The organism is Pseudomonas sp. R25(2017) (assembly GCF_002112565.1).
Taxonomy (GTDB): Bacteria; Pseudomonadota; Gammaproteobacteria; order Pseudomonadales; family Pseudomonadaceae; genus Aquipseudomonas; species Aquipseudomonas ekonensis.
Genome location: NZ_NEHZ01000005.1, coordinates 172,376 through 283,449 on the forward strand (window position 1 = coordinate 172,376; position 111,074 = coordinate 283,449).

The 111,074-nt window shown below is 65.3% G+C and carries 108 protein-coding genes and 1 pseudogene (2 of these 109 running past the window's edge); 52 read left to right on the forward strand and 57 right to left on the reverse strand.

Going from position 1 to position 111,074, the window contains the following annotated elements; all coding sequences use genetic code 11:
* The 20 genes from nuoL to CAG31_RS08450 all read right to left on the reverse strand — a co-directional run.
* Positions 1-1,198, reverse strand: the 5' portion of a protein-coding gene (gene nuoL, locus CAG31_RS08355; RefSeq protein ID WP_085579787.1) for an NADH-quinone oxidoreductase subunit L. Its footprint begins 656 nt before the window's first position; 1,198 of the gene's 1,854 nt are visible here — the first part of the coding sequence; its start codon is at positions 1,196-1,198; its stop codon lies off the left edge, out of view.
* Positions 1,195-1,503, reverse strand: a complete 309-nt coding sequence (gene nuoK, locus CAG31_RS08360; RefSeq protein WP_003180046.1) for an NADH-quinone oxidoreductase subunit NuoK — start codon at positions 1,501-1,503, stop codon at positions 1,195-1,197. Before nuoK ends, nuoL begins: the two co-directional genes overlap by 4 nt.
* A gap of 3 nt (positions 1,504-1,506) precedes the next feature.
* On the reverse strand, positions 1,507-2,007 hold the full coding sequence (gene nuoJ, locus CAG31_RS08365) for an NADH-quinone oxidoreductase subunit J (protein WP_085579789.1): 501 nt from the start codon (positions 2,005-2,007) through the stop codon (positions 1,507-1,509).
* A 9-nt stretch (positions 2,008-2,016) separates the two neighbouring features.
* The gene (gene nuoI / locus CAG31_RS08370; RefSeq protein WP_085579791.1) at positions 2,017-2,565 is read right to left on the reverse strand and encodes an NADH-quinone oxidoreductase subunit NuoI; all 549 of its coding nucleotides are present in this window, start codon (positions 2,563-2,565) and stop codon (positions 2,017-2,019) included.
* Between the two features lie 11 nt (positions 2,566-2,576).
* Positions 2,577-3,584, reverse strand: coding sequence for an NADH-quinone oxidoreductase subunit NuoH (gene nuoH / locus CAG31_RS08375; RefSeq protein WP_085579793.1), 1,008 nt, complete (start codon positions 3,582-3,584; stop codon positions 2,577-2,579).
* Complete coding sequence (gene nuoG / locus CAG31_RS08380; RefSeq protein ID WP_085579795.1) at positions 3,581-6,295, reverse strand: NADH-quinone oxidoreductase subunit NuoG; 2,715 nt, start codon at positions 6,293-6,295, stop codon at positions 3,581-3,583. The genes nuoH and nuoG overlap by 4 nt, the downstream gene beginning before the upstream one ends.
* Positions 6,296-6,433: 138 nt before the next feature.
* Positions 6,434-7,789 carry an NADH-quinone oxidoreductase subunit NuoF gene (nuoF, locus tag CAG31_RS08385; RefSeq protein ID WP_085579797.1) on the reverse strand — a complete coding sequence of 452 codons (1,356 nt, stop codon included), beginning with the start codon at positions 7,787-7,789 and terminating at the stop codon, positions 6,434-6,436.
* On the reverse strand, positions 7,786-8,283 hold the full coding sequence (gene nuoE, locus CAG31_RS08390; protein WP_085579799.1) for an NADH-quinone oxidoreductase subunit NuoE: 498 nt from the start codon (positions 8,281-8,283) through the stop codon (positions 7,786-7,788). Before nuoE ends, nuoF begins: the two co-directional genes overlap by 4 nt.
* A gap of 2 nt (positions 8,284-8,285) precedes the next feature.
* A complete protein-coding gene (nuoC, locus tag CAG31_RS08395) occupies positions 8,286-10,070 on the reverse strand; it encodes an NADH-quinone oxidoreductase subunit C/D (RefSeq protein ID WP_085579801.1) in 1,785 nt (594 codons plus the stop codon).
* A 73-nt stretch (positions 10,071-10,143) separates the two neighbouring features.
* Positions 10,144-10,818: an NADH-quinone oxidoreductase subunit B family protein gene (locus tag CAG31_RS08400; RefSeq protein ID WP_085579803.1), complete on the reverse strand. Its 675-nt coding sequence runs from the start codon at positions 10,816-10,818 to the stop codon at positions 10,144-10,146.
* Positions 10,819-10,828: 10 nt separating this feature from the next.
* Positions 10,829-11,242, reverse strand: coding sequence for an NADH-quinone oxidoreductase subunit A (locus CAG31_RS08405; protein WP_003223812.1), 414 nt, complete (start codon positions 11,240-11,242; stop codon positions 10,829-10,831).
* A gap of 611 nt (positions 11,243-11,853) precedes the next feature.
* Complete coding sequence (gene aceA, locus CAG31_RS08410; protein ID WP_085579805.1) at positions 11,854-13,179, reverse strand: isocitrate lyase; 1,326 nt, start codon at positions 13,177-13,179, stop codon at positions 11,854-11,856.
* Between the two features lie 475 nt (positions 13,180-13,654).
* The gene (locus CAG31_RS08415) at positions 13,655-14,416 is read right to left on the reverse strand and encodes a secretin N-terminal domain-containing protein (protein ID WP_085579807.1); all 762 of its coding nucleotides are present in this window, start codon (positions 14,414-14,416) and stop codon (positions 13,655-13,657) included.
* A gap of 196 nt (positions 14,417-14,612) precedes the next feature.
* On the reverse strand, positions 14,613-15,038 hold the full coding sequence (locus CAG31_RS08420; protein ID WP_085579809.1) for a GNAT family N-acetyltransferase: 426 nt from the start codon (positions 15,036-15,038) through the stop codon (positions 14,613-14,615).
* Complete coding sequence (locus CAG31_RS08425) at positions 15,031-16,203, reverse strand: cupin domain-containing protein (RefSeq protein WP_085579811.1); 1,173 nt, start codon at positions 16,201-16,203, stop codon at positions 15,031-15,033. Before CAG31_RS08425 ends, CAG31_RS08420 begins: the two co-directional genes overlap by 8 nt.
* Before the next feature lie 86 nt (positions 16,204-16,289).
* Positions 16,290-17,660 (reverse strand): adenylosuccinate lyase, encoded by a 1,371-nt coding sequence (purB, locus tag CAG31_RS08430; RefSeq protein ID WP_085579813.1) that lies wholly within the window; start codon positions 17,658-17,660, stop codon positions 16,290-16,292.
* A 127-nt stretch (positions 17,661-17,787) separates the two neighbouring features.
* On the reverse strand, positions 17,788-18,411 hold the full coding sequence (hflD, locus tag CAG31_RS08435) for a high frequency lysogenization protein HflD (protein WP_085579815.1): 624 nt from the start codon (positions 18,409-18,411) through the stop codon (positions 17,788-17,790).
* On the reverse strand, positions 18,408-19,532 hold the full coding sequence (gene mnmA / locus CAG31_RS08440) for a tRNA 2-thiouridine(34) synthase MnmA (RefSeq protein WP_085579818.1): 1,125 nt from the start codon (positions 19,530-19,532) through the stop codon (positions 18,408-18,410). The genes hflD and mnmA overlap by 4 nt, the downstream gene beginning before the upstream one ends.
* Before the next feature lie 59 nt (positions 19,533-19,591).
* Positions 19,592-20,038, reverse strand: coding sequence for an NUDIX hydrolase (locus CAG31_RS08445; RefSeq protein WP_085579820.1), 447 nt, complete (start codon positions 20,036-20,038; stop codon positions 19,592-19,594).
* Positions 20,039-20,237: 199 nt separating this feature from the next.
* Positions 20,238-22,463 carry an NADP-dependent isocitrate dehydrogenase gene (locus CAG31_RS08450; RefSeq protein WP_085579822.1) on the reverse strand — a complete coding sequence of 742 codons (2,226 nt, stop codon included), beginning with the start codon at positions 22,461-22,463 and terminating at the stop codon, positions 20,238-20,240.
* Between the two features lie 483 nt (positions 22,464-22,946).
* On the opposite strand from CAG31_RS08450, the gene icd reads away from it, so the two are divergent.
* Positions 22,947-24,203: an NADP-dependent isocitrate dehydrogenase gene (gene icd / locus CAG31_RS08460; protein WP_085579824.1), complete on the forward strand. Its 1,257-nt coding sequence runs from the start codon at positions 22,947-22,949 to the stop codon at positions 24,201-24,203.
* Positions 24,204-24,283: 80 nt separating this feature from the next.
* On the opposite strand, the gene CAG31_RS08465 is transcribed toward icd, so the two are convergent.
* Complete coding sequence (locus tag CAG31_RS08465) at positions 24,284-24,565, reverse strand: cold shock domain-containing protein (RefSeq protein WP_085579826.1); 282 nt, start codon at positions 24,563-24,565, stop codon at positions 24,284-24,286.
* A 224-nt stretch (positions 24,566-24,789) separates the two neighbouring features.
* Here CAG31_RS08465 and clpS point away from each other — a divergent pair, with 224 nt between their 5' ends.
* The gene (clpS, locus tag CAG31_RS08470) at positions 24,790-25,152 is read left to right on the forward strand and encodes an ATP-dependent Clp protease adapter ClpS (protein ID WP_015094394.1); all 363 of its coding nucleotides are present in this window, start codon (positions 24,790-24,792) and stop codon (positions 25,150-25,152) included.
* A 30-nt stretch (positions 25,153-25,182) separates the two neighbouring features.
* The gene (clpA, locus tag CAG31_RS08475; RefSeq protein WP_085579827.1) at positions 25,183-27,453 is read left to right on the forward strand and encodes an ATP-dependent Clp protease ATP-binding subunit ClpA; all 2,271 of its coding nucleotides are present in this window, start codon (positions 25,183-25,185) and stop codon (positions 27,451-27,453) included.
* A gap of 261 nt (positions 27,454-27,714) precedes the next feature.
* Here the strand turns inward: clpA and infA are convergent, their stop codons facing one another.
* The 3 genes from infA to aat form a co-directional block, all read right to left on the reverse strand.
* The gene (infA, locus tag CAG31_RS08480) at positions 27,715-27,933 is read right to left on the reverse strand and encodes a translation initiation factor IF-1 (RefSeq protein WP_002553999.1); all 219 of its coding nucleotides are present in this window, start codon (positions 27,931-27,933) and stop codon (positions 27,715-27,717) included.
* A 113-nt stretch (positions 27,934-28,046) separates the two neighbouring features.
* Positions 28,047-28,754, reverse strand: coding sequence for an arginyltransferase (locus tag CAG31_RS08485; RefSeq protein WP_085579829.1), 708 nt, complete (start codon positions 28,752-28,754; stop codon positions 28,047-28,049).
* Positions 28,755-28,811: 57 nt separating this feature from the next.
* On the reverse strand, positions 28,812-29,492 hold the full coding sequence (gene aat, locus CAG31_RS08490) for a leucyl/phenylalanyl-tRNA--protein transferase (RefSeq protein WP_085579831.1): 681 nt from the start codon (positions 29,490-29,492) through the stop codon (positions 28,812-28,814).
* Positions 29,493-29,986: 494 nt separating this feature from the next.
* On the opposite strand from aat, the gene CAG31_RS08495 reads away from it, so the two are divergent.
* From CAG31_RS08495 to cysG, 6 genes are all read left to right on the forward strand, one after another.
* Entirely contained in the window at positions 29,987-32,398 is a 2,412-nt protein-coding gene (locus tag CAG31_RS08495; protein WP_085579833.1) for a DNA translocase FtsK, read from the forward strand.
* A 79-nt stretch (positions 32,399-32,477) separates the two neighbouring features.
* Positions 32,478-33,098, forward strand: coding sequence for an outer membrane lipoprotein chaperone LolA (gene lolA / locus CAG31_RS08500; RefSeq protein WP_085579835.1), 621 nt, complete (start codon positions 32,478-32,480; stop codon positions 33,096-33,098).
* 61 nt (positions 33,099-33,159) lie between these two features.
* On the forward strand, positions 33,160-34,485 hold the full coding sequence (locus CAG31_RS08505; protein WP_085579837.1) for a replication-associated recombination protein A: 1,326 nt from the start codon (positions 33,160-33,162) through the stop codon (positions 34,483-34,485).
* Entirely contained in the window at positions 34,482-34,856 is a 375-nt protein-coding gene (crcB, locus tag CAG31_RS08510; protein WP_085579839.1) for a fluoride efflux transporter CrcB, read from the forward strand. The genes CAG31_RS08505 and crcB overlap by 4 nt, the downstream gene beginning before the upstream one ends.
* A 15-nt stretch (positions 34,857-34,871) precedes the next feature.
* Complete coding sequence (serS, locus tag CAG31_RS08515) at positions 34,872-36,152, forward strand: serine--tRNA ligase (RefSeq protein WP_085579842.1); 1,281 nt, start codon at positions 34,872-34,874, stop codon at positions 36,150-36,152.
* Position 36,153: 1 nt separating this feature from the next.
* Positions 36,154-37,548, forward strand: coding sequence for a siroheme synthase CysG (gene cysG / locus CAG31_RS08520; RefSeq protein WP_085579844.1), 1,395 nt, complete (start codon positions 36,154-36,156; stop codon positions 37,546-37,548).
* A gap of 103 nt (positions 37,549-37,651) precedes the next feature.
* On the opposite strand, the gene CAG31_RS08525 is transcribed toward cysG, so the two are convergent.
* The 7 genes from CAG31_RS08525 to CAG31_RS08555 all read right to left on the reverse strand — a co-directional run bounded on the left by CAG31_RS08525 (position 37,652) and on the right by CAG31_RS08555 (position 41,916).
* On the reverse strand, positions 37,652-38,659 hold the full coding sequence (locus CAG31_RS08525; RefSeq protein ID WP_085579846.1) for a glutathione S-transferase family protein: 1,008 nt from the start codon (positions 38,657-38,659) through the stop codon (positions 37,652-37,654).
* Between the two features lie 91 nt (positions 38,660-38,750).
* Positions 38,751-39,752, reverse strand: coding sequence for a glycosyl transferase family protein (locus tag CAG31_RS08530; protein WP_085579848.1), 1,002 nt, complete (start codon positions 39,750-39,752; stop codon positions 38,751-38,753).
* Positions 39,749-40,084, reverse strand: a complete 336-nt coding sequence (locus tag CAG31_RS08535) for a TusE/DsrC/DsvC family sulfur relay protein (protein WP_085579851.1) — start codon at positions 40,082-40,084, stop codon at positions 39,749-39,751. The genes CAG31_RS08530 and CAG31_RS08535 overlap by 4 nt, the downstream gene beginning before the upstream one ends.
* Positions 40,081-40,374 (reverse strand): sulfurtransferase complex subunit TusB, encoded by a 294-nt coding sequence (tusB, locus tag CAG31_RS08540; protein ID WP_085579853.1) that lies wholly within the window; start codon positions 40,372-40,374, stop codon positions 40,081-40,083. Before tusB ends, CAG31_RS08535 begins: the two co-directional genes overlap by 4 nt.
* Positions 40,374-40,730: a sulfurtransferase complex subunit TusC gene (gene tusC / locus CAG31_RS08545; protein WP_085580101.1), complete on the reverse strand. Its 357-nt coding sequence runs from the start codon at positions 40,728-40,730 to the stop codon at positions 40,374-40,376. Before tusC ends, tusB begins: the two co-directional genes overlap by 1 nt.
* Positions 40,731-40,732: 2 nt before the next feature.
* Positions 40,733-41,125: a sulfurtransferase complex subunit TusD gene (gene tusD / locus CAG31_RS08550; protein WP_085580103.1), complete on the reverse strand. Its 393-nt coding sequence runs from the start codon at positions 41,123-41,125 to the stop codon at positions 40,733-40,735.
* 86 nt (positions 41,126-41,211) lie between these two features.
* Complete coding sequence (locus tag CAG31_RS08555) at positions 41,212-41,916, reverse strand: YoaK family protein (protein ID WP_085579855.1); 705 nt, start codon at positions 41,914-41,916, stop codon at positions 41,212-41,214.
* A 146-nt stretch (positions 41,917-42,062) separates the two neighbouring features.
* Between CAG31_RS08555 and CAG31_RS08560 the strand changes: the two genes are divergently transcribed.
* The gene (locus tag CAG31_RS08560; RefSeq protein WP_085579857.1) at positions 42,063-42,413 is read left to right on the forward strand and encodes a hypothetical protein; all 351 of its coding nucleotides are present in this window, start codon (positions 42,063-42,065) and stop codon (positions 42,411-42,413) included.
* Between the two features lie 168 nt (positions 42,414-42,581).
* Here CAG31_RS08560 and CAG31_RS08565 read toward each other — a convergent pair whose 3' ends face one another.
* Positions 42,582-43,007, reverse strand: coding sequence for a GNAT family N-acetyltransferase (locus CAG31_RS08565; RefSeq protein WP_085579859.1), 426 nt, complete (start codon positions 43,005-43,007; stop codon positions 42,582-42,584).
* 317 nt (positions 43,008-43,324) lie between these two features.
* Here CAG31_RS08565 and CAG31_RS08570 point away from each other — a divergent pair, with 317 nt between their 5' ends.
* The 3 genes and pseudogenes from CAG31_RS08570 (at position 43,325) to CAG31_RS08580 (ending at position 45,758) form a co-directional block, all read left to right on the forward strand.
* Positions 43,325-43,960: a lytic polysaccharide monooxygenase auxiliary activity family 9 protein gene (locus CAG31_RS08570; protein WP_085580105.1), complete on the forward strand. Its 636-nt coding sequence runs from the start codon at positions 43,325-43,327 to the stop codon at positions 43,958-43,960.
* Between the two features lie 40 nt (positions 43,961-44,000).
* Positions 44,001-45,002 (forward strand): annotated as a pseudogene (locus tag CAG31_RS08575) (chitinase); the annotation flags it as partial.
* Positions 45,003-45,167: 165 nt separating this feature from the next.
* Positions 45,168-45,758, forward strand: a complete 591-nt coding sequence (locus tag CAG31_RS08580; protein WP_085579863.1) for an NUDIX domain-containing protein — start codon at positions 45,168-45,170, stop codon at positions 45,756-45,758.
* Between the two features lie 85 nt (positions 45,759-45,843).
* On the opposite strand, the gene CAG31_RS08585 is transcribed toward CAG31_RS08580, so the two are convergent.
* Complete coding sequence (locus CAG31_RS08585; RefSeq protein ID WP_085579865.1) at positions 45,844-46,359, reverse strand: methylated-DNA--[protein]-cysteine S-methyltransferase; 516 nt, start codon at positions 46,357-46,359, stop codon at positions 45,844-45,846.
* Between the two features lie 150 nt (positions 46,360-46,509).
* On the opposite strand from CAG31_RS08585, the gene ggt reads away from it, so the two are divergent.
* The 3 genes from ggt (at position 46,510) to CAG31_RS08600 (ending at position 50,039) form a co-directional block, all read left to right on the forward strand.
* On the forward strand, positions 46,510-48,237 hold the full coding sequence (gene ggt, locus CAG31_RS08590; RefSeq protein ID WP_085579867.1) for a gamma-glutamyltransferase: 1,728 nt from the start codon (positions 46,510-46,512) through the stop codon (positions 48,235-48,237).
* A 68-nt stretch (positions 48,238-48,305) separates the two neighbouring features.
* The gene (locus CAG31_RS08595; protein WP_085579869.1) at positions 48,306-48,839 is read left to right on the forward strand and encodes a cysteine hydrolase family protein; all 534 of its coding nucleotides are present in this window, start codon (positions 48,306-48,308) and stop codon (positions 48,837-48,839) included.
* Between the two features lie 180 nt (positions 48,840-49,019).
* The gene (locus CAG31_RS08600; RefSeq protein WP_085579871.1) at positions 49,020-50,039 is read left to right on the forward strand and encodes a lysozyme inhibitor LprI family protein; all 1,020 of its coding nucleotides are present in this window, start codon (positions 49,020-49,022) and stop codon (positions 50,037-50,039) included.
* Positions 50,040-50,060: 21 nt separating this feature from the next.
* On the opposite strand, the gene CAG31_RS08605 is transcribed toward CAG31_RS08600, so the two are convergent.
* Positions 50,061-50,702 (reverse strand): TetR/AcrR family transcriptional regulator, encoded by a 642-nt coding sequence (locus CAG31_RS08605; RefSeq protein ID WP_085579873.1) that lies wholly within the window; start codon positions 50,700-50,702, stop codon positions 50,061-50,063.
* A gap of 124 nt (positions 50,703-50,826) precedes the next feature.
* Here CAG31_RS08605 and CAG31_RS08610 point away from each other — a divergent pair, with 124 nt between their 5' ends.
* Complete coding sequence (locus tag CAG31_RS08610) at positions 50,827-51,285, forward strand: GNAT family N-acetyltransferase (RefSeq protein ID WP_085579875.1); 459 nt, start codon at positions 50,827-50,829, stop codon at positions 51,283-51,285.
* Between the two features lie 5 nt (positions 51,286-51,290).
* Here CAG31_RS08610 and CAG31_RS08615 read toward each other — a convergent pair whose 3' ends face one another.
* Positions 51,291-51,587: a hypothetical protein gene (locus tag CAG31_RS08615; RefSeq protein WP_085579877.1), complete on the reverse strand. Its 297-nt coding sequence runs from the start codon at positions 51,585-51,587 to the stop codon at positions 51,291-51,293.
* A 138-nt stretch (positions 51,588-51,725) separates the two neighbouring features.
* Here CAG31_RS08615 and CAG31_RS08620 point away from each other — a divergent pair, with 138 nt between their 5' ends.
* A complete protein-coding gene (locus tag CAG31_RS08620; protein WP_085579879.1) occupies positions 51,726-53,171 on the forward strand; it encodes a SulP family inorganic anion transporter in 1,446 nt (481 codons plus the stop codon).
* Positions 53,172-53,584: 413 nt separating this feature from the next.
* Here the strand turns inward: CAG31_RS08620 and CAG31_RS08625 are convergent, their stop codons facing one another.
* Entirely contained in the window at positions 53,585-54,097 is a 513-nt protein-coding gene (locus CAG31_RS08625) for a carboxymuconolactone decarboxylase family protein (protein WP_085579881.1), read from the reverse strand.
* Between the two features lie 133 nt (positions 54,098-54,230).
* Between CAG31_RS08625 and CAG31_RS08630 the strand changes: the two genes are divergently transcribed.
* On the forward strand, positions 54,231-55,052 hold the full coding sequence (locus CAG31_RS08630) for an AraC family transcriptional regulator (protein ID WP_085579883.1): 822 nt from the start codon (positions 54,231-54,233) through the stop codon (positions 55,050-55,052).
* A gap of 3 nt (positions 55,053-55,055) precedes the next feature.
* On the opposite strand, the gene CAG31_RS08635 is transcribed toward CAG31_RS08630, so the two are convergent.
* Complete coding sequence (locus CAG31_RS08635; protein ID WP_085579885.1) at positions 55,056-55,949, reverse strand: DMT family transporter; 894 nt, start codon at positions 55,947-55,949, stop codon at positions 55,056-55,058.
* 90 nt (positions 55,950-56,039) lie between these two features.
* Between CAG31_RS08635 and CAG31_RS08640 the strand changes: the two genes are divergently transcribed.
* Both CAG31_RS08640 and CAG31_RS08645 read left to right on the forward strand, forming a co-directional pair.
* Positions 56,040-57,371: a PLP-dependent aminotransferase family protein gene (locus CAG31_RS08640; protein ID WP_085579887.1), complete on the forward strand. Its 1,332-nt coding sequence runs from the start codon at positions 56,040-56,042 to the stop codon at positions 57,369-57,371.
* 72 nt (positions 57,372-57,443) lie between these two features.
* Entirely contained in the window at positions 57,444-57,833 is a 390-nt protein-coding gene (locus CAG31_RS08645) for a cytochrome c family protein (protein ID WP_085579889.1), read from the forward strand.
* A gap of 1 nt (position 57,834) precedes the next feature.
* Here the strand turns inward: CAG31_RS08645 and CAG31_RS08650 are convergent, their stop codons facing one another.
* Positions 57,835-58,740 (reverse strand): LysR substrate-binding domain-containing protein, encoded by a 906-nt coding sequence (locus tag CAG31_RS08650; protein ID WP_085579891.1) that lies wholly within the window; start codon positions 58,738-58,740, stop codon positions 57,835-57,837.
* 160 nt (positions 58,741-58,900) lie between these two features.
* On the opposite strand from CAG31_RS08650, the gene CAG31_RS08655 reads away from it, so the two are divergent.
* The gene (locus CAG31_RS08655; RefSeq protein ID WP_085579893.1) at positions 58,901-60,202 is read left to right on the forward strand and encodes an FAD-binding oxidoreductase; all 1,302 of its coding nucleotides are present in this window, start codon (positions 58,901-58,903) and stop codon (positions 60,200-60,202) included.
* Positions 60,203-60,253: 51 nt separating this feature from the next.
* Positions 60,254-61,342: a polyamine ABC transporter substrate-binding protein gene (locus CAG31_RS08660; RefSeq protein WP_085579895.1), complete on the forward strand. Its 1,089-nt coding sequence runs from the start codon at positions 60,254-60,256 to the stop codon at positions 61,340-61,342.
* A gap of 12 nt (positions 61,343-61,354) precedes the next feature.
* Here CAG31_RS08660 and CAG31_RS08665 read toward each other — a convergent pair whose 3' ends face one another.
* Positions 61,355-63,031 carry a diguanylate cyclase gene (locus CAG31_RS08665; protein WP_085579897.1) on the reverse strand — a complete coding sequence of 559 codons (1,677 nt, stop codon included), beginning with the start codon at positions 63,029-63,031 and terminating at the stop codon, positions 61,355-61,357.
* A 174-nt stretch (positions 63,032-63,205) separates the two neighbouring features.
* On the opposite strand from CAG31_RS08665, the gene CAG31_RS08670 reads away from it, so the two are divergent.
* Positions 63,206-63,541, forward strand: a complete 336-nt coding sequence (locus CAG31_RS08670; protein WP_085579899.1) for a hypothetical protein — start codon at positions 63,206-63,208, stop codon at positions 63,539-63,541.
* A 69-nt stretch (positions 63,542-63,610) separates the two neighbouring features.
* Here the strand turns inward: CAG31_RS08670 and CAG31_RS08675 are convergent, their stop codons facing one another.
* A complete protein-coding gene (locus tag CAG31_RS08675; protein ID WP_085579901.1) occupies positions 63,611-63,973 on the reverse strand; it encodes a hypothetical protein in 363 nt (120 codons plus the stop codon).
* A gap of 135 nt (positions 63,974-64,108) precedes the next feature.
* On the reverse strand, positions 64,109-64,669 hold the full coding sequence (locus CAG31_RS08680; protein ID WP_085579903.1) for a chorismate mutase: 561 nt from the start codon (positions 64,667-64,669) through the stop codon (positions 64,109-64,111).
* Between the two features lie 173 nt (positions 64,670-64,842).
* Between CAG31_RS08680 and CAG31_RS08685 the strand changes: the two genes are divergently transcribed.
* Positions 64,843-66,201, forward strand: coding sequence for an MATE family efflux transporter (locus CAG31_RS08685; protein WP_085579905.1), 1,359 nt, complete (start codon positions 64,843-64,845; stop codon positions 66,199-66,201).
* Positions 66,202-66,254: 53 nt separating this feature from the next.
* On the opposite strand, the gene CAG31_RS08690 is transcribed toward CAG31_RS08685, so the two are convergent.
* Complete coding sequence (locus CAG31_RS08690; RefSeq protein ID WP_085579907.1) at positions 66,255-67,688, reverse strand: amidase; 1,434 nt, start codon at positions 67,686-67,688, stop codon at positions 66,255-66,257.
* Between the two features lie 120 nt (positions 67,689-67,808).
* On the opposite strand from CAG31_RS08690, the gene CAG31_RS08695 reads away from it, so the two are divergent.
* Positions 67,809-68,714 carry a LysR family transcriptional regulator gene (locus tag CAG31_RS08695; RefSeq protein ID WP_085579909.1) on the forward strand — a complete coding sequence of 302 codons (906 nt, stop codon included), beginning with the start codon at positions 67,809-67,811 and terminating at the stop codon, positions 68,712-68,714.
* A gap of 51 nt (positions 68,715-68,765) precedes the next feature.
* Positions 68,766-69,323 carry a YceI family protein gene (locus tag CAG31_RS08700; protein ID WP_085579911.1) on the forward strand — a complete coding sequence of 186 codons (558 nt, stop codon included), beginning with the start codon at positions 68,766-68,768 and terminating at the stop codon, positions 69,321-69,323.
* 6 nt (positions 69,324-69,329) lie between these two features.
* Here the strand turns inward: CAG31_RS08700 and CAG31_RS08705 are convergent, their stop codons facing one another.
* The gene (locus CAG31_RS08705; protein WP_085579913.1) at positions 69,330-69,542 is read right to left on the reverse strand and encodes a YXWGXW repeat-containing protein; all 213 of its coding nucleotides are present in this window, start codon (positions 69,540-69,542) and stop codon (positions 69,330-69,332) included.
* 41 nt (positions 69,543-69,583) lie between these two features.
* Positions 69,584-69,910, reverse strand: a complete 327-nt coding sequence (locus CAG31_RS08710) for a YXWGXW repeat-containing protein (protein ID WP_085579915.1) — start codon at positions 69,908-69,910, stop codon at positions 69,584-69,586.
* A 213-nt stretch (positions 69,911-70,123) separates the two neighbouring features.
* On the opposite strand from CAG31_RS08710, the gene CAG31_RS08715 reads away from it, so the two are divergent.
* Positions 70,124-70,810, forward strand: coding sequence for a GNAT family N-acetyltransferase (locus CAG31_RS08715; protein ID WP_085579917.1), 687 nt, complete (start codon positions 70,124-70,126; stop codon positions 70,808-70,810).
* A 203-nt stretch (positions 70,811-71,013) separates the two neighbouring features.
* On the opposite strand, the gene CAG31_RS08720 is transcribed toward CAG31_RS08715, so the two are convergent.
* Entirely contained in the window at positions 71,014-71,643 is a 630-nt protein-coding gene (locus CAG31_RS08720; protein ID WP_085579918.1) for a TetR/AcrR family transcriptional regulator, read from the reverse strand.
* A gap of 99 nt (positions 71,644-71,742) precedes the next feature.
* Here CAG31_RS08720 and CAG31_RS08725 point away from each other — a divergent pair, with 99 nt between their 5' ends.
* Positions 71,743-72,330: an NAD(P)H-dependent oxidoreductase gene (locus CAG31_RS08725; RefSeq protein ID WP_085579919.1), complete on the forward strand. Its 588-nt coding sequence runs from the start codon at positions 71,743-71,745 to the stop codon at positions 72,328-72,330.
* 21 nt (positions 72,331-72,351) lie between these two features.
* Here CAG31_RS08725 and CAG31_RS08730 read toward each other — a convergent pair whose 3' ends face one another.
* The gene (locus tag CAG31_RS08730; RefSeq protein ID WP_085579921.1) at positions 72,352-73,467 is read right to left on the reverse strand and encodes a P1 family peptidase; all 1,116 of its coding nucleotides are present in this window, start codon (positions 73,465-73,467) and stop codon (positions 72,352-72,354) included.
* Between the two features lie 160 nt (positions 73,468-73,627).
* The gene (locus CAG31_RS08735; RefSeq protein WP_085579923.1) at positions 73,628-74,731 is read right to left on the reverse strand and encodes an extracellular solute-binding protein; all 1,104 of its coding nucleotides are present in this window, start codon (positions 74,729-74,731) and stop codon (positions 73,628-73,630) included.
* A gap of 111 nt (positions 74,732-74,842) precedes the next feature.
* On the opposite strand from CAG31_RS08735, the gene CAG31_RS08740 reads away from it, so the two are divergent.
* The gene (locus tag CAG31_RS08740) at positions 74,843-75,616 is read left to right on the forward strand and encodes a helix-turn-helix transcriptional regulator (RefSeq protein WP_085579925.1); all 774 of its coding nucleotides are present in this window, start codon (positions 74,843-74,845) and stop codon (positions 75,614-75,616) included.
* A gap of 266 nt (positions 75,617-75,882) precedes the next feature.
* Here CAG31_RS08740 and CAG31_RS08745 read toward each other — a convergent pair whose 3' ends face one another.
* Positions 75,883-76,824, reverse strand: a complete 942-nt coding sequence (locus CAG31_RS08745) for a class I SAM-dependent methyltransferase (RefSeq protein ID WP_085579927.1) — start codon at positions 76,822-76,824, stop codon at positions 75,883-75,885.
* Positions 76,825-77,013: 189 nt separating this feature from the next.
* Here CAG31_RS08745 and CAG31_RS08750 point away from each other — a divergent pair, with 189 nt between their 5' ends.
* Positions 77,014-77,430, forward strand: a complete 417-nt coding sequence (locus CAG31_RS08750; protein ID WP_085579929.1) for a response regulator — start codon at positions 77,014-77,016, stop codon at positions 77,428-77,430.
* Positions 77,431-77,495: 65 nt separating this feature from the next.
* Entirely contained in the window at positions 77,496-78,176 is a 681-nt protein-coding gene (locus CAG31_RS08755) for an HAD-IA family hydrolase (protein WP_085579931.1), read from the forward strand.
* A gap of 215 nt (positions 78,177-78,391) precedes the next feature.
* Here the strand turns inward: CAG31_RS08755 and CAG31_RS08760 are convergent, their stop codons facing one another.
* On the reverse strand, positions 78,392-79,051 hold the full coding sequence (locus CAG31_RS08760; protein WP_085579934.1) for an isoprenylcysteine carboxylmethyltransferase family protein: 660 nt from the start codon (positions 79,049-79,051) through the stop codon (positions 78,392-78,394).
* Between the two features lie 166 nt (positions 79,052-79,217).
* Here CAG31_RS08760 and CAG31_RS08765 point away from each other — a divergent pair, with 166 nt between their 5' ends.
* Both CAG31_RS08765 and CAG31_RS08770 read left to right on the forward strand, forming a co-directional pair.
* Positions 79,218-80,138, forward strand: coding sequence for a pyridoxal-phosphate dependent enzyme (locus CAG31_RS08765; protein WP_085579936.1), 921 nt, complete (start codon positions 79,218-79,220; stop codon positions 80,136-80,138).
* Between the two features lie 72 nt (positions 80,139-80,210).
* Positions 80,211-80,804, forward strand: coding sequence for a DinB family protein (locus CAG31_RS08770; protein WP_085579938.1), 594 nt, complete (start codon positions 80,211-80,213; stop codon positions 80,802-80,804).
* Here CAG31_RS08770 and CAG31_RS08775 read toward each other — a convergent pair.
* Positions 80,725-81,645, reverse strand: coding sequence for a LysR substrate-binding domain-containing protein (locus tag CAG31_RS08775; RefSeq protein ID WP_085579940.1), 921 nt, complete (start codon positions 81,643-81,645; stop codon positions 80,725-80,727). The genes CAG31_RS08770 and CAG31_RS08775 overlap by 80 nt on opposite strands.
* A 137-nt stretch (positions 81,646-81,782) precedes the next feature.
* Between CAG31_RS08775 and CAG31_RS08780 the strand changes: the two genes are divergently transcribed.
* Complete coding sequence (locus CAG31_RS08780) at positions 81,783-82,580, forward strand: SDR family NAD(P)-dependent oxidoreductase (RefSeq protein WP_085579942.1); 798 nt, start codon at positions 81,783-81,785, stop codon at positions 82,578-82,580.
* A gap of 82 nt (positions 82,581-82,662) precedes the next feature.
* Here the strand turns inward: CAG31_RS08780 and CAG31_RS08785 are convergent, their stop codons facing one another.
* Together CAG31_RS08785 and CAG31_RS08790 are read right to left on the reverse strand one after the other, a co-directional pair.
* The gene (locus CAG31_RS08785; RefSeq protein ID WP_085579944.1) at positions 82,663-84,057 is read right to left on the reverse strand and encodes a HAMP domain-containing sensor histidine kinase; all 1,395 of its coding nucleotides are present in this window, start codon (positions 84,055-84,057) and stop codon (positions 82,663-82,665) included.
* Positions 84,035-84,718, reverse strand: coding sequence for a response regulator transcription factor (locus CAG31_RS08790; RefSeq protein ID WP_085579946.1), 684 nt, complete (start codon positions 84,716-84,718; stop codon positions 84,035-84,037). The genes CAG31_RS08785 and CAG31_RS08790 overlap by 23 nt, the downstream gene beginning before the upstream one ends.
* Before the next feature lie 176 nt (positions 84,719-84,894).
* Here CAG31_RS08790 and CAG31_RS08795 point away from each other — a divergent pair, with 176 nt between their 5' ends.
* From CAG31_RS08795 to hcnC, 5 genes are all read left to right on the forward strand, one after another.
* Positions 84,895-85,221, forward strand: coding sequence for a hypothetical protein (locus CAG31_RS08795; RefSeq protein WP_085580107.1), 327 nt, complete (start codon positions 84,895-84,897; stop codon positions 85,219-85,221).
* Positions 85,222-85,413: 192 nt separating this feature from the next.
* A complete protein-coding gene (locus CAG31_RS08800) occupies positions 85,414-86,337 on the forward strand; it encodes a hypothetical protein (RefSeq protein WP_085579948.1) in 924 nt (307 codons plus the stop codon).
* A 372-nt stretch (positions 86,338-86,709) separates the two neighbouring features.
* Positions 86,710-87,024 (forward strand): (2Fe-2S)-binding protein, encoded by a 315-nt coding sequence (locus CAG31_RS08805; protein WP_085579950.1) that lies wholly within the window; start codon positions 86,710-86,712, stop codon positions 87,022-87,024.
* Complete coding sequence (gene hcnB, locus CAG31_RS08810) at positions 87,021-88,430, forward strand: cyanide-forming glycine dehydrogenase subunit HcnB (protein WP_085579952.1); 1,410 nt, start codon at positions 87,021-87,023, stop codon at positions 88,428-88,430. Before CAG31_RS08805 ends, hcnB begins: the two co-directional genes overlap by 4 nt.
* On the forward strand, positions 88,423-89,682 hold the full coding sequence (hcnC, locus tag CAG31_RS08815; RefSeq protein WP_085579954.1) for a cyanide-forming glycine dehydrogenase subunit HcnC: 1,260 nt from the start codon (positions 88,423-88,425) through the stop codon (positions 89,680-89,682). The genes hcnB and hcnC overlap by 8 nt, the downstream gene beginning before the upstream one ends.
* 195 nt (positions 89,683-89,877) lie before the next feature.
* Here hcnC and CAG31_RS08820 read toward each other — a convergent pair whose 3' ends face one another.
* Positions 89,878-91,686: a monovalent cation:proton antiporter-2 (CPA2) family protein gene (locus CAG31_RS08820; protein ID WP_085579956.1), complete on the reverse strand. Its 1,809-nt coding sequence runs from the start codon at positions 91,684-91,686 to the stop codon at positions 89,878-89,880.
* 1,356 nt (positions 91,687-93,042) lie between these two features.
* Here CAG31_RS08820 and CAG31_RS08825 point away from each other — a divergent pair.
* From CAG31_RS08825 to CAG31_RS08875, 11 genes are all read left to right on the forward strand, one after another.
* A complete protein-coding gene (locus CAG31_RS08825) occupies positions 93,043-96,654 on the forward strand; it encodes an indolepyruvate ferredoxin oxidoreductase family protein (protein ID WP_256575479.1) in 3,612 nt (1,203 codons plus the stop codon).
* 73 nt (positions 96,655-96,727) lie between these two features.
* Positions 96,728-97,813 carry an AfsA-related hotdog domain-containing protein gene (locus CAG31_RS08830; RefSeq protein ID WP_085579960.1) on the forward strand — a complete coding sequence of 362 codons (1,086 nt, stop codon included), beginning with the start codon at positions 96,728-96,730 and terminating at the stop codon, positions 97,811-97,813.
* Entirely contained in the window at positions 97,810-98,991 is a 1,182-nt protein-coding gene (locus CAG31_RS08835; protein WP_085579962.1) for an NADH:flavin oxidoreductase, read from the forward strand. The genes CAG31_RS08830 and CAG31_RS08835 overlap by 4 nt, the downstream gene beginning before the upstream one ends.
* Positions 98,988-99,761: an SDR family NAD(P)-dependent oxidoreductase gene (locus tag CAG31_RS08840; protein ID WP_085579964.1), complete on the forward strand. Its 774-nt coding sequence runs from the start codon at positions 98,988-98,990 to the stop codon at positions 99,759-99,761. The genes CAG31_RS08835 and CAG31_RS08840 overlap by 4 nt, the downstream gene beginning before the upstream one ends.
* The gene (locus tag CAG31_RS08845) at positions 99,761-100,567 is read left to right on the forward strand and encodes an SDR family oxidoreductase (RefSeq protein ID WP_085579966.1); all 807 of its coding nucleotides are present in this window, start codon (positions 99,761-99,763) and stop codon (positions 100,565-100,567) included. The genes CAG31_RS08840 and CAG31_RS08845 overlap by 1 nt, the downstream gene beginning before the upstream one ends.
* A gap of 40 nt (positions 100,568-100,607) precedes the next feature.
* The gene (locus CAG31_RS08850) at positions 100,608-100,919 is read left to right on the forward strand and encodes a hypothetical protein (protein WP_085579968.1); all 312 of its coding nucleotides are present in this window, start codon (positions 100,608-100,610) and stop codon (positions 100,917-100,919) included.
* 32 nt (positions 100,920-100,951) lie between these two features.
* Complete coding sequence (locus tag CAG31_RS08855; RefSeq protein WP_085579969.1) at positions 100,952-102,310, forward strand: class I adenylate-forming enzyme family protein; 1,359 nt, start codon at positions 100,952-100,954, stop codon at positions 102,308-102,310.
* Positions 102,311-102,345: 35 nt separating this feature from the next.
* Positions 102,346-102,588: an acyl carrier protein gene (locus tag CAG31_RS08860; protein ID WP_085579971.1), complete on the forward strand. Its 243-nt coding sequence runs from the start codon at positions 102,346-102,348 to the stop codon at positions 102,586-102,588.
* 2 nt (positions 102,589-102,590) lie between these two features.
* A complete protein-coding gene (locus tag CAG31_RS08865) occupies positions 102,591-103,643 on the forward strand; it encodes a ketoacyl-ACP synthase III (RefSeq protein ID WP_256575480.1) in 1,053 nt (350 codons plus the stop codon).
* An 80-nt stretch (positions 103,644-103,723) separates the two neighbouring features.
* A complete protein-coding gene (locus CAG31_RS08870) occupies positions 103,724-104,344 on the forward strand; it encodes a DUF2867 domain-containing protein (protein WP_085579975.1) in 621 nt (206 codons plus the stop codon).
* Between the two features lie 78 nt (positions 104,345-104,422).
* Positions 104,423-105,331 (forward strand): LysR family transcriptional regulator, encoded by a 909-nt coding sequence (locus CAG31_RS08875; protein ID WP_085579977.1) that lies wholly within the window; start codon positions 104,423-104,425, stop codon positions 105,329-105,331.
* On the opposite strand, the gene CAG31_RS08880 is transcribed toward CAG31_RS08875, so the two are convergent.
* The 4 genes from CAG31_RS08880 to moaA all read right to left on the reverse strand — a co-directional run bounded on the left by CAG31_RS08880 (position 105,321) and on the right by moaA (position 109,523).
* Positions 105,321-106,088, reverse strand: coding sequence for a substrate-binding domain-containing protein (locus tag CAG31_RS08880; RefSeq protein ID WP_085579979.1), 768 nt, complete (start codon positions 106,086-106,088; stop codon positions 105,321-105,323). The two genes, CAG31_RS08875 and CAG31_RS08880, sit on opposite strands and share 11 nt — an antisense overlap.
* Before the next feature lie 10 nt (positions 106,089-106,098).
* Entirely contained in the window at positions 106,099-107,391 is a 1,293-nt protein-coding gene (locus CAG31_RS08885) for an MFS transporter (protein ID WP_085579981.1), read from the reverse strand.
* Between the two features lie 206 nt (positions 107,392-107,597).
* On the reverse strand, positions 107,598-108,497 hold the full coding sequence (locus CAG31_RS08890) for a bestrophin family protein (protein WP_085579983.1): 900 nt from the start codon (positions 108,495-108,497) through the stop codon (positions 107,598-107,600).
* Positions 108,498-108,524: 27 nt separating this feature from the next.
* Positions 108,525-109,523, reverse strand: coding sequence for a GTP 3',8-cyclase MoaA (moaA, locus tag CAG31_RS08895; protein WP_085579985.1), 999 nt, complete (start codon positions 109,521-109,523; stop codon positions 108,525-108,527).
* Positions 109,524-109,875: 352 nt separating this feature from the next.
* On the opposite strand from moaA, the gene CAG31_RS08900 reads away from it, so the two are divergent.
* A protein-coding gene (locus CAG31_RS08900; protein WP_085579987.1) for an FdhF/YdeP family oxidoreductase crosses the window boundary here: on the forward strand, positions 109,876-111,074 show its 5' portion. It continues 1,126 nt past the right edge of the window; only the first 1,199 of its 2,325 coding nucleotides appear in the window; the start codon lies at positions 109,876-109,878; the stop codon falls past the right edge of the window.

The window sequence follows — 111,074 nt, forward strand, 5'->3', positions numbered from 1 at the left end:
AGTAGAAGCCTGCGGTCACCAGCGGCAGGGCGGCCAGGGCCGCGCCGCCGACGATGAAGCTGGCGTAGGCCAGCGGCAGTTTCTTCCACAGGCCGCCCATCTTGAAGATGTTCTGCTCGTGGTGGCAGGCGACGATCACCGCACCGGAGGCGAGGAACAGCAGGGCCTTGAAGAAGGCGTGGGTCATCAGGTGGAAGATCGCGCCTTCCCACGCGCCCACGCCCAGGGCCAGGAACATGTAGCCGATCTGGCTCATGGTCGAGTAGGCGAGGATGCGTTTGATGTCGGTCTGCACCAGGGCCGCGAAACCGGCCAGCACCAGGGTAACGCCGCCGACGATGCCGACCAGGTGCAGGATGTCCGGCGCCAGGGCGAACAGGCCGTGGGTACGGGCGATCAGGTAGACGCCCGCGGTCACCATGGTCGCGGCGTGGATCAGTGCCGAGACCGGGGTCGGGCCGGCCATCGCGTCCGCGAGCCAGGTCTGCAGCGGCAGCTGGGCCGACTTGCCGACCGCGCCGCCCAGCAGCATCAGGGTCGCCAGGACGATCCAGAAGTCGCCGGCCTTGAAGTGCTCAGGCGCCTTCACCAGCAGTTCCTGGACGTTCAGCGTGCCCAGTTGCTGGAACAGGATGAACAGGCCGATGGCCATGAACACGTCGCCGATGCGGGTGACGATGAACGCTTTCAGGGCTGCGTTGCCGTTGTTGCGGTTGCTGTAGTAGAAACCGATCAACAGGTACGAGCACAGGCCCACGCCTTCCCAACCGAAGTAGATGAACAGCAGGTTGTCGCCCAGCACCAGGAACAGCATGCTGGCGATGAACAGGTTGGTGTAGGAGAAGAAGCGCGAGTAGCCCGCTTCACCGCGCATGTACCAGGAGGCGAACAGGTGGATCAGGAAACCCACGCCGACCACCACGCCCAGCATGGTCACGGACAGGCCGTCCAGGTACAGGGTGAAGTTCGGCTGGAAGCTTTCCACCGACATCCAGCGCCACAGCACCTGGGTGTACACGCCGCCTTCCGGCGGTGCGACGTTGAACTGCCAGATCACGTAGGCCGCGACGATGGCGGACAGGCCGATGGAGCCGACGCCGATCAGCGCCGACAGGTTTTCCGAAAGGCGCCCGCGGGAGAACGACAGCAGCAGGAACCCGATCAGGGGGAATACGAAAGTCAGAAAGAGTAGGTTCATCCGCGCATCTCACTGGCAGCGTCGATATCGAGCGTGTGGAAGCGGCGATACAGCTGCAGCAGGATCGCCAGGCCGATGCTGGCCTCGGCGGCGGCAAGGCTGATCACCAGGATGAACATGATCTGTCCATCCGGCTGCGCCCAACGGGCGCCCGCCACGATGAACGCCAGGGCAGAGGCGTTCATCATCACTTCCAGGCTCATCAATACGAACAGAATGTTGCGGCGGACCATCAGGCCGACGAGGCCGAGGCAGAACAGGATGCCGGCGACCGCCAGACCGTGTTCGAGAGGGATAGCAGGCATACGTTACTCCTTCGCCTCGTTGCGGCCCACGTGGAACGCCGTGACGGCTGCGGCGAGCAGCAGCATCGAGGCGAGTTCGACCACCAGCAGGTACGGGCCGAACAGGCTGATGCCCACGGCTTTCGCGTCCACGGTGGTTTGGCCGATGGCCTGGCCGCTCTGGTGAGCGAACAGGACATACAGCAGTTCGGCCAGCAGCAGCGCGGCGAGGATCACCGGCCCCGCCCAGATGCCGGGCCGCAGCCAGGCGCGTTCCTGCTGAACCGAGGCCGGGCCCAGGTTCAGCATCATCACCACGAACACGAACAGCACCATGATGGCGCCGGCGTAGGCGATCACTTCCAGCACACCGGCGAACGGCGCGCCGAGGGCGAAGAACGTCATGGCCACGGCGATCAGCGAAATGATCAGGTAGAGCAGGGCGTGCACAGGGTTGGTGTTGGTGACCACGCGAAGCGTGGAGACAACCGCGATACCCGATGCGAAATAGAAAGCGAATTCCATCGTTCTTCCTTAAGGCAGCAAGCTCTTCACGTTGATCGGCTCGGCTTCGTTCTGTGCGGCGCCTTTCGGCTTGCCCGCAACGGCCATACCTGCAACACGATAGAAGTTGTAATCAGGGTTTTTGCCGGGGCCGGAGATCAGAAGGTCTTCTTTCTCGTACACCAGGTCCTGACGTTTGAACTCGGCCATCTCGAAATCTGGGGTCAGCTGGATCGCGGTGGTCGGGCAGGCTTCCTCGCAGAGGCCGCAGAAGATGCAGCGCGAGAAGTTGATGCGGAAGAAGTCCGGGTACCAGCGACCGTCTTCCGTTTCGGCTTTCTGCAGCGAGATGCAACCGACCGGGCAGGCCACGGCGCACAGGTTGCATGCCACGCAGCGCTCCTGGCCGTCGGGGTCGCGGGTCAGCACGATGCGGCCACGGTAGCGCGGCGGCAGGTAGACCGGCTCTTCCGGGTATTGCAGGGTGTCGCGCTTGCGGAAGCCATGACCGAAGATCATGACCAGGCTGCGCAACTGGGTACCGGTACCCTTAATGATGTCGCCAATATATTTGAACATGGGTCAAGTCCTCACTGAACCGCGACTGCAGGCGTGTTCCACAACACGATCGCAGCGGTCACCAGCAAATTGATCAGGGTCAGTGGCAGGCAGAATTTCCAGCTGAAGTCCATCACCTGGTCATAGCGCGGGCGCGGGATCGAGGCGCGCAGCAGAATGAACAGCATGATGAAGAACGCGGTCTTGAGTGCGAACCAGACGAAGGACAGTTGCGGCAGGATGCCGAACGGGCCGTGCCAGCCGCCGAAGAACAGCGTGACCAGCAGCGCCGAGATCAGGATGATGCCGATGTACTCACCGACGAAGAACATGCCCCATTTCATGCCGGCGTATTCGATGTGGTAGCCGTCGGCCAGTTCCTGTTCCGCTTCCGGCTGGTCGAACGGGTGACGGTGAGTCACGGCCACGCCAGCGATGAAGAAGGTGCAGAAGCCGAAGAACTGCGGAATGATGAACCACAGGTTCTGCGCCTGGTACTCGACGATGTCGCGCATGTTGAACGAGCCGACCTGCACCACGATGCCCATCAGGGCCAGGCCCATGAACACTTCGTAGGACACGGTCTGGGCCGAGGCGCGCAAGCTGCCCAGGAGGGCGAACTTGTTGTTGCTCGACCAGCCGGCGAACAGCACTGCGTACACCGACAGACCGGCCATGGCGAAGAAGAACAGCAGGCCGATGTTCAGGTCTGCCACGCCCCAGGTCGGGGTGATCGGGATGATCGCGAAGGCGATCAGCAGGGCGCTCATGGCCACCACCGGCGCCAAGGTGAAGATCACCTTGTCGGCGAACGGCGGCGTCCAGTCTTCCTTGAAGAACATCTTCAGCATGTCGGCGGCGATCTGGAACATGCCGAACGGGCCGACACGGTTCGGACCGTAACGGTCCTGCCACCAGCCCAGCAGGCGACGCTCGACGAAGCTGAGCAGCGCCCCGCAGACCACCACGGCCAGCAGGACGACGACCGCTTTGATGACCGTCAGGATCACATCGATCACTTCAGGGGTGAACCAGGTCATTGCGCTGCCTCCTGCAGACCGTCGACGGAAACGCCGGCGAACGCCGGAGGAATGCCGGCGATGCCCGCAGGCAGCGCCACCAGGCCTGCGCCCAGCTCTTCATTGATGCGCAGCGGCAGGCGCAGGCTGACGCCGGCGACGTTCAGGCTCAGCATCGCGCCGTCGTTGACGCCCAAACGGTCGGCCTCGGACTTGGCCAGCGCGACGTAGGCGGCCGGAATGCGCTCCTGCACCGGGGCGGCCTTGGAAGAGTTCTCTTCGCTGCCGAACAGGTGATGGAACGGCACGGCTTGCCAGGTGCCCTGGGCCGGGTTGAACGCGCGCGGAACGCTGGCGAACCAGTTCAGCGCATCGCCGGTGCTTTCGATCAGGCGGGTGCCCGGATCGCCGGCGCGCAGATGGCCGCCGACCTCGTCCTGGAACTTGTTCCAGGCCTGCGGCGAGTTCCAGCCCGGCGACCAGGCGAACGGCACTTGCGAGCGCGGTTCGGCGGAGCCCGAGTAGCCTTCCATGGAGAAGGCGAACGCGGTGTCCTTGTCTTGCGGGGTGCGCGGTTCGTGAACGCTGATGTTGGCGCGCATCGCGGTGCGGCCGGAGTAGCGCAGCGGCTCACGGGCCAGCTTCAGGCCCTTGATGCGGAACGCGGCGGACGGTGCGGCGTCGACGATGCCGGCCAGTTGCGCGGTGCTGGAAGCGACGGCAGCGGTGACCTGGTCGAGCTGGGTCCAGTCGATCGACCGGTTCAGCAGGGTGGCGCGCAGGGCGTGCAGCCAGCGCCAGCCTTCGTGCACCAGGATGCCTGCGTCCATGTATTGCGGGTCGAAGACCTGGAAGAAGCGCTGGGCGCGGCCTTCCTGGCTGACCAGGGTGCCGTCGCCTTCGGCGAAGCTCGCCGCCGGCAGCACCAGGTGGGCGCGGTCGCTGGTGGCGGTCTTCTGATGGTCGGCGACGATCACCACTTTCGCGGCGTTCAGCGCGGCATCGACCTTGGCCTGGGCGGTGCGGGTGTACAGGTCGTTTTCCAGCACGACGATGGCGTCCGCACGGCCGTCGATCACGGCTTGCAGCGCGGCATCGACCGATTCGCCGCCGAGCATGGCCAGGCCGAGGCTGTTGGCCTCAGGCACGACCAGGCTGATGGAACCGTTCTTCTCGCGCAGCTTCAGGGCCTTGGCGATGTTTGCGGCCGCTTCGATCAGCGCCTTGGAGCCCAGCGAAGTGCCGGCGATGATCAGCGGACGCTTGGCCGCGAGCAGGGCGTCGGCGATGCGCTTGGCCAGTTGCAGCGCTTCGGCGTCCAGGCCTTCGACGGCCGGGGCGCTGGCGTCCAGGGCGTGGGCGACGGCGAAGCCGATGCGGGCCAGGTCGTCGGGAGCGGCGTGCACGCACTCTTCGGCGACGTCATCGAGCTTGGTCTCGGCCAGGCTGGCGATGAACAGCGGGTTCAGCGCGTGCTGACCGATGTTCTTCACTGCGGCGTCGAGCCAAGGCTGGACGCGCATGGCTTCGGCCATGTCTTCGGCCTTGCCCTTGACCGACTGGCGCAGGGCCAGGGCCATGCGGGCGGCGGTCTGGGTCAGGTCTTCGCCGAGGACGAACACGGCGTCGTGGTCTTCGATGTCGCGCATCGTCGGAACCGGCAGCGGGCTGTCCTTGAGCACTTGCAGCACCAGGCGGATGCGCTCCAGCTCGGAGGCTTCGATGCCGCTGTAGAAGTGCTCGGCGCCGACCAGCTCACGCAGCGCGTAGTTGCTTTCCAGGCTGGCGCGCGGCGAGCCGATGCCGACGATGTTGCGGCCGCGCAGCAGGTCGGCGGCCTTGTCCAGCGCGTCGTCCAGGCTGAGCTTGGTGCCGTCGGCCAGCAGCGGCTGGCGCGGGCGGTCGGTGCGGTTGACGTAGCCGTAGCCGAAACGGCCGCGGTCGCACAGGAAGTACTGGTTCACCGAACCGTTGTAGCGGTTCTCGATGCGACGCAGTTCGCCGTAGCGCTCGCCCGGGGAGATGTTGCAGCCGCTGGAGCAGCCATGGCAGATGCTCGGGGCGAACTGCATGTCCCATTTGCGGTTGTAGCGCTCGGAGTGGGTCTTGTCGGTGAACACACCGGTCGGGCAGACCTCGGTGAGGTTGCCGGAGAACTCGCTTTCCAGGGTGCCGTCTTCGACGCGGCCGAAGTACACGTTGTCGTGGGCGCCGTATACGCCCAGGTCAGTGCCGCCGGCGTAGTCCTTGTAGAAGCGCACGCAGCGGTAGCAGGCGATGCAGCGGTTCATCTCGTGGGAGATGAACGGGCCCAGGTCCTGGTTCTGGTGGGTGCGTTTGGTGAAGCGATAACGGCGCTCGTTGTGGCCGGTCATCACAGTCATGTCTTGCAGGTGGCAGTGACCGCCTTCCTCGCACACAGGGCAGTCGTGCGGGTGGTTGGTCATCAGCCATTCGACGACGCTGGCGCGGAACGCCTTGGATTCTTCATCGTCGATGGAGATCCAGGTGTTGTCGGTGGCAGGGGTCATGCAGGACATGACGATGCGACCGCGGGTGTCGTTCTCGTCGGTGTACTGCTTGACTGCGCACTGGCGGCAGGCCCCGACGCTACCGAGCGCGGGGTGCCAGCAGAAATAAGGGATGTCGAGGCCCAGCGACAGACATGCCTGTAACAGGTTGTCTGCCCCGTCGACTTCGAGCGCTTTGCCGTCTACGTGGATAGTGGCCATGGTTCAAAGGTCTTCGTTGGCCCGGTGTCAGCGGGCGTGGCTAATGGAATCTTGTTGTCCGTCCGAATCCAACCAGCCCCGAAAGGCGTCATCGGACGCAAGGCGAAGGGCACGGACCCTTCGCCTCTCTTTAAGCGTTTACGCGCCGACGGTGATCGGCTTCGCCAGAGGCGGGACGGCGGCGCTTGCAGGCGCGATGCCGGCCTCGAACTCCGGGCGGAAATATTTGATCGCGCTGCCCAGCGGCTCCACGGCACCCGGTGCGTGAGCACAGAAGGTCTTGCCCGGGCCGAGGAAACCCACCAGACCCAGCAGGGTCTCGATGTCGCCTGGCTGGCCCTGACCCTTCTCGAGGGCCATCAGCAGCTTCACGCTCCATGGCAGGCCGTCGCGGCAAGGGGTGCAGAAACCGCAGGACTCGCGGGCGAAGAACTGCTCCATGTTGCGCAGCAGGGACACCATGTTGATGCTGTCGTCCACGGCCATGGCCAGGCCGGTGCCCATACGGGTGCCCACCTTGGCGATGCCGCCGGCGTACATCTGCGCATCGAGGTGCTCCGGCAGCAGGAAGCCGGTGCCGGCGCCGCCCGGCTGCCAGGCCTTGAGCTTGTAGCCGTCGCGCATGCCGCCGGCGTAGTCCTCGAACAGCTCGCGGGCGGTCACGCCGAACGGCAGTTCCCACAGGCCTGGGTTCTTGACCTTGCCGGAGAAGCCCATGAGCTTGGTGCCCATGTCTTCGCTGCCGTCGCGGGCCAACGATTTGTACCAGTCCACGCCGTCGGCGATGATCGCCGGCACGTTGCACAGGGTCTCGACGTTGTTCACGCAGGTCGGCTTGCCCCACACGCCGACGGCGGCAGGGAAGGGCGGCTTGGAGCGCGGGTTGGCGCGGCGGCCTTCCAGGGAGTTGATCAGCGCGGTCTCTTCACCGCAGATGTAACGCCCGGCGCCGGTGTGGACGAACAGCTCGAAATCGAAGCCGCTGCCCAGTATGTTCTTGCCCAGCAGGCCGGCGGCCTTGGCTTCTTCCACTGCACGGTTCAGGTGCTTGGCGGCGGTGGTGTACTCGCCGCGCAGGAAGATGTAGCCACGGTAGGTCTTCAGCGCGCGGGCGCTGATGAGCATGCCTTCGATCAGCAGATGGGGCAGTTGCTCCATCAGCATGCGGTCCTTCCAGGTGTTGGGCTCCATTTCGTCCGCGTTGCACAGCAGGTAGCGGATGTCGATGGATTCGTCCTTCGGCATCAGGCCCCACTTCACGCCGGTGGGGAAGCCTGCGCCGCCGCGGCCCTTGAGGCCGGAGTCCTTCACGGTCTGGACGATGTCGTCCTGGCTCATGTCGGCGAAGGCCTTGCGGGCGGCGGCATAGCCGTTCTTGGCCTGGTACTCGTCGAGCCAGACGGGCTCGCCGTCGTCGCGCAGGCGCCAGGTCAGCGGGTGGGTCTCGGCCGAACGCTGGATGCGGTTGGCAGGACCGAAAGAAGTCAGGGTCATACGTAGCCCTCGAGCAGTTTGGCGACGCCGGCAGGCTGTACGTCGCCAAAGGTGTCGTCGTCGATCATCAGCGCCGGCGCCTTGTCGCAGTTGCCCAGGCAGCAGACCGGCAGCAGGGTGAAGCGGCCGTCGGCGGTGGTCTGGCCGAGGCCGATGCCCAGTTCGCTCTGGATCTGGCTGACGACGGACTCGTGGCCGCCGATGTAGCAGACCATGCTGTCGCAGACGCGGATGATGTGGCGGCCCACCGGCTGGCGGAAGATCTGGCTGTAGAACGTGGCCACGCCTTCGACGTCGCTGGCGGGGATGCCGAGGACTTCGCCGATGGCGTACACGGCGCCGTCCGGCACCCAGCCGCGTGCCTTCTGCACGATCTTCAGGGCTTCGATCGACGCCGCGCGCGGGTCTTCGTAGTGGTGCATCTCGTGCTCGATGGCCGAGCGCTCGGCTTCACTCAAGGTGAAGCGGTCAGTCTGGATAAGCGTGCTGTTCATGCTTAGCGGTCCACGTCGGCCATAACGAAGTCGATACTACCCAGGTACGCGATCAGGTCCGCGACCATGCTGCCTTTGATCACCGAAGGGATCTGCTGCAGGTGGGCGAAGCTCGGAGTGCGGATCCGGGTACGGTAGCTCATGGTGCCGCCGTCGCTCGTCAGGTAATAACTGTTGATGCCCTTGGTCGCTTCGATCATCTGGAAGGATTCGTTGGCCGGCATGACCGGGCCCCACGAAACCTGCAGGAAGTGCGTGATCAGGGTTTCGATGTGCTGCAGCGTGCGCTCTTTGGGCGGCGGCGTGGTCAGCGGGTGGTCCGCCTTGTACGGGCCTTCCGGCATGTTGCGCAGGCACTGGTCGATGATGCGCACGCTCTGGCGCATCTCTTCCACGCGCACCATGCAGCGGTCGTAGGCGTCGCCGTTGGCGGCCAGCGGTACGTCGAACTCGAAGTTCTCGTAGCCGGAGTACGGGCGCGCTTTACGCAGGTCGAAGTCGCAACCGGTGGAGCGCAGGCCGGCACCGGTGACGCCCCATTCCAGGGCCTCTTTGGTGTTGTACTGGGCGACGCCGATGGTACGGCCCTTGAGGATGCTGTTCTGCAGGGCGGCCTTGGTGTATTCGTCGAGGCGCTTGGGCAGCCACTCGACGAAGTCGCGCACCAGTTTGTCCCAGCCGCGCGGCAGGTCGTGGGCGACGCCGCCGATGCGGTACCAGGCCGGGTGCAGACGGAAGCCGGTGATGGCCTCGATCACGGTGTAGGCGCGCTGGCGGTCGGTGAAGGTAAAGAACACCGGGGTCATCGCGCCGACGTCCTGGATGTAGGTGCCCAGGAACAGCAGGTGGCTGGTGATCCGGAAGAACTCGGCCATCATGATGCGGATGACGTCGACCTTCTCCGGCACCTTGATGCCGGCCAGCTTCTCGACCGACAGCACGTACGGCAGGTTGTTCATCACGCCGCCGAGGTAGTCGATGCGGTCGGTGTACGGGATGTAGCTGTGCCAGGACTGGCGCTCGCCCATCTTCTCGGCGCCACGGTGGTGGTAGCCGATGTCCGGCACGCAGTCGACGATCTCTTCGCCGTCCAGCTGCAGGATGATGCGGAACGCACCGTGGGCCGACGGGTGGTTCGGGCCGAGGTTGAGGAACATGTAGTCCTCGTTCGGGCCGGAGCGCTTCATGCCCCAGTCTTCAGGACGGAAGCGCGCGGCCTCTTCCTCAAGCTGCTGCTTGGCCAGGTTCAGGCTGAACGGATCGAACTCGGTGGCGCGGGCAGGGAAGTCCTTGCGCAGCGGGTGACCTTCCCAGGTCGGCGGCATCATGATGCGCGACAGGTGAGGGTGGCCTTTGAAGTCGATGCCGTACATGTCCCAGACTTCGCGCTCGTACCAGTTGGCGTTCGGCCAGATGCCGGTGACGCTTGGCAGGCTGAGGTCGCTCTCGGACAAGGCGACTTTGATCATCACGTCACTATTACGCTCCAGCGACATGAGATGGTAGAACACGGTGAATTCGGCGCCGTCCGGCAGCCCTTGACGCTTGGTGCGCAGACGCTCGTCCACGCCGTGCAGGTCATAGAGCATGACGTACGGCTTGGGCAGGTTGCGCAGGAAGGTCAGGACTTCGACGAGCTTGGCGCGGGCCACCCACAGCACCGGCATGCCGGTGCGGGTCGGCTGGGCGGTGAAGGCCTCGGCGCCAAAGCGGTTGTTCAGTTCGACGACCACATCCTGGTCGTCTGCCTTGTAAGGCGGGATGTACAGAGCACTGCCTGTAGTCATGGTTATTTTTTCGCTTTCGGTCAACGTAAAGAATGAAGCCAGCTTCTCGTTTCTATGGCAGAACAGATCTGGATCAGACTTCGTCAGGGCTGCGCAGGTTGGTTACCTGAATGCGCTGTTCGCGGCGCTGTTCCTTTTGCGAAGGCATGTCGGCGCGATAGACGCCTTGATCGCCAACGACCCAGGAAAGTGGGCGACGCTCCTGGCCAATCGATTCCTGCAGCAGCATCAGGCCTTGCAGGAACGCTTCTGGACGGGGCGGGCAGCCAGGCACGTAAACGTCCACCGGCAGGAACTTGTCCACCCCTTGGACCACGGAGTAGATGTCGTACATGCCACCGGAGTTTGCGCACGAACCCATGGAGATAACCCACTTCGGCTCGAGCATTTGCTCGTAGAGACGCTGGATGATCGGCGCCATCTTGATGAAGCAGGTACCGGCGATAACCATGAAGTCCGCCTGACGCGGTGATGCCCGGATGACTTCGGCGCCGAAGCGGGCGATGTCGTGGGGCGCCGTGAAGGCGGTGGTCATTTCCACGTAGCAGCACGACAGGCCGAAGTTGTACGGCCACAGGGAGTTCTTACGTCCCCAGTTGACCGCGCCGCTCAACACGTCTTCCAGCTTGCCCATGAAAATGTTTTTGTGGACCTGATCCTCTAACGGATCGGCGACGGTTTCCCGTTTGCCGATCGGGTACTGCTCGTTAGGCGCATCGGGGTCGATTCGGGTGAGATTGTATTGCATTGCCAAAGCCTCATTGTTTCAGCTTCGCCTGCCGCTTACGACGAGCTTCCGGAGCCCAGTCAAGGGCGCCCACTCGAAATAGGTAGACAAGACCTGCCAACAGAATTGCTATGAAAACGAGAGCTTCGACGAATCCGGTCCAGCCGCTTTCGCGGACGGACACAGACCATGCAAAGAGAAAGAGGGCTTCGATATCGAAGATCACGAACAGCATCGCGACCAGATAGAATTTGGCTGAGAGCCGCAAGCGGGCGCCACCGGTGGGCAGCATGCCGGACTCGAACGGTTCGTTTTTGCTGCGACCCCAGGCTTTTGACCCGAGGAGGCTGGATACGCCGAGCATGAAGGCGCACAGGCCGACGACACCCAGAAGGAAAATGGCAAAGCCCCAGTTGTGGGCCATGAGTCCGGTCGCTTCGGGCATGCTGGTAATCCTTAACAGAGAGCAAAGGTCTCTGAGCTTGATAAAGAAATAAGGCAGTGACGATATGTCGCAGCAATCAATCGCGCTGATTTTATGGCTAAACACCCTGCAAGTAAAATTCCTATAGCGAAATTATTTATTGGAATAAGGACATAGCGCGCCTCGAATGCCCCGCAGCCCGCGGGTTTCGGGCATTAGCCGGGATTGCGTCAATGATGTTTTGTGAGGAATGTAACGAACATAGTTGCGGCTAAATGATAATTAATATCGTTTGGAGTGGGTTTGTTACTTTTTAGCGGTGCGGCAGTTGGGAAGTTGTCTTATATCTGCGTTACTGCAAGTAGCGGCGGCGCCCGTTTTAGCCGGTTTTTCTGCTGCCGGCACTGCGCTGGATCAAGGTTTGCGCGAAGACTTTGCGGGAGGGGTTGGCCTCGGCAGGCGCCATCGCCAGCAGGCTGGCTCCCGCGGCGATCTCGGTTGGCCCCGGAACCGATGGCGTTCGTTGAATAACGGGCAAAAAAACGCCCCGAACCAGTCGGGGCGTCAGTGGTGCGGCTTGGCGGTTAGCTTTCTGTACGATCCGCCAGGGCCGTTCGCTCAGGCGAAGTCGATCAGTGGAACTGCTCTTCTTCGGTCGAACCGGTCAGCGCGGTCACGGACGAGGTGCCGCCCTGGATCACGGTGGTCATGTCGTCGAAGTAGCCGGTGCCCACTTCCTGCTGGTGAGCCACGAAGGTGTAGCCCTTGGCGGCGTCGGCGAATTCCTGCTCCTGCAGCTTCACGTAGGCGGTCATGTCGTTGCGGGCGTAGTCGTGCGCCAGGTTGAACATGCTGTGCCACATGTTGTGGATGCCGGCCAGGGTGATGAACTGGTGCTTGTAGCCCATGGCGGACAGTTCGCGCTGGAACTTGGCGATGGTCGCGTCGTCCAGGTTTTTCTTCCAGTTGAAGGAAGGCGAGCAGTTGTACGACAGCAGTTGGTCCGGGTATTCCTTCTTGATCGCTTCGGCGAAGCGACGGGCCTCTTCCAGGTCCGGTTTAGCGGTTTCGCACCAGATCAGGTCGGCGTACGGCGCGTAGGCCAGGCCGCGGGCGATGGCTTGATCCAGGCCGGCGCGAACCTTGTAGAAGCCTTCCTGGGTGCGCTCGCCGGTCACGAACGGCTGGTCGTACGGGTCGCAGTCCGAAGTCAGCAGGTCGGCGGCGTTGGCGTCGGTGCGGGCCAGGATGATGGTCGGGGTGCCGGCGACGTCGGCGGCCAGACGGGCAGCGACGAGCTTCTGCACGGCTTCCTGGGTCGGAACCAGTACCTTGCCGCCCATGTGGCCGCATTTCTTCACGGAAGCCAGCTGGTCTTCGAAGTGAACGCCGGCGGCGCCTGCCTCGATCATGCTCTTCATCAGCTCGTAGGCGTTCAGAACGCCGCCGAAACCGGCTTCGGCGTCAGCCACGATCGGTGCGAAGTAGTCGATGTAGCCGTCGTCGCCCGGGTTCTTGCCGGCTTTCCACTGGATCTGGTCGGCGCGGCGGAAGGCGTTGTTGATGCGCTTGACCACGGTCGGCACCGAGTCCACCGGGTACAGCGACTGGTCAGGGTACATCGATTCGGCGGAGTTGTTGTCCGCAGCCACTTGCCAGCCGGACAGGTAGATCGCCTGGATGCCGGCCTTGACTTGTTGCACAGCCTGGCCGCCGGTCAGGGCGCCCATGCAGTTGACGAAATCTTTCTCAGGACGGAAGGCCGGCTTGGCACCCTGGGTCACCAGGTTCCACAGCTTCTCGGCGCCCATTTTCGCGAAGGTGTGCTCAGGTTGGACCGAGCCACGCAGGCGGACGACGTCAGCGGCGGAGTAAGTGCGAGTCACGCCTTTCCAGCGCGGGTTTTCAGCCCAGTCTTTTTCAAGGGCTGCAATTTGCTGTTCGCGTGTCAGTGCCATGGAGATAAACCTCGTCGCGTCTTTATGAAAAGTTGTTCTGCGGTGGAAAATTCCTGCGCTCGCTGACCAGAGATCCGGGTGGTCAAGTCGGGTTCGGCGGGATGGCGACGGGATGAACGACGGGCTCGAGGGGAAAGTGAGCAGGTAAAGGCGAACTGGCGGGCGCAGTCGGGGCGTCGTGGGCCTTTTCTGCGGGCTGCAGCGTGATGCCGGGTTACCTAAAAACGCTTCCGTCCCTCGGGACAACTTCGTTCCAGTCGCAACCTCGTCAAACACACCTTGTGGGCGGTACAGACACGAAACGGTTCGCGGGGTAGGTGCGAACATCGCTTCGAAGGCCCTTGCCAGGGCCTCTGATTAGCGGGAGCGAGGCCATCATGCCTTCGCTTTTTTGGCCCGTCAAACGTTTTGTAGTGCTTTTTTTCAAGCACTACATCTTTCGTCTAATACGACTGTGCGGTCAGTTTTCGGGGCTTCAGTCCAGGCTGTCGACTTTCACCCGCAAGGTCATGTCATCCCGGCCCTGAGTCGAGTAGCTGCGGGTCAGGCCCTGTTTGTCGGCCTGGGTCTGGCGATTCACGCCCGCCAGGGTGATCCACTCCCCGAGGCGTCCGGTGACGGTTGTGTCGGTGCTTTGCACGTTCACTACATCGGGACGTTCCTGGCTCATACGGTCACGGTTGGTACTGATGGCCAGATGAACGATGTCGCCGGTGACGCTGGCGGTGACGTAGAAACCCTGGGTGACGTTACGGTATTGGGTCTGGCTGCTGTAGCCGCCCCAGGAGTCGCTCTGGCTGCTGGTGATCGGCACGCTCTGGCCGACCTGGATCAGCGCCGGCATGCCTTCGCTGGCCTGCACCTGCTGGACGCCGCCGTCGCGGCTGGCGGTGCTGCGGCTGATGATGCGGGTCTGGTTCGGTTGGGCGCCGTTGACCGAGTAGCCTTCGTCGCCGCGGCCGTTGTTCTCGTTGGTGTCGACGGTGATCAGCAGGCGCTTGGGGGCGGTGTCGAGTTGCGTCAGCAGATCCTTGAGTTCCTGGATCTTGCCGGGTTCGGCCTTGACGATCAGTTGGTTGCCGTAGGCGCTGACCTGGCCGTCCTTGCCCATCAAGTCCTGCGCCATGGGCAGCATGTCGGCGCTGGTGCGGTACTTGAGGGGCACGATTTCTGTGGCTGCCATCGCCGACAGGCTGCAGCCGAGCAGCAGGGTGGCGAGCAGGGTGCGTAGGGACATGTCCGTTATCTCCGCTTTCGAAAGGCTTGATATTGCCACTTTGTCGGCCCGGGGTGGGGCAAGTTGAATCCCGGGCGGCAAAACGCCCCGGCATCGGCAGATGGCGGGGCGTTTTGGGTGTTCTTGCCGGCCTTGTCGCCAGCAGGCTGGCTCCCGCAAGGTTTGCTCTGCGGAAGCTGGCCTGGTGGTGATGGGCTCAAGCCGAATGGCGGACCATGTCGACATGGGGAATCCCGGCCTCGAGGAACTCCTCGCTGACCAGGTTGAACCCCAGACGCTCGTAGAACGGCGTCGCCTGCACCTGGGCGCTGAGCATCTGCTGCTTGAGCCCACGCGCTTCGGCTTCGGCGATCACCGCCTGCATCAGCGCATCGCCGACCTTCAGGCCGCGCCAGTCCTTGAGCACCGACACCCGGCCTATGTGCCCGTCGGGCAAAAGGCGGGCGGTGCCGATGGGGAAGTCGCCTTCGAACGCCAGGAAATGCACGGCGGTGGCGTCATCGGCGTCCCATTCCAGCTCCGGCGGCACCGATTGCTCAGCGATGAACACGGTTTCGCGGATGCGCCGGATCTCGGCGTTGTCCTTTTGCCAGTCTGCGACATGCACGCGAATCTTATTCATCGTCGGCGAACCCCAGGCTGCCTTGCTTGACCAGTTCGTACAGCAGGCCGCGGCCGTCCTCGTCGTCCATCCACTCGCCGAGGTTGTCGATGTGCAGCGCGTCGGCGGCGCAGATCATCTTCAGCAGCTCGCGCAGCTTGCCCGGCAGGTAACGGCTCTGGCCGCTGGCGAACAGCAGCAGGTCGTCGTCGACTTCGGACCAGGCCAGGCGGGCGCTCGGGTTGCGGATCAGCACCGCGCCGTCTTCCAGGGCGCCGAGGAAGTCGTCTTCCGCGACTTCTTCAAGGCCCACTACCAGTTCCGGGTAGCGCGGCTCGGTCATGTACTGGCCGAACCAGGTCAGCAGCAGGCGTTCATCGCCCATGTGCTCGGCCAGCAGGGACTTGAGGCGGTCGAGCGCGTCGTGCTGGATCTGGTGCGGATCGCTGACCGGCTTGGCGTCGGCGTCGGTGTAGCGCTCTTCGTCCGGCAGGAACTGGCTCAGGAAGTCGGTGAAGTGGGTCAGCACTTCGGCGGCGCTCGGCGCGCGGAAGCCGACCGAATAGGTCATGCAGTCGTCCACGGCGACGCCGCAGTGGGCCAGGCGCGGCGGCAGGTAGAGCATGTCGCCCGGTTCCAGCACCCACTCGTCGGTCTGTTCGAATTCGGCGAGGATGCGCAGATCCGCATGCTGCAGCAGCGGGCTCTCGGAGTCGCACATCTGGCCGATCTTCCAGTTGCGCTTGCCGTGGCCCTGCAGCAGGAACACGTCGTAGTTGTCGAAGTGCGGGCCGACGCTGCCGCCGGGGGCCGCGAAGCTGATCATCACGTCGTCGACGCGCCAGCTCGGCAGGAAGCGGAAGTTCTCCAGCAGTTCGCTGACTTCCGGCACGAACTGGTCGACCGCCTGCACCAGCAAGGTCCACTCGCGCTCAGGCAGCTTGGTGAACTCGTCCTCGGCGAACGGGCCGCGACGCAGCTCCCACGGACGCTCGCCGTGTTCGATGACCAGGCGCGATTCGACTTCTTCTTCGAGGGCCAGGCCGGCCAGCTCGTCAGGGTCGATCGGGCTTTCGAAGTCAGGCATCGCCTGACGGATCAGCAGCGGTTTTTTCTGCCAGTAGTCGCGCATGAACTCGCGCGCCGTGAGGCCGCCCAGAAGTTGAAGAGGAGTATCTGGATTCATATGTAACCTATTGAAAAAAAGCACTTTTCAGACGGGAATAAAAACGCCCGGCGCGGCCGGGCGTCTCAAACGGTTCAAGCGGTCGATCAGATGCGCTTGGCTTGCGCCACGGCGTTGCCGATGTAGCTGGCCGGCGTCAGGCGCTTGAGCTCGGCCTTTGCTTCGGCTGGCATGTCGAGACCGTCGATGAAGGTCTGCAGCGCTTCAGGGCTGATGCCCTTGCCGCGGGTCAGTTCCTTCAGTTTTTCGTACGGGTTCTCGATGTTGTAGCGGCGCATCACGGTCTGGACCGGTTCGGCCAGCACTTCCCAGCAGGCGTCCAGGTCTTCGGCGATCTTCTGCGCGTTCAGTTCCAGCTTGCTGATGCCTTTGAGGCTCGCTTCGTACGCGATCACGCTGTGGGCGAAGCCCACGCCGAGGTTGCGCAGCACGGTGGAGTCGGTCAGGTCACGCTGCCAGCGGGAGATCGGCAGTTTGCTCGCCAGGTGCTGGAACAGCGCGTTGGCGATGCCCAGGTTGCCTTCGGAGTTTTCGAAGTCGATCGGGTTGACCTTGTGCGGCATGGTCGACGAGCCGATTTCGCCGGCGATGGTGCGCTGCTTGAAGTAACCCAGGGAGATGTAGCCCCAGATGTCACGGTCGAAGTCGATCAGGATGGTGTTGAAGCGCGCAATGGCGTCGAACAGCTCGGCGATGTAGTCGTGCGGCTCGATCTGCGTGGTGTACGGGTTGAAGGCCAGGCCCAGCTCTTCTTCGATGAAGGCACGGGCATTGGCTTCCCAGTCGATCTGTGGGTAGGCCGACAGGTGGGCGTTGTAGTTGCCCACGGCGCCGTTGATCTTGCCCAGCAGCGGAACGGCGGCCACCTGAGCGATCTGGCGCTCCAGGCGGTAGACCACGTTCGCCAGCTCTTTGCCCAGGGTGGTCGGCGAGGCCGGCTGGCCGTGGGTGCGCGACAGCATCGGCACGTCGGCGAAACGCTGGGCCAGTTCGCGGATGGCGTTGGCGGTCTGGCGCATCAGCGGCAGCATCACGTCGTCACGGCCTTCGCGCAGCATCAGGGCGTGGGACAGGTTGTTGATGTCTTCGCTGGTGCAGGCGAAGTGGATGAATTCGCTGACCTTGGCCAGCTCCGGCAGCTTGGCCGCCTGCTCCTTGAGCAGGTATTCGATCGCCTTGACGTCGTGGTTGGTGGTGCGTTCGATCTCTTTGACGCGCTCGGCGTGCTCCAGCGAGAAGTTTTCGGCCAGTTCGTTCAGAACGGCGTTGGCCTCGGCGGAGAAGGCCGGCACTTCCGGGATGCCGGCGTGGGCGGCCAGGCGCTGGAGCCAGCGCACTTCGACCAGGACGCGGGCACGGATCAGGCCGTACTCGCTGAAAATAGGGCGCAGGGCCTGGGTTTTGCCGGCGTAGCGGCCGTCTACAGGGGAAACCGCAGTGAGCGAAGAGAGCTGCATGGGGTGTTCTCGGACAGTCGGGCAACGAAATGGGGCGCGTATCATACATGAAAAAGTCCGCCGATCCGTCACCAACTGACCGGCGTATTACGCGTTACAGACTACAAAGCAATTGTCGCGGGTCGGTTCACTCGCTGCGCATCAGCGTGTACAGCTCTTTGAGCAGCTTGCGGCGGCTGATCACCAGTTGCCAGCGGTGGCCGCCGAGCTGGCGCCAAAGGCGCGCCGAGCGGATGCCGGCCAGCAGCAGGGCGCGGATCTTCGAGGCGTTGCTCGGCTGCTGCAGGTTGCGCATGTCGCCGTGCACCTGGATCCGCTGGCGCAGGGTGCTCAGGGTGTCCTGGTACAGCGCGCCGCACGCGGCGATCACGTTTTCGTGGGCCGGGCCGAAATGCTCGACCTGGGACTGGATCTGCGGCAGGCGCTTGCCGATGGTGTCGAGCATGTCGTCGCGCTTGGCCAGTTGCCGCTCCAGGCCCAGCATCGACAGGGCGTAGCGCAACGGCTCGCGCTGCAGGGTGCTCGGGTCGCGTTCGAGGGCGCCGACCAGCGCGCGGTAGCCGTCGCGCAGGTTGATGTCGTCGCCGCCGTAGACGTCCAGCGTGTCCTTGGGGTCGCGCACCAGCAGGCTGCCGAGCATGCAGGTCAGGCCGGCCTCGTTGGTCTGGCCGGTCTTGGCGATCCGGTCGACCAGCACGGCGGCGAGAAACACGCCGCCCAACGCCGTCAGTTGTTCCTGGATCGGGCTCATGCCTGGCCGCTCCACGGCTCGGCGACTTCGATCACGCCGCCGCCGAGGCAGACCTCGCCGTCGTAGAACACCACCGACTGGCCCGGCGTGACGGCGCGCTGCGGCTCGTCGAACACGGCGCGGTAGCCGGTGGCGGTCTGCTCGAGGGTGCAGGCCTGGTCGTTCTGGCGGTAGCGCACCTTGGCGGTCAGGCGGCGCGGCTGGTTCAGGTCGATAGGGTTGACCCAGTAGATCTCGGAAGCGAGCAGGGCGCCGGAGAACAGCCACGGATGGTTGTTGCCCTGGCCGACGATCAGTTCGTTGTGCTCCAGGTCCTTGCGCAGCACGTACCACGGCTCGTCGCCGGCGTCCTTCAGGCCGCCGATGCCCAGGCCCTGGCGCTGGCCGATGGTGTGGTACATCAGACCGTGGTGACGGCCGATGACCTCGCCTTCGGTGGTCTTGATCTCGCCGGGCTGCGCCGGCAGGTACTGCTTGAGGAAGTCGCTGAAGCGGCGCTCGCCGATGAAGCAGATCCCGGTGGAGTCCTTCTTCTTGGCGGTGGCCAGTTCGTACTTCTCTGCGATGGCGCGAACTTCGGGCTTTTCCAGTTCGCCGACCGGGAACAGGGTCTTGGCGATCTGTTCGCCGCCGACGGCGTGCAGGAAGTAGCTTTGGTCCTTGTTCGGATCCAGGCCCTTGAGCAGTTCGGTGCGGCCGTCGATGTCGCGGCGGCGCACGTAGTGACCGGTGGCGATCAGGTCGGCGCCCAGGCTCATGGCGTAGTCCAGGAATGCCTTGAACTTGATTTCGCGGTTGCACAGGATGTCCGGGTTCGGCGTGCGGCCGGCCTTGTATTCGGCCAGGAAGTGCTCGAACACGTTGTCCCAGTACTCGGCGGCGAAGTTGGCGGTGTGCAGCTTGATGCCGATCTTGTCGCACACGGCCTGGGCGTCCGCCAGGTCGTCCATGGCGGTGCAGTACTCGGTTCCGTCGTCTTCTTCCCAGTTCTTCATGAACAGGCCTTCCACCTCAAAGCCCTGCTCGATCAGCAGGAGAGCGGAAACGGAAGAGTCCACGCCGCCGGACATGCCGACAATGACGCGCTTCTTGGATGTGTCAGAAGGGGCTGGATCACGCATAGGGATTCAATGAGTGTCTTGAAAAAGGACGCGATTCTAACAGGCTCACGGCCTCAAGGCTAAAGGGAAGGGCGGATCAGTTCGAGGCCGAAGCGATTGCCGGCCAGGTAATCGTCGATGCAGCGGATGATCAGTTCGCTGCGCCAGTGATCGCGCTGCTCCAATAATTCGTCGCGGGTCAGCCACTTGGCGCCGACGATGCCGTCGTCCAGTTGATAGTCCGGGTGGTATTTGACGGCCTTGGCGCTGAAGCACACGCGCTGGTAGGTCACGCCGTTGCTGGGAGCGGTGTACAGATAAATGCCGATGACGCCGGTGGGCTCGACGTCCCAGCCGGTTTCCTCAAGGGTTTCGCGCACGGCGGCCTCGATCAGGGTCTCGTCCGGATCCAGATGGCCGGCGGGCTGGTTGAGCACGTTGCGGCCGGCCTTGTGCTCTTCGACCATCAGGAAGCGGCCGTTGTCCTCGACGATGGTGGCGACGGTGATGTGGGGTTGCCAGTCCATGAACCTTCCTCAATTCCCAAAACTTGAAACACTATCCCTGTGGGAGCTGGCTTGCCAGCGATAGCGGTGGGCCAGTCACCATGATTGTTGGCTGATCGGCCGTCATCGCTGGCAAGCCAGCTCCCACAAGGGTTTGTGTCGTCTTCAGAAACGCAAACCCCGGCACTTGGCCGGGGTTTGTGATGTTGCCTTTACTGCCTTACACCAGCGCAGCGATGGCCGCGTTGAGCGTGGCGCTCGGGCGCATGGCCTTGCTGATCAGCTCGGCGTCGGCGTGGTAGTAGCCGCCGATGTCCACTGGCTTGCCCTGAACGGCGTTGAGCTCGGCGACGATGGTCGCTTCGTTCTCGGTCAGGGTCTTGGCCAGCGGCGCGAACTGCGCTTGCAGCGCGGCGTCTTCGGTCTGGGCGGCCAGGGCCTGGGCCCAGTACAGCGCCAGGTAGAAGTGGCTGCCGCGGTTGTCGATGTTGCCGACCTTGCGCGATGGCGACTTGTTGTTGTCCAGGAACTGGCCGGTGGCCTGGTCCAGGGTCTTGGCCAGCACCAGCGCTTTCGGGTTGCCGTAGTTCACGCCCAGGTGTTCCAGGGACGCGGCCAGGGCCAGGAATTCACCCAGCGAGTCCCAGCGCAGGAAGTTCTCTTCGACCAGTTGCTGCACGTGCTTCGGAGCCGAACCGCCGGCGCCGGTCTCGAACAGGCCACCGCCGTTCATCAGCGGCACGATCGACAGCATCTTGGCGCTGGTGCCCAGTTCCATGATCGGGAACAGGTCGGTCAGGTAGTCACGCAGTACGTTGCCGGTCACCGAAATGGTGTCCTTGCCTTCGCGGGTGCGCTGCAGGGTGGCCTTCATCGCCTCGACCGGGGCCATGATCTGGATGTCCAGGCCGGCGGTGTCGTGGTCTTTCAGGTAGGCCTGGACCTTCTCGATCACCACGCCGTCGTGGGCGCGCATCGGGTCCAGCCAGAAAATGGCCGGGGTGCTGCTTGCGCGGGCACGGTTGACGGCCAGCTTGACCCAATCCTGGATCGGCGCGTCCTTGGTCTGGCACATGCGGAAGATGTCGCCGGCTTCGACAGCCTGTTCCATCAGCAGGGTGCCCTTGCTGTCGGTCACGCGGACGACGCCGTCGGCCTTGATCTGGAAGGTCTTGTCGTGGGAGCCGTACTCTTCGGCCTTCTTGGCCATCAGGCCGACGTTCGGCACGCTGCCCATGGTGGTCGGATCGAAGGCGCCGTTGGCTTTGCAGTCTTCGATCACGGCCTGGTAGATGGTCGCGTAGCAGCGATCCGGGATCACGGCCTTGGTGTCGTGCAGTTGGCCGTCGGTGCCCCACATCTTGCCGGAGTCACGGATCATGGCCGGCATCGAGGCGTCGACGATCACGTCGCTCGGCACGTGCAGGTTGGTGATGCCCTTGTCGGAGTTGACCATCGCCAACGCTGGACGAACGGCGTAGACCGCCTGGATGTCGGCTTCGATGGCGGCTTGCTGCTCGGCCGGCAGGGTCTTGATGCGGGCGTACAGGTCGCCGATGCCGTTGTTCAGGTTGAAGCCGATCTGCGCCAGCACGTCGGCGTGCTTGGCCAGGGCATCTTTGTAGAACTCGGCAACGATCTGGCCGAACATGATCGGGTCGGAGACCTTCATCATGGTGGCTTTCAGGTGAACCGACAGCAGTACGCCTTGGGCCTTGGCGCTTTCGATTTCGGCGGCGATGAAGGCGCGCAGAGCGTTTTTGCTCATCACGGCGCAATCGAGGATCTCGCCGGCCTGAACGCTGGTTTTTTCTTTCAGGACGGTGGCGGTGCCGTCCTTGGCGATCAGTTCGATCTTCACCGCGTCGGCGGCTTCGATCAGGGCAGCCTTCTCGCTGCCGTAGAAGTCACCGGCGCTCATGTGGGCGACGTGGGACTTGGAGTCCTTGGCCCAGGCGCCCATCTTGTGCGGGTGCTTGCGCGCGTAGTTCTTGACCGACAGCGGAGCGCGGCGGTCGGAGTTGCCTTCACGCAGAACCGGGTTCACGGCGCTGCCCTTGACCTTGTCGTAACGGGCCTTGGCGTCTTTTTCGGCGTCGGTGGCCGGGGTTTCCGAGTAGTCCGGCAGGTTGTAGCCCTGGGCCTGCAGCTCTTTGATGGCGGCCTGCAGTTGCGGTACCGAAGCGCTGATGTTCGGCAGCTTGATGATGTTGGCTTCAGGCGTGACCGCCAGTTCGCCCAGTTCGGCAAGGTGGTCGGCTACGGCTTTGTCGCCCAGTTGCTCGGGGAAGCTGGCCAGGATGCGTGCTGCAAGAGAGATATCGCGGGTTTCCACGGCGATATCGGCCGAAGCGGTGTAGGCCTCGATGATCGGCAGCAGGGAGTAGGTGGCGAGGGCTGGAGCTTCGTCGGTGAAGGTATAGATGATCTTCGAGCGGGTGGGCATATTCGGATTAACTCTCTCTTCTTTGCTAAAGCGTGCGCAGAAACTCGAGGGGCGCCGGGTAAGCGCGTTCGTTCAAAGTCATCCATGAACCGAGTGTCGAGGTTTCTTCGCGGTGATGTTGGGTGCATCAGTAGAGCGTCATGCGGTCAGGCTGCGGTATCAGCCCGGCCAAATCAGGCGGAAAGTCTCGTCGTAGAGAGGCCAGCCGTCGTGACCCTGTGGTCAGCGGGCGGCATTATACATAGGTAGCTGGCAATCTGCCGATGGTTCATATGCAACGATTCTCGTCCATTGGTCTAAAGGTCGCAGGGCAGCGGCGGGCGGCAAGTTGCCGGCAATGCTTGAGATTGGCGCTTTTCCCTTTGCTTTCAGGCTTGTAGGAAGCGGGATGGGCCCGTGCCCGGAACAGAGGGTTTGCGTGTTGATTCAAGTGGGTTACGCTCGGACGAAGCCAGATGTTCAATCCAATGAGTGGAGTTCAGCATGGGTTACAAGAAGATTCAGGTTCCGGCCGTCGGCGACAAAATCACCGTCAATGCAGACCATTCTCTCAATGTCCCTGATAACCCGATCATTCCCTTCATCGAAGGCGACGGCATTGGCGTCGACGTCAGTCCGGTGATGATCAAAGTGGTGGATGCTGCCGTGGCCAAGGCCTACGGAGGCAAGCGCAAGATTTCCTGGATGGAGGTCTACGCCGGCGAAAAAGCGACCCAGGTCTATGACCAGGACACCTGGCTGCCTCAGGAAACCCTGGACGCCGTGAAGGATTACGTCGTCTCCATCAAGGGCCCGCTGACCACCCCGGTCGGCGGCGGTATCCGCTCCCTCAACGTCGCCCTGCGCCAGCAGCTCGACCTGTATGTCTGCCTGCGGCCGGTGGTGTGGTTCGACGGCGTGCCGAGCCCGGTGAAAAAGCCAGGCGACGTCGACATGGTCATCTTCCGCGAGAACTCCGAGGACATCTACGCCGGCATCGAGTGGAAGGCCGGTTCCCCGGAGGCCACCAAGGTCATCAAGTTCCTGAAAGAGGAAATGGGTGTCACCAAGATCCGCTTCGACCAGGATTGCGGCATCGGCATCAAGCCCGTCTCCAAGGAAGGCACCAAGCGCCTGGTGCGCAAGGCCCTGCAGTACGTGGTGGACAACGACCGCAAGTCGCTGACCATCGTGCACAAGGGCAACATCATGAAATTCACCGAAGGCGCCTTCAAGGACTGGGGCTATGAGGTGGCGAAGGAAGAGTTCGGCGCCGAGCTGCTGGACGGTGGCCCGTGGATGAAGTTCAAGAACCCGAAGACCGGCCGCGAAGTCATCGTCAAGGACGCCATCGCCGACGCCATGCTCCAGCAGATCCTGCTGCGTCCGGCCGAGTACGACGTGATCGCCACGCTGAACCTCAACGGTGACTACCTCTCCGATGCCCTGGCGGCGGAAGTGGGCGGCATCGGCATTGCGCCGGGCGCCAACCTGTCCGACACCGTGGCCATGTTCGAGGCCACCCACGGCACGGCGCCCAAGTACGCCGGCAAGGATCAGGTCAACCCGGGCTCGGTGATCCTCTCGGCCGAGATGATGCTGCGCCACCTGGGCTGGACCGAGGCAGCCGACCTGATCATCAAGGGCACCAACGGCGCGATCAAGGCCAAGACCGTGACCTACGACTTCGAACGCCTGATGGAAGGCGCGAAGCTGGTGTCGTCTTCGGGCTTCGGCGAGGCGCTGATCTCGCACATGTAAGCGAATCCGCCGCAATGCAAACCGCCCGGTTCGATGATTCGAACCGGGCGGTTTCGTTTAGGGCGGCAGGTGCGCTCGGATCAGTGGGCGACCGTCTGCGCCTGGCCGGCGGCCGCTGTGCGTTCTTTGGTGGCGTCGGTAGTCGTGATCTTGACGGCATGCAGGCCTTTTGGCCCTTGTACGATCTCGAAGTTGACGAGCTGCCCGGCCTTGAGGGTCTTGTAGCCATCCATCTCGATGGCGGAGTAGTGGGCAAAAAAGTCGATTTCCTTGCCGTCCTCGTCCCGGCCTTCGCGGGCGTCGGTGTTGATGAAGCCGAATCCCTTGGCATTGTTGAACCATTTCACCTTGCCGACAGCCATGCTCAAATCCCTCTGCAACAGACTCCAACGCTGGAGTATCATCCGATTCATCCGCAGTCGAATTCGTTTGCGAACAGGACTCCGCGGATCTTTTTTACCCACCGTGGGTTCTATTGGTTGTAACACCGTTTTCCCGATAGTCAAGGTGACCGGGCAATCGGAGTTGAAAACGCGTGCAGCCGCCCCCACCACTGTATTTGCACAACTGACGAACCTTTCTTTCCATGCATGCAATCAGCCAGATTCGACTAACATTCAATCAGGATCGCCCTGATTTACACGACGACGATTCAGCGGGCATTGCTGTTCAGGAAGCAAAGCCTGCATTGCAGGCGCCGCCGATGTACAAGGTGGTTTTGTTCAATGATGACTACACACCGATGGATTTCGTCGTCGAAGTGCTCGAGGTGTTTTTTAACCTGAATCGCGAGCTGGCGACCAAGGTCATGCTGGCCGTCCATACAGAAGGGCGGGCAGTATGTGGAGTGTTTACCCGCGACATCGCCGAGACAAAGGCCATGCAGGTCAACCAGTACGCCAGGGAAAGCCAGCATCCGCTACTCTGTGAAATCGAGAAGGACGGTTAATCGCCGACCATTTGGGTATGAGGTGAAGCTATGTTAAACCGCGAGCTCGAAGTCACCCTCAATCTTGCCTTCAAGGAGGCCCGTTCGAAGCGTCATGAGTTCATGACCGTCGAACACCTGCTGCTGGCCTTATTGGATAACGAGGCTGCCGCCACCGTTTTGCGTGCCTGCGGCGCAAACCTCGACAAACTCAAGCACGACCTGCAGGAGTTCATCGACTCCACCACGCCGCTGATCCCCGTCCATGACGAGGACCGCGAAACCCAGCCGACCCTGGGCTTCCAGCGTGTGCTGCAACGTGCTGTCTTTCATGTTCAGAGCTCGGGCAAACGCGAAGTGACCGGCGCCAACGTGCTGGTCGCGATCTTCAGTGAGCAAGAGAGTCAGGCGGTTTTCCTGCTGAAGCAGCAGAGCGTCGCACGCATCGATGTCGTCAACTATATCGCCCATGGCATTTCCAAGGTGCCTGGGCATGGCGAACATTCTGAGGGTGAGCAAGATATGCAGGACGACGAGGGCGGTGAGTCTTCTTCTTCAGGCAATCCTTTGGACGCGTATGCCAGCAACCTCAACGAACTGGCGCGTCAGGGCCGGATCGACCCGCTGGTCGGCCGCGAGACGGAAGTCGAGCGCGTCGCGCAGATCCTCGCGCGCCGGCGCAAGAACAACCCGCTGCTGGTGGGCGAGGCGGGCGTGGGCAAGACCGCGATCGCCGAAGGCCTGGCCAAGCGCATCGTCGACGGCCTGGTGCCGGATCTCTTGATCAACAGCGTCGTCTATTCCCTCGACCTCGGTGCCTTGCTGGCCGGCACCAAGTACCGCGGCGATTTCGAGAAGCGCTTCAAGGCGCTGCTCAACGAGCTGAAGAAACGTCCGCAGGCGATCCTGTTCATCGACGAGATCCACACCATCATCGGTGCCGGCGCGGCGTCCGGCGGCGTCATGGACGCCTCCAACCTGCTCAAGCCGCTGCTGTCGTCCGGTGACATCCGTTGCATCGGCTCGACCACGTTCCAGGAATTTCGCGGCATCTTCGAGAAGGACCGGGCCCTGGCGCGGCGTTTCCAGAAGGTCGATGTCGTCGAACCGTCGGTGGAGGATACCATCGGCATCCTGCGGGGCCTGAAAGGGCGCTTCGAGCTGCACCACAACATCGAGTACAGCGACGAGTCCCTGCGCGCCGCCGCCGAACTGGCCTCGCGCTACATCAATGACCGGCATATGCCGGACAAGGCCATCGACGTCATCGACGAGGCGGGCGCCTACCAGCGCCTGCAGCCGGCGGACAAGCGCGTGAAGCGCATCGACGTGGCCCAGGTCGAGGACATCGTGGCGAAGATCGCGCGGATTCCGCCGAAACACGTCACCAGCTCCGACAAGGAACTGCTGCGCAACCTCGAACGCGACCTGAAACTGACGGTGTTCGGCCAGGACGCGGCGATCGACTCCCTGTCGACTGCGATCAAGCTGTCCCGTGCCGGGCTGAAGTCGCCTGACAAACCGGTGGGTTCGTTCCTGTTCGCAGGTCCCACCGGCGTCGGCAAGACCGAAGCCGCTCGGCAGTTGGCCAAGGCGCTGGGCATCGAGCTGGTTCGCTTCGACATGTCCGAGTACATGGAACGCCACACCGTTTCGCGTCTGATCGGTGCGCCTCCGGGTTATGTCGGCTTCGACCAGGGCGGCCTGCTGACCGAGGCGATCACCAAGCAACCGCATTGCGTGCTGCTGCTCGACGAAATCGAGAAGGCGCATCCGGAAGTCTTCAACCTGCTGCTGCAGGTGATGGACCACGGGACGCTGACCGACAACAACGGGCGCAAGGCGGATTTCCGCAATGTGATCATCATCATGACCACCAACGCCGGTGCCGAGACCGCGGCGCGCGCTTCGATCGGTTTCACCCATCAGGACCACTCGTCCGATGCGATGGAAGTGATCAAGAAGAGCTTCACGCCGGAGTTCCGCAACCGCCTGGACACCATCATCCAGTTCGGTCGCCTCAGCCACGAAGTCATCAAGAGCGTGGTGGACAAGTTCCTCACCGAGCTCCAGGCGCAGCTGGAAGACAAGCGGGTGCTGCTGGAAGTCACCGACGCGGCCCGCAGCTGGCTCGCGGCCGGCGGCTACGACTCGGCGATGGGTGCCCGTCCGATGGCGCGCCTGATCCAGGACAAGATCAAGCGTCCGCTGGCGGAGGAAATCCTGTTTGGCGAACTGGCCGAGCATGGCGGTGTGGTGCACATCGACATCAAGGACGGCGAGCTGACCTTCGAGTTCGAAACCACGGCGGAAATGGCCTGAGGCCAAAACCGCGACACAGCAAAAAGGCGCCTTATGGCGCCTTTTTGCTGTCCGGGTATTCTTGGTCGTCCCTGTGCCGGTCGACATCATGGCCGACCGCGCGGACGCTATCGTGAGCAGGTTCGCTCCCACATTGGACCTGCGTGGTGCATTAACCTGTGGCAGCCAGCCTGCTGGCGATGGCGTCAGTCCGGGCGCCGCAGGTCAAATCCCGCGCAAACAAAAACGCCCGGCAGGGCCGGGCGTCTTGTATTGACTTGCTTAGCGAGCGCGGTAAGTGATGCGCCCTTTGCTCAAGTCATAGGGCGTCAGCTCGACGCGCACTTTGTCACCGGTAAGAATACGAATGTAGTTCTTGCGCATCTTGCCGGAGATATGCGCGGTAACGACGTGCCCATTTTCCAATTCCACGCGAAACATGGTGTTTGGCAGGGTGTCGACGACAGTGCCTTCCATTTCGAAGCTGTCTTCTTTCGACATGCAGTAAAGCCCTCGGTGTCCAGTGAATGGCCCGGTGCAACTGCGCCAGGCAAAAGCGGCGTGCATTGTGCCCGAAAAGTGGTGTTTACGCCAAGGGGTTTAAGGGTTTGCGTTCAGTTGAGGATGACCCAGCGCTGATTGATCAACAGTTCGATGGGGCGGTACTGGGTCTTGTAGTTCATCTTTTTGCAGTTTTTGATCCAGTAGCCCAGATAGACCGCGTCCAGCCCGAGGCGCCGGGTTTCGGCGATCTGCCAAAGGATGGCGTAGCGCCCCAGGCTGCGGCGTTCTTCCTCCGGCTCATAGAAGGTGTAGACCGCCGACAGCCCGTTGGGCAGCAGGTCGGTGACGGCCACGGCCAGCAACCGTCCGTCGAGCCGGAACTCGTAGAAGCGCGAGAAGGGCAGGTCGCGCACCAGGAACGTGGCGAACTGGTCACGGCTGGGCGGGTACATGTCGCCGTCGGCGTGCCGTTGCTCGATGTAGCGCTGGTACAGGTCGAAATACTCTTCGCTGAAGCCCGGCTTCACCGGTCGCACCTGCAGGTCGGCATTGCGCTTGAAAATGCGCTTCTGCTGGCGGTTGGGGCTGAACTGCAGCGCCGGGATGCGCGCCGGCACGCAGGCATTGCAGTTCTGGCAGTGCGGACGGTACAGATGGTCGCCGCTGCGACGAAAACCCATTTCCGACAGGTCTGCGTAGACATGCACATCCATGGGCTGACTGGGGTCGAGAAACAGGGTCGTGGCCTGCTCCTGCGGCAGGTAGCTGCAGGAATGAGGCTGAGTGGCATAGAACTTCAAACGCGCCAACTCGGTCATGATCAACCCTCGGGGTAAGCTTGTGAATTAAGTGTAAGCCAGGTGCGCAAAAGTCGCTCAGCAAACCCAGGTGGCCTGGTTCGGCCGATCCAGGTGCCGCGCCAGGTAGTCGGCGAAGGTGCGGCGCGAGATCGCCCGGGCGCCGAGGCTGTGCAGATGGTCGGTGGGCATCTGGCAGTCGATCAGGACGAACCCCGCGTCCTTCAGGTGCTGCACCAGCGTGGCAAAACCGTACTTGGAGGCATTGTCGGCGCGGCTGAACATCGATTCGCCGAAAAACAGTTGGCCCATGGCCAGGCCGTACAGGCCGCCGACCAGTTCGCCCCCGTCCCAGACTTCCACCGAATGGGCAAAGCCGCGCCGGTGCAGTTCGAGGTAAGCGTCCTGCATCGCTTGAGTGATCCAGGTGCCGTCGGCATAGTCCCTCGGCGCGGCGCAGGCGCTGATCACCGCCGCGAAATCTTGGTCGAACGTCACCCGGTAGCGCTGTTTGCGCATCAGCTTGGCCAGGCTGCGGGAGACGTGCAGTTCGTCGGGAAACAGCACCGTGCGCGGATCAGGCGACCACCAGAGGATCGGCTGGCCTTCGGAGAACCACGGAAAGCAGCCGTGGCGGTAGGCCTGGATGAGCCGGTCGGCGGACAGGTCGCCGCCGGCCGCCAGCAATCCGTTGGGATCGCGCATGGCCTTTTCCAGGGGCGGAAATGTCAGGGTGTTGCGTTGTAACCAGGTCAGCATGGCATTCGGGCTTGCGGAAGAGGGGAGGGCGGTGGCTGCGCTAGAGTGTGCCGCTAAATGACGGGAATGTCCTCCCGATCCTGCGCGGCTGCAACTTGGCCGGGCAGGCGCGGTCGTAATCGGGCGTCGCGCAGACGGGTGGCGCGGCAGGCGTCGGGCATTGTGCGGCGATCGGCGCCGGGCGCTTCGTGACGTTTATCAAATACACCTCATAAGCCTTTGTCACAAAAGGTAATGCATGCTCAAATTGAGCCGCAGGATCCGTGCGCTTGGCTATGCTTGTTGCACGGGCGCGGGCATGGCAACACGCGTGCAAACCCGTACAATGCCGGGCTGTTGCAGAATATTCTCCGTGTGCCGAGTTTATTAAGGCACCGATGCAGTGTTAAAACGGGTTTCGGTTGTGCCCGTCAATTTTTTGCCTGCCTGGGATCGGGCAGTTTTTATCGTCATTCAATAGATGGACGCGCCGCAGGCGCAGGAAAAGAAGCGTTTTGAAGAAATCCACGGAAGCACCAAAAGCAGTCGTTCCGCTCTGGCGTCAGCAGTTGCACTACCGGCTCAAGGAAGGTGCGCTGATCGCCATCGGTGCCTTGTGCCTGTTCCTGATGATGGCCCTGCTGACCTACGGCAAGGACGATCCGGGCTGGAGCCACAACAGCAAGATCGACGACGTGCAGAACTTCGGCGGTCCGGCCGGCTCCTACAGCGCCGACATCCTGTTCATGGTGCTGGGTTACTTCGCGTACATCTTCCCGCTGCTGCTGGCGATCAAGGCCTACCAGATCTTCCGTCAGCGCCACGAGCCCTGGCAGTGGAGCGGCTGGCTGTTCTCCTGGCGCCTGATCGGCCTGGTGTTCCTGGTGCTGTCGGGCGCCGCGCTGGCCCACATCCATTTTCATGCCGCGGCCTCCAGCCTGCCGGCCGGCGCCGGCGGGGCGCTGGGCGAAAGCCTCGGCGACCTGGCCAGGAACGCTCTGAACATCCAGGGCAGCACCTTGCTGTTCATCGCCTTGTTCCTGTTCGGCCTGACGGTATTCACCGACCTGTCGTGGTTCAAGGTGATGGACGTCACCGGCAAGATCACCCTCGACCTGTTCGAACTGTTCCAGGGCGCGCTCAACCGCTGGTGGGCGGCGCGCACCGAGCGCCGGCAACTGGTTGCCCAGCTGCGCGAAGTCGATGACCGTGTGGACGAGGTCGTCGCCCCGGCGGTGCCGGACAAGCGCGAGCAGGCCAAGGTCAAGGAACGCCTGATCGAACGCGAACAGGCCCTGAGCAAGCACATGTCCGAGCGGGAGAAACAGGTGCCGCCGGTCATCATGCCGGCCCCGGTCAAGGCGCCGGAGCCGAGCAAGCGCGTGCAGAAGGAAAAGCAGGTGCCGCTGTTCGTCGACAGCGCCGTGGAAGGCACCTTGCCGCCGATCTCGATCCTCGATGTGGCGGAAAAGAAACAGCTCAACCATTCCCCCGAGTCCCTGGCGGCGATCGGTCACCTGCTGGAGATCAAGCTCAAGGAATTCGGCGTCGAGGTCACGGTGGACTCGATCCATCCGGGCCCGGTCATCACCCGCTACGAAATCCAGCCGGCCGCCGGCGTGAAGGTCAGCCGCATCGCCAACCTGGCCAAAGACCTGGCGCGTTCCCTGGCCGTGACCAGCGTGCGGGTGGTCGAGGTGATTCCGGGCAAGACCACCGTCGGCATCGAGATCCCCAACGAAGACCGGCAGATCGTGCGGTTCTCCGAGGTGCTGTCGACGCCTGAGTACGACAACTTCAAGTCGCCGGTCACCCTGGCCCTCGGCCACGACATCGGCGGCAAGCCGGTCATCACCGACCTCGCCAAGATGCCGCACCTGCTGGTGGCCGGTACGACCGGTTCCGGTAAGTCGGTGGGCGTGAACGCGATGATCCTGTCGATCCTGTTCAAGTCGGGCCCCGAAGACGCCAAGCTGATCATGATCGACCCGAAGATGCTCGAACTGTCGATCTACGAAGGCATTCCGCACCTGCTGTGCCCGGTGGTCACCGACATGAAGGACGCGGCCAACGCCCTGCGCTGGAGCGTCGCCGAGATGGAGCGGCGCTACAAGCTGATGGCGAAGATGGGCGTGCGCAACCTGGCCGGCTTCAACGCCAAGGTCAAGGAGGCCCAGGACGCCGGCGAGCCGTTGAGCGATCCTTTGTACAAGCGCGAAAGCATCCACGACGAGGCGCCGCTGCTGCAGAAGCTGCCGACCATCGTCGTGGTCGTGGACGAGTTCGCCGACATGATGATGATCGTCGGCAAGAAGGTGGAAGAGCTGATCGCCCGCATCGCCCAGAAGGCGCGGGCCGCCGGCATCCACCTGATCCTCGCGACCCAGCGGCCGTCGGTGGACGTGATCACCGGCCTGATCAAGGCCAACATCCCGACGCGGATGGCGTTCCAGGTGTCGAGCAAGATCGACTCGCGCACCATCATCGACCAGGGCGGCGCCGAACAGCTGCTCGGCCACGGTGACATGCTCTACATGCCGCCGGGCACCAGTCTGCCGATCCGGGTGCACGGCGCGTTCGTCTCCGACGACGAAGTGCACCGGGTGGTGGAGGCGTGGAAACTGCGCGGCGCGCCGGAATACAACGACGACATCCTCAACGGTGTCGAAGAGGCGGGCAGCGGTTTCGAAGGCAGCAGCGGCGGTGGCGAAGGCGACGATCCGGAAGCCGACGCGCTGTACGACGAAGCCGTGCAGTTCGTGCTCGAAAGCCGCCGGGCTTCCATCTCTGCGGTGCAGCGCAAGCTGAAGATCGGCTACAACCGCGCCGCCCGGATGATCGAAGCCATGGAAATGGCCGGGGTCGTCACAGCGATGAACACCAACGGTTCGCGTGAGGTGCTGGCCCCGGGGCCGGTGCGCGACTGAGTCAAACCCCCGGATTCAACAGCCGGGACGGCGCAATGAGGCGCCGTCCGCTCTCCCACGAGTATTCAAGAGGACTCCCATGCGTCTGATCCGCATGCTGCTGCCGGTACTGGCCCTGACCACGCTTTCGGCCCACGCCGACGAAAAGGACGTGGCGCGCCTGACCCAACTGCTGGAAACATCCAAGACCCTCACCGCACGCTTTTCCCAGCTGACCCTCGACGGCAGCGGCACCCAATTGCAGGAAACCGCCGGCGAGATGTCGCTGCAGCGCCCGGGCCTGTTCTACTGGCACACCGACGCGCCGGCCGAGCAGACCATGGTCTCCGACGGCAAGAAGGTCACCCTGTGGGACCCGGACCTTGAGCAGGCGACGATCAAGAAGCTGGACGAGCGCCTGACCCAGACCCCGGCCCTGTTGCTGTCGGGCGATGTGTCGAAGATCAGCCAGAGCTTCGACATCACCGCCAAGGAAGCCGGCGGCGTGATCGACTTCACCCTCAAGCCGAAGACCAAGGACACCCTGTTCGACAGCCTGCGCCTGTCGTTCCGCAACGGCCTGGTCAATGACATGCAACTGATCGACAGCGTCGGCCAGCGCACCAACATCCTGTTCACCGGGGTGAAGGCCAACGAAGCGATTCCGGCGTCCAGGTTCAAGTTCGACATCCCCAAGGGTGCCGACGTGATCCAGGAATAACCCCTGAACCCTGTGGGCGAGAGCCCGCAGGATCAACGCCTAGAGGTTTCAACGGTACGTGATGGATCTGTTTCGCAGAGAGCCCCTGGCCCAGCCTTTGGCGGCCCGGTTGCGCGCCACCAACCTGGACGAATACGTCGGCCAGGAGCACGTGCTCGCCCGCGGCAAGCCGCTGCGCGAGGCGCTGGAGCAGGGCGCGCTGCATTCGATGATCTTCTGGGGGCCGCCGGGCGTGGGCAAGACCACCCTGGCGCGGCTGCTGGCGGAAGTGTCGGATGCGCACTTCGAAACGGTGTCGGCGGTGCTGGCCGGGGTCAAGGAGATCCGTCAGGCGGTGGAGATCGCCAAGCAGCAGGCCGCGCAGTACGGCCGGCGCACGATCCTGTTCGTCGACGAGGTGCACCGCTTCAACAAGTCCCAGCAGGACGCGTTCCTGCCGTACGTCGAGGACGGCACGCTGATCTTCATCGGCGCCACCACCGAAAACCCGTCATTTGAACTGAACAACGCGCTGCTGTCGCGGGCCCGTGTGTATGTGCTCAAGAGCCTGGACGAAGCCGCGCTGCGCAAGCTGGTGCACCGGGCGCTGACCGAAGAGCGGGGCCTGGGCAAACGCCACCTCACCCTCAGCGACGAAGGTTTCCAGATGCTGCTGTCGGCTGCGGACGGCGACGGCCGGCGCCTGCTCAACCTGCTGGAGAACGCCTCGGATCTGGCCGACGACGACAGCGAGATCGGCACCGACCTGCTGCAGAGCCTGCTCGGCGACACCCGCCGGCGTTTCGACAAGGGCGGCGAAGCGTTCTACGACCAGATCTCCGCGCTGCACAAGTCGGTGCGCGGCTCCAACCCGGACGGTGCGCTGTACTGGTTCGCGCGGATGATCGACGGCGGTTGCGATCCGCTGTACCTGGCCCGGCGTGTGGTGCGCATGGCCAGCGAGGACATCGGCAACGCCGACCCTCGGGCCCTCAGCCTGTGCCTGGCGGCGTGGGACGTGCAGGAGCGCCTCGGCAGCCCCGAGGGCGAACTGGCGGTGGCCCAGGCCATCACCTACCTGGCCTGCGCGCCGAAAAGCAACGCGGTGTACATGGGCTTCAAGGCCGCGATGCGCGCCGCCGCCGAGCACGGTTCGCTGGAAGTGCCGCTGCACCTGCGCAACGCCCCGACCAAGCTGATGAAGCAGTTGGGCTACGGCGACGAATACCGCTACGCCCACGACGAGCCGGACGCCTATGCCGCCGGCGAAGACTATTTCCCGGAAGCGCTCGAGCCGATTCCGTTGTACCAGCCGGTGCCCCGTGGCCTGGAGCTGAAGATCGGCGAAAAGCTCAAGCACCTTGCCCAACTCGACCGGTTGAGCCCCCGCCAGCGGAGAAAACCGTGATTCCAGCGATCGTTGCAGTCTCCATCGGCGGCGTCACCGGCACGCTGCTGCGCTTTGCCGCCGGCAATTGGGTCAACGCCAACTGGCCGCGGCACTTCTATACCGCGACGCTGGCCGTTAATATCGTGGGCTGTCTTTTGATCGGCGTGCTGTACGGCCTGTTTTTGATACGCCCGGAGGTGCCTTTCGAGGTGCGTGCCGGGTTGATCGTCGGCTTCCTCGGAGGGCTGACGACCTTTTCATCCTTTTCACTGGATACGGTGCGCCTGCTGGAAAGCGGGCAGGTGCCGCTGGCCTTGGGCTATGCGGCGCTCAGCGTATTCGGCGGGCTGCTCGCCACCTGGGCCGGCCTGTCCCTGACCAAACTTTGACAACGAGAGACCGACATGCTCGATTCCAAACTGTTACGTAGCAACCTTCAGGACGTAGCGGACCGCCTGGCTTCCCGTGGCTTTGCCCTGGACGTCGCGCGCATCGAAGCGCTGGAAGAGCAGCGCAAGGAAGTCCAGACCGAAACCGAAAAGCTTCAGGCTGAACGCAACGCGATCTCCAAGAGCATCGGTCAGGCCAAGCAACGCGGCGAAGACATCGCCCCGCTGATGGCCAATGTCGAGAACATGGGCAGCCAACTGAACGAAGGCAAGGCTGCGCTGGACAAGATTCAGACCGAGCTGGACGCGATCCTGTTGGGCATCCCCAACCTGCCGCACGAATCGGTGCCGGTCGGCGAAGACGAAGACGGCAACGTGGAAGTGCGCCGCTGGGGCACGCCGACCGCCTTCGACTTTCCGGTGCAGGACCACGTCGCTCTGGGCGAGAAGTTCGGCTGGCTGGATTTCGAGACCGCCGCCAAGCTGTCCGGCGCGCGTTTTGCCCTGCTGCGCGGCCCGATCGCCCGTCTGCACCGCGCCCTGGCGCAGTTCATGATCAACCTGCACGTCACCGAGCACGGCTACGAAGAGGCCTACACCCCGTACCTGGTGCAGGCGCCGGCGCTGCAAGGCACCGGCCAGTTGCCGAAGTTCGAGGAAGACCTGTTCAAGATCGGCCGCGACGGTGAGGCCGACCTGTACCTGATCCCGACCGCCGAAGTGTCGCTGACCAACATCGTGGCCGGCGAAATCGTCGACGCCAAGCAGCTGCCGATCAAGTTCGTCGCCCACACCCCGTGCTTCCGCAGCGAAGCCGGCGCGTCGGGCCGCGACACCCGCGGCATGATCCGCCAGCATCAGTTCGACAAGGTCGAGATGGTGCAGATCGTCGAGCCGTCCAAATCCATGGAAGCCCTGGAGAGCCTGACCGCCAACGCCGAGAAGGTGCTGCAGCTGCTGCAGCTGCCGTACCGCACCCTGGCGCTGTGCACCGGTGACATGGGCTTCAGCGCGGTCAAGACCTACGACCTGGAAGTGTGGATCCCGAGCCAGGACAAGTACCGCGAGATCTCGTCGTGCTCCAACTGCGGCGACTTCCAGGCCCGCCGCATGCAGGCGCGCTTCCGCAACCCGGAAACCGGCAAGCCTGAGCTGGTGCACACCCTCAACGGTTCCGGCCTGGCGGTCGGCCGCACCCTGGTGGCGGTGCTGGAGAACTACCAGCAGGCCGACGGTTCGATCCGCGTGCCGGACGTGCTGAAGCCGTACATGGGTGGCCTTGAGGTCATCGGCTGACATGGACTATCTGCCGCTGTTTCACAACCTGCGCGGCAGTCGTGTGTTGGTCGTCGGCGGGGGGGAGATTGCCTTGCGCAAGTCCCGCCTGCTGGCCGACGCCGGTGCGCTGCTGCGGGTGGTCGCACCTGAAATCGAAGCCCAACTGCGTGATCTGGTGACCGCCAGCGGCGGTGAGTGCCTGTTGCGCGGTTATCTCGACACGGATCTGGACGGCTGCGGGCTGATCATCGCCGCCACCGACGATGAAGCGCTGAACGCGCAGGTCTCCGCCGATGCCCATCGGCGGTGCGTGCCGGTCAACGTGGTGGACGCGCCGGCCCTGTGCAGCGTGATCTTCCCGGCCATCGTCGACCGTTCGCCGCTGATCATCGCGGTGTCCAGCGGCGGCGACGCGCCGGTGCTGGCCCGGCTGATCCGCGCCAAGATCGAGACCTGGATCCCTGCCACCTACGGCCATCTGGCCGGTCTCGCCGCGCGTTTCCGGCATCAGGTCAAAAACCTGTTTCCCGACGTGCAGCAGCGTCGTGCCTTCTGGGAGGACGTGTTCCAGGGGCCGATCGCCGACCGGCAACTGGCCGGGCAGGGCGCCGAGGCCGAACGTCTGCTGCAGGCCAAGATCGATGGCCAGGCACCGGTGGCCACCGGCGAGGTGTATCTGGTGGGCGCAGGGCCCGGCGATCCGGATCTGCTGACCTTCCGCGCCTTGCGCCTGATGCAGCAGGCTGACGTGGTGCTGTACGACCGTCTGGTGGCGCCGGCGATTCTGGAGCTGTGCCGCCGGGACGCCGAGCGGGTCTACGTCGGCAAGCGCCGCGCCGACCACGCGGTGCCCCAGGATCAGATCAACCGGCAACTGGTGGATCTGGCCAAGGCCGGCAAGCGTGTGGTACGGCTCAAGGGCGGCGATCCGTTCATCTTCGGCCGCGGCGGCGAAGAGATCGAAGAACTGGCGGCCCACGGCATCCCGTTCCAGGTCGTGCCGGGCATCACGGCGGCCAGCGGTTGCGCGGCCTATGCCGGGATCCCGCTGACCCACCGCGACTACGCGCAGTCGGTGCGTTTCGTCACCGGGCACCTGAAGGACGGTTCCACCGATCTGCCCTGGGCCGACCTGGTCGCGCCGGCGCAGACGCTGGTGTTCTACATGGGCCTGGTGGGGCTGCCGGTCATCTGCGAGCAGTTGATCAAGCACGGGCGCGGCGCGGACACCCCGGCGGCGCTGATCCAGCAGGGCACCACGGTCAATCAGCGGGTGTTCACCGGCACCCTGGCCGACCTGCCCGGGTTGGTGGCGGAGCATGAAGTGCATGCGCCGACCCTGGTGATCGTCGGCGAAGTGGTGCAACTGCGCGAGAAACTGGCGTGGTTCGAAGGGGCTCAGGGGCAAGTCTGACGACAGACCGCATTGTGCCGATCGCCAGCAGGCTGGCTCCCACATTGGATTCGTGAACGACACAGATCCCCTGTAGGAGCCAGCCTGCTGGCGATTGAGGCCCTCAAACGCTGATGTGATTCCAGATCCCTTTCCCGCTCAGCCGCGCCCGGTCATGGGCTGCGGTGAAGTCCTGCTCCGGACCTTTGGGCACGACGCCGGTCGGGTTGATGGTCTTGTGGCTGCCGTAGTAGTGGTGCTGGATGTGCTGGAAATCCACCGTGTCGGCGATGCCCGGCCACTGGTACAGCTCGCGCAGCCAGTTCGACAGGTTCGGGTAATCGGCGATCCGCCGCAGGTTGCACTTGAAGTGCCCGTGGTACACCGCGTCAAAGCGGATCAGGGTGGTGAACAGACGGATGTCCGCTTCGGTGAGGAACTCTCCCGCCAGGTAGCGGTGGGTGCCCAATAGCCTTTCCAGGTGATCCAGTTCGGCGAACACATCGTCGAACGCCGCTTCATACGCCTGCTGCGAAGTGGCGAAGCCGGCGCGGTACACGCCGTTGTTGACCGCCGGGTAGATCCGCTCGTTCAGCCCATCGATTGCACTGCGCAAAGGTGCCGGGTAGAAGTCCAGGCCGTTGCCGGTCAAGCCGTCGAACGCGCTGTTGAACATGCGGATGATCTCCGCCGATTCGTTGCTGACGATGCGCTTGAGCCGTTTGTCCCACAGCACCGGCACGGTGACGCGGCCGGTGTAGTCGGGGGTGTCTGCGGTGTAGCGCTGGTGCATGAAGTCGAAGCCGTCGAGCCGGTCGCCCGTGGAGCCCAGCGCCTTGTCGAAGGTCCAGCCGTTTTCCAGCATCAGCCAACTGACCACCGAGACGTCGACCAGGCTTTCCAGCCCCTTGAGCTTGCGCAGGATCAGCGTGCGGTGGGCCCACGGGCAGGCCAGCGACACATAGAGGTGGTAGCGCCCGGCCTCGGCGGCAAAGCCGCCTTCACCGCTGGGGCCGGGGCGGCCGTCGCGGGTGACCCAATGGCGGCGTTGCGCCTGTTCACGCCGGAAGGCGCCGTCCTTGTCGCTTTCGTACCATTTGTCCTGCCAGCGGCCATCGACCAGTAAACCCATGTTCAAGACTCCGCAAACCAATAATCGTTGGAGTGGAGTCTATTCCGATGGGTTCGAACAAAAAGCGCAAAGATCGGGCAGCTATGATCGATTAAATCGATTTGTTCCGTGCGGCCCAGTATTGTTCGGCCGTTTCGAAGGCTTGCTCACGGCTCTGGCCCAGCCCCCGGAGGGCGAGCGCCATGGTCGAGATCAAAGCCATGCGGGCGTAGCTGTCGTCCGACTCGCCGCGCCAGACCGCCTTCAATTGGCGGGTCTCCAGCGATGCCGGTTTGACGTGGCGCTGGGCCGACAGCCGCGGCCATTCCTCGTCCCAGCTTGCGCCGCCGGCGGTGCCGTACAGGTGGCTGTCGGCGTCCGGGTTGATCTCGATTTCGCCGCCGTCGCCCTTGATCACGATGGCCGTGTCGCCCAGCAGGCCGCTGGCTTCGCGGTGCACCGCCTGATAGCCGGGATGGAAAATGCTTTGCAGGCCGCAACGGGCGCCCAGCGGATTGAGGATCCGTGCCAGCGAGTGGATCGGCGAGCGCAGGCCCAAGGTGTTGCGCAAGTCGATCATCTTCTGCAACGGCGCCGCCCAGTCCACCAGCGGCATGAACGCCAGGCCGCCGTTGTCCAGCGCCGAGCCGACCTGCTGCCAGTCGCGGCACAGTGGGATGTTCAGCTCACCGAGCAGCTGTTCGCTGTACAGACGCCCGGCGGTGTGGGCGCCGCCGCCGTGCATGAAGATGCGCACGCCGTTCTGCGCCAGGCACTTGGCCGCCAGCAGATACCACGGCAGGTGGCGTTTCTTGCCGGCATAGGTCGGCCAGTCCAGGTCGACGGCCAACGACGGGGCATGCAAGCGTTCGCGCAGGGCTTCGGTGAAGCCGGCCATCTCTTCGGCGCTTTCCTCCTTGTGCCGCAGCAACATCAGGAAGGCGCCGAGCTGGGTGTCCTCGACCTTGCCGTCCAGCACCATGCCCATGGCCTCGCGGGCCTCGGCGCGGGTCAGGTCGCGGGCGCCGCGCTTGCCTTTGCCCAGGATCCGCACGAACTGGGCGAACGGATGCTCGGCGGGCGTTTCGAGGGTCAGCGCTGGAAAGTCGGTCATAGGCAATTCGTCGGTTTGGGCAGGCCCGCCAGTTTCGCGGCGAGCTTGGCGGGGGTGCCTTTGAACAGGCGGTTCAGGTGCAGGCTGTTGCCCTTGTCCGGGCCCAGCTTCAGGGCGGTGTACTTGATCAGCGGCCGGGTGGCCGGGGACAGCTCGAACTCCGCGTAGAAGGCGCGCAGCAGCTCAAGGACTTCCCAGTGGTCGGGTGTCAGCTCGATGTCTTCGGCGACGGCGAGGGCAGCGGCGACCTCGGCCGACCAGTCGCTCAGGTCCACCAGGAAGCCGTCCTTGTCCAGTTCGATGGCGCGGGCGCCGACGGTCAGGGTCTTCATAGCCAGGTGTTGACCTTGTCGTGGCGCACCGACAGCTCGACGAAGGCCGGGTAGTCGATGGCGTCGGCCCAGTCCGGAACCTCAAGCCCTCGGGCCTGGGCGTCTTCGGCCAGCACGTACAGCCTGGCGTTGCGGGCCTGGAGCGCAGTGAACGGCGCGGTGCCGGGTCGCAGGGCATAGGCGGCGTCGCCGCACAGCAGCAAGGCGTCGGCGCTGCCCAGCAGGCGCAGGCAACTGGTCAGGCGTTCGTCGCCGAACGGGGAATGGGACAGCACATGCAAAGTCGACATCAGAGCGTGATCACTTGGTCGTAACGGTCAATGAGGGCGGTGATGCGGTCGGCGGCCAAGGGCTGCGCCTCGTCCAGCGACAGATCGCCGAGGCCGCGCAGGGCGGCGCTGTCGGCGCAGTAGAACAGTTCTTCGACGCCGAACATCGGCAGCGCCTGCAGATTGGCGCTCAGGTCCTTCTGCTGCAAGGCCTTGGCGTTCTGCCCGGCGGCCAGTTGCAGCACGCCGTCGTCGAGGAACAGCAGGCCGATCGGCAGATCGAACGCGCCGCCGGCCAGCACGATGTCCAGCGCCTCGCGGGCGCCGGGGCCGGACCATGGCGACTGGCGGCTGATGATCAACAGGGATTTAGCCATGTTCATGCGCCTCCGAAGCAGATGAGACGGTCGGCGTCCTGCACCGCATCGTGCAGTTGGCCCAGGCCGGACAGTTCCCACGGCGCACTGACGGCCACGGCGTCACGCTGGTAGCGTGCGGCCTCTTCGGCGTTCAGCACGCCACGGCGCAGGGCGGCGGCGATGCACACCACGCCGTCCAGCCGCTGTTCGGTGATGAAGGCGCGCCATTGCTTGGGCAGGTCCTGTTCGTCCTGCGGGGTGACCACGCTGTCCGAGGCGTTGTGCACGCCGTCCTGGTAGAAAAACAGCCGGACGATCTCATGCCCGCCGGCCAGCGCCGCCTGGGCGAACAGCAGGGCACGGCGCGAGGAGGGCGCATGGGCGGCGGAAAACAGCGCGATGGCGAACTTCATGACGGACTCGATCAGCGAAACTGCGGCCATGATAAAGCTTTCTCGCCGGGGCGGCGAAGCGGATGTTGCCGCAGGCGCGGTGAGTGTCAGCGCGGCATGTAGCCCAGTTGCCAGCGGCGGGGGATCTTCAGGGCGACCACCCCGAGCACGCCGGCCAGCAATGCGCTGAAAAACAGGGCCTGAAGGCCCAGATGGCGTTCCAGCAGCGCACCGATGACCGCGCCGACGAACATGCCCGTCCAGGGCACCAGTTGCACCCGCCAGCCGTTGCGTCGTTCGCCCAGCAGCCAGCGGCCCAGTCCCCGGCCGAACCGTGACAGGGCCCCGGTGACGTAGGTCAGCCCCACCGGCAGCCCGTTCACTTCCTCGACGCAGGCGTTGAGCATGCCCATGGCGGTGATCGCCGCCAGCAGGGCCGGCAATTGCTGCTCGAACGGCCAGGCCGCCGCGGCGCACAGCAGCGCGGCGATGCACAGCAGCAACGGCAGCGCCCGACGCCCGCTCAGCCGGCTGACGATGACGCCGAGGGCATTGCCGAAGACGAACGTGGCGACCAGGATCGACAGGCGCAGGGTCAGGCCCAGGTCGCCGTCGCTGATCGCCACCGCCAGGCGGGTTGTGTTGCCGCTCATGAACGAGACGAAGTCGCCGCTGGCCATGAAGCCGATGGCGTCGGTCATGCCGGCCAGCACCGACAGGCAGGCGACCAGCGTCAGGCCGACGCGGCCGCGCCATTTCTGGGTATGCAGGTGGCCGGGCGTGGCGCGGTGAGTGGTGGCGGACGGCAGCATGGGCGGGTTCCTGGCCGGGTTCCTGGGTGGGAAAACACGGTTTTACTCCATAGCGCGAGGGTTGTCGCGCCGTCCGATGCGGTAAAGCTGAACGAAACCTTGCCGGGCAGTGATACAGTCCGTTCTTTTTTGAATGAGCGAATGCAATGCGAATGCTGACGGTGGCGCTGGCGGCGGTTTTGCTGGCCGGTTGCGCGGGATCGGTGATGGAAGACGCCCGCACCCGAACCCCTTACAAGACCCTGACCTCGGAAAAGCCCGGCAAGGACGTGGCGCAGTGCGTGCAGTTCTCCTGGCAGGACGAAGCGGTGTTCGGTGTGGACGCGGCGGCTTATCTGGAGCCGGGCAAGCAGGGCGGTACGACGGTGTACACCCGCTCGGCGGAATCGTTCGTCGATGTGGTCAGCGACGCGTCCGGCACCACGCTCAAGTACTACGCGCAGAAGGACGACTTTGTCGCCAAGCGCCGGCTGGCGGCGCTGGCGACCTGCCTGTAGGTCGGTTGAGGCGGAGGCTGTTCCGGCCTCATCGCGGGCAAGCCCCACAGTGGATCTGTGCCATGCACCGATCCCTGTAGGAGCCAGCCTGCTGGCGATGGCATCAGCCCAGGCCCCGCAGAGCGAAAGCAAGGGCAATGCCGTTGCACTCGCAGGAGGCCTGCCGGCTCAGTCCTTCAACCGCTTCTGAAAGAACAGCCGCTTGTGCCCCGGCGGATAATCCGCCAGTTCACCGAATTCGCTGTAGCCAAGCTTTCGGTAGAACACCGGCGCCTGAAAATCGAAGGTGTCGAGCCAGATCCCGAAGCAGCCTTTCTCCCGCGCCAGCTCCTCGGCCATGCCCATCAGCCTGGAGCCGACGCCTTGGCCCCGTCCTTCTTCAGGCACCGATATCAGGTCGACGAACAGCCACTCACAGACAAAACGGCCATAAAGTCCGCCGAGAATCGCGCCGCTGTCGTCGCGCACCAGCAAGGTGAGGGGGGTGGAGGGCGCGATGCCGGCTTGGGCAACGTTAAAGGCGTGCAGCGGCGCCAGGATGGCCAGGCGTTCTTCTTCCGTATTGGTGTGCGACAGCTCGATTCGCAGGTTCATGTGCAACTTCCTTTTGGCAACGAAGGCGCAGCCTAACCCGGCGTTGACCTTTGATCCATCCCCTCGGTCGGCCTTGCGCCGTCGCCGGTGCCTTGATCCGCCGATGCCGGTTTTCATGCCTTTGGCGTGTAGGTTTTTTGCTACAGGATGAGTACGCGCTGACTTAGGGTGCTGTATATCCATCCAGTATTCATTGGCGATTGCTGGCGCAAGGCCGCCCGCTGCGACAAATCCGCCGATGGACAAAAAATCCCCCTCCGTTAGCTTGAAGGCCTCTCCTCGGGAAGGAGAGTTCTTAAATCAATGGAGTGAACAACATGAATCAAGCAACCCCTGAAACCCAACTGCGACACGGTCGCGTCACCTCTCCGGCCAGCCGTGGTTCGGTGGCCATCGAGCAAGGCCTGCTGGGCGGCTGGCAGGTCAACGAAATGGAAGGCGGCAAGAACTTCCCGGCGCTGGCGGCCGGCCCGTTCCCCGCGCCGTTCGGCACGGACAACCCGAGCGTCGTGCCGCCGGCCGACGGCTACATCCTCAGCGGCGGCAAGGACGATGCCCGCGACTGCGTGAACTTCACCGACGAGGAAATGAGCAAGAAGCTCGGTCGCCCGTTCACCTGGCCGCTGCTCAACGTCACACCGGGCCAGACCCTGGACATCAAATGGGAGTACACCGCCCCGCACACCACCCGTGGCTACCGCTGGCTGATCACCAAGGACGGCTGGGATCCGAAGACCCGCATCACCCGTGCGCAACTGGAGGCGCAACCGTTCTTCGAGGATTTCTACCCTCAGGTTCCGTACTACAGTCATGCGGGCGAACTGAAGGCCAAGGTCAACCATTCGGTGAAACTGCCGGCCAACAAGAAGGGGCGTCACGTGATCGTCCTGATGTGGATCGTCGCCAACACCGGCAACGCCTTCTATCAGGCCTTCGACGTCGACTTCAAGTAAGTCCGCGCCAACCGACCCACACGTTCTGAAGGATTAGAACATGTCGAACATTGATTTCACCCTGTTGCACAACCAGGCGGGCGACGCGGCGTCGCTGATGCCGAGCATCGCCGGCAAGAAGATCCTCATGGGCTTCTGGCACAACTGGCCGGCGGGGCCGAGCGACGGCTACCGGCAAGGGCAGTTCGCCAACATCGCGCTTGAAAACGTACCCAAGGAGTACAACGTGGTCGCTGTGGCCTTCATGAAAGGCAACGGCATCCCGACCTTCAAGCCCCACAACGTCTCCGACGCCGAGTTCCGCCGCCAGGTCGGCGTGCTCAACAGCCAGGGGCGGGCGGTGCTGATTTCCCTGGGCGGCGCCGATGCGCACATCGAGTTGCGCGCCGGCCAAGAACAACCGCTGGCCAACGAGATCATCCGTCTGGTGGAAACCTACGGCTTCGACGGGCTGGACATCGATCTTGAACAGAGCGCGATTGATTTCGCCGCCAACAAGACCGTCCTGCCGGCGGCGCTGAAACTGGTCAAGGATCACTACGCAGGCCAGGGCAAGCACTTCATCATCAGCATGGCGCCGGAGTTCCCGTACCTGACCGCCAACGGCAAGTACGTCGGCTACCTGCAAGCGCTGGAAGGCTACTACGACTTCATCGCCCCGCAGTTCTACAACCAGGGCGGCGACGGGGTCTGGGTGCCGGAGGCCAACAACGGCAACGGTGCGTGGATCGCGCAGAACAACGACGCGATGAAGGAAGACTTCCTTTATTACCTGACCGAAAGCCTGGTGACCGGCACCCGCGGGTTCACCAAGATCGCGGCGGACAAGTTCGTCATCGGCCTGCCGGCCAACGTCGATGCCGCCGCCACCGGCTACGTGATCGACAAGACCGCGGTGGGCAACGCCATGAAGCGGCTGGCCATCAAAGGGCATCCGATCAAGGGGCTGATGACCTGGTCGGTGAACTGGGACAACGGCATCAGCAAGGACCGGGTGCCGTACAACTGGGAATTCAGCCGCCGTTACGGGCCGCTGATCCATGGCGCCAAGCTGTCTGAGCACGCGTCGGACGACATGACGGTCGACATCGGCCAACAGCAGTAAGCGAACAGAAAGCCCGGTAGCGCTGCCGGGCTTTTTTTCGTCCGTGGGCCGCGTCTTTTCGCCTACCATGGGCGTCCTTCAAGGACACAAGGGTCAGGCGTCATGTCCAACACGGCCGAACGGGTCAAATTCATCGATACGCAGGTGCTGTCCCACGATTGGTACTTGCTCAAGAAAATCACCTTCGACTACCGGCGCAACAGCGGCGACTGGCAGCGCCAGACCCGTGAGGTCTACGACCGCGGCAACGGTGCTGCGATCCTGCTGTTCAACCGCGAGAGGCGCACGGTGGTGCTGACCCGGCAGTTCCGTCTGCCGGTGTTCGTCAACGGCCATGACGGGCTGCTGATCGAAGTGGCCGCCGGGCTGCTTGAAGGGGCCGACCCCGAGCAACGCATCCGTGCCGAAGCCGAGGAGGAAACCGGCTACCGCGTGCATGACGTGAGGAAGGTGTTCGAGTCCTACATGAGCCCGGGTTCGGTGACCGAGAAGCTGCATTTTTTCGTTGCCGAGTACGACGCGTCGTCGAAGGTCGGCGCCGGCGGCGGCCTGGAGGAAGAGACCGAAGAGCTGGAGGTGCTGGAGTGGCGCTTCGATGATGCGCTGGCCGCTTTCGGGCGCGGCGAGATCTGCGATGCCAAGACCATCATGCTGTTGCAGTATGCGGCGATGAACGACCTGTTCTCCGCTTGAGGCCCTTTGGTGAGGGAGCAATCTCTCTCACCCCCATTGAAAATAGCCGCAGCGCCACAGTGGGCCGATCACTGAAGACAGGCGATCAGAACAGCTCCCCCGTCCGTCCGACCTCGGCCCACCGGCAACCTTCCAACTTCAATAGCCGCTCCTTGGCCTCAAGCCCTCCGGCGAACCCCGTCAGTTTGCCCGATGTGCCGATCACCCGATGGCACGGCGCAACGATCGAGATCGGATTGCGCCCGTTCGCCGCGCCCACTGCCCGTACCGCGCTGGGGTGGCCGATCTGCTCGGCGATCTGGCTGTAGGTGCGGGTCTCGCCGAAGGGAATGGTCAGCAGCGCCGTCCAGACCCTTTTCTGGAAGTCGGTGCCGGCGAAATCCAGCTCCAGCTCGAAGCGGTTTCGCGTGCCGGCGAAATATTCCTGCAGCTGCTGCGCGGTCTTGAGCAGCACCGGGTTGTCCGGCGCCTCGACCATCGGTCCCAGGCGCACCCGGTCGGGCCTGTCGTTTTCCCAGAGGATGGCCGCCAGTCGCTGGCCGTTCGCGACCAGCTTCAGTTCGCCGACCGGCGAGGGCAGGGTGATGAACGTGTAGGCCATAGGTCGGACTCCGTGGGGGGGCGGGAACAGCGCACAGCATACGGCGTGTTCCGGGAGGCGCAAATCGCAATCGCGGCCATACTGCTTGTGGCTCTTGCAGCGCTTCTCCCTGCTTTCCTGAAAAGCCTAATAACAAGAAGGGACCGACCCATGAAGTACGAACCTTTTGCCAAGACCCTGATCGCGACCTCCTTCACCCTGGCCTGTCTCACGGCCCATGCCGCTTCGGTGGCCCCGGTGGCGGCGGAGAACGGCATGGTGGTCACCGCCCAGCACCTGGCCACCCACGTGGGCGTCGATGTGCTGAAGAACGGCGGCAACGCGGTGGATGCGGCGGTCGCCGTCGGTTACGCGCTGGCGGTGGTCTACCCCGCGGCGGGCAACCTGGGCGGCGGCGGTTTCATGACCATTCAACTGGCGGACGGGCGCAAGACCTTCCTCGACTTCCGGGAAAAGGCTCCCCTGGCCGCCACCGCGAACATGTACCTGGACAAGGACGGCAACGTCATTCCGGACCTGAGCACCCGCGGCCATCTGGCGGTCGGCGTGCCGGGCACGGTGTCGGGCATGGAGCTGGCGCTGAAGAAGTACGGCACCAAGCCGCGCAATGAGATGATCGCCCCGGCCATCAAGCTGGCCGAAGACGGGTTCGTGCTGGAGCAGGGCGACGTCGATCTGCTGGAGTACGCCACCGACGTGTTCAAGAAGGACATGCGCGACTCCGGCTCGATCTTCCTCAGCAACGGCGAGCCGATGCAGGTGGGGCAGAAGCTGGTGCAGAAGGATCTGGGCAAGACCCTGCGCACCATTTCCGAAAAAGGCGCGGACGGTTTCTACAAGGGCTGGGTGGCCGACGCCATCGTCACCTCAAGCCAGGCCAACAAGGGCATCATCACCCAGGCCGACCTGGACAAGTACAAGACCCGCGAACTGGCGCCGGTGGAGTGCGACTACCGCGGCTACCACGTGATCTCGGCGCCACCGCCCAGTTCCGGCGGCGTGGTGATCTGCCAGATCATGAACATTCTCGAAGGCTATCCGATGAAGGACCTGGGCTTCCATTCCGCCCAGGGCATGCACTACCAGATCGAAGCCATGCGCCACGCCTACGTGGACCGCAACAGCTACCTGGGCGACCCGGACTTCGTGAAGAACCCCATCGAGCACCTGCTGGACAAAAACTACGCGACCAAGCTGCGCGAGGCCATCGCGCCGCAGAAGGCTGGCGTCTCCGCCGAACTCAAGCCGGGCGTCGCGCCCCATGAGGGCAGCAACACCACCCACTACTCGATCGTCGACAAGTGGGGCAACGCCGTGTCGGTGACCTACACCCTCAACGACTGGTTCGGCGCCGGCGTGATGGCCAGCAAGACCGGGGTGATCCTCAACGATGAGATGGACGACTTCACCTCCAAGGTCGGCGTGCCGAACATGTACGGCCTGGTGCAGGGCGAGGCCAACGCCATCGCGCCCGGCAAGGCGCCGCTGTCGTCGATGAGCCCGACCATCGTCACCAAGGACGGCAAGGTGGTGATGGTGGTCGGCACGCCGGGCGGCAGCCGGATCATCACCGCGACCCTGCTGACCATGCTCAACGTCATCGACTACGGCATGGGCCTGCAGGAAGCGGTCGATGCGCCGCGCTTCCATCAGCAGTGGATGCCGGAGCAGACCAACCTCGAAGACTTCGCCGCCAGCCCCGACACCAGGAAGATCCTCGAAAGCTGGGGCCACAAGTTCGCCGGCCCGCAAGATGCCAACCATATCGCGGCGATCCTCGTCGGCGCGCCGTCCCTGGGCGGCAAACCGGTGGGCAAGAACCGCTTCTACGGCGCCAACGACCCGCGGCGCAACACCGGGTTGTCATTGGGTTACTGACGCGCGTAAAAAAGAGGGGCGGGCGTTTGTCCGCCCCTGTCTCACGGATCGATCAAGGAAGGCCTGCCATGTCCACCGCATTGTTGATCATCGACGTCCAACGCGCCCTGTGCTCGGGCCAATACGCGTGCTACGACATCCCCCGCGTCATCGACACCCTCAACCGCCTCAGCGCACGCGCCCGCCAGGCCGGCGTGCCGGTGGTGTTCATCCAGCACGAAGAAGAGGGCGACCTGCTGGCCCACGGCAGCGACGGCTGGCAACTGGCGGACGGCCTGGAGACCGCGCCGGGCGACCTGTACGTGCGCAAGACCGCCCCGGACTCGTTCTGCCAGACTACGCTGCAGAAGCTGATCCCCAAGGAAGACTTCGACCGGTTGGTGATCGGCGGCCTGCAGACCGATTACTGCGTCAACGCCACCGTGCGCCAGGCGCATCAACTGGGCTATGACGTGGTGCTGGCGGCCGACGCCCACTCCACCGTGGACAACGGCAGCATGAGCGCCGAAGACATCATCGCCGAGCACAACAAGGATCTGGCTCATCTGAGCAGCTCGGTGGCGCGGATCGACGTCACGCCGGCGGCTCAGATCACCTTCTGACCCGCCGAGCAGCCTTCCCTGTAGGCGCGAGCCTGCTCGCGAGGCGTCGTGTCGTTCGCCTCGGACATTGAGGGGGATGACGCTTTGGCGAGCAGGCTCGCTCCTGCAGGCGGTGAAAACTCCGGGCATCGACCGGTCGCTCCCGGCATACTGCCGGCGCCTCAGGAATGGAATCTGTCGATGCCCGCGTTCAATGCCCGTCATGCCTGGCTGCTGGCCAGCCTCGTAATCGCCCCGATGTCCCACGCCGCCGGTTTCGACTGCGCCAAGGCGTCCGGCCCGGTCGAGAAAACCCTTTGCGACGATCCGTACACCTCCGCCCTCGATGAGAAGCTGAGCGCGGTGTGGCGCACCACGCTGGCGAAGGTCGCCGACCCGAAGGCGCTCAAGGCGGATCAGCGGGCGTGGCTGAAGAACCGCGACGTCTGCGGCGAAACGTTGGGTTGCCTGCGCCGCCTGTACCTCATGCGCCTCACCGAACTTGAATACGCCGCAAAGCCGTTCAGCTGGAACGCGATGTGGCAGCGGATTCCCGAAGGCGTGGCCTCGGGTGCAGAGCTGAACACGTCCCTACGGGACGATTCGCACGTGTCCTTCGCCGTGGAGGCCACCGCCGGCGCCAACGAAGGCAGCCTGGAGGGAACCGCCACACGCCGCGCCTCGGGGGCGGACTACGCCGAGGGCGAGTGCGCGTTGAGCTTCACGGCGATCAACGGCGTGCTGAACGTCGCGCAACAGGGTGACGACGCTGACTGCGGGGCAGGAATGGGAGTGTTCTATGCCGGGCGTTATGTCGCTTCGCCAACGCCCTTGAAGCTGGACTACGATCTGCTGGCGCTGAGCCTGGTGCGCACGCAACAGGAAGACGACACACTGCGCACGCTGCTCAAGGGCGACTACCCGGCACTGGTGCAAAGCGCGGGGACGATGACGATCGGCGATCCGTCCGCCGACGTGCCGGGCAGCGAGGTCGATGAACTGTGGGTGCGCGGTTTGGGCAACTTCAACGCCGCCATCGTGATGAGCGCCGCCGGCAACCGCTTCTGGATCGCGCTGCTGGTGCCCGATGCCCAGGGCGAGTCCCGCGCCCGCTACTACACCAACGTCCCCGACTGGAAGGATCGCCTGCCCGCTGCCGTGCACGCCTGGTACGAGCGCATGCAGGGCGGCAGAACCCTGCCGCTGGAGCGCATGCCGTAACGCAAGCCTGTCGCCGCCACCTCAGGTCGCGAACATCAACCGGTGCACAGGGGCTGCCGGCTCCCGCACCACGCCGCCCAGCACCAGCCGCGTGACGGTGTCCGCCGCCGCGGCGTAGTCCTCGTCCTGCGGCACTTCGCGCCCGGTGATGCACCCCATCTGCCAGCCGATGTTGGTGTAGGTGCGGGTCGCCGACCAGATGAACAGCATCAGGTGCTCGGGATCCACCGGGGCCAGCAGGCCGCGGTCGATCCAACTGCGCAGGCACTCGACGTTGCGCCTCGCTTCGGCGTGCAGCAGGTCGCGGCACTCGGGCGGCAACTGCGGGCCGCCGAGCAGCAGTTCGCCGCTGAACACCCGGGCGATGGCCGGGTGCTCGCGGGCGATGCGGATCCGCGCCGCCACGTACGCCCGCAGGCCGATCAGCGGGTCGTCGCTCTCGCGCAGCGCCGCCGAGGCGTCCAGCAGCGGTTCGACGAAACCCAGCAGCACCTTGGCGTAGAGGTTTTCCTTGGTCTGGAAGTAGTAATACAGGTTGGCCTTGGGCACGCCGGCACGGGCGGCGATGTCGCGGGTCTGGGTGGCGTCGAAACCCTTGGCGGCGAATTCCTCGCTGGCGGCGGCGAGGATCAGTTGCTCGTTGCGTTGACGGATGCTGCTCATGGAAGGCACGGCGGAGTCTGGCGGTTTCGGGTTCGCAATATACAAAACTATATAGCGATGAAGCCAGCAGACTCGGCAGACAACGCTATGCTGTGCCGATCCAATCGATCCCGGAAAAAACCACATGACCCTTCGCACCTTGCGCGCCGATGCCTCTCACCTCGATGCGGTGGCCGCGCTGTTCGACGCCTACCGCGGCTTCTACGGCCAGCCGTCCGATCTGGCGCAGTCGCGGACGTTCATCGCCGAGCGCCTGGCCGCCGGCGAATCGGCGATCTTCATCGCGCAGGACGCCGACGGCCAGGCGCTGGGCTTTGTGCAGCTGTACCCGTCGTTCTCATCCATCGACGCCCATCGCACCTGGCTGCTCAGCGACCTGTTCACCACTCCGGCCGCCCGTGGCCGTGGGGCAGGAAGGCTGCTGATGAACACGGCGCGGGACTTTGCCGTGCAGAGCGGGGCCAAGGGCCTGGTGCTGGAAACCGCCACCGACAACTTCACCGCCCAAGGCCTGTACGAGTCGCTGGGCTGGGTGCGCGACACCGGGTACTTCACCTACACCCTCGATCTGCGCAAGGGCTGAGCCGGTCACTCGGCCAGCAGCCGCTCGATCTGCGCCAGCTCCCAGGTGCTCAGCAGGCTGACCGGGTCGGTGCCGAAGCGTTGCGAGGTGTCGAGCCGCCAGGCCCGGCCACCGGGGCTGCGGCATTCGAGGCAATGCAGCAGGCGCGGCCCGTCGAGGTCGAGCGCCAACCGCCAGCCGTCGATATCGACCGTGACCCGCGCCGATCCGCACGGCTCAGCGGTGCGCCGCAACGGACACACGCCCAGCGCGGCATCGCGCAGGCGCTGGCAGACTTCCCGGGCGTTCAACGGGGTGGGCATGACGGGCTCTCGGTCGACGGAACAGGCGCGCCAGCTTAGAGCGCCCGACGGCGGTTGTCAGCGTCCGCTGGTTTGCCTGCGGGCACTTGCGTAACATCCACAGCCCTGTTTTTCCGTCGACCCCGTATCAGGTAAGCCATGAAACCGAAACGTCTGCGCGCCGATGTCCTGGCCGGACTCACCACCTCGTTCGCCCTGTTGCCCGAATGCATCGCGTTTGCGCTGGTGGCCCACCTCAATCCGCTGATGGGCCTGTACGGCGCGTTCATCATCTGCACGCTGACCGCGCTGTTCGGCGGCCGGCCGGGCATGGTGTCCGGGGCGGCCGGCTCGATGGCGGTGGTGATCGTCGCGCTGGTGGTGCAGCACGGCGTGCAGTACCTGCTGGCCACCGTGCTGCTCGGCGGTCTGGTGATGATGGCGTTCGGGTTGCTGCGCCTGGGCAAGCTGGTGCGGATGGTGCCGCACCCGGTGATGCTCGGCTTCGTCAACGGCCTGGCGATCATCATCGCGTTGGCGCAGTTGGAGCATTTCAAGGACGGCGAACACTGGCTCAGCGGCGCGCCGCTGTACCTGATGGCTGGGCTTGTGGGGCTGACGATGGCCATCGTCTACCTCCTGCCGCGCCTGACCCGCTCGGTGCCGCCGGCACTGGTGGCGATCCTCGGCGTGGGCGCACTGGTGTACCTGCTGGACCTGCCGACCCGTACCCTCGGCGACATGGCGCACATCGCCGGCGGCCTGCCGGCCCTGGCGCTGCCGGACATCCCGTGGAACCTGGAGACCCTGCGCATCATCGCGCCGTACGCGGTGCTGATGGCGCTGGTCGGCCTGCTGGAAACCCTGCTGACCCTGAACCTCACCGACGAAATCACCGAGACCCGTGGCTACCCGGATCGCGAATGCGTGGCGCTGGGGGCGGCGAACATGGTGTCGGGTGCGTTCGGCGGCATGGGCGGCTGCGCCATGATCGGCCAGACCGTGATCAACCTCAGTTCCGGCGGGCGCGGGCGGGTATCCGGCGTGGTGGCCGGGGTGGCGATCCTGCTGTTCATCCTGTTCCTGTCACCGATGATCGAGCGCATTCCGCTGGCGGCGCTGGTGGGGGTGATGTTCGTGGTGTCGCAGCAGACGTTTGCCTGGGCCTCCTTGCGGGTGGTGAACAAGGTGCCGCTCAACGATGTGCTGGTGATCATGGCGGTGACGGTCATCACCGTGTTCACGGACCTGGCCACCGCGGTGATGTGCGGCATCGTCATCGCCGCGCTCAACTTCGCCTGGCAGCAGGCCCGCGAACTGTACGCCGATGCGCATCTGGAGGCCGACGGCAGCAAGCTCTACCGGCTGCACGGCACGCTGTTCTTTGCCTCGACCACGCCGTTCCTCAACCAGTTCGACCCGGCCGGCGATCCGGCGCGGGTGACCCTGGATTGCCGCCACCTGAGCTTTGTCGACTACTCGGCCATCGCCGCGCTGAAGACCCTGCGCGAGCGGTACGCCAAGGCCGGCAAGCAGTTGCAGGTGTTCCACCTGTCCGAGCGCTGCAAGAAACTGCTCAAGCGCGCCGGGGTGGAGCACGCTTGAGCAGGTGGGAGAGGGTGTCACTGCCGGCATCTTGGGTCGCTTGCAGGCCGCTATCGCCAGCAGGCTGGCTCCCACAGGATCGATGTTGGCCTGTCATTTCTGAGGATGCCGCTGAACCCTGTGGGAGCTGCGGTGCGACGACTCGACTTGCCAGCGATGGGGCCGGCACAGGCAATATCTTGGGTGGCTGATAGACCGCTATCGCTGGCAAGCCAGCTCCCACAGGGCTTTGTGGTGTGCCTGGATCCTGCTAACACCCGGGATACCTGTGGGATTGCCTGCAAGCGATGGGGCCGGCACAGCCAACATCTTTAGCTGACAGACCGCTATCGCCAGCAAGCTGGCTCCCACAGGATCGATGGTGGCCGGTCATTTGTGCGGACACCGCTGAACCCTGTGGGAGCCGGCAGGTTTCAGATGGCGGGGAAGTCGATGTCGGTCAGCGCCACGTTGTTGAGGTAGTTGGTCAGGGTCTGCACGGCGACGAGTGCGACCGTTTCGATGATCTGCTTGTCGTCGATGCCGGCGGCGCGGGCGGCGGCGATCTGTTCGTCGCTCAACTGGCCGCGGGTCTCGGTCAGTTGGCGGGCGAGGGCGGCGAAGGCGTTCAGCCGGCCGTGGCGCGCCTGGGCGATGTCCTCGGCCGACAGCCCGGCCTTGCTGGCGAACAGCGTATGGGCGCTCAGGCAGTAGTCGCAGCCGTTGACCTGCGAGGTGGCCAGGTACACCGCTTCTTTCTCCTTGGCGCTGAGCGAGGTCTTGCCCAGGATGGCGGAGGCTTGCAGGTAGGTGTCCAGTGCCACGGGCGCCTTGGCCAGGGTCGTGAACACATTGGGCAGGAAGCCGATTTTCTTCTGCACGCCTTCCAGCACGGTGCGGGTGGCGTCGGCGGCGGTGTCGAGGCTGATCGGGGTGATGCGGCTCATGATGAATCTCCGAATGTCCGGTGCGGAGTGCACCGGGGATGGAGCTCATGTTAGGGAGCGCGGCTGGTGCTTTGGGTGCAAATCGTCGAGGATATGCGGCAGATCGTCCAAACCCATCGCCGAGGATGCCGTCATGGATCGCCTCTCCACCTTGCTCACCCACTTCGGCGTCAATGCCGGCACGTTCCACAGCGGCGCGTTCTGCGGCGTCAGCGCCTACGGCGGCGAACAGGCGTGCGGCCATGTGCACCTGCTGCAGGCCGGCGAGGTGCTGCTCAAGCCCGGCAACGACCCTGAGCTGACGCTCAACGAACCAACCCTGATTTTCTTCCCCCGGCCCTTGGCCCACCGACTGTTCGCCGACGAATCGATGGGCACGCAACTGGTGTGCGCCTCGCTGACGTTCGACGGCGGTTCAGGCAACGCGCTGGCGTCGGCCTTGCCTGACTACTTGGTGCTGAAGCTCACCGACATCCCGGAGCTGGGCAGCACGCTGGCGTGGCTGTTCAAGGAGGCCTTCGACGGGCATTGCGGGCGCGAAGCGGTGATGGACCGGTTGTTCGAGCTGCTGGTGATCCTGCTGCTGCGCCACCTCATCAGCCGGCGCGACCAGCAGCCGGGCATGATGGCCGGGCTGGCCGATCCGAGGCTGTCGCGGGCGTTGGGGCTGATGCACGACGAGCCCGCCCGGGCCTGGAGCGTGGCCGAGCTGGCGGCGGCCGCCAACCAGTCCCGCGCCGGGTTCGCCGAGCACTTTCGCCGGGTGGTCGGGCAGACGCCGCTGGACTATCTCTTGAGCTGGCGGATCAGCCTGGCGCAGAAGCGTCTGCGCGAGGGCCGGCCGATTGCGCTGATCGCCGAAGAGGTCGGCTACGAGAGCCCGTCGGCGCTGGCCCGGGCGTTCCGGCGCAAGACCGGGCTAAGCCCGAGGCAATGGAAGGCCGACGCCCGCTGAGGGCTAGCGGGCGAACTTCTTCGCCCCGGCCACGCACAGGATCACCCCCAGCGTCACGGCCAGCATGCCCAGGCTGACCTGTTCATGCACCAGCGTCGCGGCCAGCGCCAGGCCGAAGAACGGCTGCAGCAGCTGCAGTTGCCCGACGGCGGCGATCCCGCCCTGGGCCAGCCCGCGATACCAGAACACAAAACCGATCAACATGCTGAACAACGACACGTAGGCCAGGCACGTCCAGGCCGTGACGCTGATGCCGGAGAACGAGGCAGGCATCCGCCACAGGCTCAAGCCCGCCATCGCCGGCAGCGCCAGCACCAGCGCCCAACAGATCACTTGCCAACCGCCGAGGGTGCGCGACAGTTTCGCGCCTTCGGCGTAACCCAACCCGCAGGCCAGGATGGCCGCCAGCATCAGCAGGTCGCCGGTGGGCGAGGCGCTCAATCCCTGTGCCAGCGCGAAACCGACCACCAGCGCACTGCCCAGCAACGAGAAGATCCAGAACACCGGGCGCGGCCGCTCGCCGCCGCGCAGCACGCCGAACACCGCCGTGGCCAGCGGCAGCAAGCCGACAAACACGATCGAATGGGCCGACGTCACGTATTGCAGGGCGAGCGCCGTGAGCAGCGGAAACCCGAGCACCACGCCCAGCGCCACGATCACCAGTGGCCACCACTGGTCGCGCGCCGGGCGCCGCTCGCGGAACAGCCACAGCAGGCACAGCCCGAGCAGGCCGGCGAGCGTGGCGCGGGCCACGGTGAGGAACACCGGGTCGAATTCCAGCACCGCCAGCCGGGTGGCCGGCAGTGAGCCGCTGAAGATCACCACGCCAATGAATCCGTTGATCCAGCCGCTGGTCTTCTCCAGGGCGGGGTGGGGCAGGTTCGACGTTCGTTCCATACAGGGTCGCACTCAAGGTTGGGGGTTGCCTGGGGCGAATCCTATGGCTGAGAATCAAGACAATCAAAGAATTGTCATGGATACGCCCGCATGCCCCGTTCCCGCTACAAGTCCCTGGTCGACCTCTACGCGGCTGACATCCGCGCGGGGCGTCTGGCGCCCGGCACCCGCCTGCCCACCCACCGACAACTGGCCGCCCGCGAAGGGCTGGCGCTGGTCACCGCCTCGCGGGTGTACGCCGAACTCGAGGCCATGGGGCTGGTGAGCGGCGAGACCGGGCGCGGCACGTTCGTGCGCGAAACCTCGCTGTCGCCGGGGCAAGGCATCGACCAGAAAGACGTCGCCGTCGGCATGATCGATCTCAATTTCAACTATCCGTCGCTGCCCGGTCAGGACGACCTGTTGCGCACCGCGTTGCGGCAACTGGCATTGTCCGGCGACCTGGAGGCGCTGCTGCGCTATCAGCCCCACGCCGGACGCCAGCACGAACGGGCCTCGGTCGCCCGTCACCTGCGCAGCCGCGGATTGGCGGTCGAGGCCGGCCAGGTGCTGATCGTCAACGGCGCGCAGCAGGGGCTGGCGGTGACGTTGATGGCATTGCTCAAGCCCGGCGATGTCATCGCCGCCGATGCCTTGACCTATTCCGGCTTCAAGGTGCTGGCTGAGGCGCTGCACCTGGAGGTGGTGGCGATCCCGGTCACCGCCCAGGGGCCGGACCTGGCGGCGTTGGATGCCCTCTGCCGCAGCCGTCCGGTGCGCGCCGTGTACTGCATGCCGACTTTGCACAATCCGTTGGGTTGGGTGCTGCCTCAGGGGCCGCGCGAGCAATTGGCGGCGATTGCCCGCCGGCATGACCTGACCCTCATCGAAGACGCGGCCTACGCCTTTCTGGCCGACAGCCCGCCACCCCCGCTGGCGGTGCTGGCGCCGGAGCGCACGGTGTACGTCTCAGGCCTGTCCAAGAACATCGCCACCGGCCTGCGCGTCGGCTACATCGTCGCACCGCCGGCGACGGTGCCGGCGCTGGAGCGCATCATCCGCGCCACCACCTGGAACACCCCCGGTGTGATGACCGCCATCGCCTGCGGCTGGCTGGATGACGGCACGGTCGAGCGGCTGGAGGAGGAAAAGCGCCAAGACGCCCGGGCCCGTCAGGCGCTGGCGGTGAAGGTGCTCGAAGGGCTGCCGGTGGTGGGCCATCCTTCGTCGTATTTTCTCTGGCTGCCGCTGCCGGAAGACGCCCGGGCCGATCAGGTGGTGGCCGAGCTGATGCGCGGGCAGGTGTCGGTCACCACGGCGGAACCGTTCACCGTGTCGGCCCATGTGCCGCACGCGATCCGGCTGGCCCTGGGGTCGGTGGGCATGGACGTTTTGCGCCAGGCCTTGATCAAGGTCAGGCGGGTGGTGGGCGCTTATCTGTAATGTCCTCGGCGGCTTGAAGCTTACGCAATCTGCTACCCTTTGCGCCGCCCGCCTGGCCTGTCTGGAACCCCGATGAAAAACGCTGCCCTGCTGACCCTCGCCCTGATCCTCAACACAGCCCTTTTGAGCCTTCCGGCCCGCGCCGCCGGCGACGCTGAGGCCGGCGGCAAGCTCTTCCCGCGCCTGTGCGGTGGTTGTCATCAGGTGGGCGAATCCGCCCGTCCCGGGTTCGGCCCGCAGCTCAACGGCATCATCGGCCGGGCGGCGGGGACGTCGGCTAACTATGTGTATTCCGAGGCCATGAAAGGCTCGGGCATCACCTGGGACCGCGAGACGCTGACGGCGTACCTCAAGGACCCGAAAGGCGTGGTGCCGGGCACGCGGATGATCTTCTGGGGGCTCAGCGACGAAGAGAAGATCGACAACCTGCTGGCGTATCTCCAGACCTTTCAGGCCGAATGACTCATGCGTCCGGGCCGTTGCCGATCCATCCCGTTTGCGCCTGCCCGGCGAACCATTGCTTTACCGCGGCGCAGTCGGGATGCGCGGCCGCTGAAGGCTGCAGGCACAAGGTGTAGGTGCCGCCTGTCTTGAGCGGTTGGCCGAACGGCACCGTCAGCACGCCCCGTTCGATGGACTCGGCCGCCAGGGTCATGTCCGTCACCGCGACCCCCAGGCCCCGCGCCGCCGCATCCAGCGCCAATTCATCCAGGTTGAACGGTATGTGCCGGTAGTCCTCCAGCGGCCTGCCGCCGTTCATCGCCAGCCATTCGATCCACGCTTGCCGGTCCGCCGAGCGGTGCAGCAGGGCAAAGTCCGGCAGTGCTTCGACCGACCGTGGGGCGTGCGGCAGATCCGGTGCGCAAACGGGCACCAGCGCCTCCTCGAACAACGTCAGGCAATCGGCGTCGCTGGACGCCGTCGGCAGGTAAAGGATGTAGGCGTCACTGTCGCTGGCCGGTTCGACGACTTCGGTGGCGACGGTCTCGATCGCCAGCGACACCAGGGGATGGCGCAGGTAGAAGTCGCTGAGCCGGGGCAGCAGCCAGCGCACCGCCAGCGACACGTGCATGCGGATCCTGAACGGGCGCCGCTGCGGGGCCAGGCGCTCTGCAAGGCTGCTGAGTTGGTCGAGGATGCTGTGGGCGCTGGCCAGCACCTGCTCGCCTTCGGGGGTCAGGAGCAGGCTGCGGCTGGTGCGCAGGAACAGGGCGACGTTGAAATGGCTTTCCAGTTGCTGGATCTGCCGGCTGACGGCGCTTTGGGTCAGGCACAGCCGCTGCGCGGCGCGGGTGAAGCTGCCGTAGGCGGCGACTTCCACCAAGGCCTGCATGGCTTGCAGCGACGGAACATGGCGGATCTTATCCATGCGTTTTCGGTATGCCTCGATGATTTTATAGCGTTGGTTCGGCCAGCGAAGACCTTATAGATTCTAGTCGTCAGGCTGAGCTTGCTTCGGATGGCATGCGACTCACGCATGGCTGGCCGCAAGAGGCAAGGCGCGCAACGACCGTCGAACGAGGTGAGGCATGGAAAACGTATGTGGCTGGATTGCGCAAGCGGGGGATACGCCGCAGCGCAGCCGCCTGGAGGGGGCGCAAAAGGCCGACTGGCTGGTGATCGGCGCCGGCATCACCGGCCTCAGCGCGGCGCTGACGCTCGCCGAACTGCACCCTCAGGCGCGCATCGCGGTGGTGGACCGCCAGCGGGCGGCCCAAGGAGCTTCGGCGCGCAATTCGGGTTTCGTCGTGGCCCATGAACACCCGGCCGGCGACGAACTGATCGGTGCGCAGGGCTTCGCCGGGTTCGAGACCGACACGATGATTGCCCGGGCGGCCAACGAAGAAGTCCGTCAGCGCATTGCCCGGCATGCCATCGAATGCGACTGGCGCGACAGCGGCTATTTTTTTGCGGTCAGCGACCCGGCCAAGCTCAGCCAGGTGGACGCCAAGCTGGCCACGCTGCGGGCGCTGGGTGCCCGTGCGGAGCTGCTGCAAGGGCAAGCGCTGCAACAACGGCTCGGCACGCCGCACTACCGGGCGGCGATCTGGTGCGGCAACGGCAACGCCTTGCTGCAGCCGGCCAAGTATGTGAAGGGTTTGCTCGATGCGGTGCCGGACAACGTCACGGTGTTCGAGAGCAGCGACATCACGGGCCTTGAGCGACTCGGCCACGGCCGTCTGCGCGCCAACGGGCCCGGGGGCAGCGTGGAAGCCGCTCGGGTGCTGGTGTGCCTCAACGCCTTCGTGCCCCGGGTGGGCATCGACGACAGCGCCACGTTCCCGATGGAACTGAGCGCCAGTCTCACCCGGCCGCTCACCGACCAGGAGTATCGGGCCATCGGTGCGGTCGAGCCCTGGGGCGTGCTTTCGACCCGCCCCCTGGGCGCCACGGTGCGGCTGACGCCGGACCGGCGGGTAATGATCCGCAACACCGCCGAATACCGCACGCGGGATCTGTCGGGCCGCGAGCTCGCCGAGCGCCGGCGCCACCATGTCCGTGGGCTGCAGCGGCGTTTCCCGTTTCTCGGCGAGCAGGACATCCGTTACACCTGGACCGGTCACCTGAGTGCGACCCGCAGCGGGCAGGCGTATTTCGAGCGGGTGCAGGAGGGCGTGTTCGCCGTGGCCGGTTGCAACGGCTCGGGGGTGGCGCGGGGCACCCTGTGGGGACGGTTGCTGGCGGAGTTGGCGTCGGGCGTCGATTCGCCGCTGCTGCGCACGGTGATGCAGCGGGCGCAACCCGGCTGGCTGCCGCCGCGTCCGTTCTTCGACATCGGCGCAAGGCTGCGCATGCGCATGGAGGCGGTCAGGGCCCGGACAGAAATCTGAAGTTGCGCACCTCAAACAAAAACAACCGCTCCACGACACAGGTGATCCACCATGCGCGTCCATGCACTTTCCCTGGCGATCCTGCTGGCGGCCGGCTCGTCCGCCGCCCTCGCCGATGAAACCGTCAACATCTCCAACTGGAACGGCTACATCGCCGACGACACGTTGCCCGACTTCACCCGGCTCACCGGCATCAAGGCGACCTACGACATCCACGACAGCAACGAGGTGCTGGAGTCCAAGCTGATGACCGGCAACACCGGGTACGACGTGGTCAGCCCGTCGAACCATTTCCTGTCGCGCCTGATCAAGGCCGGCGCGATCCAGAAACTCGACAAGTCGCAGCTGCCGAACTGGAAGAACCTCGACCCGGTGCTGATGAAAAAGCTTGAGGTCAACGACCCCGGCAACCAGTACGGCTATCCGTACATGTGGGGCACGGCGGGCATCGGCTACAACGTCGAGAAGATCAAGGCGATCTTCGGCAGCACCGACGTGACCCGTTCATGGAAGCTGTTCTTCGACGAGGACAACATCCGGAAGCTGAGCCAATGCGGCGTGGCGATCATCGACAACCCGACCCAGGTCTTGCCGGTCACCCTCAACTACCTGGGCCTGCCGCCCCACAGCCACGAACCGGCGGACTACAAGCAGGCCGAGCGGCTGTTGCTGAAGATCCGCCCGTATGTGCAGTACTTCCATGCCTCCAAGTACATCAGCGACCTGGCCAACGGCAACGTCTGCGCGGTGATCGGCTTCAACGGCGATGTGGTCCAGGCCGCCGCCAGCGCCCGGGATGCGAAAAACGGCATCGACATCGCGTACTCGATTCCCGAAGAGGGCTCGACCCTGTGGTTCGACATGGTGGTCATGCCCAAGAACGCCCCGCACGCCCGCAACGGCTACACGTACATGAACTACCTGCTGGAGCCCAAAGTGATCGCCAACATCAGCAACAGCATCCACTACGCCAACCCCAACGCCGCCGCAGACGCTCTGGTGACGTCGGCGGTGAGGCAAGACCTGGCGATCTACCCGCCCAGGGAGGTGATGGACAAGCTGTTCACCGTGGAAGAGTTGCCGGCGGCGATCGCCCGGTTGACGACGCGGCTGTGGACCCGGCTGAAAACCAACACCTGAGTGTCCAGGCCTTCATCCTTGCCGGTTCATCTCGCTGAAGGACGCCTGGCACACCACCCGGTTCCGGCCTTCGGCCTTGGCCTGATACAGCTGGCGGTCGGCCCGGGTGACCAGCGCGGCGGGGGCGTTGTCGGCCGGGTCCGCCAGGCCGACGCCGATGCTCACGGTGATCTGGCCGACCACCGGAAAGTGCGCCTCGGCGACGGCGGCGCGGATTTTCTCGGCGACGATGTCCGGGGTGTCCGGCTTGGCGATCTCCGGCAGCAGCACGGCGAATTCCTCGCCGCCGTAGCGGGCCACGAAGTCGGTGGCGCGGGTGTTGGCCTGGATGAGCTGCGCCAGTTGCCGCAGCACGTCGTCGCCCACTGCGTGGCCGTGGGTGTCGTTGGTGCGCTTGAAGTGGTCGGCGTCGATCAGCAGCAAGGCGAACGGGCGGCCGGTGCGGCGGAACAGCAAGCTGTATTCGGTGAGTTTCTCGTCGAAGCGGCGACGGTTGTGAACGCCGGTCAAGGCATCGTGGGTCGCCAGCGTCAGCAGCTCGGCGTTGGCCTGGACGAGGGCGGCGGTGCGCAGGGCGACCGTGGCTTCCAGCGAGGCGTTGGCCTGTTGCAGTTCGCGTTCCTTGCCGAGCAGGGAGCGGGTCATGGCGTCGATGGACTGGCCGAGCTGGGCGATCTCCTGCACCGGGTGCTGCAGTGCGAAGCGCACGCCGGATTCGTGGTTCTGCACCTGCCGGGCCGAGCGCGCCAGGTGTTCGATCGGACGGCTCAGGTACAGCGCCAGGTAGTGGCCGACCAGCGCGAACCCGACGGCGGCGATGCCGCCCAGCAACAGCAGTTTGTAGAACAGCGAACGCGCCGGCTGCAGGGCGGTGTCCAGCGGCTGGCGCACGGCGATCGACCAGGACAGCGCCGTGCTGGCGGGGGTCGGCACCGTGACCTGGGCGGTCAGGTAACCGTTGGCGGCGATCCAGCCGGGCGAGGCGGGGTCGGTGGGCGCCAGTTGCTGGCCGACCAGCGCTTCGGGGTACAGCACTTTGCCGTCGTGGTCGATGATCAGCGCTTCGATGTCCGGCGCGGCGTCCTTGTGCGAAACCGCCGAATCGACGATCCGCGTCACCCAGCTCCAGTGGGCGTGGGCGCCGAGCACGCCGATCACCCGGCCTTCGGCATTGTGGATCGGCGCGGCGAAGTCGATGAAGCGCAGCGGCTCGCCGTTCGGCAGGCCCGGCAGCAGTTTGGCCAGCAGCACGGCCTCGTGCGGGTCGCCGGTGTACTCACCGCGCAGGCCGGCCTGGAACCACGGCCGCTGCTGCACCGACTGGCCCACCAGCAGCCCGTTGACGGCCTGGTGCACCCGGCCTTCGGCGTCGGCCACGCCCATCCACGCGTATTCGGCGCGGGCTTCGCTGCGCAGTTTCATCGAGGTCAGGATGGCCGGATTGTCCAGGTCGCCGCGCTCCAGGTGCGGCGCCCGGCTGAGCAAGTAGACCTCCAGTTGCCGTTCGCGCAACTGCTGGCCCAGCAGCGCCGCCGCCGAGTGCGCGTTGCTCAGCAAGGCGTTGCCGCTGGCCTGCTTCATTTGTTCGGTGGCGATGTGGCCGATGTAGAAACCGACGCTCAGCAGCGTCAGGAGAGAAAGACCGGCAAACCAGAGAGTCAGGTGGCTTCGCAGACTGGCTTTGAGCATGGGCGGTGTCTGTTCTTATTGGAGTGGCGCCATGGTAGGCGCATTCGCGCTCGGGCTGCCAGTGAGTGCGGGACGAGAAAACCGCCAAGTTTGATATCAATGAGCTATCGCGTCCGGTAAAGTGTGCGCCGCCCGAGAGATGGATCCCGGGCGTTCACCTTATGGAGTCACGCAGTGAAGTACCTCAGCAAAGTCGTCGCCGCCGCACTGTTCGGTGCGGTTCTGGCAGGTTGCACCGGCACCCCGATGAACACCCAGCATTACGACAGCAGCCAATACACCGTGATTGGCCACAGCGAAGCCAGCGCCACCGGCATGCTGCTGTTCGGCTGCATCCCGATCCGTCAGAACAGCCGTTTCGTCCGCGCCCAGAGCGCCGCGATCCAGGCCCGCGGCGGCGATGCCATGATCAACACCCAAGTCCAGGAAAACTGGTTCTGGGCCTGGGTCCTCACCGGCTACACCACCAAGGTGTCCGGCGACGTGATCAAGCTGAAAACCGCGCAGTAAGCGACGGCGAAGGCAAAAAAAAACCGGCTGATCAGGCCGGTTTTTTTATGGGTGATGCAGTTGTAGGGATTAGGCGACGCGGCGCTCCAGCAGACGATCCGAGCCACCTTCGGCGACGCGGCGCTCCAGCAGACGATCCGAGCCACCTTCGGCGACGCGGCGCTCCAGCAGACGCTCCGAACCACCTTCGGCGACGCGGCGTTCCAGCAGACGCTCCGAACCACCTTCAGCCACTCGACGTTCCAGCAGACGCTCCGAACCACCTTCAGCCACTCGACGCTCCATCAGACGGTCCGAACCGCCTTCGGCCAAACGGCTTTCGATCAGTTTGTCCGAGCCGCCTTCGGCGATCATCGTGTGGGCGGAAGGGGCTGCAAAAGCGTTCAGCGCAAGTACCGAGAAAGCGATGCCGAGGATGGTTTGGCGTTTCATGATCGTGTGCTCCAGGGTGTTGTCGGTGGGTATGGAGCCGATGTTACGCCCGGGATTTTTTAAGAGAACTTCATTGCGCTGATGGTGACTATCGATGCCGCCGATGAGGGCCGCAATCTAGGTCAGCCATCCGGATCAAGGCCTCGCGGGGCGAACGCACAACTCGCCCGTGGCGCGGATCAGGGCCAGTTCATGCAGGGCGTCCTGAGCCAGCCCCTTACGCGCCCCGGCCAGCCACGCCGTGCAGTCCGGATCCTGGCGATAGGGCGCGAAGGCGGCCCATTGCTGCAGCAGCCGGGTCTGCAGTTCATCGAGGCGAGGCCTGATCTGCTTGCCCAGATCCGGGCGCGGCGTGTCCGGCGCGGCGCCGGCCGCCTGCCACTGTGACAGGAGGCCGTACTGCACCAGTTTGTTGGCTTCCATCTGGGCGGCGATCAATTGCGCGACGTCTTCCGGGTCGAGCTTTTGCTCGGCGGCCAGGGTCCGGGCGTTGGCGATCACCTGGGCTTCCCGGGCACTGTCCTGGATCGGCTTGCCGCTGTCCCATTTGGTCAGCGCCACCAGGTCGCCGATGTTCAGGCGTTCGTTGAGGGTCGCCAGCAAGGGTTTCAAGGACTCGGGAGATGGAGCAGCCTGGGCGGTGAGGGTGATCGTCGCAAGCAATGCGCACGTCATCAAACGCAGGGAGTGGGGCACGTCGGCAACCTCTATGAAGGGGCGTGTTGTTTACCACAACGGCGCGGCGGAACCCACCGATGGGTCACACCGGAGCATTTGCGGCAGAGGCCCGAAATGTTCATTGCGCCTTTGCGGCAACTCGCTGAAGCTATCGGTCATCAGCCCCGACCGCCGAGACGGATCTCTACCCCATGCAAAACCCTGCCGCCCAACGCCCCCTCTGGCAAACCTACTTTCTGTTCCTGGCGCCGATGGTGCTGTCGAACTTCCTGCAATCGATGTCCGGCACGGTCAACAGTATCTACATCGGCCAGATGCTCGGCACCCAGGCGTTGGCGGCGGTGTCGGGAATGTTCCCGATCATCTTTTTCTTCATTGCGCTGGTCATCGGCCTGGGTGCCGGGGCGGGCGTGCTGATCGGCCAGGCCTGGGGCGCGCGGGAGGCGCACATGGTCAAGGCGATCTCCGGCGCAACGTTGCTGTTGGGGGTGCTGATCGGTCTGGCGGCAGCGGTGCTGGGCAGCGTGTTTGCGCGGCCGGCGTTGCAGGGCCTGGGCACGCCGGCGGATGTGCTGGACGACGCGGTGGCCTATGCCCACGTGATGATGTGGATCTTGCCGTCGATGCTGGTGTTCGTGCTGTTCACCCAGTTGCTGCGCGGGGTGAGCGACACGCTGTCGCCGCTGCTGGCGCTGATGGTCTCGACCGGCGTCGGCCTGGCGCTGACGCCGGCCTTGATCCGCGGCTGGCTGGGGTTGCCGCAGATGGGCATCCAGAGCGCGGCGTACGCAGGGCTGGCGGGCAACCTGGCGGCGATGGGCTGGCTGGCGTGGCGGCTGATCCGCAAGGGGCACCCGCTGGCGCCGGACCGGGAGTTCTTCGCGGCGCTGCGCCTGGACGGGGCGATCCTGGGCAAGGTGTTGCGCATCGGCCTGCCGACCGGGGTGCAGATGATCGTGCTGTCGCTGTCGGAGCTGGTGATCCTGGCGCTGGTGAACCAGCACGGTTCCCAGGCGACGGCGGCCTATGGCGCGGTCACGCAGATCGTCAACTACGTGCAGTTCCCGGCGCTGTCGATCGCCATCACCGCGTCGATCCTCGGCGCCCAGGCCATCGGCGCCGGCCGGCTCGAACGGCTGGGACCGATCCTGCGCACGGGGCTCTGGATCAACGTGGGCCTGACCGGCGGCCTGATCGTGCTGGGCTACCTGGCGTCGCATTGGCTGTTGGGGCTGTTCCTGACCGAGGACGCGACCCGGGCTATGGCCGAGCACCTGCTGCACATCATGCTGTGGAGCCTGCTGGTGTTCGGCTTCCAGGCGATCATCGGCGGGATCATGCGCGCCAGCGGCACGGTGCTGGTGCCGGTGGGGGTGGCGATCTTGTGTGTGGTCGGCGTGCAATTGCCGGCCGCCTACTGGCTGGACGGGCACTACGGCCTCCAGGGCGTGTGGATGGCGTTTCCGCTGGCTTACCTGGGGATGCTGGTGCTGCAGACGCTGTATTACAGAATGGTCTGGCAGCATCAGAAGATCGAACGGCTGGTGTAATCCCCTGAGGCGAGGGAGCAAGCTTCCTCGCCTCAGGGATGGCCGCTTGCCGGTCAGGCGTTGCCGGCCCATAGCGCAGGACGGCGACCCTGCCACGGCAGGGCCTGTTCCAGTTGCGCCGCCAGGCGCAGCAGCACGTCATCGGCGCCGAAGCGAGCGGCCAGTTGCAGGCCGATCGGCAGGCCGTTGCGGGAGATGCCCAACGGCAACGAAACCGCCGGGGTTCCTGCCACATTGAACACCGGCGTGAACGGCGAATGCTCGAACACCCGTGCCGTCCATTGCCGGCCGTCCAGCCGCTCGGCGTCGTGGTTGTAGGCGCCGAGGGCTTGCGGCAATTGCGGCAGGGTCGGGGTCAGCAGCACATCGATCGTCCCGAACCACGCGGCGACCTGCCGGGCAATGCTGTTGCGCAGCTCCAGCGCCGCCGCGAAGTCCGTGCCCCGCGATCGCTGGCCGAAGGCGTAGCAGGCGAGGGTGGCCGGCTCCAGGGTGCTGCGGTCGATGGGGCGGCTGGCGGCACCGGCGAGGTGGTCGATCCAGCGCACCAGGCTCGCGCACCAGATGTGCGCGTTGGCGTTGACGAAGGCGTCCCACGAGACGCCGAGCGGCGCTTGCACGGTCTCGACCCGGTGGCCGAGCGCTTCGAGTTCGCGGGCGGTGCCGGACAGCGCCTCCTTGATCTCTGGGTCGACGGCGGCGCCGTTCCACGGCGTGTCGAGCACGCCGATGCGCAAACGGCCCGGGTCGCGGCCGACCTGGGCCAGAAAGCCCTCGGCCGGCGCGGCGGTGTGGTACGGGTCGCCCGGCGCACAGCCCTGCACCACGTCCATCAACGCCGCGCTGTCACGCACCGAACGCGACAGGCCCAACTGCACGCCGAGGCCGGCGAATACTTCGTCCATCACCGGGCCGTGGGAACTGCGGCCCCGGGTCGGTTTGAGCCCCACCAGGCCGTTGAACGCCGCCGGCACCCGGATCGAGCCCGCCGCATCGGTGGCGTGGGCGATGGGCACGATGCCGGCGGCGACGGCCGCCCCGGCGCCGCCGCTGGATCCGCCGGCGGAGCGTTGCGCATCCCACGGGTTGCGCGTCGGGCCTTGCAGGGTGGAATCGGTTTCGGTGCTGAACGCCATTTCCGGCGTGGTGGTGCGGCCCAGCGTGAGCAGGCCGGCGGCGTTGAAGCGTTGCATCAGGTGGGAGTCGTTCGGTGCCACGAGCCCTTGGGCGAGGCGGCTGCCCAATTCATTGCGGCGGCCGGCGGCGGTGATGGCCAGATCCTTGATCAGGAACGGCACGCCGGCCAACGGGCCGCTGCCGGGCGTCACGGTGGGCGCCCAGTGTTCGATCACCGCATTGAGCGACGGGTTGACCCGTTGCACGGCTTCGCTGGCCAATGCGGCCAACGTCTGGGGGGTGACGTCGCCGGCGGCGACCAACCGCGCCAGGCCGATGCCGTCGTGGGCGGCGTATTCTTCGAGTTTCATCAGGGGCACTCCAGTAAGGGGAGGCTTGATCCTAAGTCGCGCCAGCGGCGGTGATTAGCCCATAATCCCGGCATGCAATGTGCCGCAAACGGCACAGTCCGCCGTCGGGAAGGTGTACGGATGAAACGCGATTTGAATGACACGCTGGTGTTCGTGCAGGTGGTGCGCCTGGGCAGCTTCACGGCGGCGGCCCATGCCTTGCAGATTCCCAAGACCACGGTCAGCCGGCGGGTGCGGGAACTGGAGCAGGCCATCGGCGCACAGCTGCTGCGCCGCACCACGCGCCAGCTGAGCCTGACCGAGGCCGGCGCCGTGTACTACGAGCGATGCCAGTCCGTCGCCGACACCCTGGAGCAGGCCGAATACGCCGTGCAGCAATTGCGCGAAGGGCCCCGCGGCTGGCTGCGGGTGACGGTGCCGTTCTCGTTCGGCGTCAGTTGGTTCGCGCCGATGCTGGCCGGGTTTCGCCAGCGCTATCCGCAGGTGCGCCTGGAGATCCTGGCGTCCCATGTGCCGCTGGATCTGGTGGGCGAGAAGATCGACCTGGCGCTGCGCCTCGGCGCGCTGCCGGATTCGAGCCTGATCGCCCGGCGGCTGGCGAGCTTTCCCACGGGCCTGTTCGCCGCGCCGGCGTACCTTGAGCGCGAGGGGCATCCCGCAGGTCCCGAAGAACTGATGCGGCACCGGACGCTGACCTTGCACCAGGCCCGGCGCGATGTCGGTTATGTCTGGCCGTTGCGCCGGGCCGGCGGGCGGCTCAAGGATTACCGCGTCGACCCGCAGATCCTGGCCAACGACCCTGCGCTGCTGCGCGACGCCTTGCTGGCCGGCGAGGGGCTGACGCTGGCGATGGAGCAGAGCCTGGACGAGGATGTACGGGCCGGGCGGCTGGTGCGGGTGCTGCCCGAGTGGATCGGCCCGCCCCAAGACCTGAACGCAGTGACCGCCCGCGAGCATGTGCCGTCGCCGAAGGTCACCGCGCTGATCGCTTACTTGAAGGCGCACATGGCCGGCGAGGTGGCATGAGCGGCGGATGTTTGCTTAAGTCAATCGAGGTGCCCGAGAGCGGAGAGTCCCATGTCGATCCGATGGCTGTTGGCGGCAATGTCGTGTCTGGGCGCAGTGTCCGCCGCGTCGGCGGCCGAGTACGAGCGGGTCAATACGGCAGCCAGCCAGATCAGTTTCACCTACAGCCAGATGGGCTCGCGGATGTACGGTACGTTCGGCCGGTTCGACGCCACCCTGGCGTTCGACACCGACCGCCTCGCCGACGCCCGCACCACGCTGCGCATCGACCTCACCAGCATTGACGCCGGCAGCGAGGACGCCAACACCGAACTGGTGAAGCCGGCCTGGTTCGATACTGTGAAATACCCGGTGGCGGTGTTTGAGTCGACCCGCTTCGATCCGGCCGGCGCCGACCGCTACCGGGTCACCGGCCGGCTCACCCTCAAAGGCATTTCCCGCGAGGTGCAGGTGCCGGTGCACCTGAAGCCGGGCGACGGCATCGGCATCTTCGACGGTGCGCTGACGCTCAAGCGCGACGACTTCGGCCTCGGTGCGGGGGAATGGGCGGACACCGTGGTGTCGAAGGACATCGACATCAAGTTCAAGGTGGTGGCGCCGCAGCAGTGACGGGCCTCAGTAGGCCCGCCAATGCCCCGGCACCCAGCGCCATTGGTTGCCGCCCCAGCGGTAATGGCCCTGTACCCAGTGATAGCCCGGCGCAGGCATGACCGGCACCACTTCCACCGGCGGGGGTGGCCGGTGCGGCCGGGCCGGGGCGACGACGCAGCCGGACAGGGTGATCGCCGCCAGCGCGGCGGCGATCAGGGTTTTGAGGGATCGCGACATGACGGTGTTCCTGAAGAGGGGCGTTTGCGGTCGGTTCACGGTCAGCGCACCCAATGGCCTTCGACCCAGTACCAGTTAGGTCCGCGCGCCTGCCAGTGCCCCGGTTTCCAGCGGGCACCATGGCGCACCACCGGCTGCCAGTGGCCGGGCACCCAGGCGTAGCCGCGTCCTTCCCAGCGCCAGTGGCCTTGGTCCCAGGCGTAGCCGGGGCGAGCGCCGGGCATCGGTTCCACGCGCATCGGCGGCGGCGCTTCCCGGATGATGACTTCGGGCTGGGCGAACGCCGGCGTGCCGGCCAACGCCGCGACCGTCAACGGCACCAGCAGCAGGGCTTTGCGCCAACGGGACAACGAACGGACAACGTTCATGACAACTCCTCAAGGCCTGCCTCGGAAAGTGAGCGCAGTTGAAGAATTGGACGCCGAATCGGCGAAAGATCCGCTGCCGGGCAGATGAAATTTTTGTCAGCCATGCACCGCCAGATCCGACGGACACCGCAATCCCCCGCACAAGGTATGATGTCGCCGCTTGCCGGGCATCAGTCGCCCGGCGACTGTGCCTTACGCCGGAGTCCGCCCGCCATGCCCCGCATCACCCACTTCAAGTCACCGTGCCCCGAAGGCATCAACAGCCAGATTCTGCAGATGGTCGTCGATTACCTGACCGACATCAGCGCCATCGGCCTGGGCCCCAGCAACCTGCTGTACAACGTCTACCAGTACGCGGTCGGCTACGAGGTGCACCTGTACCTGGAGGCGTTGAACGGGGAGAAGGGCACGGAGGTGGAACTGTTGGTCGCCACCGACGAGGACGATCCGGAGCAGGTCGCCGGGTTCTTGCTGTACCTGCCGGTGCAGGGCGATTGGGAGGCGTGCAACGTCGCCTACCTAGCCGTGCGTGAAGGGCATCGGCGCCAGGGCCTTGCGCGGGCGATGGTCGGCGAGATGCTGGCCCGTTACCCCCATGCCGAACTGACGTGCACCGTGGGCAAGGTGCCGTACTTCGAAGCCATGGGCTTTCAGGTGATCGGCCAACGGGCGACGCAGGTGCTGATGAGCACCCGCCATCACCGCAGCAGCGGACTGAGCGGCTACATCGACACGACGCCGATCTACCGCTCGCTGGAAGTGCAGCAGATCCACACCTACCTTTTGCAGAAGCACGGCAAGCGGGCGATGCTCGATGCGGAAAAGCAGCGCGACCGGCATCTGGACCAGGTGACGCGGCGCACGGAAGCGTTTGTCCGCCAGCGCCTGACCCTGCACTGATTCCCCGCGCGGCGGCACCGGTTTACGCAGACAAAAAAAGAGCCTCAAGACTCTTTGATGGGGAGGAAGTAGAGCCCGTGAGGCTCAAGATGCGCATGAAGCGAAGCGCGGGCTTGATAGGGGTTCAATGCACCCGCGCCTACGCAGCGGTCTGGCGGACCAGCGGCTGCGTAACTCCATCGTAGGAAGGTGCGCGGGCGGCCTCAAGTACCGTCAGTCACCTGCTTTGCGGCTCTTTCGACCAAGGCGAAAACCACGGCGAACAGCTCGTCGCGGGCCTGGGCGGCAGTGATCTCTTCGCTCGCCGCCGCCTGGGACAGCGCCTCGGCGGCGCCCAGCATCGCGCGCAGGCTCGCTTGGGTGATGGCTGCACCCTGAGTGAAGGGCAGCAATGCATTTCGGCACTTTTCCAGGAAGATCGCTTCGTACTCCCGTTTGATCTTCTCCAGCTCCGGTGTGCTGGCCAATGCGGCGATCACCCCGGGAATCTCTTTGCCTTGGGTCAGCACGCAGTCGACGTATTGCGTGGCGATCACCTGCGCAGTGTCGGTCAGGCGCGGCGCGCAGGTGGCCAGCGCGGCGTCCATCAGAGCGGTCTGGCGCCGGTCGAAATCCTGGTACAGCGCGGCCAGCAGGCCGGCCCGGGTGGTGAAGTGGTCGTAGACCACCGGTTTGGTCACGCCGGCCTTCTCCGCCAGATACCCGAGGGTCAGGGCGTCGGTGCCTTGTTCGCGAATCAGCTGCCAGGCCTGTTCGAGCAGTTGGCGATGGCGATCCGCCCGCGACAGGCGTCGCCGGGGCTGGGCGGGTTTGGGGTTTTCGGTGGTTGACATGGGTTATATACCAAACGTAGTTTACTTTCGGTAGCTTACCGATAGTAGCTTGCCTGGAGTATAGAGCCCCCGGCGCGCTTCCACCACCTGGAGATTCCCATGCACGCATTGATTGTTGTGGATCATCACGATGACCGTTCACTGACCCATGCGCTGGCGCAGCGGATCGCGCAAGGCGTGACGGCGGCCGATCCGGCCCACACGGTCGAAATCGCCGACCTGCATGCCGAAGGTTTCGATCCGCGTTTCACCCGGGCGGACTGGGCCGTGCACCACCGCGAATCGCCGCCGCCAGCGGATGTCCTGGCCGAGCAGGCGCGCATCGACCGCGCCGATGCGTTGGTGCTGGTCTTTCCGGTGTTCTGGTGGGCGATGCCCGGGCTGCTCAAAGGTTGGATCGACCGGGTGTTCAGCAACGGCTGGGCCTTCGATTTCGACGGCGGAACGGGGCTTTCGAAGAAGCTGGGCCGCTTGCACGTGCACTTGGTCGGCCTCGGCGGGGCGGACGCTGGCACTTACGAACGGCACGGCTACGGTGCGGCGATGAAGGCGCAGATCGAGCACGGCATCTTCGACTACTGCGGGGCGACGGTGGGTCGTTCGACGCTGTTGCTGGAATCGGAGCTGCAGGATCCGGCGCTGCATCTGCAAACCGCCCACGCGCTGGGGCTCGGCCTGTTCAAGTGAAGGCCGGCCCCGCACGAAACATCAGGCGCCGGGCCAACCGGCCTTGTCGAGCGCGGCGAGCAAGGTGTCGGCGTCCAGCGCCGGCACCGTGTGCCCGTTGCCTTCGGTGGTCTCGGCCGCCAGCAAGGCGTTGATGATGGCTTCTTCGACCGCTTCGGTGGCCGCCAGGAACAGCGCGCTGATGTGGTCGTTGGTGACCATGCGCAGCCCGTCGCAGGTCGGTGCGCCCTTGCGTTCGTAGGCGGCGGGCGGGATGTGGTCGTTGCCGGTGGCGAAGGCGATGAACAGGTCGCCGCTCTGGTCTTCGTTGCCGCCCCCGGTGCGGGCCAGGCCAAGGCTGGCCCGTTGCGCCAGGCGTGTGCATTGGTGCGGCAGCAACGGCGCGTCGGTGGCCAGGCAGACGACGATCGATCCCATGCCCGGATGGGGCAGGGCCGCGTCCGTGAACGGTGAGGCCTTCGGTTCCAGAAAACGGCCCACCGGGTAGCCGTCCACCCGCAGTTCCCGGCGCACGCCATGGTTGGCCTGGACGATGGCCCCCACCGTCCAGCCACCTTGGGTCGTGTCCAGGCGGCGCGACGCGGTGCCGATGCCGCCCTTGAACTCGTGGCAGACCATGCCGCTGCCGCCGCCGACGGCGCCTTCCGCCACCGGGCCGCCCGTCGCCGCGTTGGCGGCGTCGAATACATGTTCGTGTTTCACGTGGAAGCCGTTGATGTCGTTGAGCAAGCCGTCGAAGGTCTCCAGCACCACCGGCATGTTCCAGTACAGGCGGCCGTCGTCCGGTTGCTGCGCCCGGTCCTGCGCAATCAACGCATCGCGCACCACGCCCAGGCTGTGGGTGTTGGTGAAGGCCACCGGGCTGGTCAACAGGCCCGCTTCGCGAATCCACTCCAGCCCCGTGGCGTCGCCGTTGCCGTTGAGCACATGCACCCCGGCGAAGCACGGTTGACGGTTGGTCGAACCGGCGCGGGGCTCGATCAGGGTGACGCCGGTGCAGATGTCGCGGCCGGCGGCGCTGCGGCCGCGCACGCTGCTGTGGCCGACCCGCACGCCGGGCACGTCGGTGATGGCGTTGAGCGGGCCGGGCTGCAACCGGCCGATGCGGATGTTCAGGTCTCTGGCGCGGGGTTTCATCGGTTCAGTCTCTCGGTAAAGGTGAAGGGGTGTGCACAACGGTCTTGCCTGGGCCCTGCGGCGATTTGGATGACGCCATCGCCAGCAGGCTGGCTCCCACAGTGGATCGTGGGTGTGCATGGAATCTGCAGTCAGCTCTCAAACCTGCAGTTGATGCTTGCTACTGACCATTCTTGACCTTGCTCCACACCCGCGTGCGCACACGTTCGGTGGCTTTGGGCAGCGGTTCGAGGGTGAACAGCGTCGCCATCGCCGAGGCGGGCGGGTAGACCGCGAGGTTGTCACGGGTGGCCGCGTTGAGCAGCGCGGTGGCCGCGCGGTTGCCGTTGGGGTAGGACAGGTGGTCGGTGACCGGCGCGATGACCTCCGGGCGCAGCAGGTAATCGATGAACGCCAGGCCTTGGGCCGGGTGCGGTGCGTCCTTGAGCAGCACCAGCGTGTCGAACCACACCGGCGCGCCTTCCTTGGGCAGACTGTAGGCGATTTTCACGCCGTTGCCGGCCTGTTCGGCGTTGGTCTTGGCTTCGAGCATCGCCCCCGACCAGCCGACCGCCACGCAGATGTTGCCGTTGGACAGGTCGCTGATGAACTTCGACGAATTGAAGTAGGCGATGTGCGGGCGCAGCTTGAGCAGCAGCGCTTCGGCCTTGCGGTAGTCCTCGGCGTCGGTGCTGTTGGGCGGCAGGCCGAGGTAATGCAGGGCCACCGGCAGCATCTCCGAGGGGGAGTCGAGCATGGCCACGCCGCACTCGCCAAGCTTGGCCAGGTTCTCTTCCTTGAACACCAGGTCCCAGGAATCCACCGGCGCCTTGTCGCCGAGGGCGGCGCGCACCTTGTCGATGTTGTAGCCGATGCCGTTGGTGCCCCACAGGTAGGGCACGGCGTAGCGGTTGCCGGGGTCGTTGTCGGCCAGTTTGCCGAGCAGGCCGTCGTCCAGGTTCTTCCAGCCCGGCAACCGGTCGCGGGGCAGCGGGGCGAGGGCGCCGGCCTGGATCAGGGTCGGCAGGCTGTAGTTGCTGGCCACCACCACGTCGTAGCCGCTGCGGCTGGTCATCAGCTTGCCTTCCAGCACCTCGGCGCTGTCGAAGGTGTCGTACACCGGCTCGATGCCGCTGTCGCGCTTGAAGTCATGCAGGGTCGTCGGGCCGATGTAGTCGTACCAGTTGTAGACGTGCACGCTCGGCGCGTCAGTGGCCATGGCGGCCGAAGCCACCGCCACGCAGGCGCCAAGGCCCAGGTTGATATACCCACGGTGACGACGCATGATGCGGCACTCCTGGCCTGCGGCAGGCCGGTGATTGACGGGAGCGCTCAGGCTATCGGGCCGGCGGCGGCCCACCCATTCCCATCAAGGGTTACTCAAAAGGGGTAGTGCGTGGACGCATTGCTGAAGGAACTGCCCGTTCACCAGAGCCTGGCGCGGATGTTCGGCGCCGTGGGCCAGGACGGTTTCTGGCGCGCGCTGGTGGATACCCTGCGGTTGCTGGTGCCGCTGGACAATGCCCTGGTGGCGCTGATGGCGCCGGGCCGGGCGCCGCAGTTGCTGACCGATTTCGACAGCGCGGCCCACCCCGACGAGCAGGAAGACCTGGCCGGCTACAGCGCCGGCCTGTACCAGCTCGACCCGTTTCACCAGGCGGCGGTCGCCGGCATCGCCGACGGGCTGCACAGCCTGGCGTCGGTGGCGCCGGACCAGTTCATGCAGAGCGAGTACTACCAAAGCTACTTCCGCTCGGTGGTCGGGGCCGATGAGCTGCAGTTTCTGGTCAACGTCGAGGGTGGGGTGCTGAGTTTGTCGTTGGGCCGTTCGACGGTGTTCGGCACTGAAGAGCAGGGGCGCCTGCTGTGCGTGCGCGACTGGGTGCTGGCGGCGATGCGCCGGCATGCGCAGTTGCTGCCGCCGCAAGGGGCGGTCGCCGAAGCGCCGGCCGGGGATCTGGCGACGTTGCTCGACCGCTTCGACGCGCGCCTGACATCGCGGGAAATCGATACCGCGCGGCTGATCCTGCAAGGCTTCTCCAGCAAGGCCATCGCCCGGGAGCTGGGCATCTCGCCGGAGACCGTGAAGGTGCACCGGCGCAACCTCTACCACAAGCTCAACGTCACCGGGCACGGCGAGCTGTTCGCGCTGGTGCTGCGGCCTGCCTGACACACCGCCATCGCCAGCAGGCTGGCTCCCACAGGGATCCGGGTGTTCACGGGCTCGGTGTTCAACCGCAATCCCCTGTGGAACCAGCCTGTCAGGCCCATCATTCTTGGCTGACAGACCGCCATCGCGGGCAAGCCCGCTCCCACAGTGTCCGAGGTGTTCGCGGATTCTGCATACACCCGCGATACCTGTGGGAGCGGGCTTGCCCGCGATGGCGGTGCGTCAGTCTCCCACGATGCTGGTAATGCGCACGATGGACCGCAGAGTCAATCCAGGCGCCGGAACACCAAGGCCTTCAGGCCGCTTTGCGGATCGATGTCGGGAAACTCCGGCGGGTTCTCCAGCCGCCGATCGAAACGCAGCCCGGGCGCTTCCCGCGTCACGCCCTCGATCAGGAAATCCGGGCCGAACGACGGATCGTTCATGCAGGCCAGCACCGTGCCTTGCGGGGTCAGCAGTTCCGGCAGGCGGCGCAGCACGCGCTGGTAGTCCTTGGTCAGCAGGAAGCTGCCTTTCTGGAACGACGGCGGGTCGATGATCACCAGGTCATACGGCCCGCCGTTGATCACCTTGCCCCAGGACTTGAACAGGTCGTGGCCGAGGAAACTCACCTTGCCCAGGTCATGGCCGTTCAGGCGGTGGTTGTCCCGGCCCCGGCTCAGGGCGGCGCGGGACATGTCCAGGTTGACCACATGGCTGGCGCCGCCCTCGATGGCCGCCACGGAAAAGCCGCAGGTATAGGCGAACAGGTTCAGCACCCGCTGGCCCGCCGCCTGCCCGCGCACCCAGTCGCGCCCGTAGCGCATGTCGAGGAACAGCCCGGCGTTCTGCTTGCGGCCCAGGTCCACCCGGTACTTCAGGCCGCCCTCGACGAGGGTCATCTCGTCGATTTCCTCGCCCAGCAGCCATTCGGCGGTGCTTTGCGGCAGGTAACGGTGCTGGATCAACAGGGTGTGGGCGCCGGACTGGCGCCACTGCGCCGATCCGGTGAGTTCCAGCAGCATCCCCTTGAGCGCTTCGAGCCGCTGCGCCTCCGGTTCCTTGAACAGCGACACCAGCACCACGCCCTGCAGCCAGTCCACGGTGACCTGCTCCAGATCCGGCCAGCAACGCCCGCGCCCATGGAACAGGCGGCGGGTCTCGGCGGGGGGCGAGGCCAGCGCGTCGAGCAGATGGGCGTGGAGGAGGGCAAGGGCTTGAGGGGTCATCAATCGGAATCGGCAAACGAAAAGGGCGGGCATTTTACCCACAAAAAACCGGCGTCGCGGACTCTGCCTGCGGGCAGCGGGAAAATCGTCTGTATCAAAAATGAATTTCCTCGCAGGCATCGGCTCATACCAGATAAGAAGCGGATCCGATCCGCGACACTGTTCATGCAATTCAGGGAGTGACCGTTCATGTGCCCAGTACCGACGGCGAATTCGCAACGGCCTGGCGAGTTGATTCTGGTGGTCGAGGACGATCCGCTGATTCTGGAGTTTCTCTGCGAAATCCTGCAGGAGGAGGGTTTCCGGGTCGAGCCGCAGACCAGCGCCGACGCGGCGTCCGAGTATCTGGAGGCCCACGCGCCGGAGGTGGCGCTGCTGCTCACCGACATCACCATGCCGGGCACGCTCAACGGGGCGGATCTGGCCAATCTGGTGGGTGACCGTTGGCCGGACAAGCCGGTGATGGTCATGTCCGGCTACGAGACGCCGCAGACCTCCGGGGTTCGGCATCCGGTGGCGTTCATCAAGAAGCCCTGGGCCATCGGCCAACTGCTCGACTGCGTGGCTGTCGCCTTTAAGTTCAAGGCCCCGCGCCTGCTGCACTGATCCTTTGCGCAAGTGTTACATTGCCGGGCACATTTGCCCGGCCCCTTGCCTGAGGATGCGACCCCTTGCCTGCCCTTGATGCTGTGCTCAACCGCGCGTTCGGCGCGTTCCTGTTCGACATGGACGGCACCGTCCTCAACTCTATCGCCGCCGCCGAGCGGATCTGGTCGGCGTGGGCGGTGCACCACGGGGTGGACGTCGATTCGTTTCTGCCGACCATCCATGGCGTGCGGGCCATCGACACCATCCGGCGGCTGAACCTGCCGGGGGTGGATGCGCAGGCGCAGGCGGCGTACATCACCGTGGCGGAAATCGAAGACGTCGAGGGCGTTGTCGAGATTCCCGGCGCGGCGGCGTTCCTCAAGGCCTTGCCGGCGGATCGCTGGGCCATGGTGACCTCGGCGCCGCGGGATCTGGCCCTGCGGCGGATGGCGGCGGCGGGGATCCCTGAGCCAGCGGTGATGATCACCGCCGAAGACGTGACCACCGGCAAGCCGGATCCGGCCGGCTACAGGCTGGCGGCCGAACGCCTGGGCGTCGAGCCGGGCGATTGCCTGGTCTTCGAGGACGCGACCGCCGGCATCCTCGCCGCCGAGGCCGCCGGCGCGCCGCTGATGGTCATCACCGCGACCCACCAGTACCCGCTTGAGACCCCGCACGCGACGATTGACCGTTATGACGGCTTGGAGATCCGCGCCGGCAGCGACGGGCGGTTGTCGCTCAGCGCAACGCGACGGGACGACTGACCGCCGGCAACCCAGCCAAGGCATGGAGCCAGCCTGCTGGCGATGGCGGCGATTCAGGCACCACAGATGTCGGCAGTGCCGGCCTCATCGCTGGCAAGCCAGCTCCCACAGTTTTTGTGGTGTACAGGGATTCTGCGGACAGCCGGGGCCCCCTGTGGGAGCTGGCTTGCTGGCGATGGCGGCGTGTCAGGCGCCGCTGAAGTCGGCGCCCCGGGTCAATAGATGCCCGGCAGCAAGCGCCAGGTGCGGGCGCAATAGGCGTCGTACTCGCTGCCGAACTGCGCCCGCAGCAGGGCTTCCTCGGAGTGGATGCGCGCGATCAGCGGGATCAGCGTCACCGCCGCCAGCAGCAGGCCCACCGTTGAACGGAACGCCAGCGCCCAGCCGACCGCGTTCACCACCAGCCCCAGGTAGCTCGGGTTGCGCAGGCGCCGGTAGATGCCGTCGGTAACCAGCCGGTGCCCCGGCTGGATGGCCACCAACCCGCTGAAGCGGTGCCCCAGCACGAACACCGGCCACAGGCGCAGCGCGCCGCCGGCGATGAACAGCACAGCCCCCACCCAACGCACGCCTTCGCGGCCGAATGTCCAGAAGCCGATCCTGTCGCAATACGCCGGCAGCACGGCGCTGACCAGCCCGATCACGCCGAACGCCGGGATCACCCAGCGGTTGGCCCGGTCTTCCCGTTCGCCGGCACTCAGGTTCACGTCGCTGAACAGCGAGGCCACCACCATCGCCAGGGTCGCCAGCGCCACCACCACCAACGCCCCGTGGGAGAAGAACACCGCCACGCCGCCGATGCCCCACATCGCCAGGCCCAGGTACGCGAGCGTGGCCAGCACCGCGACGACGGTCATCTGTGCAGACATCTTCATGGAACCCTCAACCCTGGCTGCCGTTGCGTTGAGTGTAGTTGCCGGTTTCGTCGTGCGGGGCCCCGGCGGCGGGGTGGGCTACGCTTGAGGAAGGGACATCCGCCATCCTCACCGACCGCGGCCCGGCGCGGATGTCGCCGGGCTGCGGCGCACTCCGGAGGCCGTCATGCTGCACATCCGCACGCCGTTGATCCTTCATCCGACGCTCTCGACACCGCAGCGCCGCATTTGGCTGAAACTGGAGAACCTGCAACCGGGCGGCTCGTTCAAGCTGCGCGGCATGGGCCTTCTGTGCAGCCAGGCGGCGGCGCAGGGCAAGCTCAAGGTGGTGTGCCCGTCCGGCGGCAACGCGGGGCTGGCCACGGCGGTGGCGGCGGCCCGGTTGGGCCTGCAGGCCTGTATCGTGGTGCCGCACACCACCCCGGAGGCGACCCGCGCGCGCATTCGCCGGGCCGGGGCCGAGGTGATCGTGCACGGCAAGGTCTGGGACGAGGCCAACCAGCGGGCGCGGGAACTGGCGGGCGCGGCGGACACCGAATACGTGCCGGCCTTCGACCACCCGGTGCTGTGGCGCGGGCACAGCTCGATGGTCGACGAAATCCTCGAGGACTGCCCGCAGGTCGACACCGTCGTCACCTCGGTGGGCGGCGGCGGGCTGCTGGCGGGGATCCTCACCGGGCTGCTGCGCCACGGGCGCCGCGACTGCCGCATCGTCACCTGCGAGACCCAGGGCGCCGCCTCGTTCGCGGCGGCGGTCGAGGCCGGTCATCCGGTGCGCCTGAGCCGGATCGACACCGTGGCCACGTCCCTCGGCGCGGCCCAGGTGGCGGCCTGGCCGGTGGCGCACATCGGCGAATTTGCCCACCGATGCCTGGTGCTGTCCGACGACGACGCGATCCTGGGTGTGGTGCGCTACGCCAGCGACCTGCGCCAACTGGTCGAGCCGGCCTGCGGCGTTTCGCTGGCGGTGGCCTACCTCGACCACCCGGCGCTGGCCGATGCCCACGACGTGGTGATCATCGTGTGCGGCGGGGTCAGCATCAGCGCGCAACTGGTGGCGGGGTGGGCGCGCACCACCGACCAGTAGTCGGTGACGGCGCCGCTGCGGCGCACAGGGACTATTCTGGACGGATCCTTTTTTGCGCCTAAGGTGCCCGCGATGATCAACCTGGCCACAGCCCATCTGTTCGCCGGCTACAAGCGCTGGGCCAACCGGCGCCTGTTCGACAGCCTGCAAGCGTTGCCGGCGGAGGAAATCACCCGGGAGCGCAAGACCATCTTCAAAAACATGATCGGCACGCTGAACCACATCTACGTGGTCGACCGGATCTGGCAGGCGCACCTGGAAGGCCGCAGCCACGGCTTCGAGACGTCCCACGATCTGGTCTACGCCGATCTCGCCGAACTGCGCCGGGCCCAGGAAGAGGCCGATGACTGGTACTGCGCCTGGAGCGCCGGGCAGACCGATGCGTCGCTGAACCATCCGGTGGACTTCACGTTCGTGTCCGGCGACGGCGGCACGATGAGCGCCGGGGCGATTTTCCTGCATGTGGTCAACCACAACAGCTACCACCGGGGCTGGGTGATCCAGATGTATTTCGAGATCCCGCAGATGCCGCCGATGACCGACCTGCCGGTGTACCTGCGCGAGGTCGACCCCGGCTTCAAGGCGTTCAGTGCGCCGGCAGAGGCGCCGACATGTGACGGGCAATCAGCGAGCGCAGCCAGCGTTCCGCCGGATCGTTGTCGTTGACCCCGTTCCAGACCATCGACAGCTCCGAGGGAATGATCTCGAACGGCGGCTCGTCGGCCCGCAGCACGCCGCTGCCCTCGACCAGCGCGCAGGCGGCGAAGTCCGGCACGGTGGCGAGCATGTCGGTGCCGGCCAGGATCGCCCGCAGCGGCGCGAACTGCGGCACCGCCAGCACCACCCGGCGCGAACGGCCGACCCGGGCCAGGTCGTTGTCGATGGCGCCGCCCAGGTCCCCGGAGAACGACACCAGCGCATGGGGCCGTTCGCAGTAGTCGTCCAGGGTCAGCGCACCGGGACGGTCGTCGCCGCGCAGGATCTTGCAGCGCAGGTCGCGCAGTTTCTTGCGCTTGGCGTTGGCCGGCAGGTCGGTGGTGTAGCTGACGCCGACGGAGATCTCGCCGGAGGCGAGCATCGACGACATCAGCAGGAAATTCACCCGGCGGATCACCACCACGACATTCGGCGCCTCTTCGCGCAGTTGCTTGAGCAGCGGCGGCAGCAGGCCGCACTCGGCGTCGTCGGACAGGCCGATGCGGAACACGTCGCGGCTGCTCAGCGGGTCGAAGTCCTTGGCCCGGCTGACCGCGCCGGAGATGGTGTCCATCGCCGGCTGCAACTCCTTGAGGATCGCCAGGGCCCGCTGGGTCGGTTCGAGGACGCGGCCGTTGCGCACCAGCAACGGGTCGTCGAACAGATCCCGCAGCTTGGCCAGCGAGGCGCTGACGGCGGGCTGGCCGAGGAACAGCTTCTCCCCGGCGCGGGTCAGGTTCTTCTCGAACATCAGGGTCTCGAAAATCACCAGCAGGTTCATGTCGACGCGGCGCAGGTCGTTGCGGTTCATGCCGATGGACTCCGGGGTTGGCGGAGTCTTCAGTGTAGGAGTCGTTGCGGGATCCGGGCGGCTTGACGTTGGATCCACCGCGGGCGCAGCCTGTGGGCTTTCGAACGAACACCGTTACCCATCGATGAGGTGAAGGCATGAAGATCGATTTGAGCGCAAAACTGGCCATCGTCAGCGGCAGCACCGGCGGGATCGGCCTGGGCATCAGCCGGTCGCTGGCCGAGGCGGGCGCCACTGTGGTGGTGATCGGCCGCGACCCGGCCAAGGTCGAGCAGACGCTGGCGGGCATCCGTCGTCAGGTGCCGGGAGCGCAGCTGCGCGGCCTGGCCGCGGATCTGGGCACCGCCGAAGGCGCGCAGGCGCTGTTCGCGGCGGAGCCGGTGGCCGACATCCTGGTGAACAACCTCGGGATCTTCAACGATGTGGACTTCTTCGAGGCGCCGGACAGCGAGTGGGCGCGCTTCTATGAGGTCAACGTGATTTCCGGCGTGCGCCTGGCCCGCCATTACGTGCCGGCGATGGTCGAGCGCGGATGGGGGCGGGTGATCTTTCTGTCTTCGGAGTCCGGCGTGGCGACACCGGCCGACATGATCAACTACGGCGTGACCAAAAGCGCCAACCTGGCGGTGTCCCATGGCTTGGCCAAGCGCCTGGCGGGCACCGGCGTCACGGTCAACGCGGTCCTGCCGGGGCCGACCTTCACCGACGGCCTGGAAGAGATGCTCAAGGACGCCGCCGCCGAATCCGGCCGCACCCTGCGCGACGAGGCCGATGCGTTCGTGCGCAAGGCGCGCCCCACCTCGATCATCCAGCGGGTGGCCGATGTGGAGGAGGTCGCGCACCTGGTGACGTACATCGCATCGCCGCTGTCGTCGGCCACCACCGGCGCCGCGCTGCGGGTCGACGGGGGCGTGGTCGACAGCCTGACGATCTGAACGGGCGGGGTTTGCCGGCGGAGTCTGACCGGTCGCCATCGCCAGCAGGCTGGCTCCTGCCGTTCAGCGGGGAAGGGGGATTTCAGGGCTGTGAAATCAGGCTCTCCCGGCAGTCCAGCGCCAGCTTCGCGCCACCCAGCTCACTGCGGCCGACCTCCAGGCTGAAGCCGTGCAGGCTGACGATCGCCGCGACGATCGACAGCCCTAGGCCGAAGCCGTTTTTCGGTTGCCCGCCCTCGGCGCGGTAGAAGCGCTGGAACACCGCTTCGCGTTCGGACTCCGGAATGCCGGGGCCGGAGTCGTGCACTTCGATCCGCGTGTGCCCCGCCGCGTCGACCCCGCGCAGGATCACCGTGCCGCCGGGCGGCGTGAACTTGATCGAGTTGCTCAGCAGGTTCGCCACGGCCTCGAACAGCAGCGCCCGGTCGCCGTTCAGGGGCGGCAGGGACTCGGGCATCTGCAGTTCGAAGCGCAGTTGGTCTTCCTCGGCCAACGGCAGGTAGAACTCGTGCAGCTCCTCAAGCAACTGCACCGGCTCCAGCTCGACGAACCCCGAGCGGCGCTGCCGGTCCTCCAGCTCTGAGATCCGCAGCAGGCCGCGAAAGCGCGCCATCAGCGTATCGGCCTCGGCCAGCACCAGATCCAGTTGCGCCGCCTCCTGCGAGCCTTCGCCGGCCTGCTGCTGCATCCGGTACAGCTGCGCCCGCAGACGGGTCAGCGGGGTGCGCAGGTCGTGGGCGATGTTGTCGCACACGCCTTTGACTTCGTTCATCAGCCGCTCGATGCGCTCAAGCATGGCGTTGACGATGGCGGCGAGCATGTCCAGCTCGTCGCGACGGTTGGACAGCGGCAGGCGCCGGGTCAGGTCGCCGGCGACGATGGCCTGGGCGCTGGCCTGGATCGCGCGGATCCGGCGCAGCGGCCGGCGGCGCAGCAGGTGCCAGCCGGCGATGCCCGGCAGGATGGTCAGCGACACGCCCCAGAGCAGCGCGTGCAGGATGATCCGGGTCACGGCGAACAGCGAGCCGTTGTCCCGCAGCAGGATCAACCAGCGCCCGTCGCGGGTCTGGGTCGCCACGGCGTCGCAGCTGTCGGCGGGCAGGGTCGGGTCGTCGGAGTCGGCGCAGTCGGCCAGGGTGTGGATCTTGCCGTCCAGCGGCAGGCCGTCGGGGATCTGCTGCAAGGCGCCGCCCAGGTAACGGCGGTGCGCATCGAACAGGCCATAGGCGTCGATGCCGCGGATGTCGAAGGTCATGCTCGCGGCCAGCGCGTCTTCCAGCTGCTCACCGCGAAAGTGGGAGAACAGGTGCTGGCGCTGCATCAGCGAATGCTTGGCCAGGTTGTCGAGGTAGCTCGACACCTCGAAGTACATGACCCCCATCAGGATCGCGCTCCAGGCCACGAACAGCGAACTGTAGAGCGCCAGCAGCCGGCTGCTGGAGGAACGCCAGCCGTCAGACGGGTTCGGCAATGACATAACCCGAGCCTCGCACCGTGCGGATCAGCGGGACATTGCCCGGCGGGTCGATCTTCTTGCGCAGGCGGCCGATGTGCACGTCGATCAGGTTGGTGCCGGGGTCGAAGTGATAGCCCCACACCTCTTCGAAAATCATCATGCGCGACAGGATCTGGCCGCTGTTGCGCATCAGGAACTCCAGCAGCTTGTACTCGGTGGGCAGCAGCGTCAGCACCTGTTCGGCGCGGCGGGCCTCGTGGCTGATCAGGTCCAGCTCAAGGTCCGCCACGCGCAGCGTGGTGGGTTGGGCGCCGCCGTTGTGCTGGCGGCGCAGCAGCACTTCGACCCGGGCCGCCATCTCGTCGGTGGCGAAGGGTTTGGTCAGGTAGTCGTCGCCGCCGGCCCGCAGCCCGCGCACCCGCTCATCGACGTCGGAGAGGGCGCTGATCATCAGGATCGGCGTGGCCACGCCCATGGTGCGCAGGGTGGTGACGATGGCCAGGCCGTCGAGCTCGGGCAGCATGCGGTCCAGGGTGATCAGGTCGTAATGGCCGTTGACGGCGCGTTCCAGGCCTTCGCGGCCGTTGTCGACCCAATCCACGTCGAGCCCGTGGCTGCTCAGTTCGGCGACGATCTCCCGGGCGGTCACGGCGTCGTCTTCGATGGTCAGGATGCGAGTCATGAGGGGCCTGCTGATCGGTTCAAACGGAATGGCTGCATTTTGCCAACATTTATCGGTGACGCTTTAAATTAACTTTCATGTTGTAGCCGCCAATGAGCGAAACCGGAAATCCCATTCACTGCCAACATTGATATCATCTGGCCACAATTTCAATCGGAAGGGACACCGTGGCCACCATGATCGGCAGAGGCTGGATACCGTTGACGGGGGTGTTGCTGGCGCTGGCTTGCGCGTCGGCATCGGCGGCCAACACACCGTGCTCGGGCAAGAAGGGCGGGATCGCCCGGTGCGACGGGAACCTGTTCCTGTGCAACGACGGTTCCATCAGCGGTTCGAAGAAAAGCTGCGCGGCGATGTTCGGCGATCGGCGCGCGGCAAGACCGCAGACGCTGCTGCAAAGCGACGACGGCTGCGCCTGCGGCACCGGCTCGTTCTGCACCGGGCCGCGCGGCGGGGTCTACTGCCTGACGCCGAGCGGCAACAAGAGCTATCGGCGCAAGTGACCTTCCCCCGGGCCAATGCATAACGCCCGCTGCGACCGTCCGGTCGTTGCAAAGTGCATGGCCGATGCATATCGGCGAATTACAGCCCATTGAAAAACAACGATTTATTCAAAGTCGTGGTCTGGCACGGTCGGTGCAATTGGTCTGATGACGAGTTGTAACACCATCTTTCATGCCGGGAGCGCCACAACAATGAATAGATCCTCCGATGGGTTTTATCCTGACTTTGAAGCCGGGGCGGGCACTGTCTCGGGCGTGTCTTGGGGCGCCATCTTCGCCGGTGCGGCGGCGGCTGCTGCCTTGTCGACGATCCTGGTGCTGCTGGGCATCGGCCTGGGGTTTTCGGCGGTTTCTCCATGGGCCGGGGAGGGCGTCAGCGCCAAGGGCCTGGGCATCTCCGCCATTGTCTGGCTGGCGGCGACGCAGATTGTCGCCTCAGGCCTGGGCGGCTACATCGCCGGGCGCTTGCGGGTGAAGTGGGCCGCCCTGCACGGTGACGAAGTGTACTTTCGCGACACCGCCCACGGCTTCCTGGCCTGGTGCGTAGCGACTCTGGTCACCGCGACCCTGGTCGCCGGCTCGGTCAGCGGCGTGGTCGGCGGCGGCCTTCAGGCCGGAGCCCAAGCGGTCGGCGGTGCAGCCGGCAGCCTGACGCAGGCGGCGGGCACCGACACCGACCGGTACGGTTACTTCGTCGACAGCCTGTTCCGCGACGGGCGTCCCGCCGCCGTGAGCGACGATGCCGTGCGCGGCGACGTGACCCGGATCTTCGCCCAGAGCCTGGCCAACGGTCAGCTCAGCGCCGAGGACCGTACCTACCTCGCCCAGTTGGTCGCGCAGCGCACCGACCTGACCCAGGCCGACGCCGAACGCCGGGTCGACGACGTGTACGCCCGCACCCAGAAAGCCATCGCCGACGCCAAGCTCAAGGCCCAGCAAGCGGCCGACGCCGCCGCCAAAGCGGCCGCCTGGACTTCGTTGTGGATGTTCGTCGCCCTGTTGGCCGGCGCGTTCTTCGCCAGCCTCGCCGCCACGTTCGGCGGTCGCCGCCGGGATGCGGTCGAGTATGTCGAGGTCGAGACCTACGCCGCCGTCAGCGTTCCCCCTGTCCGTTAACCGAGGAGTTTGGCCATGCGCTCACTACTGCTGTTTTTCCTTGGCGTGCCGATCCCGATCATCATCCTGATCGCCCTGTTCGTGCACTGAAGCCTCGTTCCCCTCAGGCCTGCCTGTCCCGGTCGTCGGATCGACCCCGGGCAGCAGGCCTTTCACTGGCCTGGATCAATATTCCCTCTCGCGGTATCCCCTACCGTAAAACTTCCACGCCCTTGCCGCTGGATCGACTACATTGCTTGCGCGCGCACTGTTGTTGCGCTGACGCAGGACCGCTGCCTGCCCGATAGAGAGACAAATCCCACGGGCCGGCAAAGGTGTAGTGCAGCAAGGAGCTGACGCAACCTCACCTGAACTTTTCACGGATGATTCGCAATGCACTGCCAAGAAAGAACCTTTGATATCCAGCCGTTGGCGCAGGCGGATATGACTGTCCACATCAACGGCCAACCCGTCACCGCCGCCATCGGCGAAACCGTCCTCAGCGTCATTCAGTCCCTGGGCGTGCGCCAGGTCGCGCGCAACGACCACAACCAGATCAGCGGGGCCTACTGCGGCATGGGCGTGTGCCAGTGCTGCCTGGTGAAGATCAACGGGCGGCACAAGCGCCGCGCCTGCCAGACCGTGGTGCGCGAGGGCATGCGCATCGAGACCCAGGTCAACCGCATCCACGGTCAGGAGGTCGTATGAGCCAGCATCCGGTCATCGTCGGCGGCGGTCCGGCGGGCATGGCGGCGGCCACCGAACTGGCCCGCCATGGTGTGCGCTGCATCCTGCTCGAAGAGGCTTCGCGGCTGGGCGGCGTGGTCTATCGCGGACCTCTGCGCGACGGCGTGCAGCTGGACTACCTGGGGCCGCGCTATTCCGAGGTGCTGGGCAAACTGCACGGCGAATTCCGCGAGCAGGCCGGGCTGATCGACGTGCGCCTCAACCACCGGGTGGTCGGCGCCGAGGGCACGCGTTCGCTGGTGGTGCTGGACGGCGACGAGCGCCTGCACGAGATCGCCTATCCGCAACTGCTGCTGGCGGCCGGCTGCCATGAGCGCAGCGTGCCGTTCCCCGGCTGGACGCTGCCGGGCGTGATCATGCTCGGCGGCCTGCAATTGCAGATCAAGAGCGGCGTGGTCAAGCCGCAAGGGCCTGTGGTGATCACTGGCACCGGGCCGCTGCTGCCGTTGGTGGCGTGCCAGTTGCACGCCTCCGGCGTCAGCGTAGCGGGCGTCTACGAGGCCTGCGCGTTCGGCAAGATCGCCCGGGAAAGCCTGGCGCTGCTGAACAAGCCGCAGCTGTTCCTTGACGGCGTGAGCATGCTGGCCTACCTCAAGCTGCACGGCATTCCGATGAACTACGGCTGGGGCGTGGTCGAGGCCCATGGCGAAGGCGAACTGACGAGCGTCAGCGTGGCGCCGTACTCGGCGACCTGGGAGCCGGACATGAGCCGCGCCGAGCGTATCGAGGCCAAGACCCTGGCGGTCGGCTACGGCTTCATCCCGCGCACCCAACTGAGCCAACAGATGGGCCTGGACCACGGCTTCAGCGACGACGGCTACCTGCGTGCCAACGCCGATGTCTGGCAGCAGAGCAGCGAGCCCCACGTGCACCTGGCCGGCGACATGGGCGGCATCCGCGGCGGCGAGGCGGCGATGCTCGCCGGCAAGATCGCCGCGACCTCGATCCTGTTGCAGCGGGGCGTGCTGGAAGAAGAACTGGCGCGGGTGCGGCGCGACCGCTACCTGGGCAAGCTCAAGGCCATCGTGCGCTTCCGTGCGGCGGTGGACCGCTACACCGAACGCGGCGTCGGCCAGACCGCGTTGCCGGCGGCGGACACGGTGATCTGCCGCTGCGAGCACGCGACCCGCGCCGACATCGACCGGGCGCTGGAGCAGGGCGTGCAGGACATCGCCAGCCTGAAGATGCGCACCCGCGTGAGCATGGGCGACTGCCAGGGGCGGATGTGCGTCGGCTATTGCAGCGACCGTCTGCGCCAGGCCACCGGCCGCCGCGATGTGGGCTGGCTGCGGCCGCGTTTCCCGATCGATCCGATTCCTTTTTCCGCGTTCCAGTCCCTCGGCACGGAGGCCGTTTCCCATGAGTAAGTTCTATGACGTGGTCATCGCCGGCGGTGGCGTGATCGGCGCGTCCGTCGCCTATCAGCTGTCCAAGCGCAAGAACCTGAAGATCGCCCTGATCGACGCTAAGCGCCCCGGCAACGCCACCCGCGCCTCGGCCGGCGGCCTGTGGGCCATCGGCGAGTCGGTGGGGCTGGGCTGCGGAGTGATCTTCTTTCGCATGATGTCGGCCAACCGCAAGCGCGAGACCCAGGGCGCGGCGGTGGCGGTGGACGCCAGCACGCCGCACATCCTGCCGCCGTCGTTCTTCGATTTCGCCCTGCAGTCCAACGCCCTGTACCCGGCGCTGCATCGGGAGCTGGCCGACAACCACGGGATGGATTTCAAGTTCGAGAAGACCGGCCTCAAGTTCGTCATCTACGACGACGAGGACCGGATGTACGCCGAGCACATCGTCGGCTGCATCCCGCACCTGGCCGACCAGGTGCGCTGGCTCGATCAGGCGGCCCTGCGCGAATCGGAGCCGAGCGTCAGCCATGAGGCGCGCGGGGCGCTGGAGTTTCTCTGCGACCATCAGGTCAGCCCGTTCCGCCTGGCCGACGCCTACACCGAAGGCGCCCGGCAAAACGGCGTGGACCTGTTCTTCAACACCAACGTCACCGGGGTGCTGCACCACGGCTCACGGGTGACCGGCGTGCAGACCGCCGAAGCCGGGGTGTTCCATTGCAAGACCCTGGTCAACGCCGCCGGCGCCTGGGCGGCGGACTTGAGCGAATGGGCCACCGGGGTGCGGATCCCGGTGAAACCGGTGAAAGGCCAGATCCTGCTGACCGAGCGCATGCCCAAGATCCTCAACGGCTGTCTGACCACCAGCGACTGCTACGTGGCGCAGAAGGACAACGGCGAGATCCTGATCGGCAGCACCACCGAGGACAAGGGCTACGACGTGACCACCACCTGGCCGGAAATCGCCGGGCTGGTGCAAGGCGCGGTGCGCTGCCTGCCGGAGCTGGCGGACATCAACCTCAAGCGCACCTGGGCCGGGCTGCGGCCGGGCTCGCCGGACGAACTGCCGATCCTCGGGCCGATGGCGGGGGTGGAGGGTTACCTCAACGCCTGCGGGCACTTCCGCACCGGGGTGCTGACCTCGGCGATCACCGGCGTGCTGCTCGACAAGCTGATCAACGATGAACCGCTGCCGCTGGACATCACCCCGTTCCTGGCGGACCGCTTCGGGGCGACACCGGTCAAGGAAGAGCGGGAGCTGGAAATGGCGTGATCCGGAAGCGGCCTGCCCTCGGCGGTGGCTGACACACCGCCATCGCCAGCAGGCTGGCTCCCACAGGGGATCTCTGGTGTCTGCAGAATCTGGGCTCACCGCAAAGCCCTGTGGGAGCTGCGGTGCGACGACTCGACTTGCCAGCGATGAGGCCGGCACAGCTGGCCTCTTCGACGGCTGACACTCCGCATGGGCCTAGGCCTTGCGCGATTGCTCTTCCAACTGATCCGACTCGAACAGCCTTGCCAGTTCCGCCCGGGCTTCCTGGGCGGTCTGCAGCACCTTGGCCGCGTCGTCGTACACCGCGTGCTGGGCTTCGAGCACCTGTTCGTCGTGGTGCTTGAAGCGCTTGATCCGCGCATCGGCCTGTTCCTGGGTCAACCCAAGCCCGACCAGGGTGCGGCGGCTCATCTCCAGGCTGGAGTAATACGTCTCGCGCACCGCTTCGGCCCCCACATCCACCAGCCGGTGCACGTGCTGACGGTTGCGCGCCCGGGCGATGATCTTCATGTGCGGGTAGAGCTTGCGCACGACCTCGGCGGTCTTGATGTTGGTCTCCGGATCGTCGGTGGCGATCACGAAGTATTCCGCATCGCCGACCTTGGCCGCGCTGAGGATTTCCGGACGCATCGGGTCGCCGTAGAACACCGGCACGCCGCCGAAGCTGCGCGACAGCTCGATGGTTTCCACCGAGGTGTCCAGGGCCACGAACTTGATGTTCTGCGCCCGCAGGATCCGCGCCACGATCTGGCCCATCCGGCCCATGCCGGCGATCACCACCCGCGGGGTGTCGGTGTCGATCTGGCGGAACTTCTCCGGCACTTCCACCGGCTGCACCTTGGGGCTGACCAGCCGCGCGCAGATCAGCATCAGCAGCGGCGTGAGCGCCATCGACAAGGTGATGGTCAGCACCAGCAGGTCGTACAGGCGCGGTTCGAACAGGCCTTGATCGCGGCCGATCTTGAACACCACGAACGCGAATTCACCGCCGGCCGCCAGCACGATGCCCAGGCGCACGGCACTGATCTTGCTCAGCCCGCCGGCCAGCCGCCCGACCACGAACAGCAGCGGCAGCTTCAGGGCGATCAACAGCAGCGTCAGCCCCACCACGGTGACCGGCGCGCTCAGCAGCAGGCTGAGGTTGGCGCCCATGCCGACGCTGATGAAGAACAGGCCCAGCAGCAAGCCCTTGAACGGTTCGATCTGCGCTTCCAGCTCATGGCGGTATTCCGAGTCCGCCAGCAGCAGACCGGCGAGGAACGCCCCCAGCGCCATCGACACGCCCACCAGATCCATCAGCCACGCCGTGCCGATCACCACCAGCAGTGCGGTGGCGGTGGAGACCTCCGGCAGCCCGGTCTTGGCCACCACGCGAAACACCGGACGCAGCAGATAGCGCCCGCCGATCACCACCACGGCGATGCTGCCTAGCACCTGCAGGCTATGGCGCACATCGTCGGCGCCGCTGGTGTGGTGATCGACGCCGGCCAGCATCGGCACCAGCGCGATCAGCGGGATCGCGGCGATGTCCTGGAACAGCAGGATCGCGAACGCCAGCCGCCCATGGGGGCTGGTCAGTTCCTTGCGCTCGGCCAGGCTCTGCAGGCCGAACGCCGTGGACGACAACGCCAGGCCCAAGCCCAGCACAATGGCGCTGTTGAGCGTTTGGCCGAACACCGACAACGCCACCACGCCGATCACCGAACCGGTCAGCAGCACCTGGGCCAGGCCCACGCCGAACACCGATTTGCGCATTACCCACAAACGTCGCGGCGACAGTTCCAGGCCGATGATGAACAACAGCAGCACCACGCCCAGTTCGGAAATGTGGCTGACGCTCTGCGGATTGCCGATCAGGCCCAGCACCGATGGGCCGATGATCACCCCGGCGAACAGATAGCCGAGCACCGCGCCCAACTGCAGGCGCTTGGCCAACGGCACGGTGAGCACGGCGGCGAAGAGAAAGACGACGGCGGCTTGCAACAGGTTGCCTTCATGGGGCATGGCACAACTCCAGAACTCGGTACGGCGGGGGAGCAAGGATAAAGGCTCACCCCGCGACGTACCACCGGCGCAGACCTGGTGCGACTGTCCCTCGGATCACTGTGGAGGGCCAGCCTGCTGGCGATGGCGGTGTGTCAGGCACCTTCGATGTCGGCTGAACTGGCCTCATCGCTGGCAAGCCAGCTCCCACAGGCATCTCGGGTGTTCGCAGGACTCATGTACACCACAAGGGAGAGGTGGCATCCGAAAGCGTTTACTTATGTAAAGTTAGACTTTGGTCTTAGGTTAATTCAGCTGAAAAGTTACCGAGTAGTTACTCGAAAAACAGCAGGCATTGATCTTGAGACTTTTTATTGATTCAAGTCACATAATGATCAAGTCCCCGGCCCGTGGGCGGCTGATTCGTTAAAGTCGACTTGAATCTGGAACGATGGTTTCAGGTTTTATTAGTGTACTGGATAGTTCATATGTGCCCCGGCTGTTAAACTTTCGTTGCAATGATTGACAAAGCGTTTGTCCTGACTCTACTATTTTTCCCGCATCACAAAGTACTAACGGCAATTATAAGAAACCGCCGGAAGTCACCCGAGATTCAACCCGTCGGAACCACGACTTCAGGAGAGGTGGGTTCCGGTCATTCGCTTGTGTTGTCATGACATTTGCCAAGTGTGCAGAGCACGTCGTGAAGCCGCATCCAGGACGGATGGGCAGACAAGCGATCTTCAGTGAAGTTTTCATAGGGACTTGAAACCTTGTACTCGCATTCCGTCAGCCCGCCTTGTATGCGGACATCATCTATTCGATCCATGATCCGCCCGTCAGCGGGGCTGCGTCGGCCTCACGCGGTTGCCGGGTCATCTGCTTGCCTAGCGCATGCCCGTCGCCCGCAGCGTTCCGCTGACCGGCCGACGTCGGCAAACACCTCCCGTCTGCGGCCGGCCCTTGCGTGCCCGGCGCTTTCGCAGCGACATTCAAATGAAGTTTTCACAAGGAGTTGAAACTTTGAACTTTGAATTGATCGATCCCGAATAACGACGGTTTTCGTCTGGCCGGCGGAGAACGTCTGTCATACACCTGAAAATAGAACAATGTTTTTCGCTTAATGCCGCGAAGGCAGGCGTATGCGCGTTGTTTGGAGCAATTGATGATTGCTCGTGCATTCGTTCGCCTTTGATTTGTGAAGTTGCATCTCTGTTGTTTTATGGCGCGGCCGGAAGTTCCTGCTGCGGTGAGCAAACAAGCACATTTAATGTGAAGTTTTCATAAGGACTTGAAACCGTGCACTCAGACTCCATTGGATCAGCGCGTCAGCGAACCCAGACCGATCAGATGCCGGCCGGCGCATCCAAAGGAGCAGTGCCGGACGGGGCAAACGCTCAGGCCCAGGCGTCGTCGCTGCGTATCCAGCACTACGACAGCCGCGCGGTGTACGCGCAGGATGCGGCCCCCGGCGAACGCATTTTCCTGAGCGGCCAACAGATGCTGGTGCGGCTGCTGTTCACCCAGGCCGCGCTCGACCGGGCCAACGGCCTGCGCACGGCGGGGTTCGTGAGCGGCTACCGCGGCTCGCCGCTGGGTGGTGTGGACCGGGAACTGATGAAGGCCAGCGGCGCGCTGGAGAAATCGGACATCCGCTTCCTGCCCGCGATCAACGAAGACCTGGCGGCCACCGCGCTGATCGGCACCCAGCGTGTCGAAACCGACCCGAACAAACGCTACGACGGCGTGTTCGGCATGTGGTACGGCAAAGGCCCCGGCGTCGACCGCTCCGGCGATGCGATCAAGCACGGCAACGCCTACGGCTCCTCGGCCAAGGGCGGCGTGCTGGTGGTCACCGGCGATGACCACGGCTGCGTGTCGTCGTCGCTGTCCCACCAGTCCGACCGCACCCTGATCGCCTGGGGGCTGCCGGTGATCCACCCGAACGGACTCGAAGACTACGAACGCTGCGGCCTGTGGGGCTGGGCGCTGTCACGCGCATCCGGCCTGTGGGTGGGTTTCAAGGCCATCACCGAGACGGTGGAGGCGACCACCTCGGTCGACGCGTCTCCGTTGCCTGAGTTCGTCACCCCAGAAGTCGATCCGGGACCGGACGGCCTGCACTGGCGCTGGCCGGACCTGCCCGGCATGCAGATCGAACGGCGCATGCCCTTCAAGTTCGCGGCGGCCCGGGCTTTCGCCCTGGCCAACCCGCTCGACACCGCCGTCACGGCACCGGAACAACCGAAACTGGTCATCGGCGCGGTCGGCAAGGCCTACGGCGATGTCCGCCAGGCGCTGCAGCAGTGCGGCGTCACCCTGCAACAGCTGGAAGACGCCGGCGTGGCGCTGCTCAAGATCAGCCTGGTCTATCCGTTGTCGCCGGTGCTGGACGAGTGGGCGACGCGGGCCGACCAAGTGCTGATCATCGAAGAGAAGCAGGCCATCGTCGAAGAGCAGCTCAAGCACAAGCACTACAACACCGTGGCCGACCAGCGCGCGGTGATCATCGGCAAGACCGACGAAAACGGCCAGCCGCTGGTCTGCGATCACGAAGAGCTGCGGCCGTCGCGGATCGCGGCGATGCTCCAGCAGCGGCTGCAGGACCTGGGCATCGCGGTGCAGATGCCGACCTACTGGCTCATGCCTGCGGTGACGCGTGACCACGCCTGGATCCGGCGCACGCCTTACCTGTGTTCGGGCTGCCCGCACAACACCTCGACACTGGTGCCCAAGGGCAGCGAGGCGCGCCTCGGCATCGGTTGCCACGCCATGGCGGCGCGCATGCCCGAGCGCTCCACCAGCGGCAGCGTGCAGATGGGCGGGGAAGGGGTGGACTGGATCGGCCAGGCGCCCTTCGTCGAGACGCCGCACATCTTTCAGAACATCGGCGACGGCACCTTTTTCCATTCCGGTTTCCTGGCGATCCGCCAAGCCATCGCCGCCGGTGTGACCATCACCTACAAGCTGCTCTACAACGACGCGGTCGCCATGACCGGCGGCCAGCCGATCGACGGCAAGCTGACGGTGAAGAAGGCCGTGGAACTGGTGAAGGCCGAAGGCGCCCAGCGCATCGTCGTGGTGGCCGATGACCTGGAGCGCTACCGCGAACAGGACTGCCTGCCCGGCGGCATCGAGCTGTATCACCGCGACCGGCTGGAGGACGTCCAGCTGCAGTTGCGCCAGACCCGCGGCGTCAGCGTGCTGGTGTTCGACCAGGTCTGCGCCACCGAAGGCCGCCGACGCCAGAAGCAATTGCCGGCCCCGGCGGTGAAGACCCAGGTCGTCATCAACGAAGCGGTGTGCGAAGGCTGCGGCGATTGCCAGGTCAAGTCCAACTGCCTGTCGGTGACCCCGGTGCAGACGCCGTTCGGCACCAAGCGCCGCATCGACCCGCATTCCTGCAACACCGACCTGTCGTGCATCAAGGGCTTCTGCCCAAGCTTCGTGACGGTGACCGGCAAGCCGCGGGCACAGCGGCGCCGGGTGGCCGACAGCGCCCAGGTGCTGGCGCGGGCCGCGGCATTGGCGGCGCCGCTGCCGTCCCGTTCGCTCGACACCCCTTACGAAATGCTCCTGGTGGGCATCGGCGGCACCGGGATCGTCACGGTGGCGCGCACCATCGCCCTGGCCGCCCACCTGGACGGCCGCGCAGTCAGCGTGCTCGACTTCACCGGCTTCGCCCAGAAGGGCGGCGCCGTGCTGAGCCACATCCGTCTGGCCAACCAGGCGCAGACCCTGCACCAGCACCGCATCGACATCGGCGGCGCCGACCTGCTGCTGGCCGCCGACCTGGTCGTGGCCAGCGAGGACGATGCGCTGGCCACGCTGCGGCCGGAAAAGACCGTGGTGATCGCCAACAGCGCGCAGACCCAGACCGGCGCGATGCTGCGCAGCACCGACCTGCGCATCGAGACCCAGGCGATCGTCGACCTGCTCAAGCAAAAGGTCGGCGCGGACAACTACCACAGCCTGGATGCCGGGCAACTGGCGGACACCCTGGTCGACCCGATGCAGGCCAACATGCTGATGCTGGGCTACGCCTGGCAGCGCGGCACGGTGCCGGTGTCGCAGGTAGCGCTGAACAAGGCCATCGACCTGGCGGGCAGCGCCGCCGCCAACCACCTGGCCTTTGCCTGGGGCCGGCTGCTGGCGCAGGACGCCGCGTTCGTCGCGCCTTACCTCGACCCGAGCGCTACCGCAGGCGAGGCCGTGAAGACCATCGCGCTGCACGACATCAGCGCTGCGTCCAACCCCCGTGACAGCCTTGTCCGGTTGATCGAGCGCAACAGCGAATACCTGACGCACTACCAGAACGCAGACTACGCCGCCCGTTACCGCCGCGTGGTGAACATCGTGCGCGCCGCGCCGTCCGTCGGCGACGGCAGCGCGCTGACCGAAGCGGTCGCCCGCAACCTGTTCAAGCTGATGGCCTACAAGGACGAATACGAAGTGGCGCGGCTGCTGACCTCTGACCGTTTCCTGCAATCCCTGGCCAGCCGCTTCGAAGGCCGCACCCGTTTGACCTTCCACTTCGCCTTGCCGTGGCTGCGCGACAAACAGAAGAAGACCGAGTTCTCCGGCTGGGTGTTGCCGTTCCTGAAGATCCTGGCCAAGGGCCGCGTCCTGCGCCATACCCGGTTCGACCCGCTGGGCTGGTCCGCCGAGCGGCGCGAGGAAAGGCGCCTGATCCAGGACTATGAAGCCATGCTGCAGCGCCTGCTGCCCGAACTGACCCAGGAGAACCTGCCGCAGTTCATCGCCTGGGCCAACCTGCCGGATTCGATCCGTGGCTACGGCCACGTCAAGGAACGCTCGATCGCCGCTGCGCGCCTGCGCGAGAAGGCGCTCATCGAACAGATCCTGCTGGGCCAGCACCCCGTCCCGATCCACCGCGAAGCCGCCGGCGTCGAGTCGTGGGTGCCGCCCGCGATCCATGCCGCGCCTTCCAGCAACGAAGCCGAACGCGATGTGATGGAAGCGTCGTGATTGCCGGGGGGCTGCCGGCCCCCTTGCCGAAAGAGAGCAGGCCCATAACCTCTTCAAGGATGAGTTGACCGATATGAACAACGACACCATTGCACCCGACCTGCTGCACAAGGGCTCGGCGGACGACGTTCTGATCTGCGCGCCGAAAGTCGCGCTGCCGCTGCACCTGGACGAAGCGACCCTGGCGGCCGCTGCGCACAACCCGCTCTCGCGCCGCTTCGGTACAGGCACCGACGGCCAGGCCGCCTTCGGCGTGGCCCCCGAGCTCATGAAGCGAAACCGCTTGGGCGCGGCGTTCGCCGAAGGCGGCGAGGCGCAGAACGAGTGGGAACGGGTGAGGGCGCTGCCTTACCAGATCGTCGCCCCGCAGGGCGCCCTGGAGGGCGACGACCCTGAGCAGGCCGTGGCGCAGCTGTGCGAAGCGATCCCGGCCATCCGCCGCTCCAGTTCGTTCCGTTTCATCAACAACGCCGACAACTACTTCTTCTACCGCAAGTCCCACGAGCACGTGCCCGGCACGATGTTCATCGAGGCGGCGCGCCAAGCGGTCTATCACCACCTCTACCACCACACCGGCCATGCACGGGGTGATGTCACCGTCAGCGTCAACGAGCTGAACGCGAGTTTCTTCGCCTACGCCGAGCTGATGTACCCCATCGAGCTGGTGGTCGACAACATGACCCCGACCGACGCCGAATCGCCGAAGAAGATCTTCTTCCGGGTCTCGTTCTATCAGCGCCAGACCCTGTTCGCCACGATCGACACCAAGGCGACCGTCATCGACATGCGCCTGTTCGAGAAGACCCGCAACATCTTCATCCACGCCAGCGATTGGTTCACGCCGATCCACCAGTCGAAGCTGACCTGCACCCTCAGCGACAGCCAGGGCCGCAAGGCAGACGTGCTGCTGGTGGGCCTGGGCAAGGACGGCTGCGTGACGACGACGCCGGAGGTCGGGTTCATCGATGCCGTCACGCTGCACCTCGGCTACGAGGGCAAGTTCGAGTTCTCCAGCGCCGTGCGCAGCGTCGGCGAGGGCAAGTACACCTCGTGGGAATTCCCGACGTTGGGCTTCAACGACCTGCAGGTCCTCAGCGACATGATCAAGCGCGGCTTCGTTCACCTGGACGAGGCGGCCCTCGGGGCGCTGAGGCAATGACCGTGACCACCGGCAAACCGATGCCCGCCACCGTGGCCCTGCATTTCGGCGCGCAGGCGGTCGCGAAGAATCGACTGTACTTTTCGTCGCTGGGCATGGACCTGTGCGACGGGAACGGCTTTCCCCGGCCGGAATTCTTCAAGGTCTACCAGTCGCTGATGTACGGCGGCAGCGGCTTCGGTTTCCTGGGCAACGCCAGCGTGGACGCCGAGGCGCGCTACAACGGCCGTGGCCTGCGGCTGACGTCGCCGGCCCACGCCGAGGCCCTGCGCCCGCTGTTCGAGGCGGCCCGCCAGCGCGACTTTCCGCTGGGCGTGCAGCTGCAGCACTACGGACCGCAGGCGTTGCCGTCGGCGCAGGGCGAGATCCTGACGCCCAGCGGCATCGCGTCCCCCGCCATCCTCAAGGCGTTTCCCGAGGCGCGGGCGGTGGCGATGACGCACACGCAGATCCTGCGCTGCATCGACCAGTTCGCCGCCGCTGCGCTGCACGCCCAGCAGGCCGGCGCCGCGCTGATCCAGATCCAGGCCTCGAACGGTTACCTGGTCAGCAGCTTCCTGTCGCCCCGCACCAACCGCCGCGAGGACGAGTGGGGCGGCAGCCCGCTCAAGCGCGCCCGGCTGCTGCTGGCCATCGTCGACGGCATCCGCCGGGCCACCGGCGACCGGGTGCCGGTCACCGTCCGCCTGGGCATCGACGACGGCCTGGGCGAGGACGGGCAGCAGGCCGTGCTGCTGGGCGATGTGGTGGTCGCCCTGGAGGCCGCCGGGGTGGCGGCCATCACCTGTTCCACCGGCGTCAGCGAGACCTTTCCGTTCTTCTTCAAGAACAAGGACAAGGCGCTGGCGATGTCTCGCGAAGGCTGCCGCTACCTCAAGGGGTTCGTGCGCATCCCGATGGGCTTCACCGGCTCGGTCAGCGGCGTGGCCCAGGCCAACGAAATCATCGGCTGCGGCGACGCCGACTTCATCGGGTTCGGCCGCGCCATGCTGGCCGACAACCGTTTCGTCGCCAAGGAACTGGCCGGCCGCGACGCCGAGGTCACGCGCTGCCGGGGCGATGCGTTTTGCTTTCGCGACAAAAAGGATCCCATGGCCGAGCGGGTGTACTGCTGCGTCAACCCGGATTACCGGCGGCCGGAAAAACTGCAATTGCACTATGAGGAAAGCCTGAAATGAACTTCACCGGAAAAATCGCCCTGGTTGTCGGCGGCACCCGCGGCATCGGTTTCGACGTCAGCCAGAAACTCGTCGAAGCCGGCTGCATCTGCTACATCACCGGCCGCAACGAGGACGACGGCCTGACCGCGCAAAGCCGCCTGGGCGACAACTGCACCTTCATCAAGAGCGACGTCACCGACGAAGCCTCCGTGGCCGAGCTGTTCCGCGTCATCCACGACCGGCACGGGCGGCTGGACCTGGCGGTGAACAACGCCGGCGTGACCTCCAAGCATGCGCCGATCCGCGAGATGGACTTCGCCGACTGGAAACGCGTGCTGGAGATCAACCTGCTGGGCCCGCTGCTGCTGCTCAAGCACGAGACCAACCTGATCTCGAAACACGCCGGCGGCGCGATCGTCAACGTGTCGTCCTGCGCCGGCCTGCTCGGCGTGGCCAAGCAAAGCGCCTACTCCACCAGCAAGGCCGCCCTGAACATGCTGACCCAGGTGTGCGCCATCGAGTCCGCCGAGGAATCCCTGCCGGAGCGCCATTCGGTGCGCGTCAACGCGGTGTGCCCCGGCCCGACCATGGGCGGCATGAACTCGGAAGAGCGCCTGAAGGCCAACCCCGAATCCACCAAGCACAAACTGCAGGTCACGGTGATGAAACGGTTCGCCGCCGCCAGCGAGATTTCCGCCGCGATCCTGTGGCTGCTCAGCGACTCGGCCTCGTTCGTCACCGGCACTGTGATGCCGGTGGACGGCGGTTTCTCGGCCGGGAAATTCTGATGGGCCGGCCAGAGCGCGACCCGGCCCGGACGCCGGGCAAGCGGGTGTTCATCACCGGCGTGAGCAGCGGCATCGGCGAGGCGCTGGTGGAGCGGCTCCTGCAGGACGGCTGCACCGTCTTCGGCACCGCCCGGCGCGAACCGTACCGGTTCATGAACCACCCGAATTTCCGGTTCCGGCCGTTCGACCTCTCAAAGACCGGCGACATCGGCGAGCTGTTCAAGGGGCCGTTCGCCGAGATCCTGAGCCAGGGCGTCGACGTGCTGTTCCTCAACGCCGGCGTCAGCGGCAACGTGCCGGCTCGCGCCGAGGCGTTTTCGCTGGAGGAGGTGCAGCACGTGCTCAACGTCAACGTGCTGGCGAACAAGGCCATTCTGGACCTGGTCCTGGCTTCGCCCCATCGGCCGGCCACCTGCGTGCTGTCGGCGTCGATGGCGGGGGTGCGCTTCCGTGCGGGCACGCTGACCTACAGCCTGTCGAAGGCGGCGCTCAAGGCGCTGGGCGGTGTCTATGCGCAAGAGAACCCGGAGATCTTCTTCGCCGTGCTGGGCCTGTGCAACGTCAACACCGGGCTGTCCCGGCAGGTGAGCTTCAGCGAGCGGACGGCGCAGTTTCCGGAGCTGCTGTCCCTGCAGCAACGGGCCCTGGTGCCCGGTTACATGGTCTCCGCCGCCCAGCGCGCCGAGGACATCCGCAACGTGATCGCCGCGCCCGCCGACTACGGGGTGAAGAGCGGCGAGTTCGTCGACATGCGCACGGTGCTGGCCCATCACGAGAAAACCCGGGAACCGTTGCCCCAAGCCTGACGAACCCCTGAACGCGCACCCCCAATAAAGGAATGTTGGAATGCTGAACACCGTCAAAACCCTCGTCGAAGCCGTCGTGCGGCAACAGGACCTGCTGCTGCCCGAGCCCATCGATCTGTCCCGGGGCGAGGACAGCCCGCTGTATGGCATCGAAGGCACCATCGACTCCATGACCCTGGTGTCGATCATCGTCGACACCGAAGAGCAGATCCGCAGCCGGTTCGGCGTCGAGGTCCACCTCGCCGACACCTCCGACCTGCCGCCGACCGCCACGCCGTTCGCCACGCTCGGCACGCTGGCCGCCTACGTCATGAGCCGCCTGTCGCCTGCGCTTGAAGCCCAAGCGAGCTGATCCGGCGACCGCACTTTTATCGAGAGGTGGATATGCAAGTTGTCGAGTTTCTGAATCACCTGAAAGACGGCGCGGACAAGCCGGCCATCGTCAGCGACGAGGGCCGTTTCTCCTACGCCCAACTGCATGAGCGGATCCACGCCTATGGCGAGGAACTCGCGTCCCGCGGCATCAGCGACGCCTGCGTCCTGCTGGTGGACAACTACAGCTTCGACAGCGTCTGCATGCTGTTCGCGCTGTGGCTGCGCAACAACGTGGTCGCGCTGTCGGTGCCCAAGGCCGACGAGCAGTTGGCGCACCTGGCCGAAGCGTCGGGCGCGCGGTTCACCGTGACGGGCGGCGGTTCCCAAGGCTTCGCGTTCGCGGCCCATGAAGCACGTGCGCTGCCGGCGACCGTCGAAGGCCTGCTGGCGCGCCGCGAGGCCGGCTTCATCGTGTTTTCGTCGGGCTCCACCGGGCCCGCCAAAGGCGTGGTGCACGGTGTGGCACCGTTCTTCGACCGCTACATGAATGCCGAGCGGTGCGGCGCCATCCTGGCGTTCCTGCTGTTCGACCACATCGGCGGGCTGGTCACCGTGCTGCAGGCGCTGGCGACCCACGGCACCCTGGTGCTGCCGAAGGAGCGTTCGCCCCAGGAGGTCGGCCGCTGCGTCGAGTCGTTCCAGGTGCAGACGCTGCACGTGTCGCCGACGCTGCTGAACCTGGCGACGATCACCGGCGTGTTCCAGAAGTGGGACACCCGCAGCCTGCAACGCATCTACTTCGGTTCCGAGCCGAGCTCCCCTGAAGCCATCCAGCGCATCGCCAACCTGCTGCCGGACGTGAAACTGCGCCAGCTCTACGGCATGTCGGAAATCGGCGTGCTGCCGTGCGACGTCAAGGCCGGCGACAGCGCCTGGATGAAGATCGAGGATCCGGCCTACCGCCTGCGGGTCGTCGACGGGATTCTGCAGGTGCGCGGGCCGACCAACATGCTCGGCTACCTGACCGGCCCCGGCGACCTGACGGACGACGGCTACCTGATCACCCACGACCTGACGGATGAGCACGAGGGGTTTTTCCGGGTTTCCGGGCGGGCGGTGGACGTGATCAACGTCGGCGGCAAGAAGGTGTTCCCGGCGCACGTCGAGAGCGTATTGATGGGCGTCGACAACGTGTCCGACGTGGTCGTGTACGGCCAGCCCAACCCGTTGCTCGGCCAGATCGTCGCGGCGCGCTTCACCTTGCTGGCGCCCCAGGCGCTAGAGGACTTCAAGGCCGTGCTGTACGCCAAGGTCCGCGGCGTGCTGGCGCCGGAACAATTGCCCAGGGTGGTGTCCGTCAGCGATACGCCGCTGATCACCAGCCGTTTCAAGAAAATGCGCCATCCCGGCGTCCTCAGCGGGTCGTGAGCCCCGATTGCCATCAAACGATAAGGAAATGACACATGGCTGACATGGAAAAAATGCGCGCAAGCATCGCCGACATCCTGTCCATCCCCCTGGACGAACTGAAGGGCGACACCTTGCTGGAAAGCAGCGACTTCTGGGACTCGATGGCGCGCATCTCGATTGTGGCGCTGGTGTTCGAAACCACCGGCACGACCATCTCCGGCGAAGAGATCGAAGGCGTGGTGACGGTGCAGGACATCTTCGACCTGGCCGCCGGGAAAGTGAAAGGAGTGGCCTGACCATGCACACCATTTCCGGGGTTGCGGTGCGCGCGGTCACGGCCGCGCTGCCCGAACGCAGCGTGGGGCTGGACGGCTTCGCCGAGCTGTTCGGCGCCAAGGAAGTCGCCCGCATCGCGAAAAGCACGGGCATCGAGTCGGTCAGGGAGACCCAGACCCTGCACACGTCCGATCTGGTGATCGCCGCGTGCCGCCACCTGCTCGATCAAGGGCTGTGCGCCGCCGACGACATCGACGGGCTGATCGTGGTGACCCAGACGCCGGATTCCTGGGCGCCGGGGGTCGGCTACATCGTCCAGCAGGCACTGGGCCTGCCGCAGCATTGCCTGGTCATCAACGTGACCGCCGGCTGTTCCGGCTATGTCAGCGCGCTGGTGCAAGCGGGGGCGCTGATCTCGGCCGGGGCCTGCAAAAGGATCCTGCTGTGCACGGGCGACGTGACCACGCGGATTCTCGACGAGCGTGACCGGCACGTGAAAATGCTGTTCGGCGACGCGGCGTCCGCCACGTTGCTGGAGGCGGGTGACAGTTCGTTCGAGTTCGTCTGCGGCACCGACGGCAGCGGCCGCGAGGCCCTGGCCTCGGACATCGCCTACACCCGGGACGCGGACAGCCAGGCCTGCGCAAGCATCCGCTGCCTGCAGATGGACGGCACGGCGGTGATGAACTTCGCGCTCGCCCGGGTGCCGCAGACCGTCAAGGCGCTGCTGGACGACACGGGGCTGAGCCCTGAGACGCTCGACCTGCTGGTGCTGCACCAGGCGAACGGCTTCATGCTCAATTACCTGCGCCGGATGATCGGCGTCGCCCCGGAGAAAATGCCGGTGGACATCGACGGCGTCGGCAACACCAGCTCCACGTCCATCCCGATCGTCCTGTCGCGGCATGCCGCCGTCGGCACGCCGCAGGCGCAGCACGTCGTGCTGTGCGGCTTCGGCGCCGGGCTGTCGTGGGGCGCGATGAAGGTCGACCTTCGCCAGACCCGTGCCGTGGCGCCGTGCTTCGTGCCGGAAAAGGCTGAACCGGCGGACGCAGAGGTGCGTGCGCAAGCCTAAGCTGTCTGTGCGGCGTGGCGGTGCCCTGGGTTTTCAGGGGCACCGTCACACCCGCTCGTTTGCCCCTCAAGGGAGTTTTCATGAACCCGACATTCTGGACGGCACTGGGCATCATCCCGAGCCGGGCCGTTGCGCCCTGGATTTCGCCTTCGCCGTTTCTGCCGACGTTCCAATTCTATGAATGCCATGAGTCGGGCACGATCCTGGCGTCACCGGAGCGCATCATCGACGCGGTCTGCGCCTTCGACATGCGCGAGGACCGCGTCGTCAACGCGCTGCTGTCGCTGCGCGAGCTGCCGGCGAAACTGCTGAGGATGCTGGGCAACCGGCGCACGCAGCCGGCCGGCGCGCCGTTCGGCTTTGATTCGTTCACGCCGCTGCAACGCACTCCGGACGAAGTGTCCATGGGCCTGGCGGGGCGTTTCTGGCGCCCGGACCTGAACGTGAACCGCGTCCCGGATGCGCAGGCGTTCACGGCGCTGGACGACCCGCGCATCGCCCGGCTGGTGCTGCGTTTCCAGGTCATCGAGCAAGGGCAAGGCGCCCGCACGCTGCGCACCGAGACCTTCGTGCATTGCCCCAACACCCGCACCCGCCTGCTGTTCACGCCTTATTGGCTGGCGATCCGTCTGGCCAGCGGCTGGATACGCCGACGCAACCTGGCCGCCATCGAGCGGCAGCTGTCGACGGCGGGCCGGTAGGGTGTCCGCTGCTGTAATGATTTGCATCAATTGGTAACATTCATAGCCTCCGCGAATCAATCCAGCCCGAGTCCCGCCATGGCCATCAACTTCGACCTCAACGACCTCCAAGCCTTTCGCGCCGTGGTCGAGCAGGGCAGTTTCCGCAAGGCCGCCGACACCGTGCGCCTGTCGCAGCCGGCCCTGAGCCGGCGGATCGAAAAGCTCGAAGACGCCCTCGGCGTGAAGCTGTTCGAACGCACCACGCGCAAGGTCAGCCTGACCCAGGCCGGGCGCGGTTTCATGCCCAGCGTCGAGCGCCTGCTGGACGACCTGGACGTGGCGCTGCTGGGCATCAGCGAAGTGGCCTCGACCCGCCTGGGCCACGTCACCGTGGCGTGCGTGCCGTCGGCGGCGTACTACTTCATGCCCCGGGTGGTGGCCCGCTATCACCGGCAGTTCCCGAGGATCAAGGTCAAGGTGCTCGACTCCAGCGCCCACGACGTGCTCAGCGCGGTGGTCAATGGCGAGGCGGACTTCGGGCTGAGTTTCATGGGCACCCAGGAGGCGGGGGTGGATTTCGAGCCGTTGGTGCAGGAAAGCTACGTGGTGGCCTGCCGCCGCGACCATCCGTTGGCCGGGCGCAGCAGCGTGACCTGGGACGAGTTCTACCGCCAGGACTACATCTCGCTGGACAAGACCTCGGGCAACCGGTTTCTGTTGGACCAGGCGTTGACCCACGTGGTGCCGCAGCGCCCGAGCATCTGCGAAACGCGGCACGTGACGACCATGATCGGTCTGGTGGAGGCGGGGCTGGGGGTGGCGGCGGTGCCGTTGATGGCGATGCCGGCGGCGGACCATCCGATCCTCACGCGGATCCCGCTGACCGAGCCGCAGGTGATGCGCAGCGTCGGCATCATCAAGCGCCGGGGTCGCACCCTGACCCCGGCGGCGTTGGAGCTGGAACGGCTGGTGGTGGAGATGAAGGTGCAGCCGGTCAGCGCTTGACCGAGTCCAGCCCGGTGGCCTGCACGTCGGCCTGGGCGGCCGGTGCGGCGAGGTAGGCGAGCAGCGCCTTGGCTTCCTGCGGGTGCTGCGCGCCCACCGGGATGCCGGCGGCGAAACGGGTCACCGACTGCACCGCTTCCGGGATCTTCGCCACGAAACTCACCCCCGGCACCGGCAGCAGTTCGCTGACCTGCTGGAAGCCCAACTGGTAATCGCCGCTGGCGACCACCGAGCCCACCGGGATTTTCGGGATCATCTTGGCCTTGGGCTTCAACTGATCTTCGATGCCCAGTTTCTTGAACAGCTGCTGCTCGATGTACACGCCGCTGGCGCTGTCGGAGTAGGCCACCGAGTGCGCGTCCAGCAGGGTTTTCTTCAGGCCTTCGACGCTGCCGATGTCCGGCTTCGGCGCGCCTTCGCGCACCACCAGGCCGATCCGCGAGTCTGCCAGTTCCACCCGCGAGGCGGGGTCGACCTTGCCTTGCTTGATCAGGTCGTCGAGGGCGTAGCCGACCATGATCACCACGTCGGCCTGCTCGCCACGGGCGAGTCGGTTGGGGATCGCTTCCGGCGCCTTGCCCATCGACGGGCCGAGGACCGTGTCGAGGGTGTTGCCGCTGCTGGCGGCGAACTTCGGGCCGAGGATCTTGTAGGCCGCGGTGAAGCCGCCGGAGGTCATCACCCGCAGCTCTTCGGCCTGGGCCCACGCGCTGATGGCGAACAGGGCGAGGGCGGTGAGGCTGATCAATTTTTTCATGGCAGGCTCCTTACGCCGCGACCGGTTGCAGACGGCCGCCGGCACGGCGGTACAGGTACAGCGTCGCGCACAGCGCGCACAGTGCGCCGACGCTCATCCAGTAACCGGGTGCGGCCTTGTCGCCGGTGTATTCGATCAGGAACGTCGACATCGCCGGGGTGAAGCCGCCGAACACCGCCGTCGCCAGGCTGTAGGCCAGCGAGAAGCCCGCCACCCGTACTTCCACCGGCATGATTTCGGTGAGCGCCGGGATCATCGCGCCGTTGTACAGGCCGTAGATGAACGACAGCCACAGCAGCGCCAGCAGCATGTGGCTGAAGCTCGGTGCCTGCACCAGGAACGACAGCGCCGGGTAGGTGGTGGCCAGGGCCAGCAACGCCATGGCGATCAGCACCGGACGCCGGCCGATGCGGTCCGACAGCGCGCCGCCGACCGGCAGCCAGCAGAAGTTCGACACACCCACCAGCAAGGTCACCAGCAGCGCGTCGGAGGTGCTCAGGTGCAGCACGGTCTTGCCGAAGGTCGGCGCGTACACGGTGATCAGGTAGAACGCGGTGGTGGTCAGGGCCACCATCAGCATGCCGCCCAGCACCACGGTCCAGTTGCGACCCAGGGTGCGGAACACTTCGCCCATGTTCGGGCGGTGCTTGCGTGCGGCGAACTCTTCGGTCTCCGCCAGGTTGCGCCGCAGCAGGAAGATGAACGGCACGATCATGCAGCCGACGAAGAACGGAATCCGCCAGCCCCAGTCGGCGATCGCCTGCGGCGCCATCCATTGGTTCAGCGCATAGCCCAGCGCCGCCGCGACGACGATCGCCACCTGCTGGCTGGCCGACTGCCAGGCGGTGAAGAAGCCGCGGTTGCCCGGTGTGGCGATCTCCGCCAGGTACACCGACACGCCGCCCAGCTCCGCACCGGCGGAGAAGCCCTGCAGCAGGCGCCCGATCAGCACCAGCGCCGGGGCGAACAGGCCGATGGTCTCGTAGCCGGGCACCAGCACGATCAGGATCGTGCCGCTGGCCATGATCGACAGGGTGACGATCAGGCCTTTGCGCCGGCCCACGTCGTCGATGTACGCACCGAGCACGATGGCCCCCAGCGGACGCATCAGAAAGCCTGCGCCGAACACCGCGAAGGTCATCATCAGGGAGGCGAACTCACTGCTCGCCGGAAAGAACACCGCCGCGATCTGCGTGGCGTAGAAGCCGAACAGGAAGAAGTCGAACTGTTCGAGGAAGTTGCCCGAGGTGACCCGGAAAATGGCGCCGGCCCGCGAGCCGCCGTGTGGGATTGAGGCTGTCATAGAAAAGTACTCCACCGCTTTTATGACGTGCGCGACGGGAGGGCGGCGCACGGTTTTTATTGGGGCGGATAGTGGCGCAGCAGGATCGATCTGTTAATTGCATTGTTGGCATGGATTGATGCGCTGTGCGGATCAATGTCGGGTCCTGCGCGAGCCCTCGCTGGCGATGACGTCAGAGAAGGCACCGAAGGGCAGGCGCGAGTCGATCAGCTCAGGACATAGTCCACCGGCGTGAGCGCCGGCGGCAGTTGCGCGGCGCCGAGTTCCGAGAGGATGTCGCGCTCGATGTTGCGTACCAGCGCATCGGTCGGCAGGTCGTTCTCGTCGCGGCCGAAGGGGTCTTCCAGTTCGTCGGCGATGGCGTCCAGGCCGAAGAAGGTGTAGCTGACGATGGCGGTGAACAACGGCGTCAGCCAGCCCAGCGGCTCGGCCATGGCGAACGGCAGCAGGATGCAGAACAGGTAGATCGTGCGGTGCAGCAGCAAGGTGTAGGGGAAGGGCAGCGGCGTGTTCTTGATCCGCTCGCACACCGCCTGCGCCTGGGTGAGGCTGGTCAGGTGGTTGGCCAGCAGCATGTAGCGCCACTCGCTCAGCGCACCGCTTTGATGCAGGTCCGAGCATTGCTGGCCGATCTGCTGCAGGATCCGCCCGCTGTAGTCCGGCACCTGCGCATCGGGTTTGGGCGTGACCCAATCGGCGCTGGCCGCCGCTTCGTCTTCCCGGCGCAGCCGCGCATTGAGCGCATGGGCGAAGCCGCAGAGGTTGCGCAGCAGCGAGCGGCGCTCGGCGGACTCGCGGATGACGTGGGTCTCGCGGATCACCGAGCGGACGTGCACGATCACCTCGCCCCAGGCCTTGCGCGCCTCGTACCAGCGGTCGTAGCAGGCGTTGTTGCGAAAGTTCATGAAGATCGACAGCGACAGCCCGAGTAAGGTGAACGGCGTGGCGTTGACCTTGGTGAAGTTGCTCGGGTGCAGGATTTCCACCAGCACGATGGCCGACGCCAGCAGCGTGACCATCAGTGCGCGCATCGCGATGCGTTTGGCGATCGACCCCTTGAGGGTGAAGAGGATGGCGAACTGGTTGACCTTGGGTCGGATGATCATGCACGTCTGCCTTGAAGGGGTGGCGGGTCAGCCGCCGGTCATGTTCATGAAGCGCACGACCTGGACGTCGTCGTTCACTTCGAAATTATGGCGGTAGGGCTTGAGCTTCATCGCCTCGATGATCGCCTTCTCCAGCCGTTCCGGTTGCCCCGGGTGGGCCCGCAGCACCGCTTTCAGGTCCACCGAATGTTCGTTGCCCAGGCACAGCAGCAGGCGGCCTTCCACCGTCATCCGTACCCGGTTGCAGGTGCCGCAGAAGTTGTGGCTGTGGGGCGAGATGAACCCCAGCCGGATCTGCGGCGCCTCGGCCAGGCGCCAGTAGCGCGACGGGCCCTGGGTGGACTCGGCCGAATCGATCAGGGTGTAGCGTTCGGCGATCCGCTCGCGCACCTGGCTGCTGGAGAAGAACGACTCGGCGCGGCTGTGTTCGCTGATGGCGCCCAGGGGCATTTCCTCGATGAAGGAAATGTCCAGCTCCCGGTCGATGGCGAAACGCACCAGATCGTTGATCTCATGGTCGTTGCGGCCCTGCATCACCACGCAGTTGAGTTTAGTGCGGGTGAATCCGGCCTTGCGCGCGGCATCGATGCCATTGATCACCTGGGCCAGGTCGCCGGTGCGGGTCAGCTGCTTGAAACGGTCCGCGTCGAGGCTGTCGAGGCTGACGTTCAGGCGCTTGACCCCGGCGTCGAACAGCGGCGCGGCGAGCTTGCCCAGCTGCGAGCCGTTGGTGGTCAGGCACAGCTCGCGCAGGCCGGGCAGGGCGGCGATCTGCTCGCACAGCTTGACCGCGCCGGGGCGGATCAAAGGTTCGCCGCCGGTGAGGCGGATCTTGCGGGTGCCCAGCTTCACGAAGCTTTGCGCCACCTGAAAGATCTCTTCCAGGGTCAGCACCCGTTGGCGCGGCAGGAACTGCATGTCCTCGGCCATGCAATACACGCAGCGGAAGTCGCAGCGGTCGGTGACCGACAGACGCAGGTAGTCGACGCGGCGGTTGAAACCATCGATCAAGACGCGCTCTGACATGACAGCCTCGCTTGGGTGACGCCGCGGAAAACGGCGGGAGTCGGCGCAGGTTATGGGCAACTTTTAAACACGTCCAATCACTCTTAATGAACGACTGATTGATGCTGTCGATGATGAACTTTTTTTGCCGTCCTGATGTTTCGTTAGTTCTGCAAATGCCTATGAATAAAGGGTTTTTCGTCGTGATAGATGGTTTCGATAAGGTGGTCGTTAATAGCGATTAGACAATGTTTTGCCCTCGTTCCTATCCTTGGCCCGGCAAATGAAACGACGGCGTTTTAGTTCAAAGACAGTCGTCGCCGTTCAACCGAGATCAGGTTCTAGCCTGTGTGCACCGTCATGGAGAAGTCCCATGTCACAAGTCGACCGCTACAAACCCTACAAGGGCGCCGCTGCAGGATGGGGGGCGGTGATCAGCCTCACCAAGAACTGGCTGGGCAGTGAAAACGCCCTGAAGAACATCCGCGCCATGCTCAAGACCAACCAGAACGGCGGCTTCGACTGCCCGGGCTGCGCGTGGGGCGAGGCGCCCGGCGCCGGCCTGCTGAAGTTCTGCGAGAACGGCGCCAAGGCCGTGAACTGGGAAGCCACCGGGCGCCTGGTGGACCCGGCGTTCTTCAACAAGTACACGGTCTCGACCCTGGCCGAGCAGAGCGACTACTGGCTCGAATACCAGGGCCGGCTGACCCACCCGATGCGCTACGACGCACGGATCGACCGCTACGTGGAAACCACCTGGGAGGAAGCCTTCGCCCTGATCGCCCGCCACCTCAAGGGCCTGAAGTCGCCCAATGAGGCCGAGTTCTACACCTCGGGCCGGGCCAGCAACGAGGCGGCGTTCCTGTACCAACTGTTCGTCCGCGCCTACGGCACCAACAACTTCCCGGACTGCTCGAACATGTGCCACGAGGCCAGCGCCGTGAGCATGATCGAAAGCCTGGGCGTGGGCAAAGGCACGGTGGTGTATGAGGACCTGCACCACGCCGACGCGATTTTCGTGATCGGCCAGAACCCCGGCACCAACCACCCGCGCATGCTCGAACCGCTGCGCGAAGCGGTCAAGCGCGGCGCCCAGGTGGTGTGCTTCAACCCGCTCAAGGAGCGTGGCCTGGAGCGTTTCCAGAACCCGCAGAACCCCATCGAAATGCTCAGCAACGGCTGGGAAGCGACCAACACCGCGTACTTCCGTCCGGCCCTGGGCGGCGACATGGCGGTGTTCCGCGGCATGGTCAAGTTTCTCCTGCAATGGGAGCGCGAAGCCCTGGCCACCGGCGGCGAGCCGGTGTTCGACCGCGCCTTCATCGCCAACCACACCTCGGGCCTCGACAGTTACCTGGCCCAGGTCGACGCCACCTCCTGGGAACACATCGTCGAGCAGTCCGGCCTGACCCTGGCCGACATCGAACTGGCCGCGCGCATGTACGCCCGGGCCAAGAGCGTGATCATGTGCTGGGCCATGGGCCTGACCCAGCACGTGCATTCGGTACCGACCCTGCAGGAGGTCATCAACCTGCAACTGCTGCGCGGCAACGTCGGCCGTCCGGGCGCCGG

Excerpts from the sequence above, each read along its gene's own strand:
- CAG31_RS08750 (WP_085579929.1), top strand. The coding sequence starts at position 77,014 with ATGTGCCCAGTACCGACGGCGAATTCGCAACGGCCTGGCGAGTTGATT.
- CAG31_RS08855 (WP_085579969.1), top strand. The coding sequence starts at position 100,952 with ATGCAAGTTGTCGAGTTTCTGAATCACCTGAAAGACGGCGCGGACAAG.
- CAG31_RS08695 (WP_085579909.1), top strand. The coding sequence starts at position 67,809 with ATGAAACGCGATTTGAATGACACGCTGGTGTTCGTGCAGGTGGTGCGC.
- lolA (WP_085579835.1), top strand. The coding sequence starts at position 32,478 with ATGCGTCTGATCCGCATGCTGCTGCCGGTACTGGCCCTGACCACGCTT.
- CAG31_RS08615 (WP_085579877.1), bottom strand. The coding sequence starts at position 51,587 with ATGCCCACCCCGTTGAACGCCCGGGAAGTCTGCCAGCGCCTGCGCGAT.
- CAG31_RS08570 (WP_085580105.1), top strand. The coding sequence starts at position 43,325 with ATGAATCAAGCAACCCCTGAAACCCAACTGCGACACGGTCGCGTCACC.
- CAG31_RS08535 (WP_085579851.1), bottom strand. The coding sequence starts at position 40,084 with ATGAAGACCCTGACCGTCGGCGCCCGCGCCATCGAACTGGACAAGGAC.
- CAG31_RS08595 (WP_085579869.1), top strand. The coding sequence starts at position 48,306 with ATGTCCACCGCATTGTTGATCATCGACGTCCAACGCGCCCTGTGCTCG.
- CAG31_RS08450 (WP_085579822.1), bottom strand. The coding sequence starts at position 22,463 with ATGCCCACCCGCTCGAAGATCATCTATACCTTCACCGACGAAGCTCCA.
- CAG31_RS08865 (WP_256575480.1), top strand. The coding sequence starts at position 102,591 with ATGCACACCATTTCCGGGGTTGCGGTGCGCGCGGTCACGGCCGCGCTG.
- CAG31_RS08655 (WP_085579893.1), top strand. The coding sequence starts at position 58,901 with ATGGAAAACGTATGTGGCTGGATTGCGCAAGCGGGGGATACGCCGCAG.
- infA (WP_002553999.1), bottom strand. The coding sequence starts at position 27,933 with ATGTCGAAAGAAGACAGCTTCGAAATGGAAGGCACTGTCGTCGACACC.
- cysG (WP_085579844.1), top strand. The coding sequence starts at position 36,154 with ATGGACTATCTGCCGCTGTTTCACAACCTGCGCGGCAGTCGTGTGTTG.
- clpA (WP_085579827.1), top strand. The coding sequence starts at position 25,183 with ATGTTAAACCGCGAGCTCGAAGTCACCCTCAATCTTGCCTTCAAGGAG.
- CAG31_RS08635 (WP_085579885.1), bottom strand. The coding sequence starts at position 55,949 with ATGGAACGAACGTCGAACCTGCCCCACCCCGCCCTGGAGAAGACCAGC.
- CAG31_RS08675 (WP_085579901.1), bottom strand. The coding sequence starts at position 63,973 with ATGAAACGCCAAACCATCCTCGGCATCGCTTTCTCGGTACTTGCGCTG.
- CAG31_RS08445 (WP_085579820.1), bottom strand. The coding sequence starts at position 20,038 with ATGGACTGGCAACCCCACATCACCGTCGCCACCATCGTCGAGGACAAC.
- nuoI (WP_085579791.1), bottom strand. The coding sequence starts at position 2,565 with ATGTTCAAATATATTGGCGACATCATTAAGGGTACCGGTACCCAGTTG.
- CAG31_RS08795 (WP_085580107.1), top strand. The coding sequence starts at position 84,895 with ATGATCGGCAGAGGCTGGATACCGTTGACGGGGGTGTTGCTGGCGCTG.
- CAG31_RS08835 (WP_085579962.1), top strand. The coding sequence starts at position 97,810 with ATGACCGTGACCACCGGCAAACCGATGCCCGCCACCGTGGCCCTGCAT.
- CAG31_RS08775 (WP_085579940.1), bottom strand. The coding sequence starts at position 81,645 with ATGAACCGCAACGACCTGCGCCGCGTCGACATGAACCTGCTGGTGATT.
- hcnB (WP_085579952.1), top strand. The coding sequence starts at position 87,021 with ATGAGCCAGCATCCGGTCATCGTCGGCGGCGGTCCGGCGGGCATGGCG.
- CAG31_RS08700 (WP_085579911.1), top strand. The coding sequence starts at position 68,766 with ATGTCGATCCGATGGCTGTTGGCGGCAATGTCGTGTCTGGGCGCAGTG.
- CAG31_RS08605 (WP_085579873.1), bottom strand. The coding sequence starts at position 50,702 with ATGAGCAGCATCCGTCAACGCAACGAGCAACTGATCCTCGCCGCCGCC.
- CAG31_RS08465 (WP_085579826.1), bottom strand. The coding sequence starts at position 24,565 with ATGGCTGTCGGCAAGGTGAAATGGTTCAACAATGCCAAGGGATTCGGC.
- CAG31_RS08690 (WP_085579907.1), bottom strand. The coding sequence starts at position 67,688 with ATGAAACTCGAAGAATACGCCGCCCACGACGGCATCGGCCTGGCGCGG.
- CAG31_RS08870 (WP_085579975.1), top strand. The coding sequence starts at position 103,724 with ATGAACCCGACATTCTGGACGGCACTGGGCATCATCCCGAGCCGGGCC.
- CAG31_RS08890 (WP_085579983.1), bottom strand. The coding sequence starts at position 108,497 with ATGATCATCCGACCCAAGGTCAACCAGTTCGCCATCCTCTTCACCCTC.
- CAG31_RS08705 (WP_085579913.1), bottom strand. The coding sequence starts at position 69,542 with ATGTCGCGATCCCTCAAAACCCTGATCGCCGCCGCGCTGGCGGCGATC.
- CAG31_RS08565 (WP_085579859.1), bottom strand. The coding sequence starts at position 43,007 with ATGAACCTGCGAATCGAGCTGTCGCACACCAATACGGAAGAAGAACGC.
- CAG31_RS08580 (WP_085579863.1), top strand. The coding sequence starts at position 45,168 with ATGTCCAACACGGCCGAACGGGTCAAATTCATCGATACGCAGGTGCTG.
- CAG31_RS08820 (WP_085579956.1), bottom strand. The coding sequence starts at position 91,686 with ATGCCCCATGAAGGCAACCTGTTGCAAGCCGCCGTCGTCTTTCTCTTC.
- CAG31_RS08715 (WP_085579917.1), top strand. The coding sequence starts at position 70,124 with ATGCCCCGCATCACCCACTTCAAGTCACCGTGCCCCGAAGGCATCAAC.
- nuoJ (WP_085579789.1), bottom strand. The coding sequence starts at position 2,007 with ATGGAATTCGCTTTCTATTTCGCATCGGGTATCGCGGTTGTCTCCACG.
- CAG31_RS08840 (WP_085579964.1), top strand. The coding sequence starts at position 98,988 with ATGAACTTCACCGGAAAAATCGCCCTGGTTGTCGGCGGCACCCGCGGC.
- CAG31_RS08850 (WP_085579968.1), top strand. The coding sequence starts at position 100,608 with ATGCTGAACACCGTCAAAACCCTCGTCGAAGCCGTCGTGCGGCAACAG.
- CAG31_RS08760 (WP_085579934.1), bottom strand. The coding sequence starts at position 79,051 with ATGAAGATGTCTGCACAGATGACCGTCGTCGCGGTGCTGGCCACGCTC.
- nuoC (WP_085579801.1), bottom strand. The coding sequence starts at position 10,070 with ATGACTACAGGCAGTGCTCTGTACATCCCGCCTTACAAGGCAGACGAC.
- hcnC (WP_085579954.1), top strand. The coding sequence starts at position 88,423 with ATGAGTAAGTTCTATGACGTGGTCATCGCCGGCGGTGGCGTGATCGGC.
- clpS (WP_015094394.1), top strand. The coding sequence starts at position 24,790 with ATGCATGCAATCAGCCAGATTCGACTAACATTCAATCAGGATCGCCCT.
- CAG31_RS08800 (WP_085579948.1), top strand. The coding sequence starts at position 85,414 with ATGAATAGATCCTCCGATGGGTTTTATCCTGACTTTGAAGCCGGGGCG.
- CAG31_RS08765 (WP_085579936.1), top strand. The coding sequence starts at position 79,218 with ATGCTGCACATCCGCACGCCGTTGATCCTTCATCCGACGCTCTCGACA.
- mnmA (WP_085579818.1), bottom strand. The coding sequence starts at position 19,532 with ATGCGTGATCCAGCCCCTTCTGACACATCCAAGAAGCGCGTCATTGTC.
- CAG31_RS08415 (WP_085579807.1), bottom strand. The coding sequence starts at position 14,416 with ATGTCCCTACGCACCCTGCTCGCCACCCTGCTGCTCGGCTGCAGCCTG.
- CAG31_RS08665 (WP_085579897.1), bottom strand. The coding sequence starts at position 63,031 with ATGCTCAAAGCCAGTCTGCGAAGCCACCTGACTCTCTGGTTTGCCGGT.
- CAG31_RS08585 (WP_085579865.1), bottom strand. The coding sequence starts at position 46,359 with ATGGCCTACACGTTCATCACCCTGCCCTCGCCGGTCGGCGAACTGAAG.
- CAG31_RS08560 (WP_085579857.1), top strand. The coding sequence starts at position 42,063 with ATGCGAATGCTGACGGTGGCGCTGGCGGCGGTTTTGCTGGCCGGTTGC.
- CAG31_RS08710 (WP_085579915.1), bottom strand. The coding sequence starts at position 69,910 with ATGAACGTTGTCCGTTCGTTGTCCCGTTGGCGCAAAGCCCTGCTGCTG.
- CAG31_RS08880 (WP_085579979.1), bottom strand. The coding sequence starts at position 106,088 with ATGAAAAAATTGATCAGCCTCACCGCCCTCGCCCTGTTCGCCATCAGC.
- CAG31_RS08525 (WP_085579846.1), bottom strand. The coding sequence starts at position 38,659 with ATGGGTTTACTGGTCGATGGCCGCTGGCAGGACAAATGGTACGAAAGC.
- tusB (WP_085579853.1), bottom strand. The coding sequence starts at position 40,374 with ATGTCGACTTTGCATGTGCTGTCCCATTCCCCGTTCGGCGACGAACGC.
- CAG31_RS08660 (WP_085579895.1), top strand. The coding sequence starts at position 60,254 with ATGCGCGTCCATGCACTTTCCCTGGCGATCCTGCTGGCGGCCGGCTCG.
- CAG31_RS08720 (WP_085579918.1), bottom strand. The coding sequence starts at position 71,643 with ATGTCAACCACCGAAAACCCCAAACCCGCCCAGCCCCGGCGACGCCTG.
- CAG31_RS08420 (WP_085579809.1), bottom strand. The coding sequence starts at position 15,038 with ATGAATAAGATTCGCGTGCATGTCGCAGACTGGCAAAAGGACAACGCC.
- CAG31_RS08640 (WP_085579887.1), top strand. The coding sequence starts at position 56,040 with ATGCCCCGTTCCCGCTACAAGTCCCTGGTCGACCTCTACGCGGCTGAC.
- serS (WP_085579842.1), top strand. The coding sequence starts at position 34,872 with ATGCTCGATTCCAAACTGTTACGTAGCAACCTTCAGGACGTAGCGGAC.
- nuoE (WP_085579799.1), bottom strand. The coding sequence starts at position 8,283 with ATGAACAGCACGCTTATCCAGACTGACCGCTTCACCTTGAGTGAAGCC.
- icd (WP_085579824.1), top strand. The coding sequence starts at position 22,947 with ATGGGTTACAAGAAGATTCAGGTTCCGGCCGTCGGCGACAAAATCACC.
- moaA (WP_085579985.1), bottom strand. The coding sequence starts at position 109,523 with ATGTCAGAGCGCGTCTTGATCGATGGTTTCAACCGCCGCGTCGACTAC.
- CAG31_RS08600 (WP_085579871.1), top strand. The coding sequence starts at position 49,020 with ATGCCCGCGTTCAATGCCCGTCATGCCTGGCTGCTGGCCAGCCTCGTA.
- CAG31_RS08860 (WP_085579971.1), top strand. The coding sequence starts at position 102,346 with ATGGCTGACATGGAAAAAATGCGCGCAAGCATCGCCGACATCCTGTCC.
- CAG31_RS08405 (WP_003223812.1), bottom strand. The coding sequence starts at position 11,242 with ATGCCCGAAGCGACCGGACTCATGGCCCACAACTGGGGCTTTGCCATT.
- CAG31_RS08745 (WP_085579927.1), bottom strand. The coding sequence starts at position 76,824 with ATGACCCCTCAAGCCCTTGCCCTCCTCCACGCCCATCTGCTCGACGCG.
- CAG31_RS08830 (WP_085579960.1), top strand. The coding sequence starts at position 96,728 with ATGAACAACGACACCATTGCACCCGACCTGCTGCACAAGGGCTCGGCG.
- CAG31_RS08645 (WP_085579889.1), top strand. The coding sequence starts at position 57,444 with ATGAAAAACGCTGCCCTGCTGACCCTCGCCCTGATCCTCAACACAGCC.
- CAG31_RS08730 (WP_085579921.1), bottom strand. The coding sequence starts at position 73,467 with ATGAAACCCCGCGCCAGAGACCTGAACATCCGCATCGGCCGGTTGCAG.
- CAG31_RS08485 (WP_085579829.1), bottom strand. The coding sequence starts at position 28,754 with ATGACCGAGTTGGCGCGTTTGAAGTTCTATGCCACTCAGCCTCATTCC.
- CAG31_RS08725 (WP_085579919.1), top strand. The coding sequence starts at position 71,743 with ATGCACGCATTGATTGTTGTGGATCATCACGATGACCGTTCACTGACC.
- tusC (WP_085580101.1), bottom strand. The coding sequence starts at position 40,730 with ATGGCTAAATCCCTGTTGATCATCAGCCGCCAGTCGCCATGGTCCGGC.
- tusD (WP_085580103.1), bottom strand. The coding sequence starts at position 41,125 with ATGAAGTTCGCCATCGCGCTGTTTTCCGCCGCCCATGCGCCCTCCTCG.
- hflD (WP_085579815.1), bottom strand. The coding sequence starts at position 18,411 with ATGAGCCCGATCCAGGAACAACTGACGGCGTTGGGCGGCGTGTTTCTC.
- CAG31_RS08620 (WP_085579879.1), top strand. The coding sequence starts at position 51,726 with ATGAAACCGAAACGTCTGCGCGCCGATGTCCTGGCCGGACTCACCACC.
- nuoH (WP_085579793.1), bottom strand. The coding sequence starts at position 3,584 with ATGACCTGGTTCACCCCTGAAGTGATCGATGTGATCCTGACGGTCATC.
- CAG31_RS08425 (WP_085579811.1), bottom strand. The coding sequence starts at position 16,203 with ATGAATCCAGATACTCCTCTTCAACTTCTGGGCGGCCTCACGGCGCGC.
- CAG31_RS08685 (WP_085579905.1), top strand. The coding sequence starts at position 64,843 with ATGCAAAACCCTGCCGCCCAACGCCCCCTCTGGCAAACCTACTTTCTG.
- CAG31_RS08625 (WP_085579881.1), bottom strand. The coding sequence starts at position 54,097 with ATGAGCCGCATCACCCCGATCAGCCTCGACACCGCCGCCGACGCCACC.
- nuoF (WP_085579797.1), bottom strand. The coding sequence starts at position 7,789 with ATGACCCTGACTTCTTTCGGTCCTGCCAACCGCATCCAGCGTTCGGCC.
- nuoK (WP_003180046.1), bottom strand. The coding sequence starts at position 1,503 with ATGCCTGCTATCCCTCTCGAACACGGTCTGGCGGTCGCCGGCATCCTG.
- CAG31_RS08530 (WP_085579848.1), bottom strand. The coding sequence starts at position 39,752 with ATGACCGACTTTCCAGCGCTGACCCTCGAAACGCCCGCCGAGCATCCG.
- CAG31_RS08785 (WP_085579944.1), bottom strand. The coding sequence starts at position 84,057 with ATGTCATTGCCGAACCCGTCTGACGGCTGGCGTTCCTCCAGCAGCCGG.
- CAG31_RS08400 (WP_085579803.1), bottom strand. The coding sequence starts at position 10,818 with ATGCAATACAATCTCACCCGAATCGACCCCGATGCGCCTAACGAGCAG.
- purB (WP_085579813.1), bottom strand. The coding sequence starts at position 17,660 with ATGCAGCTCTCTTCGCTCACTGCGGTTTCCCCTGTAGACGGCCGCTAC.
- CAG31_RS08845 (WP_085579966.1), top strand. The coding sequence starts at position 99,761 with ATGGGCCGGCCAGAGCGCGACCCGGCCCGGACGCCGGGCAAGCGGGTG.
- nuoG (WP_085579795.1), bottom strand. The coding sequence starts at position 6,295 with ATGGCCACTATCCACGTAGACGGCAAAGCGCTCGAAGTCGACGGGGCA.
- CAG31_RS08780 (WP_085579942.1), top strand. The coding sequence starts at position 81,783 with ATGAAGATCGATTTGAGCGCAAAACTGGCCATCGTCAGCGGCAGCACC.
- CAG31_RS08790 (WP_085579946.1), bottom strand. The coding sequence starts at position 84,718 with ATGACTCGCATCCTGACCATCGAAGACGACGCCGTGACCGCCCGGGAG.
- aceA (WP_085579805.1), bottom strand. The coding sequence starts at position 13,179 with ATGGCACTGACACGCGAACAGCAAATTGCAGCCCTTGAAAAAGACTGG.
- CAG31_RS08735 (WP_085579923.1), bottom strand. The coding sequence starts at position 74,731 with ATGCGTCGTCACCGTGGGTATATCAACCTGGGCCTTGGCGCCTGCGTG.
- CAG31_RS08630 (WP_085579883.1), top strand. The coding sequence starts at position 54,231 with ATGGATCGCCTCTCCACCTTGCTCACCCACTTCGGCGTCAATGCCGGC.
- CAG31_RS08650 (WP_085579891.1), bottom strand. The coding sequence starts at position 58,740 with ATGGATAAGATCCGCCATGTTCCGTCGCTGCAAGCCATGCAGGCCTTG.
- CAG31_RS08885 (WP_085579981.1), bottom strand. The coding sequence starts at position 107,391 with ATGACAGCCTCAATCCCACACGGCGGCTCGCGGGCCGGCGCCATTTTC.
- ggt (WP_085579867.1), top strand. The coding sequence starts at position 46,510 with ATGAAGTACGAACCTTTTGCCAAGACCCTGATCGCGACCTCCTTCACC.
- CAG31_RS08610 (WP_085579875.1), top strand. The coding sequence starts at position 50,827 with ATGACCCTTCGCACCTTGCGCGCCGATGCCTCTCACCTCGATGCGGTG.
- CAG31_RS08770 (WP_085579938.1), top strand. The coding sequence starts at position 80,211 with ATGATCAACCTGGCCACAGCCCATCTGTTCGCCGGCTACAAGCGCTGG.
- CAG31_RS08555 (WP_085579855.1), bottom strand. The coding sequence starts at position 41,916 with ATGCTGCCGTCCGCCACCACTCACCGCGCCACGCCCGGCCACCTGCAT.
- CAG31_RS08875 (WP_085579977.1), top strand. The coding sequence starts at position 104,423 with ATGGCCATCAACTTCGACCTCAACGACCTCCAAGCCTTTCGCGCCGTG.
- aat (WP_085579831.1), bottom strand. The coding sequence starts at position 29,492 with ATGCTGACCTGGTTACAACGCAACACCCTGACATTTCCGCCCCTGGAA.
- CAG31_RS08505 (WP_085579837.1), top strand. The coding sequence starts at position 33,160 with ATGGATCTGTTTCGCAGAGAGCCCCTGGCCCAGCCTTTGGCGGCCCGG.
- CAG31_RS08805 (WP_085579950.1), top strand. The coding sequence starts at position 86,710 with ATGCACTGCCAAGAAAGAACCTTTGATATCCAGCCGTTGGCGCAGGCG.